Below are 92,573 nucleotides of genomic sequence, written 5' to 3'. Positions count from 1 at the left end.
TTCGAGCTTCGAGCTTCGAGCTTCGAGCTTCGAGCTTCGAGCTTCGAGCTTCGAGCTTCGAGCTTCGAGCTTCGAGCAGATCGTGTTCCCAGCCTCCGCACTGTCAAGCTTCCCGCTCACCGCTCGAATCTCGTGACTCGTGACTCGTGACTCGTGACTCGTGACTCGAGCTTATGCGTCCTCTTCGGGGAAACGCAGTGGGTTGAGGCTGCGTTTCACTGCCTTGAGTTGTTCGGCGAGCTTGGGGCCGCGGGTCTTGGCCACGCCCACCGCCAGCACATCGACCAGCACCAGGTGAGCGATGCGTGAGCTCATCGGCGTATAGATCTCGGTGTCTTCGTGCACGTCGATATAAAGCGGCAATGTCACTTCACTAGCCAGGGGGGTGTCGCTCGGGCACAGGCCGATCACCGTGGCGCCGGCGTCGCGCGCCAGACGCACGCTGGCCACCAGCGCCCGGGTGCGGCCGGTCTGGGAAATCGCCACGACCACATCTCCCTCCTTGAGGGTCGCCGCCGACATGTTCTGCATGTGCGGATCGTTATAAGCGGCCGTGGAAATCTGCAGGCGGAAGAACTTGTGCTGGGCATCGAAGGCAACCGCCCCGGAGGCACCGAATCCATAGAATTCCACGCGATTGGCCATGGCCAGCGCATTGATCGCCTGGCTCAGCGATTCGTTGTCCAGCCGGTCGCGTACCGAGAGCAAGGTGCCGACGGTGGAATCGAAGATGCTTTGGGAGAATTCCGCCACCGAGTCGCTGTCGTTCATCGAGAACTGAGCAAACTGGCTACCCGTCGCCAGCATCTGCGCCAGCTTGAGCTTGAAGTCCTGAAAACCGTTGCAGCCCAGTGCCCGACAGAACCGCACCACTGTTGGCTCACTGACCTTGGCCTCAGTGGCCAGGTCTACGATGCGCATGTGGATAACTTCTTCGGGATTGCGCAGCACGAAACGCGCCACCTTCTGCTCGGAGCGGCGAAAGTGCTCCATGCGACGTCTCATCTCATCGAACAGGCCAAGGCTCACGCGGCACTCCTTCGTTGTTACGGCTCACGGGCATGATTCTCGGCACCCCGCGCATGTGTTGAGGATCTCGATGCACACAGTATGCCCCAAGCTATGTAGCAATGCGCACCCAAGTGTTCAGCGAGACAATGCAGGCTTTAGTTGACGCGGCGTCATCATTCTGTCAAGTGGGGTATAGTAAGAAGTGCAGTGTCGGGCAGCGTCCAGGATGCCGGCACACTCACTGCAGACAGGAGAGTCGATCATGCATAAAGCCGAACGGGTAACCTCCGTCAAGAGCGAACTTCTCGACATCTTCATGAGCATGGAAGTCAGCGAACATGAGCAGCGCTCCCGTTCCGCGGCCCAACGCAATCTGCGTGCCCGCCGTGGTATCGAGCTCCACGAGGAGTTCAAGCGCCTGAGCCAGGATATCGCCGAGCTTCCCGAGGACGGACCGAGCGACGACATGCACTGATCGCCAACCTCCCGAAGCGGCGCACGACGCCAACACGGAGCCCCGCCGAAGCGGGGCTCACGGGAGTGTCACACTCGAGAATGCGGTGCCTTCAGCCCCTTAGAGGCTGGAAATGAACACCACAATCACGCCCAGAGGCGCGATGAAGCGCGAGACCAGGGTCCAGATCTTGGCACCAGTATCGCCGAGCTGCAGTTCCCGACACACACCGTCACGATCCAGCACCCAGCCGACGAAGATGATCGCGAACAACCCGGTCAACGGCAGCAGATACTTGCTGGTCAGGGTGTCGAGGAAGTCGAAGACGTTGAAGCCGAAAATCAACACATCGCTCCACACATTGAAGGCGAGCAGTGCGGCGATGCCCAGAATCCAGGTTGCCACGCCGGCAACCAGAGTCGAACTGATACGCGACAACGGCGTACGCTCTTCAACGAATTCAACCACTGGCTCGAGCAGCGAAATGGCCGACGTCAGGGCAGCAAAGGTCAACAGCAGGAAGAACAACAGTCCCAGAATGACACCGCCTGTCATATTGCCGAAGGCCAGCGGCAGGGTAACGAAGATCAGTCCCGGTCCAGAGTCGAGATCGAGGCCATTGGCAAAGACGATGGGGAAGATCGCCAGGCCCGCAACCAGGGCCACTACGGTATCGAGAATGATCACCGTACGGGCGGTCTTGAGCAGGTTGACCTCCTTACCCAAGTAGGAGCCATAGGCCATCATGATGCCCATGCCCAGCGAGAGGGTGAAGAAGGCCTGCCCCATGGCAGCCAGCACGACACCACCGTTCAGCGCACCGAAATCGGGATTGAACATGAACCCGAGTGCTTCGCCGAAGTGACCGGTGGTCATGCCATAGCCCACCAGTACCAGCAACAGCACGCCGAGCGCGGGCATCAGAGTGCGCACGGCGCCCTCCAGCCCCTTGGTCACGCCGCGGGCAACGATGCCGATCACCAGCAGCATGAAGACCGAATGCCCCAACAACAGCAGTCCGGGATTACCCAGCATGCCGTTGAACAATCCACCGATGCCATCGGCATCCTGACCACTGAAGGCGCCGGTCACCGAACTCAGGGTGTAATAGAGCGACCAGCCACCGATCACGCTATAAAAGGACAGGATGAGGAAGGCACCGAGAATGCCGCTGATCCCCACGATCATCCAGATACGTGGTTGCCCCGCCGACTTGGCCAGATCGGCCATGGCATTGGCCGGGTTGTTCTGGCCGCGACGACCGACCAACCACTCCGCCACCAGGATCGGCAGGCCCACCAACGCGATACATAACAGGTAGATCAACACGAAGGCCGCGCCGCCGCTGTCGCCTACCATGTAGGGGAATTTCCAGATATTGCCCAGGCCGACCGCAGAACCGGTCGCCGCGAGGATAAAGGTCAGCCGAGATGACCACTGTGCATGGGAAAGTTTCGACATGTTTCACCTTGAGGGTACGTGTCGTCATCGATCGATCGGATGCGATAACGGCGTTGTGCTTGTAGTCGCCACGTTCACAGCGCACTGGATCACAAAGCGCTGCTTTCAAGGGCATGATAGGTGCCGATGCAGGATCACTGCCAAGACGGCCACCCGCGGACATCGTACGACGCAGCGGGAATGCCTGAAGGGCACTGCGGAAAAATCACGCAGGATAAGCGCAGAATCCTGCAATACCCCATGGCAAGTGACGATCAAGCCGTAAAAATATCCGATCATACGCTTGATGGCCAGTCATCGACATGCGCTTTGCCATAAGAATCAGAACAGCTCGGCCTGTCGCTCCCCGGCGAATTCGGGCAGGGGCGATAATCCGATCTGCCCGGCGAGGGCATCATAGAGGCGTCGCGCCATCTGCGGAGAGTGACGATTATCGGCGGTATGCACAAAAAGGAAAGGCGTTATCCCCTGCTTTATCCACAGACTTATCCTGGCGATCCAGGGCTGGAAGTAATGCATATTGATCTCGGCATCGATATGGCCGATAAAGCGCACCACAGGAAAATCTCCTGTGGAAATCACATGTAACGGGCGCTTGGGCTTTTCTCCCTGGGCCTTGATCATGCCAGGATGGCCTTGGGCCGTTGTGGAGAACAGCGGGCGGACATCGAGCATGACCCGATTGACACCGTGACTTATCAACAACCTGTTGAGTTCTGTCTCGGCCGTCCCCTTGTGGAAAAATTCACTATGGCGAACCTCGACACCACAGGGAATGTCGCTTGGCCAGCGTGTCAGCAATGCCTGAAGCTTGGGAAGCTCATCGGCACCGAAATCCCGGGGTAACTGGACCAGCATAGGGCCAAGCCGAGTCCGCAGAGGATCGAGTGCCTCGAGAAAGGCATCGAAAGACGCCTCGATGTCTTCCAGACGACGCTCATGCGTCAGGTTTGACGGCAGCTTGAAGCAGAACCGGAAATCGGCCGGCACCTGGTGCGCCCAGGCCGCCACGGTCTCCGCCTTCGGTGCCCCGCTATAAAAGGTGGTATTGCCCTCGACCGCCGAAAAGACCCTGGCGTAATCGCCGAGGTGGCCTTCCGTAGCTCCATGGGGTGGATACAGGCTGCCTCGCCAGGCATCGTTGGCCCACATCGGTAACCCCAGGTGCAATCGTCCATTCATCGCTGTATATCCATCCCTTTCCCCGTTGGCACCGCCCACTCTCGGCACATGAACCGAGGGTCACACTATACGAGCCACCGCCCCCTCGATCACCTTTCTCCTTGATCCCCCTTCCCCGTGAGGCGCCATCCCTCCCACCATGCCGCCTTTCCGGAGTTTTCGTTGTTCGATGATGCTTCCCGATGGTACAAATCGTCGCAGGACACCATATCTTCACAACGTGTGCTATCTTGGCACCATATGTAGTATAATTGAGGTGTCGCTGTCATAGCGGCCCTATCCAGGGTTTCGGCCCGCCGAGCTGTGTTGAGACTGTTTTAAGCGAGAATCTATATCATGTTCATTAAGATTTATAGCTCACCCGACTGCATGCAATGTCACGCCACCTACCGTGCTCTCGACAAGCAGGGTCTCGACTACACCGTAGTGGATATCAGCAAGGAGCCCGAGGCGGCCGACACCGTTCGCCAGCTCGGCTATCGCCAACTGCCCGTGGTGGTTGCCGCAGACGAGCACTGGTCCGGTTTCCGTCCGGAGCGCATTCGTCAGCTGGCCAGCTGATACGGAGACGAGCGTGAGCGAACTGGTCTATTTCTCGACGCAATCGGGCAATACACGACGTTTCGTGGAGAAGCTCGGCTTGCCCGCCCAGCGAATACCGCTGAGCCGCAATGAGAAAGCCCTGCGTGTGCAGCACCCCTTCGTTCTGGTGGTACCCACCTATGGTGATGGCGACCCCCGTACGGCGGTGCCGGCCCCGGTGATCCGCTTTCTCAACGATGAGCACAACCGCGCCCTGATCCGGGGCGTGGTGGCGGGCGGCAATACCAACTTCGGCAGCGCTTACTGCCTGGCGGGCCGTGTCATTGCTCAAAAGTGCCAGGTACCGCTGCTTCATCGCTTCGAGCTGATGGGAACCCCCGAGGATGTCGCCAAGGTACGCGAGTGCCTGGCCATGGAGATCGACGATGCTGGATGACACCCTGACTCACCCCGACGAAACAGAGGAAACGGCAATGGCTAACGCCGATCATGCGGCGCCGAAGGTGCTGGACTTTCATGCGCTCAATGCCATGCTCAACCTCTATGACACTGACGGCCGCCTGCAGCTGGATGCCGACAAGGAAGCGGCACGTCAGTATTTCCTCCAGCACGTCAATCAGAACACGGTGTTCTTCCACACCCTGGAAGAGAAGCTGGATTACCTGGTCGAGGAAGGCTATTACGAAGGAGAAGTACTCGCACAGTACGATGCGGCCTTCGTCAAGGCGCTGTTCGATCAGGCCTATGCGCTGAAGTTTCGCTTCCAGAGCTTCCTCGGCGCCTTCAAGTACTACACCAGCTACACCCTCAAGACATTCGATGGGCGCCGTTATCTGGAGCGTTTCGAGGATCGCGTCTGCATGGTCGCCCTGACTCTGGCCCGTGGCGACGAGGCACTGGCCCGAACCCTGGTCGACGAGATTCTGCATGGCCGTTTCCAGCCCGCCACACCGACCTTCCTCAACTGCGGCAAGCAACAGCGCGGCGAGCTGGTCTCATGCTTCCTGCTGCGGATCGAGGACAACATGGAATCGATCGGCCGCGCCATCAACTCGGCGCTGCAACTCTCCAAGCGCGGCGGCGGAGTGGCCTTCTCGCTCAGCAATGTTCGTGAATCCGGCGCACCGATCAAGCGCATTGCCAACCAGTCGTCGGGCGTTATCCCGATCATGAAGCTACTGGAGGACGCCTTCTCGTACGCCAACCAATTGGGCGCACGCCAGGGGGCCGGGGCGGTCTACCTCAACGTGCACCATCCCGATATCCTGCGTTTTCTCGATACCAAGCGCGAGAATGCCGACGAGAAGATCCGCATCAAGACTCTGTCGCTGGGCGTGGTGATTCCCGACATCACCTTCGAGCTGGCCAAGCGCAACGAGCCGATGTATCTGTTCTCGCCTTATGATGTCGAGCGCGTCTATGGCGTGCCCTTCGGCGACATCAGCGTGACCGAGAAATACCAGGAAATGGTCGACGATGCGCGCATCCGCAAGACCAAGACCGATGCCCGGGAACTCTTCCAGACACTCGCCGAACTGCAGTTCGAATCCGGCTACCCCTATGTGCTGTTCGAGGATACCGCCAATCGCGACAACCCCATCGCCGGGCGTATCAACATGAGCAACCTCTGCTCGGAAATCCTGCAGGTCAATTCGCCCAGCGAGTACGACGACGACCTGGATTATCGCCATACCGGCGAGGATATTTCCTGCAACCTGGGTTCGCTCAACATCGCCCGGGTCATGGACTCCCCGGATTTCGGAACCAGTGTCGAGACGGCCGTGCGCGCCTTGAGCGCGGTCTCCGAGATGAGCGACATTCGCTCGGTTCCCTCTATCGCCGAGGCCAATGCCAGATCCCACGCCATCGGCCTGGGACAGATGAACCTGCATGGTTTTCTGGCCCGCGAGCACATTCATTACGGTTCCGAAGAAGGGCTGGATTTCACCAACATCTACTTCTACACCATCACCTATCACGCCGTACGCGCCTCGAACCGGCTGGCCATCGAGCGTGACGAGCGCTTCGCCGGCTTCGAGAATTCCGCCTACGCCAGCGGCAGCTACTTCGACAAGTACACCGAAAACGAATGGCAACCCCGGACACAGCGGGTCCGCGAGCTGTTCGACAATGCCGGCATCCAGATCCCCACGTGCGAGGACTGGCGCGAGCTCAAGGCTTCAGTGATGCAACATGGCCTGTTCAACCGCAACCTGCAGGCAGTACCACCAACCGGCTCGATTTCCTACATCAATCACGCCACCTCGAGTATTCACCCGGTGGTGTCGAAGATCGAGATCCGCAAGGAAGGCAAGCTGGGCCGCGTCTACTATCCGGCGCCCTACTTGAACGATGACAACCAGGACTACTATCGCGACGCCTACGAGATCGGTCCCGAGAAGATCATCGACACCTATGCCGAAGCCACCCAGCACGTCGACCAGGGCCTGTCGTTGACCCTGTTCTTCCGCGACACTGCCACCACGCGGGACATCAACCGCGCGCAGATCTATGCCTGGCGCAAGGGCATCAAGACGATCTACTACGTGCGGCTGCGCCAGGCGGCACTGGAGGGGACAGAGGTGGAAGGGTGTGTGTCCTGCACCCTCTAAGAGAGCATTTCCAGGCTCTCAATGACAGTAGGTGCCGGAAAGCCACCTCCTGAAGCAACGGTTTTTACTTCTCTCGGAGCGCCACCACGCCCCGCATGACAACCGGATGAGATGAACGCCATGACCGCTCGACTGAAACGCGTCGATGCCATCAACTGGAACCGCCTCCAGGACGAAAAGGATCTCGAGGTGTGGAACCGGCTCACCAGCAACTTCTGGCTACCGGAGAAAATTCCGCTGTCCAATGATGTGCCATCGTGGAACACCCTTAACGAACGCGAGCAGCAACTGACCATTCGGGTCTTCACCGGCCTGACGCTGCTCGACACCATTCAGGGCACGATCGGCGCGCCGGCACTGATCGAGGATGCAGTGACGCCCCACGAAGAAGCCGTGTTCACCAACATCAGCTTCATGGAATCGGTGCACGCACGCTCCTACAGCTCGATCTTCTCGACGCTGTGCGCCACCCGCGATGTCGACGACGCCTACCGCTGGAGCGAGGAAAACACGCACCTGCAGAACAAGGCGGAGCTGATCCTCGATCGCTACCGCACCGACGACCCGCTGATGCGCAAGGTCGCCAGCGTATTCCTCGAGTCCTTCCTGTTCTATTCAGGATTCTACCTGCCGATGTACTGGTCGAGCCGCGGCAAGCTGACCAATACCGCCGACTTGATTCGCCTGATCATCCGTGACGAGGCCGTACACGGCTACTACATCGGCTACAAGTTCCAGCGTGCCCTGGAGCAGGAATCCGCCGAGCGCCAGCGCCAGATCAAGGACACCACCTACGACCTGCTGCTCGACCTCTACGACAACGAGGTCCAGTACACCGAGTCGCTGTATGACGAGGTCGGCCTGACCGAGGACGTCAAGGCATTTCTGCACTACAACGCCAACAAGGCGTTGATGAACCTGGGTTACGAGGCGCTGTTCCCGAACGCCACCGAGGCCGTCGACCCGGCCATTCTGGCCGCGCTCTCGCCGGGCGCCGAAGAGAACCACGACTTCTTTTCGGGGTCGGGCTCTTCCTATGTGATCGGCCGCACCGAGCGGACGGAAGACGAGGACTGGGCCTTCTGAGCTCATTCCCGCTGCGCTTCATACCAATACGACAACGCCGGGGCCCAGGCCCCGGCGTCATCTTGTGGACATCCCCCCAAAGGGCCGTGGCAGCTCGCTACTCCACCGTCACCGACTTCGCCAGGTTGCGGGGTTGATCCACATCGGTGCCCTTGAGCACCGCGACATGGTAGGACAGCAACTGCAGCGGCAAGGTGTAGAGGATCGGCGCCAACGCCTCCTCGATGGGCGGCAGATGCAGGACCCGGATGCCATCGTCGCTGGACAGGCCGACGCCTTCGTCGGCGAAGACGAAGAGCTCGCCCCCCCGCGCCCTGACCTCCTGAAGGTTCGATTTCAACTTGTCGAGCAGCTCGTCGTTGGGCGCCACCGAGACCACCGGCATGTCGCTGTCGACCAGCGCCAAGGGACCATGCTTGAGCTCTCCCGCCGGATAGGCCTCGGCGTGGATGTAGGAGATTTCCTTGAGCTTGAGCGCCCCCTCCAGTGCCACCGGGAAGTGGGCACCACGGCCTAGGAAGAGAGCATGGTGCTTCTCGGCGAAGGCCGTGGATAAGTCTTCGATCTGCGCATCCAGCGCCAGAACCCGCTCGACCTGGGCGGGAAGCCTGCGCAGGGCCTCGACCAGGCTCGCCTGTTCCTCTTCATCCTGGCCATGAACGCGGCCCAGCGCCAGGGTCAGCAGCATCAGGGCGGTCAACTGAGTGGTAAAGGCCTTGGTCGAGGCCACGCCAATCTCCGGGCCGGCCCGGGTCATCAGCGTCAGGTCGGACTCGCGCGCCAGGGAGCTGCCCGGCACATTGCAAATGGCCAGGCTTCCCAGGTAGCCACTTTTCTTGGCAAAACGCAGCGCTGCCAGGGTATCGGCGGTCTCACCGGACTGGGATAGCGTCACGAAAAGCGTGTTCTCGGGCACCACTACTTGGCGATATCGATACTCGGAGGCAACCTCCACCTGCACCGGTATGCCGGCGTAACGCTCCAGCCAGTAGCGCGCCACGAGGCCAGCATGATAGCTGGTTCCGCAGGCCACCAGATGAATCTGGGCAGCCCTGGAGAACAGCGCCTCGGCGCCGGGGCCGAAACTCTCCACCAGCACCGAGCGATCGCCGAGCCGACCCTCAAGGGTCTCGGCGATGACCGCCGGCTGCTCGTGGATCTCCTTGAGCATGAAGTGACGATAGTCGCCCTTGCTGGCACTGCCATCGCCATGCTCGAAGGTCTGGATCTCACGCTCGACGACCTGACCCGAGGCATCGAAGACCTCGATACCGCCGCCGGCGGAGAGCCTCACCACATCACCTTCCTCGAGGTAGATGAAGCGATCGGTGACCTGCAGCAAGGCCAGTGGATCCGAGGCCAGGAAGGCTTCCTCGATGCCGACCCCAACCACCAGGGGGCTGCCCTTGCGCGCGCCGATCACCACATCCGGCTCGTTGGCATGGATCACGCCCAGGGCATAGGCACCATCAAGCCGCGCGATCACCGTCTGTACCGCCGTCAGCAGATCCACGGCACGTGCTTCGCGCTCTATCAGGTGTGCGATGACTTCGGTATCGGTCTGGGAAGTAAAATCGTAGTCGGCGCTTTCCAGCTCAGCCCGAAGGGCTTCGTGATTCTCGATGATGCCATTGTGCACCACCGCCAGACGCTCGCCGGACTGGTGAGGATGAGCATTTTCTTCGCTGGGACGCCCGTGGGTCGCCCAACGGGTATGCGCGATGCCGCTGTGGCCGGTGAGCGGCGACGCCTCCAGCTTTTCCTCGAGAGCCGCCACCTTGCCCAAGGCCCGACGACGTTGCAGACGTCCGTCGGTGCCCCGTACGACCATGCCTGCCGAATCATAACCGCGATATTCCAGGCGCAAGAGCCCTTCACGCAGGATTCCTTGTACGTTGCGCTGGGCAACGGCACCAACGATGCCACACATACCGAATCTCCTCAGTGGTCCTTACGCTTGGCAGGGCGCTGCCAGTCAGCCTTGCTGATCACCCTAGACCGCTCAACCGCCAGGGTATTGTCGGCGACATCGCGATTGATCGTGGAGCCAGCCCCCACGGTAGCCCCCCTGCCCACGCTGACCGGTGCCACCAGAGCTGTATTGGAACCGATGAAGGCGTCGTCGCCAATCTCGGTGAGGTGCTTGTTGGCGCCATCATAATTGCAGGTGATGGTTCCCGCGCCCACGTTGACACCCCGCCCGAGGCGCGCGTCACCGACATAACTCAGGTGATTGATCTTGGAACCCTCGCCGATCTCGGCATTCTTGGTCTCGACGAAATTGCCAACCCGGGCGCCAACCGCCAGGCGGGTCCCCGGGCGCAGGCGGGCAAAGGGGCCGAGCTGATTGTGACCAGCCACCACGGCCCCTTCGATGACACTGTGAGGTTCGATGACCGTCTCGGCACCGATATGGCTGTCGCGGATCACACAATGCGAACCGACACGCACACCCTCTCCCAGCTCGACATCGCCCTCGAAGACGCAGCCGACATCGATCTCGACATCGTGGCCGCACTTGAGGCTCCCCCTTACATCCAGGCGCGACGGATCGCGCAAGGCCACGCCTTGCACCATCAGCGACTCGGCGATATCGGTCTGCAGCGTCCGCTCCAGCCGGGCCATCTGGCGGCGATCATTGACCCCTTCCACTTCGACCGGACGCGATGGCTCGGCGGTGGTGACCTTCACGCCTTCGGCAGCGGCCATGGCGATGACATCGGTGAGGTAATACTCGCCCTGGGCATTCTCGGCCGACAGCTGGGGCAACCAACGACGCAACTGAGCAGTGGTCATGGCCATGATGCCGGTATTGCACTCGCGCACCGCCCGCTGCTGCTCATTGGCGTCCTTCTGCTCGACAATGGCCACCGCCTCGCCGGCCTCGTTACGCAGGATCCGGCCATAGCCAGTGGGATCCTCCAGGGTCACCGTCAACAGCCCCATGTGGTCTTCATCGACGGGGGCCAGCAGGGTTCTCAGGGTATCGCGCTGGATCAACGGAACATCGCCGTAGAGCACAAGCACCTTGCCCTCGCCAAGCCCTTCCAGGGATTGGGCCACAGCATGGCCGGTGCCCTTCTGCTCGGCCTGCATGACGAAATTCACCGGGTACTCGGCCAATGCCTCGCGCAACCGCTCTGCACCATGCCCGACCACCACATGGGTCCGCTCGGCCTCGAGGCCCGAGGTAGTATCGAGTATATGGCTCACCATCGGCTTGCCCGCCAACGGATGCAATACCTTGGGCAGCGAGGAGCGCATGCGCGTCCCTTTGCCCGCTGCGAGAATCACCACATCGAGGGTCATCATGATCCTTGTCCACTCATCAGATCCAAATCATTCTAGGCGTTCGGCCACGTTACTGGCCATGTCAGTTCCCTTTTTCGCCATCTTCACCCTCGGCGATACTCTCGTTGTTCCCGTTGTCAGCATCCTCCGCCACCTCGATCCCCATCTTGTCGACCATGGCACGACCGAAATATGCCGCGAAGGCGGGACTCGCCAGACTCTGCCAGCCATCCCCCTGACGTACCAGCATCAACACCGCCAGGTCATGGCGCCGGGCCAAGGTCATTCCTTCTTGCTCGCCGAGCACCGTCATGGCCGTGGCCCAGGCATCAGCCCGGGCGTTGGATGGATCGATGATCGTTACCGAGGCGAGACGATGCTGGATCGGACGGCCAGTGCGGGGATCGATGGTATGCGAATAGCGGTGTCCGTCGACCTCGAAGTAATTGCGGTAGTCGCCCGAGGTGGCCACCGAAATGTCTTCCAGAGGCAGCACATGTTCGGCTTGCGGACGCCCGTTGCGTGGTACCTCGACGCCGATACGCCAGGACTCGCTCTCACCATCGCGATGGCCATCCACCTTGACCTCTCCACCCAGGTTGACCAGATAGTTCTCCACGCCCTGATCAGCCAGATAGGCAGCGACCTGGTCGGTCGCATAGCCCTTGGCCACACCGGAGAGGTCGACGAAGACATCCTTTAGTCGTCGTGCGCGCTTCGTCTCGACATCGAGCTCCAGGGTATCCATACCGACCTCGGCGAGACGCTGCTCGATAAGGGAATCCTCGGGCACTTCCTCGGGACGCGCCTCAGGCCCGAAGCTCCACAGATTGACCAGCCCCCCCACGGTCACATCGAAGGCCCCGCCACTGGCCTCGCCGACGGATCGAGCGATATCCAGGACATGGATCAACGGTGCGGAAAGCGTCTGCCATTCCCCCACCGGTGCCTTGCTGAAGGCCACCAGCTCGGCGTCATCGCGATAAGTCGACATCGAGGCATCCACCGCCTCCAGCTCATCGAGAATACCTTGCTCCAGCGCATCCCGGCGCTCGGCGGTTATCGGGTCGGCGATGGTCACCTGATAGAAGGTACCGAAGATATCGCCCTGCAAGGTGACGGGCGTTTCCAGCTTCTGCTTCGAGCAACCGGCCAGCAAGATGGCCAGCAGCATTATCAGGGAAGCCAGGTAACGTTTGGAAAGTGACATGACAAAACTCCAGAAGGAACCCAACCGGCGGACAGGATGAGCGCCGGGGACAAGGCGGAGCGAGGGTCATCCGCCAGGGAATGGCGGATGTAGCGCCCAGGGATGGGTTTACAGCGCCCTCGCGAAGACTTGTCGCCGGAACAGCTCATCCTCCCTCCGGCTCGATGAAGTACTTCAGCCAAACAACCAGATCAGCGCAATGCCCAGAATGAGACGATAGACCACGAAGGGCTGCATGCCGATCCGCTTGATGAAGGCCAGGAAAAAATGGATGCACAGGTAGGCACTGATGCCCGACAGTACGGCGCCCACGGCCATGGCCATCCAGTCCACCGGTAACGGGGAGCGAATCAGTTCCAGCGATTCCAGCCCACCGGCCAGCACAATCACCGGAACCGACAACAGGAAGGAGAAGCGTGCCGCGGCTTCCCTATTCAGCCCCAGCATTAACGCGGCGGTCATCGTGATACCGGAACGCGAGGTGCCGGGAATCAACGCCAGGGCCTGCGCCAGGCCGATCCACAAGGCATCGCGCCAGTTCATCCGGTACTCGCTTCGCTTGCCGCGATGACGCCAATCGACATACCCGAGCACCAGGCCAAAGACGATCAGGCCGCCGGCCAGCACCAGCGGGGAGCGCATGGCACCTTCGATGACATCCTTGAATATCAGGCCGAACACGCAGACCGGAATCGTCGCCAGCAATACCCACCAGGCCAGGCGGGCATCCTCGTCGGTACCACGTCCTGCCAGGCTGTGGCACCAACTGGTCACCATGGCCGCGAGTTCATGACGGAAATAGAGCACCACGGCCGTCAGGCTGCCGAGATGCAGCGCCACATCGAACGCTAGCCCCTGATCCGGCCAGTCGGTCAACACAGGTACCAGAATCAGATGGGCGGAACTGGAAACCGGCAGGAACTCGGTCAGTCCCTGGACGATGGAAAGCAGAACGATCTGTAGCCAATCCATGGGGCACTCTATATCTCAGTGGGAAGCGGTGCCCTCAGGCAGCCGGATCCCGAGGATACACATCCCACGCCCATCTGTCCGCTCACTCAACCACTAGACAAGATCAAGGTCGCAAAACTGAAATAGATCAACACCCCGGACGCATCGATCAGGGTGGTCACCAGTGGTGCCGATGCGGTTGCCGGATCCCAGCCGAACCGATCGAGCACAAACGGCAGGCACATGCCGAGCAGGCTGCCGAACAGCACGATCGAGATCATGCTCACCGCCACCACCAGCGCTACCGCTTCACCGCCGCGCATCACGCCGATCGGCGCCACCGCCAGGGCCATGGTCAGGCCCAGCGCCCCCGCGACCAGCAACTCGCGTCCCAGCAGCTTGCCCCAGTCACGTACCCCGACATCCCCGGTGGCCATGCCCCGCACCATCAGGGTCGCGGCCTGAGCGCCGGCGTTGCCGCCACTGCCGATCAACAGCGGTAGGAAGAACACCAGGGCGACCTGAGCGGCGATAGTGTCCTCGAAGTGCGCGATGCCGGCTCCCGACAGGAGGTTACCGAATACCAGCAGCACCAACCAGGTCACCCGCTTCCGATAGAGGCTGAGCAGGGGGACTCGGCTGACACCATCCTCAAGCTGGCCGATGGACATCCCCTTGTGGATATCTTCGGTGGCCTCGAACTCGACCACGTCCAGCGCGTCATCGTGAGTGACAATGCCGACCAACCGGCGATCCTCGTCGACCACCGGCACCGCTAGCATGTCGTAACGCGCCACGAGCCGAGCCACTTCTTCCTGGGGCGTATCCACGGTGGCATGGATGACATCGCGGATCATCAGCTCGTCGACCTTGGCACCGGGGCGGGCCACCATCAACTGGCGTAACGACATGGTCCCGGCCGGCCGCCCTTCGGCATCCAGCACATAGAGCTGATAGACCGTCTCGGCATCCGGCGCGGTCTGGCGCACCCGCATCATCGCCCGCGAGACAGTCATGCCCATGGGGATCGCCACATAGTCGGAGGTCATCAAGGCACCGGCTGTGCCTTCCTCGTAGCTGGCCAGGCGCATGAGCTCCTCGCGCTCCCGATGCGCCATGCGCCGCAGCAGTACCTCGCGACGATCCTCGTCGAGCACCTTGAACAGGTCGGTTCGCTCGTCGGAGCCCATGTCCTCGAGTACCGCCTGCAACTTGTCGTTGCGCATGGCCGAGGTGAAGACAAGCTGCTCTTCACCATGCAGATAGCCGATAACACTGGCCTGGCGCTCCAGGGGAAGGCTATCCAGCAAGGCACGGGCACGCAGTTCATCGTCACCCTCGAGCAGGTCCTGAAGGATCTCGGCGATATCGGCCGAACGCAGTTCAGGCAATTGAGCATCCAGCCGCTCCCGATCATCCCTTTCCAGGGCCTGAAGCAGTTCATCCTTGTGTTGCTCGAGGGACTCGTTGAGTGACATGGAGATCTTCTCCCATCGAGGGTGCAGAACGCTCACCCGATACGAACACGAAAACGCCTCCCGAAGCGAATCCGGGAGGCGCTCTCATCAACCACGCTCAGCACGTTGCCGGCGTCAGCCGCGACCCGCCTTGCGACGCAGCTGCTGAATGGTACGCAGCTGGGCCATGGCCTCGGCCAACTCGGCCGAGGCACGGGTATAATCCAGCTCCGCGGTCTTGTCGTTCATGGCCTGCAACGCCTGCTGGCGAGCCTGCTCGGCGGCCGCTTCGTCAAGATCGTCGGCACGCACGGCGGTATCGGCCAGCACGGTGACCACCTCGGGCTGTACCTCGAGGAAGCCCCCCGAGACGTAGAAGTGATCTTCTTCACCTCCGCCCCGGACGATGCGCACCGGTCCGGGGGCCAGCTCGGTCAACAGCGGTGTGTGGCCGCCGAGGATACCGAGATCCCCCATGCTGCCGGCCGCCACGACCTGCTCGGCTTCGCCGGAGTAGATCGACGCCTCGGCGCTGACGACCTCGCATCTAATGCTTTTCGTCATGATGACGTCTCCCAGGTAGAGGGATTACTTCATCTGGTTGGCTTTCTCGACGGCTTCGTCGATGGTGCCGACCATGTAGAAGGCCTGCTCCGGCAACTCATCGTACTCGCCTTCGAGGATACCCTGGAACCCGCGGATAGTCTCCTTGAGAGAGACGTACTTGCCGGGAGCGCCAGTGAATACTTCGGCGACGAAGAACGGCTGCGACAGGAAGCGCTGGATCTTGCGCGCTCGGGCCACGGTTTGCTTGTCCTCGTCGGACAGCTCGTCCATGCCCAGAATGGCGATGATATCCTTGAGCTCCTTGTAGCGCTGCAGCACGCCCTGCACGCCGCGAGCCACCTTGTAGTGCTCTTCACCGATGACCAGCGGATCCAGCTGACGAGAGGTGGAATCCAACGGGTCGATGGCCGGATAGATACCCAGCTCGGCGATGGAACGCGCCAGTACCACGGTGGCGTCCAGGTGCGAGAAGGTGGTCGCCGGCGACGGGTCGGTCAGGTCGTCCGCGGGAACGTAGACCGCCTGCACGGAGGTGATAGACCCCGTCTTGGTGGAGGTGATGCGCTCCTGCAGGACACCCATTTCCTCGGCCAAGGTCGGCTGATAGCCCACCGCGGAAGGCATGCGGCCCAACAGTGCGGATACCTCGGTACCGGCCAGGGTGTAACGGTAGATGTTGTCGACGAACAACAGCACGTCGCGGCCTTCATCGCGGAATTTCTCGGCGATGGTCAGGCCGGTCAGCGCCACGCGCAGGCGGTTGCCGGGCGGTTCGTTCATCTGACCGTAGACCAGCGATACCTTGTCGAGGACGTTGGACTCCTGCATTTCATGGTAGAAGTCGTTGCCCTCGCGGGTCCGCTCGCCGACACCGGCAAACACGGAGTAACCGCTATGCTCGGTGGCGATGTTACGGATCAGCTCCATCATGTTGACGGTCTTGCCGACACCGGCGCCACCGAACAGGCCTACCTTGCCGCCCTTGGCGAAAGGACAAACCAGATCGATGACCTTGATACCGGTCTCCAGCAGCTCCTCGGTAGCCGCCTGATCGGCGTAACCGGGTGCCTTGCGGTGGATCGGCATGCGCTCCTGCTCACCGATCTCGCCGGCCTCATCGATCGGCTGGCCCAGCACGTTCATGATCCGACCGAGGGTTGCTTCACCCACCGGCACGGAAATGGCAGCACCAGTGCTGGCGATCTCGATACCGCGTTTCAGGCCCTCGGTGGAGCCCATGGCGATAGTGCGCACCACGCCGTCGCCCAGCTGCTGCTGGACCTCAAGGATGGTCTCGCTGTCCGAGACCGTCAGCGCGTCGTAGACCTTGGGCACTTCGTCCCGCGGAAACTCTACGTCAATCACCGCGCCGATGATTTGTACGATACGTCCGCTCATCTTGGTTCCTCTCAAAAACCTGCAAATGAAACCTGCTTGCCGGGAGGCTCGTAGCCTCCCTCGGCGCTATACGGCGGCGGCGCCACCGACGATCTCGGAGATTTCCTGGGTAATGGCCGCCTGACGGGCCTTGTTGTACACCAGTTCCAGATCGTCGATCAGATTGCCGGCGTTGTCGGTGGCGCTCTTCATCGCGATCATGCGCGCGGCCTGCTCGCAAGCCACGTTCTCGACCACCGCTTGATAGACCTGCGCTTCCACGAAGCGAACCAGCAGGCTATCCAGCAGCGCCTTGGCATCCGGCTCATACAGGTAGTCCCAGTTTCCGGGACGCTTGTGTTCTTCGTCCGACGACTCGACACCCATCTCGGGCGACAAGGGCAGCAGTTGGCGAACCACCGGGTTCTGGGTCATGGTGTTGACGAACTCGTTGAACACCACATAAAGGCGGTCCAGCTTGCCTTCGTCGTAGGCATCCAGCATCACCTTCACGCTGCCGATCAGGCTATCCGCGCTCGGTGCCTCACCCAGGCCGCTCTTGGCCGCCACCAGGTTGCCGCCATACTTGCGGAAGAAGGCGGTAGCCTTGCTGCCTAGAGGACAGAAGTCCAGCTCGGCGCCACTGTCCTGCCAGGCCTTGGCCTCCTTGAGGACGGCCTTGAACAGGTTGTGGTTCAAGCCACCGCACAGCCCGCGGTCGCTGGATACCACGATGTAGCCGACCCGCTTGACCTCGCGCTCTTCCATCCACGGATGCTTGTACTCCGGGTTGGCATCGGCGACGTGGCCCACCACCTTGCGAATCTGCTTGGCGTAGGGCTGGCTGGCCCGCATCCGGTCCTGCGCCTTGCGCATCTTCGACGCAGCGACCATCTCCATGGCACTGGTGATCTTCTGCGTGTTCTTGATGCTGCCGATCTTGGTGCGTATCTCTTTTGCAGCTGCCATAGCGATCTACTCCGTTCGTGGCCCTCAGAAAGCTCCAGGGCCCGCCTCCCGAAAAAGGCGGGCCGTCGGGGTCACCAGCTCTGAGTGGCCTTGAACTTGTCGAGACCTTCCTTGAGGCCAGTCTTGATCTCGTCGCTGTAGTCGCCGGTCTGGTTGATCTTGTCGAGAAGATCGGCGCACTCGGACTTCATGAAGTCCTGCAAGGCACGCTCAAAATCCAGCACCTTCTTGACCTCGATATCTTCCAGGTAGCCCTCGTTGGCGGCATACAGGGAAACGGCCATCTCGGCCACGGACATCGGCGCATACTGATGCTGCTTCATCAGCTCGGTGACGCGTTGACCATGCTCCAACTGCTTGCGGGTGGCCTCGTCCAGGTCGGAAGCGAACTGGGCGAAGGCCGCCAACTCACGATACTGGGCCAAGGCCAGGCGCACGCTACCGCCGAGCTTCTTGATGATCTTGGTCTGTGCCGAACCACCCACGCGGGATACCGACAGACCGGCGTTGATCGCCGGGCGGACACCCGAGTTGAACAGGTCGGTCTCGAGGAAGATCTGACCGTCGGTGATCGAGATCACGTTAGTCGGAACGAACGCGGAGACGTCGCCACCCTGGGTCTCGATGATCGGCAGTGCGGTCAACGAACCGGTCTTGCCCTTCACCTCGCCGCCGGTGATCTTCTCGACGTAGTCTGCATTCACGCGAGCAGCACGCTCGAGCAGGCGCGAGTGGAGGTAGAAGACATCACCCGGGAAGGCCTCGCGGCCCGGCGGACGACGCAGCAGCAGGGAGACCTGACGATAGGCCACGGCCTGCTTGGATAGATCATCATAGACGATCAGGGCGTCTTCACCGCGATCGCGGAAGTATTCGCCCATGGTGCAACCGGAATAGGCGGCGAGGAACTGCATCGGGGCCGGGTCGGCAGCGCCGGCGGCGACCACGATGGTGTGTTCCATGGCGCCATGCTCTTCGAGCTTGCGCACCACGTTGGCAATCGTCGACTGCTTCTGGCCGATGGCCACGTAGACGCAGGTGACGCCCTTGCCCTTCTGGTTGATGATTGCATCGATGGCGATGGCGGACTTGCCGATCTGGCGGTCGCCGATGATCAGCTCACGCTGACCGCGACCGATCGGCACCATGGCGTCAATCGACTTGAAGCCGGTCTGGATCGGCTCGTCGACGGATTGACGGGTGATGACGCCTGGTGCCACCTTCTCGACCGCATCGGTCTTGTCGGTACCCAGTTCGCCCTTGCCATCGATCGGATTGCCCAGGGCATCGACCACGCGACCGCACAGCTCGGGGCCTACCGGCACCTCGAGGATACGGCCGGTACACTGGGCAGTCATGCCCTCTTCGAGCTGCAGGAAGTCGCCCAGCACCACGGCGCCGACACTGTCGCGCTCGAGGTTCAGCGTCATACCGTAGATGCCGCCGGGGAACTCGATCATCTCGCCGAACATCGCGTCGGCGAGACCGTGGATCTGCACGATACCGTCAGACACGCTGACGATGGTGCCCTGATTGCGGGCTTCAGATGCGACATCCAGCTTCTCGATGCGCTGCTTGATGATGTCGCTGATCTCGGAAGGATTCAGTTGCTGCATGCCATGTCCCTCAGACTCAGGCGGAAAGGGCCTCGTGGAGGCGGTTCAGTCGACCACGTACCGAGCCGTCAATGACGGTATCGCCGGCACGCAGGATCACGCCTCCCAGGAGGTTTTTGTCCACCTGAGTGGTAATGGAGATTTCGCGGTCCAGACGCTTGGCCAGTGCACTCGCGAGCTTGTCCTGCTGGGCATCGCCCAGCGGAAAGGCAGAGACGATATCAACGTCGATGCGCTTCTCCCGCTGAGCCTTGAGCCGCTCGAACTGCTCGGCGATAGCCGGCAGGGCCGCCAGGCGGCCCTTCTGGCCGACGAGGCGCAGAAAGTTGCCGGCCTCGTCGTCGATGGCGTCGCCACAGATGTCAATGAGCGCCTGCGTCTTCTGGGCACTGGTGAGTCGCGGGTTGCTCAGCACCCGATGGCGCATCTCGCCATCGGCGACGATCCGCGCGGCGGTGTCGAGCATGCCGGACCAGTCCGCCAACGCCTGGCGTTCAGCGGCGCGTTCAAAGGCCGCCTTGGCGTAGGGGCGAGCGACGGTAAACAGTTCCGCCATGGATCACCTCCTCAGAGCTCTTCGGCCAGTTTGTCGACGAGTTTGGCGTGCCGTTTTTCGTCGATGGAGGATTCCAGGATCCGCTCCGCACCCACGATGGCAAGCCGCGACACCTGCCCACGCAGGTCATCTTTCGCGCGATTGACTTCCTGTTCGATTTCAGACTTGGCCTGAGCAATCATGCGCTCGCCTTCCTGACGAGCCTGGTCGCGTGCCTCATCGATCATCTGGTTGGACCGCTTGTGAGCCTGCTCCAGGATTTCGGCAGCCTGCTCCTTGCTCTCGCGAAGCGTCTCGCTGGCCTGCTGTTCGGCCAACTCAAGATCACGGGAAGCCCGACTTGCGGCGTCCAGGCCATCGGCGATCTTCTTTTGACGCTCGTGGAGCGCATTGTTGATCGGCGGCCACACGTACTTTATGCAAAACCAGACAAAGATCGCGAACGCGATCATCTGTCCGATAAGCGTCATGTTGATATTCACAGGGACGTACCTCTGACAGATTCGTGGCGACCGGAAACAAGCAAACCGAGCGCAATGCGCTCGGTATGCAAATCGTTAGCCGGCGACGACGAAGATCAGGTACATCGCGATACCGACACCGATCATCGGCACGGCGTCGAGCAGGCCAGCCATCAGGAAGGTCTTGGTCTGCAGCTGGTTACCCAGTTCCGGCTGACGAGCGGTGGTTTCCAGCAGCTTGCCACCCAGCAGGGCGAAACCGATGCCAGTACCCAGAGCGCCGAGGCCAATCATGAGAGAAGCGGCGATGTAGACGAGTTCCATGGTGATACTCCTATCGAGTTGAGGTTAAGGGTCTAAGGGTTTATCGGGTATTACGCGATTCAGTGGTGCTCGTGGGCCGCGTTCAGGTAGACCACCGTCAGGACGGTGAAGATGAACGCCTGCAGAGAGATGACCAGGATATGGAAGATGGCCCAGGGCACATTGAGCGTCCAGGAAATCCAGAACGGCAACAGGGCGATCAGGATAAAGATCACTTCGCCGGCAAACATGTTGCCGAAGAGTCGCAGGCCAAGGCTGAGCGGCTTGACGAGCAGGCCGATGACTTCCATCACCAGATTGAAGGGGATCAGCAGCCAATGATTGAAGGGTGTCAGGGAAAGTTCCTTGGCGAAGCCGCCCAGGCCCTTGACCTTGATGCTGTAGTAGATGATCAGGCAGAACACGCCCAGCGCCATGCCCAGGGTGGCATTCGGGTCGGTGGTGGGCACCAGCTTCATGTACTCGACGCCAAAACGAGCGAACAGCTGCGGCATGAAGTCGACCGGTACCAGCTTGAGCAGGTTCATCAGGAATATCCACACGAACAGCGTCAGCGCCAGCGGCCCGATCAGCGGATTCTTGCCGCGGAAAGCCCCGTGAACGGTGCCCTCGACGAACTCGAAGACCATCTCGATGGCACTTTGCAGTTTGCCGGGTACTCCGGTGGTGGCAGCCTTGCCGACCTTGCGGAACAGCCAGATGAATAGCGCCCCCATGGCCAGCGACCAGCCCATGGTATCCAGGTGTATGGCCCAGAAGCCCATTTCCTGGGCCTCGCCAGCGGAATGCGCGATGGACCAACCATGCTCGGGATGGTAGCCGTATGTCAGGTTCTGCAGGTGGTGCTGAATATACTCCACAGGAGTCGGGTTATTGCCTGCCATGAGCTGCCTCGATTTCAGTTGGGTGACAGTCGCGTGCCCAGCCAGGCGGCCAGCCAGTGAACGAACAACATCACCATATAAGCGCCAAAGAATAAAGCATGATTTGAGGGGGGCACTGCAACGAACACCAGCGTGAAGAGTGCCACCGTCAAACCAAACTTTCCGGCTTCCGCTCGATAGAAGCCATTAGCAATGTTCTTGGCGTGCCGAGCTCCTCGATAACCGAAGACTCGCCAGGCAAAAAAGGCATTTGGCAGAAAGGCCACGGCCCCACCCGCCAGCGCGGAAAAGGCACCAGAACCACCATCCAACCAGGCGGCTAACCCCATCATCAGGCCTATTGCCGCCAATTGCGGCAGCAACAACCGCCGAATACTGGGACGCTTGACCCTGGCTGCCATGAGGTCTCCGTTTCTCACCTTGTCGTGGCACCCAGGCCGCCTCAATGACCACCGTGTCTGCCAACGTCAGCGGTCCGGCGCGATTATAGGGAAGCGGCCCGACGGCTTCAACCGGATGCGAGGCGAATATGCACGATATCGCGCCAGCTTACGACTAAAAGTCGAGGAAAAAACGCGAACTTCTTTAGCACGCTAAACGGATAAATGCCTCAACGAATATGCTCGAGAATACCGTCCAATTCCTCCAGACTCGCATAACGGATGGTCACCCGTCCCTTGCCACTCTGGCCATGCTGGATTTTCACTGGCGCACCGAGCAACTCGCCGAGGCGGGATTCCAGCCTGGCGACATCCGGACTCGGCTTGGGTTTCGCGGTTTTCTTGCGTTCGCCGGCGACCAGTTGCTTCACAAGGGCCTCGGTGGCACGCACGGTCAGGTCCTTGTTGACCACTTCATGGGCCGCCTTGCGCTGCTTGGCACCTGACAACGCCAGGAGTGCGCGGGCATGCCCCATATCGAGATCGCCCCGCTCGAGCAGTGTCTGCACCTCAGGGTCCAGCGCCAGCAGGCGCAGAAGGTTGGCTACCTGGGCACGGGAACGACCCACGGCGTCCGCCGCCTGTTGCTGGGTCAGCTCGAATTCGTCCAGCAGGCGCTTCATGGCCATGGCTTCTTCGACTGGATTGAGACTCTCGCGCTGAATGTTCTCGATCAACGCCAGGGCCAGTGCCACCTCGTCGGAAACCTCGCGCACCACCGCCGGGATGAGATCCAGCTCAGCCAGTTGCGCCGCTCGCCAGCGCCGCTCGCCGGCAACGATCTCGTAGCGCTCCTCGCCGATCGGACGCACCACGATCGGCTGCATGACGCCCTGGGCGCGAATAGAGTCGGCCAGTTCCTCCAGGGCTTCGGGCTGGATGTCACGACGTGGCTGGTAGCGGCCTCGCGTCAGTTGACCGAGCGGCAGACGCTCGAGCCGTTCCTCCGATCCCGGCAACGCCTGGGTGGCCTCATCCATCCCGGCCTCTTCCCGTGACGGATCGACCTCGGGCAAGTCCAGGCTGTCGCGGCGTCGAGCGTTGGCGCCGATCAAGGCATCCAGGCCGCGTCCCAGGGCGCGTTGTTTGCGCGTCATCGAGTTTCCCTCATTTCCAGGACCATACGGTTACAACGACAGGCGACGGATCAGTTCCTTGGCCAGCACCCGGTGGGCCTGGCTACCCCGCGAGAAGCGAGCGTACTTGGTCACCGGCAGACCATGGCTCGGCGCCTCGGCAACCCGTACGTTACGCGGGATGGTGGCCTTGAGCAGTGCATCGCCGAAGTAGTCCCGCAACTGCTTGCTGACGTCACGGGTCAGGCTGTTGCGACTGTCGAACATGGTGCGCAGGATGCCGAAGATTTCGAGCTGGGGATTCACGCTGTCCTTGATCTGCTCGACGGTATCGAGCAGCGCCGAGAGCCCTTCCAGAGCATAGAACTCGCACTGCAGCGGAATGAGCACGCCGTCGGCGGCGGTCAGCGCATTGACAGTGAGCATGTTCAGCGATGGCGGGCAATCGATCAGCACTACGTCGTATTCGGTGGCGACGTCTTCCAGAGCCCGGACCAGGCAGCGCTCGCGCCCCTCATCGCGTTCCAGCAGCTCCACCTCGGCAGCGGTCAGGTCGCCGTTGCCGGGCAGCAGAGCGAAACCGGCCTCGGGGCAATCGAGGATCACTTCGCTGGACTTGCGCTCGCCGAGCACTACGTCGAGTACGCTGCCATCAAGTTCGTGCTTGTCGACGCCGCTGCCCATGGTGGCATGGCCCTGAGGATCCAGGTCGACCAGCAGCACGCGTCGATCCAGGGCCGCCAGGCTGGCGGCCAGGTTGACGGCGGTGGTGGTCTTGCCCACGCCGCCCTTCTGGTTGGTCAAGGCGATGATCTTGGTCACGACGACGTTCCTTGCGAGTGACGGACGCCTCAGGGGCGACCCTGGGTGAAATCGGTACGCTCGAGTATCACGAGCCGACGCTGGCCCGACTCGAAGGGCACCGTCAACTCATGGCTGGCAACCGGTGCTACGTTCTCGGGCAACCCGCTCAGCTCATCATCCACGCTGGGGCCCTTCATGGCCAGCCATCGTCCGCCATCGGCCACCAGGCCGGTACTCACCGAGACGAAATCCCCGAGACTGGCGAAGGCACGCGAGATCACCTCGCAATACCCTTCCTTCGGCCCCTCGAAGGCTTCGACCCGGGCCTGGACGGGCGTGACGTTGGTCAGGCCCAGCTCCATCACTGCCTGGCGCTGGAAACGCACCTTCTTGCCATTGCTGTCGAGCAGGGTCACCTGACGCTCGGGTTCCAGAATCGCCAGCACCAGGCCCGGCAAGCCGGGGCCAGCGCCCACGTCAAGCAGTGTCGATCCCGTCACGAAGGGCGCCACGGCCGCACTGTCGAGCAGATGCCGGGAGACCATTTCTTCGGGGGCACGTACCGCGGTGAGGTTATAGGCACGGTTCCACTTGTGCAACAGCGCCAGCAGCGTCAACAAGGCTTCCCGGCGCGCCGGAAAGGCGTCGATGGCGAGCTCGTTCAGCCCCTGTTCAAGGCGCTCGCGAAGACGGTGATCATCAAGACTCATCCGTTGGCCACCCGGCTATCGTCGAGCAGACGTCGCTTCTTCAGGTGAATCAGCAGAATCGAGACTGCCGCCGGTGTCACGCCAGAGATGCGCGATGCCTGTGCCAGGGTCTCGGGCCTGGTCTCGACGAGCTTCTGGCGAATCTCGTTGGAGAGCCCATCGACCTGGTCGTAGTCGAGGTCATCGGGCAGCGGCGTGGCTTCATGGCGCTTGAGCTTATCGATCTCTTCCTGCTGGCGATCGATGTAACCCTGATACTTGGCCTGGATCTGGACCTGTTCGGCCACCTGATCGTCATCGACCGGCTCGCCGACCAGCCCCGCCACGTCTCGGTAGCTGAGTTCGGGACGCTTGAGCAGGTCGAGCAGATTATATTCGCGTTTCAGAGTCTGGCCGGTCGTCTCGGAGATGCGACGAGCGGCGTCGCTGCCGGGCTGGACCCAGTTGGATCCGAGCCGCGAGGTCTCGCGTTCCACGGCTTCGCGCTTGGCACTGAAGGCTGCCCAACGGCGTTCGTCGACCAGTCCCAGCTCACGACCGGCCTCGGTGAGGCGCATGTCGGCGTTGTCCTCGCGTAACAGGAGACGATATTCCGCACGGGACGTGAACATCCGGTAAGGCTCCCGGGTGCCCAGAGTGATCAAATCATCGACCAGAACGCCGAGATAGGCTTCGTCGCGACGTGGCCACCAGGCATCGAGACCACGCGCCTGGCGTGCGGCATTGAGTCCGGCCAGGAGCCCCTGGGCCCCCGCTTCTTCGTAACCGGTGGTGCCATTGATCTGCCCGGCGAAATACAGGTTGTGGATAAATTTCGTCTCGAGGGAATGCTTCAGATCACGAGGATCGAAGAAATCATACTCGATGGCGTAACCGGGGCGCGTGATGTGAGCGTTTTCCAGCCCCTGGATCGAACGGACGACCTGCAGTTGCACGTCAAACGGCAAGGAGGTCGAAATGCCGTTGGGATACAGCTCGTGCGTGTCCAGCCCCTCCGGCTCGATGAAGATCTGGTGGCTCGACTTGTCGGCGAAGCGGTGCACCTTGTCCTCGATGGAGGGGCAATAGCGAGGCCCCACGCCTTCGATGGCTCCGGAGAACATCGGCGAACGCTCGAGGTTGGCGCGGATGATCTCGTGGGTCCGCTCGTTGGTATGAGCGATGTGACAGCTCACCTGCCGCGGGTGCTGGCTCCGTTCGCCAAGGTAGGACATGACCGGGGTGGGATCGTCACCGGGCTGCTCGTCGAGCTTCGAAAAGTCCACGCTCTTGGCATCGATACGTGGTGGGGTACCGGTCTTCAGACGATCGACGCGGAACGGCAGGGCACGAAGACGTTCGGCCAGAGCATTGGAAGGTGGATCTCCGGCACGCCCCCCACGGCTGTTGTCCAGGCCGATGTGGATAACACCACCCAGGAACGTGCCTGTGCACAACACCACGGTCTCGCTCATGAAGCGAATCCCCGTCTCGGTGCGCACACCGCGAACCTGGTCGCCCTCGACAATGAGATCGCCGGCTGCCTGCTGGAAGAGAGTCAGGTTGGGCTGGTTTTCCAGCATGCCGCGGATGGCGGCCTTGTAGCGAATGCGGTCCGCCTGGGCCCGAGTCGCGCGTACGGCCGGCCCTTTCCGGGCGTTGAGCACACGGAACTGGATACCGCCCATGTCGGTGGCCAGCCCCATGGCGCCACCAAGGGCATCGATTTCCTTGACCAAATGGCTCTTGCCGATCCCGCCAATGGCGGGATTGCACGACATCTGGCCGAGAGTCTCGATGTTGTGGGTCAAAAGCAGCGTCCGGCAGCCCGTACGGGCCGAGGCCAGGGCGGCTTCGGTGCCCGCATGACCACCACCGATGACAATGACGTCGAAACGGTCGGGGTACTCCAAGGTTCACCTCGTTCGGTGCTACGGCACCGATATTGCGGATCGGGGATGAAATCGGCCAGCCAGTATAAACCTCCTGTGGGTAATCGTCAGGGTTTTCCACACCCGGATTTTCATTCGCAGTCCGTCTCGCATCATTAGCTATTACATAACTAATAAAAGAATAGGAAGTTCTGTTGTTGTTGTAACTACTGGTGTGGATGTTTTTCGTGGATAAACCGTTTTATTGTTTTACTATCAATAGCTTGCAATGTTAACCGAAAGTAGGAAAAAGCGCGTACTGGCTGCGGACGATGTGTTCGGGGCCTGTGGATGAAAGCTCGGGTTGCCCACAAGCTGACACAGACACGCCTTTTCCACCGATCCCTACCTGGCTTGTCACCACGGCTGTGAACAACCGAGCCAAATTGCCCACATCCTTGCAATGGCGGCGGTTGTGGCATGATTCAGGCGCTTCGGGCGATTTAGTTTTCCACAGGCAGAAAAAAGGCCCTGTCGATAACGACAGGGCCCCTGAAGGCACGCTTGAAACGGCGCTATCAGTGCTTGAGCACTCGGGACAGGAAGCTTTGTGTCGGCGCCTCCGTGGGGGTATCGAAGATTGTTTCGGGTGGGCCTTCTTCGACGATGCGGCCTTTGTCGATGAAAATGACCCGATCGGCGACCTCACGGGCAAAACCCATCTCGTGGGTCACGATCATCATGGTCATGCCGTCGTTGGCCAGTTCTCGCATGGCATCAAGTACCTCGCCGATCATCTCCGGGTCGAGTGCCGAGGTGGGCTCGTCGAAGAGCATCAGGCGGGGTTCCATGGCCAGGGCCCGTGCCAGCGCCACACGCTGCTGCTGGCCGCCGGACAGCTGGGCCGGATACTTGTGCGCCTGATCGCTGATACCGACCCGAGCCAGCAGGCGCTCGCCGGTCTCGGTAGCGGTGGATCGGTTCAAGCCCCGCACCTTCATGGGTGCCAGAATCACGTTGTCGAGCACGCTCAGATGCGGGAATAGGTTGAACTGCTGGAAGACCATGCCGACCTCGGTACGGATCTTCTGCAGCGCCTGAGTGGCCTTGCCGTTGGGCAGGAGCGGGTTGCTGTCGACTTCCAGTTCGCCCTGCTGGAACTCTTCCAGGCCATTGACGCAGCGGATCAGTGTCGACTTGCCGGAACCGCTGGCACCGATGATCACCACCACCTCGCCGGGCGTCACCGTCAGGTCGATGTCCTGGAGGACGTGAAGACTGCCGAAATGCTTGTTGAGCTTGTTCAGGCGCACGATGGGCTCGGCGCCGGACGCGGACTTCTCGTGGTTCATGTCGTGCGTTCCTTCTATTGTCCGACCAGGCCCTTGCGCTCGAGCAGACGCAGCGCAAGCGAGAGTGTCAGGGTGATCACCAAGTAGAGCATGGCGACCATCAGGTACACCTCCAGGGCGGTGAAGGTGGTGGCGATGTAGATCTGCCCCTGGCGGACCAGCTCGCCGACGCCGATGACCGAGAACAACGAGGTATCCTTGATGCTGATGATGCCCTGGTTGCCGAGCGGCGGGATCATGCGCCGGAAGGCCTGGGGCCAGATGATGTAGCGGAAGGTCTGGACCCTCGACAGGCCCAGGGAGAGCCCGGCCTCCTTCTGGCCGCGTTCGATGGACTGGACGCCGCCGCGCACGATCTCCGAGATATAGGCGCCGGAATTGACGGCGATGGCCGCGATACCGGCGACCAGGGCATTGATCGGGCCGCCGAGGAGCTGCGGTAGGCCATAGAAGATGAACAGGACCTGTACCAGTACAGGGGTTCCGCGGAAGACTTCGATATAGGCTGCGGCGGGAATCCGCAGCCAGATGGTCGGGCTGATGCGCAGCAGACCGAAGATGATGCCAATGATAAAACCGATGGCCAGGCCACCAAAGGAAATGAGCAGGGTGTAGGGAATACCCGCCACGAGATGTGGAATGGAGGCGAAGGCCGCCTGCCAGTCAAATTGAAAGTTCACTTAGGGTCTCCCATCAGCGCTTCCTGGGTGAGTTATAAGCACAGGTACAACGCAACGGGGCCGGGTCCCAGGACCCGACCCCGTATCAGCGAGGCAGAAGGATCATTCGTCGCTTGAAGAGGAGCCGAACCACTTGGCGTGGATTTCATCGTAGGTGCCGTCTTCCTTCATCGCGGCCAGTGCCTCGTTGACGGACTCGAGCCATTCGCTGCCCTTGACCAGCGCGAGACCGTATTGCTGGCCCTCGTAGAGCGGCCCGACCGTCTTGACGCGGCCCTCTCCCTTGGTCTGGGAGAAGTAGCCGACATTGGGCGCGTCGTAGAAGACCGCATCGACACTACCGCCGAGCAGCGCCATGTACATGTCGCTGGAGCCCGGATAGGGCGTGATGTCGGCGCTGTCGCCGAGGTTTTCCTCGAGATAGTCGTAGCTGGTGGAGCCGATCTTGGTGCCGACCTTTTTGCCTTCCAGGTCTTCGACGGCCTGAATGCTGTCGTCGTCGGCATTGACCAGCAGCTTCAGGCCGCTGTCGTAGTAGGGATCGGAGAAGTCGACGATCTTGGAGCGCTCGTCGGTGATGGTGATGCCGGCAATGGCGATATCGATGTTACCGGTCTGAACGGCGGGGATGATGCCGTTGAAGTCCATGGTCCGGAGATTGTAGTCGAACCCGGCCCGTTCGGAGATTTCCTTGATGATGTCCATGTCGAAACCGGTCATCTCGCCGGTTTCCTGATCCATCATCTCGAAGGGCACGAAACTCGGATCGGTGGCCACGTCGAGTGTCTGGTCCTGGGCGGCGGCGAGGCCATAGACACCCAGACCGAGACCGATGCAGGATGCCAGCGAGACCGCCTTCAGTTGACGTTTCATACGTTTCCCCATGGAAGCAATTATTGTGGAATACAGCTTCACCATGGCGAGTTGTCGTGAAAGCGTCAAGTCCGGGCCTGCGGCGTGATTTAGCGCCCGATCAACGGTACCGTTCAGACCATGAAGGAGGCGCCACAGCCGCAGGTGGTAGTGGCGTTGGGGTTCTGGATCATGAAGCGCGCTCCGGCCAGCCCTTCCTCGAAGTCCACCGTGGAACCAACCAAGTATTGGTAGGAAAGTGGATCGACCACCAGGGCCACGTCGTCGAACTCCACCAGAGTATCGTCTTCGGCGACCGATTCGGCGAAATCGAAGCCATACTGGAAACCCGAGCAGCCGCCGCCGGTCACGTAGACCCGCAACTTGAGCCCGCGGTTGCCTTCTTCCTCGACCAGGCTTCTGAGGCGTGCCTTGGCGCTGTCGGATAGCAACAGCGGAGTGGGAACGAAGGATGCGACACCGCTCATCGGTGACCTCCCGGGAATCGGTGAATGTGGTTCATGCCATGATTATCCACACCACCCAGTAAAAGGGTCAACTATTGTTGCGAAATGGTCCATCGCGATTCCGAGGATCGGCTCGTGGCTGAGCCGTCGACAGGTCTACGAGGAATGGCGATGGCCCATGAAAGAAAAGTGATGTCAGGGCAGCATGGCCGGGGCGTCGAGGCCGGCGGTTTCGTCGAAGCCGAACATCAGGTTGAGGTTGTGCACTGCCTGGCCGGAGGCACCCTTGACCAGGTTGTCGATCACCGATAGCACCACCACGGTGTCGCCGTCGCCGGGACGATGCACCGCCAGGCGGCACATGTTGGCGCCCTTGACGCTGCGGGTTTCCGGGTGGCTGCCTGCTGGCATCATATCGACGAAGGGTTCATCGGCGAAGCGGTGTTCGAACAGCGCCTGGAGGTCGTCGACGTCATCGCGAAGCTGGCCGTACAGGGTGGCGTGGATGCCGCGGATCATGGGTGTCAGGTGCGGCACGAACGTCAGGTTAACCGGGCCGCCCGCGGCGTCGCCGAGCCCCTGGCGAATCTCCGGAAGGTGACGATGCCCCGAGGCGCCGTAGGATTTCATCGATTCGCTGGCTTCAGCCAGCAGCGAGGGGATCTTGGCGCCCCGTCCGGCACCGGTAACGCCAGACTTGCAGTCGGCGATGACCCGGTCCGGATCGATCGAGCCGCTCTCGAGCAGCGGCAGCAGGCCGAGTTGCACGGCAGTGGGATAGCAGCCGGGCACAGCGATCAGCCTAGCGGTGCGGATACGCTCGCGATTGGTCTCGGGCAGGCCGTAGACAGCCTCATCGAGCAGTTCGGGAGCGCCGTGCGGTTGCCCGTACCAGTGGGCCCATTCCTCGGCGTCGCGCAGGCGGAAATCCGCCGACAGGTCGATGACCCGGGTGCCTCGGGCGAGAAGGTCGCCGGCCAGGGCATGCGCTACACCGTGGGGCGTGGCGAAGAACACAGCGTCGCAGGTCGCCAGTCGCGCGGGGTCGGGCTCGCTGAAACGCAGTTCGTCGTAATGACCGCGCAGGTTGGGGTACAGCTCGCTGACCGCCAGGCCGGCTTCGCTGCGCGAGGTGATGGCTTCGACACGCACTTGTGGATGGCGAGCCAGGAGCCTGAGCAGTTCGACCCCGGTATAGCCGGTGCCGCCGACGATTCCGACCTTGATCACGATGGACTCCTCATGGTGGACGCTGGGACCTCTGTCTCTGGATATGATACACAAGAGGGGCATGGCCTACCCAGTGGTGGTCATCCAGCGTCAGGGCATTGGCTGAAACGTCTCTGCGCTCATCGTCTTCTTGGAGAATGCTCGAGTCCATAGGAAGGTCATCTTGCCGCGACGCCCGTTACTCGATTTCACCCTAGATGGCTTTCGCCGTCGGCTGGCCAGTGTCGATGCCCTGCCCCAATTGTGCGTCCTGGGTGTCTTCTCGGGATTGATCACCGGCGGGCTGATGGTCGGCTTTCGCCTGTTGCTGGAAGTCGGGGCCATGGCCTTCATGCCCGATGCCGACCCCGAGGCGTTCGAAGGGTTGTCTCCTGTGCTCAGGGCCTTGCTACCATTGTTGGCGGTGACCCTGATCGGCCTGTGGTTATGGCGTCAACCGCCTGCCGGGCGTCAGATCGGCGTGGCCCATGTCATCGAGCGACTGACCTATCACCAGGGGCGTTTCCCTATGCGCAACTGGTTCACGCAATGGTGGGTTGGCCTGATTTCGGTGCTGGGTGGCCTGTCCGCCGGGCGTGAGGGGCCGGCCATTCATCTCGGCGCCGCGGCATCCAGCGGGTTGGGCCAGCGGCTACGCCTGCCGCACAACAGCCTGCGCGTTCTGGTGGCCTGCGGCACCGCCGCTGGTATCTCGGCCTCGTTCAATACGCCAATTGCCGGTGTCATCTTCGCCATGGAAGTGGTGATGATGGAATACACTATCACGGGCTTCATGCCGGTGATCCTGGCGTCGACGATCGGTGCGCTGGTGGCAAGGGTGGTCTACGGGGGCGAACGCCCCTTCCAGATGAGCGGCGTGGAGCTGGAGTCGCTTTTCAACCTTCCCTGGATCGTGCTCAGTGCCTTGCTGATCGGCTTATTGGCCGGTCTCTTCGTGCGGGTGGCGCGTTCGGGGAATGTCATGGGTCGCCTACCCTTCCCGGCACGCCTGGTGCTGGTTGGCCTGCTGGTGGGAGCGGTGGCCTGGTGGTATCCCCAGGTACAGGGAATGGGCTACGACAGCCTGGGGGCGATCCTCAACGGCGCGCAACCAACCGACGTGCTGCTGGCGCTGGCCATCGGCAAGCTCTTGCTGACGGCGATAACCGTGGCTTGCGGTATTCCGGTGAGCATCATCGGGCCGATACTGGTAGCCGGTGGCGCCGTCGGTGCCTTGTGCGGCCTGTTCGGCGGGTGGCTGTTGCCCGAGATCGCCGCTGGTCCCGAGGTATACGCCATGCTGGGCATGGCGGCGATGATGGGCGCGGTGTTGCAGGCGCCCCTGGCGGCGCTGATGGCATTGCTTGAGTTGACCCATAACCCCGGCTTGATCCTGCCGGGCATGCTGGCCGTTGTGGTGGCGGGACTGACGTCGCGGCAGCTATGCGGCTGTGACGGTTTCTTCATCAGCGTCACGCGCCATGGCCTGCATCCCTTGCAGCAACCGCTGATGCAAGCGCTTTCCCGTGTATCGGTGCCGGCGGTCATGGAGCGCGCCCTGGTACGCACGCCGCGTCGTGTGACTCGAGCCGAGGCCAGTACCCTGCTGGATAGCAAGCCGGAATGGGTGGTCATCGAGCGTTCTCGGGACGACAAGCCGACGCTGGCGCTCAAGGCCGCGGCTCTGGCGCGTTGGATGCTGGAACACGACGAGAATGACAATATCGACAAGGACGGTCGACTGGACCTGCTGGAGATTCCCGGTCAGCGCCTTGAGCTGGCGCCGATCCATCTGCAGGCGACGCTCTCCGAGGCCTTTGATCGACTCAATACCAAACACGTGGATGCTCTCTATGTGGAGCATGGACACCGTCCCGGTAAGAAGCGCATTTCCGGTATCATCACCCGCGATGCCATCGAACGTTATTATCGCTTCAGCGACACTTGAGGAGTCGACATGTACCTCTGGATCAAGGCCCTTCACCTCGTGGCCGTGGTGACCTGGTTCGCCGCCATGTTCTATCTGCCGCGGCTCTACGTCTATCACGCCACAGCGCGTGACCGGGACGAGAAGCAGGCCATGGCGTACTTCGCCACCATGGAGCGCAAGCTCTATCGCGGCATCATGACACCCTCGATGATCGCCGTGCTGGTGTTCGGCGGGATACTGCTTTATCAGGCCCCGGCGTGGCTTGGCCAGGGCTGGATGCATATCAAGCTCACCCTCGTGGTATTGCTGGTGGCCTACCATCATGTCTGCTTGATCTATCTCAAGCAGTTCGCCGCCGAGCGCTGCCAGCGTTCCCCACGTTATTTCCGCATCTTCAATGAGTTGCCCGTGATTGCCTTGCTGGCGATCGTCATTCTTGCCGTACTGAAGCCGTTCTGATGCCAATCTCGCGTACAACCAATCCTCACCTGCCGGTGGTGCTGGTGCTGGGTGGGCACGACCCTACCGGCGGTGCCGGCCTGGTGGCCGATGCCGAGGCCATCGCGGCCTGCGGTGGATGGGCGCTGACCATTCCCACCGCCATGACGGTGCAGAATTGTCGTGATGTCAGTGCGGTCCATTCAGTGGGGGCCGATCTCGTTCGGGAGATGGCGGCCGAGCTTGTGGATATCGAGATCGCCGCTATCAAGATCGGCCTGCTGGCCGATATGGCGACGCTGGACGCCGTGGTGGAGATCGTGCGGCAACGTCCCGGCGTGCCGGTGGTGGCGGATCCGGTGCTCAAGGCCGGCGGAGGTCGCGAGTTATCCACCGAGGCGCTGGTAACGGCGTACCGGTCACACTTGCTACCGCTTGTGGATATTCTGACCCCGAATCATCTGGAACTCTCGCGGCTCGCCGATGGACACTGCCACGATGAGACACAGAGAGCGGTGAGCCTGTTGCAGCTGGGCTGCCAGGCGGTGCTGGTCACCGGTACTGAGGCGCCTGGCGTCGAGTCGAGCGAAAGCGTGGTGCATACCCTGCATGCGCCGGATGGCGATCGCCAGTGGGAGTGGCCACGGCTGGACGGCGTCTATCATGGCTCGGGATGCACTCTGGCATCGGCTCTGGCGGCGCGGCTGGCGCTGGGCGAATCGCTGGCCGGTGCCTGCGAGCAGGCGCAGGCCTTCACCTGGGAAGCTTTGGTGAATGGTTGGTGCCCTGGCCAGGATCAGTGCTTGCCGAGGCGGCTCTGGCGGTTACCGATCGGCGCGAAGTAAGGAAAATGTTTCTTGAGAGACACTTGAGCCATCGGACTGGTCTTTGCCGGCGTCTGCGTCGAGAATGGGAACCACGATGACTGGCTGACCGAGTAGGCGGATTTCGACGATATTCACCGTGAGATCACCGCTCGCCAAAAGCTTATCCAGAGAATTATCCACAGCCTGGGGGCCGTGGCATCGCGCCTCCAGGCAATTGAAAGGTTATCCTTCAACAGGACAAGAGGTTGACATGACCACATCCGCACAGCTCTTTGAACGGGCCTGCCGACATATTCCCGGCGGCGTCAATTCGCCGGTGCGTGCCTTCAAGGGACTGGAGCGTCCTCCGGTCTTCATGGAGCGTGCCCAGGGTGCCTATCTGTTCGATGTGGAAGGCAAGCGCTATATCGATTATGTCGGCTCCTGGGGACCGATGATCACTGGCCATGCCGACCCCGATGTACTGGGGGTCGTGCGAGAGCGCATCGATGCCGGCCTCTCCTTCGGGACTCCCACCGCGATCGAGACCGAAATGGCCGATCTGATCTGCGAGATGATGCCCAGTATCGAGATGGTGCGCATGGTCAACTCCGGTACCGAGGCCACCATGTCCGCGGTTCGCCTGGCGCGTGGCTATACCGGACGCGACAAGATCGTCAAGTTCGAGGGCAACTATCACGGCCATACCGACTCCCTGCTGGTCAAGGCGGGTTCCGGTGCCCTCACCCATGGCGAGCCGAGCTCTCCGGGCGTGCCGGCGTCCCTGGCCGAACACACCATCACGCTTTCCTATAATGATGCCGACGCCGTGGAGACCTGTTTCGAAGAGATCGGCGACCAGATTGCCTGCATCATCGTCGAGCCGGTGGCCGGCAACATGAACTGCATTCCGCCTCAGCCGGGATTTCTCGAGACCTTGCGTCAGGTTTGCGACCGCCACGAGAGTGTCCTGATCTTCGATGAGGTGATGACCGGGTTTCGGGTCGCTATGGGCGGCGCACAGGCCCACTATGGCGTCACGCCCGATCTGACCTGCCTGGGCAAGATCGTTGGTGGCGGCATGCCGGTGGGCGCCTTCGGTGGGCGCCGCTCGATCATGGAAAACATCTCGCCGCTCGGGGCGATCTATCAGGCCGGCACCCTGGCGGGGAATCCGCTGGCCATGGCGGCAGGCGTCACTCTGCTCAACAAGCTTCGCGAACCGGGGTTCCATGATGCCCTGTCCCAACGGGTCGAGACACTGTGCAATGGGCTACGGGACAGGGCCGAGGCGGCAGGTATCGACATGATTGTCCAGCGAGTGGGTGGCATGTTCGGCATCTTCTTCACGGGCCAGAGTCGTGTGGATAACTTCGCCCAGGCCACGGCCTGCGATGCGGATGCCTTCCGTCGATTCTTTGCTGCCATGCTGGAGCAAGGTATCTACATGGCGCCCTCAGCCTTCGAGGCCGGTTTCATGTCCAGTGCTCACGCGCCCGAGGATATTCAGGCGACCCTCGATGCCGCCGAATTGGCCTTCGCGTCGATGCGCCAGGCTTGAAACGACGTTCCAGCTAGGAGACAGGCAATGAGCCAGAGAGAATCCCACGATACTTTGCCTCGGGAGGGTGACTTCGATCTGGCGTCACTGCTTCCTCCCCTCTGTGCCTGGCATGACGAACATGGGCATGACTCGGACGATGCATCGCGCTCTCCACGAGCAATCCGGGAGCGAATGAATGTCGAGGTACAGGCCCTGGAGTCGCTGATGAGCGGTGACGAAGATCGCCTGCGCTTGTCCGACCTGGCTCGCTGGCTCGACGAGAACATCACTCGCCTCGATCCATTGCTGCGCGCACGCAATGCCATGCTGTTGCCTGAAAGCTGGGCGCGTGCGCATCCCCGCAGTCGTTTGCTCGATGATGGACGAGCCCTGATGGCCAATGCCATCGATCGGGACCTCGACGGTGCCGGTGCCAACGGGCCTCTTGATCCGGCCGCCGACGTGGCATCGCTGCTGGTGGGGCTGGAGGTTCGTGACGAGGCCAGGCTTGCCCATCAGGCTCTGGATGGCTACTTGCGCATTTCCGGCGACTACGACCTGCCGCGGCTATTGTCGGTCTGCCGCGTCATCGAATGCCTTTCCGGTGCCCGTCGGGCCCTGCTGCGCCGTGCGGAAGCCGGCGACGACGAGCAGCCGGCACTGCTGGCGGAAACCATGGGTGCCTGTCGTCGCTATCTCGATCTCGCCGAGCGCCATACCGAGTTTCGCTTTCCGCCTCTCGTCATCGGTATCGGCGTGGCCGGGAGCGGCAAGAGTCGTTTCACACGCACCCTGGTAAGCCGGTTGGGTGCGGTCCGAGTGTGTTCCGATGTGGAGCGACGCCGCTTGCATGGGATTCATCCACAGGCCGATAGGGTCCGCCTGCCTGTGGATATTTTTTCCGATACCGCCACCAACAAGACCTATCAGCGCCTGGCGAAATGCGCCGGTTCCTTGCTGGATGCTGGGGTGCCGGTGTGCATTGATGGCACCTGTCTCAAGCGCGAGCAACGTGATCTCTTGCGTCACCAGGCCGAAGGTCGGGGATTGCCTGTGCTGTTGATCAGCTTCGAGGCCGATGAGGCGACGCTGGAGCGGCGTATCGTCAAGCGGGCCACCCGTCAGGACGTACCCGCCGAGGAGAGCCTTGCTGTCCTGGCCCGGCAATGCAAGGCCTTCGAGGACTTCACCGATGAGGAGCGCCGGCTGCTGATCCGACTCGATACCACTGCCGACAATGCTACCGAGACATTGGCCGGGTTGATTCAGGAGCATGTCCGCTGAGACAACCCCGTCTCGGCCATTGCTAAGGGGCGGTAGCGCACCGAGATACTGGCGGGCCAGCTCACCGCCGGTATCGCCGAGCGTCTCGATGGCGGACTGGATTTCCCCTCCGTCCCCGTGGTTCGTAGAATGCGTTGCCAACCATCTTCACCCGATTCTGTTAGCAAGAGCGCATGACATGTCCAAGCACCTGGTACTGGCCAGTGGTAACGCCGGCAAGCTTCGTGAATTCGATCAACTCCTCGCCCCCTTGGGCTTCGAGGTCAAACCCCAGTCGGAATTTGCCGTCGATGAGGTCGAGGAGACCGGGCTGACCTTCGTCGAAAATGCCCTGCTCAAGGCGCGCGAGGCCAGCCGGGTCAGTGGCGCACCGGCCCTGGCCGACGATTCCGGCCTTGCCGTCGAGGCCTTGCAGGGGCGCCCCGGTATCTATTCCGCTCGTTTTGCCGGCGAGCCCAAGGATGACGAGCGCAACAATCGTCATCTTCTCGAGGCATTGAGCGATGTCCCCGAAGGGGAACGTCATGCTCGCTATTGGTGTGTGCTGGTGCTGCTGCGCCACGCCGAGGACCCGGTGCCACTGATCGTTCAGCGACACTGGGATGGCGAGATCCTGGCTCATCCGCGTGGCGAGGGTGGCTTCGGTTACGACCCGCTGTTCTGGGTGCCGGATCAGGGAATGTCGGCGGCCGAGCTGTCGGCATCGGAAAAGAACCGCCTGAGTCATCGTGGTCGCGCCCTTCACGCCCTGGTGGAGGCCTTGTCCGATACCGCGTGGTCACCATGATCGACCGTCTGCCGCCCCTGGCACTCTATGTCCATGTGCCCTGGTGCGTGCGCAAGTGCCCGTACTGCGATTTCAATTCCCACGGCGTGGGGCGTGGTGCCGAGCTGCCCGAGGAGGAATATCTGGCGGCGCTGATCGAGGATCTCGATGCCGACCTACCTCTAGCCGCTGGGCGCGAGATCGTCAGTGTCTTCATCGGGGGAGGAACGCCGAGCCTGATGACACCCTCCTTCTACCGTCGATTGCTCGAGGCACTGCAAGCTCGCCTGCCGCTGGCCCCGGATATCGAGATCACCCTGGAGGCCAATCCCGGCACCCTGGAGCGCGGGCGTTTCGCGGGATATCGCGAGGCTGGCATCAATCGACTCTCGCTCGGGGTCCAGAGTTTTCAGGATGACCAGCTCGCCGCACTGGGGCGTATCCATGATGGCAATGATGCCGAAGCTGCCATCGCGGAGGCCCGGCATGCCGGTTTCGACAACCTCAATATCGATCTCATGCATGGCCTGCCCGGCCAGACCATCGAACTGGCGCTGGCCGATCTGGACCGGGCGTTGGCGCTGTCGCCCGAGCATCTTTCCTGGTACCAGCTGACCCTCGAGCCCAATACCGAATTCCACACTCGACCGCCGATGCTGCCGGAAGAAGAGGTGCTCTGGGATATCCAGGACATGGGGCACGAACGGCTGGAGGCTGAAGGGCTCGAGCGCTACGAGATATCTGCCTATGCACGCCCCGGTCTGGGTGCCCGCCATAATCTCAATTACTGGCGCTTCGGCGATTACCTGGGCATCGGTGCCGGCGCCCATGGCAAGTTGAGCGCGCGGTCAGGCGACGGATTGACCATCGAGCGGCGCTGGAAGGCGCGTCAACCGGAGGCTTACCTGAGGCGGCGTCGCGATCCGCGGGGCTTCGTTGCTGGTCGTGCTGCGGTGACGCCCGATGAGCTGCCCCTGGAATTCGCCATGAATGCGCTGCGGCTCGTCGATGGTGTCTCGATGGCGACATGGAGTGCACATAGCGGATATCCACAGGAGGTCATGACCTCGCGGCTGACACGAGCGCGGGAAAAAGGACTTTTGGTGGAAGATCCCGAGAGGCTTCAAGCATCGCCTCAAGGTCTATTATTCTTGAACGAGCTGTTGGCTATCATCAGTGAAGCCGACGCATAAAGGATGCCATCCCTTTCACAAGGAGTTACCCCCATGATGAAGTCTGTTCGTCCGCTCGCCCCCCTGGCAGCCGCCATTCTGCTGGTCGGCTGTACCACCACGGATCCGTACAGCGGCCAGACCCAGCGCAACAAGACGGGAACCGGTGCGGCCATTGGCGCGGCGATCGGTGCCGCTGCCGGCGCCCTGAGTGGTGATGGCAGTACCAGCCGCCGTGACCGTGCCTTGATCGGTGCCGCTGCCGGTGCTGCCGCCGGTGGCGGGATCGGCGCCTACATGGATCGCCAGGAAGAACAACTGCGTAGCAGCATGCAGGGTACCGGTATCGGGGTGGAACGCCAGGGCAACGACATCGTTCTCAATATGCCGAGCGAAGTTACCTTCGGTTTCGACTCCAGCGACCTGACATCGGCGGCCACCAACGCCTTGAATGATGTCTCCAATGTTCTGACCCAATATACGGATACCCGGATCAACATCGCCGGCCATACCGACAGTACCGGTGATGCCGGCTACAACCAGCGCCTTTCCGAGCGTCGTGCACAAGCGGTGGGACAATACCTGAGCCAGTCGGGGGTATCGGCCAGTCGACTCAACATGCAGGGTTATGGTGAGAACCAGCCGGTGGCCAGCAACGATACCGAAGCCGGCCGTGCCGAGAATCGGCGTGTCGAGATGACCCTGACGCCGATCACGCAGAACTGATCGAAACCAGCTTCCTGCGTTGGCCCGCCTGCCCTTCGGGGAGGCGGGCCTTTACTTGCCTATACTTTCTTGGCCACACTTTTTTGCCCATTCTGGAATTCAGTACCATGCTTTCCTATCAGCACGCCTACCATGCGGGCAATTTCGCCGACGTTCATAAGCATTTGGTGCTTTATTCCGTCATCGATCACCTGTTACGTAAAGAGTCTTCTGTTACGTACATAGATACTCATGCCGGTCGCGGTCGTTATCCCCTGGATGCCGAGGAGACCGTTCGGCTCGGGGAGTATCGTGATGGGGCGGAGAAGCTCTGGAAGGAGCGAGAGCAGCTTGCCGAAGACCCGCTACTGGCGGATTGGCTCGAAGGATTGGCGGCTGCCCAGAGCCAGCAGAGCCCGAAGGCTCTCGATCATTATCCCGGGTCTCCCTGGTGGCTGGCCCAGCGCCTGCGTGAGCAGGATGCGTTGCGGCTGTTCGAACTGCATCCTCGAGAGCACGAGCACCTGAGCCGGCAGCGGCTGGCCGACAGGGTGCGCCACGTGCATGGCGATGGCCTGTCGGGGCTGATCGATGCCCTGCCGGTGGCAACGCCTCGGTTGTGCGTACTGGTCGACCCGAGCTATGAACGCAAGGAGGAATATGGCGAGGTCGCTGCCACGTTGCTCGAGGCCATGCGCAAGGCGCGTCACGGCATTATGCTGGTGTGGTATCCGCTGCTGCCTGCGGAACGCCACGAGGCACTTCTCGATGCGCTCAAGGCCGGCGGGCTGCGCAAGATCTGGCGCAGTGAACTAACGGTTGCTTCGCCCCAACGGGAACGAGGGATGTACGGCAGCGGCATGCTGGTGATCAATCCGCCCTGGGGGCTGGATCGACGCCTGGAAGATGCCATGGCGCGGCTGGCGCCTGTACTGGGAGACGCCAGCTGCCACCGGGGTGACTGGTGGGTGCCGGAATGAGCGTGCAGAGTGAGAGTGTGGCTACTTGCCGATGCAAAAGCTGCCGAAGATCTCGCCCAGAAGGTCATCGGCGCTGAATTCGCCGGTGATTTCCCCCAGGGCCTGTTGAGCGTCGCGCAGGTCCTCGGCAAGCAGCTCGCCGGCACCGTAGCCGGAGAGCTGGGCGTTGCCGTTCTCGAGAGCCGTGGCGGCGCGGTCCAGGGCATCCAGGTGGCGACGACGTGCCGAGAAGCGTCCTTCGGTGGTCGTCGAGAAGCCCATGATGTCCTTCAGGTGCTCCTTCAAGTTATCCACACCCTGACCGGTCTTCGCCGAGAGACGAACGATCGGAGTGGTTGTGGATAAGTCTAGCCCCGGCGGTTCCTGGCTGGTATCGACCTTGTTGCGTACCAGGGTGAGGCGGCTCGGGTCAGCAAGGCGCTGGACGAACTCGGGCCAGATGCTCATGGGATCCACGGCGTCGGTAGTTGTAGCATCGACCATCAGTAGCACGCGATCGGCCTTCTCGATTTCCGACCAAGCCCTGGCGACGCCGATCTTTTCCACCGCATCCGGAGTGTCGCGCAGTCCAGCGGTATCGATCACGTGCAATGGCATGCCATCCAGGTGAATGTGCTCGCGCAGCACGTCACGGGTGGTGCCTTCGATTTCGGTGACGATGGCGGTGTCCTGCTCGGTGAGGGCATTGAGCAGGCTCGACTTGCCGGCATTGGGTCGCCCGGCAATCACCACGCTCATGCCTTCGCGCATCAGCGCTCCCTGGCCGGCGCTGTCGCGGACATCGGCCAGTCTGGCGCGAATCGACGCGAGCTTGCCGGCGACATGGCCATCGGCGAGAAAGTCGATCTCCTCCTCGGGGAAGTCGATGGCCGCCTCGACGTACATGCGCAGCTCGATGAGCTCCTGTACCAGTGCTTCGACGCGCTTTGAAAACTCGCCCTGCAGCGAGCGCAGGGCATTCTCGGCGGCACCCCGGGAACTTGCCTCGATCAGGTCGGCAATGGCCTCGGCCTGAGCCAGATCCAGCTTGTCGTTGAGGAAGGCGCGCTCGGAGAACTCACCGGGTCTGGCCAGTCTAGCCCCAAGCTGCACGCAGCGTTCCAGCAGCAGGTCCATGATCACCGTGCCGCCGTGTCCCTGAAGTTCGAGCACGTCCTCGCCGGTGAAGGAATTGGGCCCCTCGAAGAATAGCGCGATGCCTTCGTCGAGCATGCCATTCTCGCCCCGGAAAGGGCCGTAGAAGGCTTGCCGTGGGGGAGGGCAGTAGCCCAGCATGCTTTCGGCGAGCGAGCGACTGGCAGGGCCCGAGACGCGGATGATGCCGACACCGCCTTGTCCGGGCGGCGTCGCCAGGGCGGCAATGGTGTCCTGTGCGTAGAGGCGTTCGGCCATCGGAGATTCCTCGAGTGAGTCGACGATATTGTCGATGTCCCAGGCCCCAAACGCCAGACCCCCGCAAGGGCGGGGGTCTGGCGAATCGGACGAGCAGGGCGGCCTACTTGGTCTTCATGCCCTTGCCGACGTTGGGGTCGGCCTCGATCTTGCGGGTGATGAAGTACTGCTGGGCGATGGAAGTGATGTTGTTCACCACCCAGTAGATCACCAGACCGGCCGGGAACCACAGGAAGAAGAAGGTGAAGACCACCGGCAGCAGCTTCATGATCTTCGCCTGGGTCGGGTCTGGCGGTGTCGGGTTGAGCAGCTGCTGCACGAACATCGACGCACCCATCAGGATAGGCAGCACGAAGAAGGGATCCTTCACCGACAAGTCGGTAATCCAGAACATGAAGGGCGCGTGGCGCAACTCCACGGACTCGAGCAGCATCCAGTACAGAGCGATGAAGACTGGCATCTGCACCACGATGGGCAGACAGCCTCCCAGAGGATTGATCTTTTCCTTCTGGTAGAACTTCATCATCTCCTGGGACATCTTCTGGCGATCGTCGCCGTACTGTTCCTTGAGGCGCTGCATCTCCGGGCCGAGCTTGCGCATGCGTGCCATGGACTTGTAGGCCTTGGCGGAAAGCGGCAAGAGCGCGGTCTTGACCAGCAGCGTCAGGATGACGATGGACCAGCCCCAGTTGCCGATCACGTTCTGGATGTGGTCGAGCAACCAGAACAGCGGATTGGCGATGAACCACAACCAGCCGAAGTCGACGGTCAGTTCAAGATTGGGGGCAACCGCTTCCAGGCGATCCTGGATCTTGGGGCCGACATAGAGCGTGGCGGCCAGGGTCGCCTTGCTTTCGGCGCCGAGGGTGCGAGTTGGGCCGGCGAAGGCTGCCACGTTGCGATTCTGGGAATCGGTTGCGGTATAGAAGAGATTCTTCTGGTCCTGGGGTGGGGCCCAGGCTGACGTGAAGTAGTGCTGGATCATGGCGACCCAGCCACCCTCGACGTCGCGATTCTCGAACTTGCCGTCGCGAATGTCGTCGAAATCGACCTTCAGGTAGCGATCTTCCGGTGTGGAAAAGGCCGCACCCAGAAAGGAACTCATGCCCATCTTCGGGCCAGTGGAGGGGTCGCTGGTGTTATCGCGCACCAACTGGCCGACAAAGCGTGCGGTGACCGGCGTCTCGCTGGGGTTGTCCAGCAGGTAGGCGACATTCACGGCGTAGCTGTCACGATCGAAGGTGAAACGCTTGATGACATCTACGCCATTGACGGTGGCGCTGAGGTCTACCTGCAGTTGGTCGTCGTCTTCGCCCAACTGGTATTCGGTCTGCTTGGGCGTGAAGGCGATACGACCCTCGTGGCCTTCCAACTGGAGTCCTGAACGGGCCACATAGCTGCGAGAGGCGTTATCGGAAAGCAGTACGAACGGCTGATCGGAGTCCTGAGCGTACTTGTGTTCCGGGAGCGCCGCATAGACGATGTCGCCACCTTGCGGATCGATGCGTACATCGAGCACGTCGGTAGCGACCGCTATCAGGTCGCGGCTATTGGAAGCCGCTTCGCTGCCGGGCATCGCGCTGCCCATGTCGGCGCTATCAGGGGTGGCGGCGCCGCTGGACGGAACCGACAGATCGCTACCGTTCGTATCCCCAGTATCCTGGGATGACGCTGGCGAGTTGCTGGTGATGCCCGGGGCCTCCGGCGCCTGAGTCGCCTGGCCGTAGTCCTGATTCCACTGTACGACGAGCAAGTAGGCGAGTATCGCCAGGGGAATCAACAGGAGTAGTCGTTTTACGTCCATGAGGGGTCTGCCCAATGGGTGGTGAACATTCCGATGGCGCAGCGTGAGTCGCACACCCGACATACGCGAAAGCCTGCCATCGGCAGGCTGGCTTTCATCAGCGGAGCGTCCGCTTTCGGGGGGGCGGCGTCAAGCTTCGCGACGAGTGGCGGAAACAGGCTCATCCGAACTCCGAGCGATGACGGCGGCAACGGTACGCTGGACCGGTCATCGACGATCTGTCGAGGCGGTAGTGGAGCGCTCCGAGGCTTTCTGCGCTTCGCGCTCCAGACGTCGCCACATGCCATGTAATTGGCGGTGGACAACTTCATTGTCCAGCTCCTGTACTCCACGCCGGGCGAGCAATACGATGTCCACGGCGGGGAGTCGATGCTGGCGAAGCCGAATGGATTCGCGCGTGATTCGCTTGAGGCGATTACGGTCAACGGCTCGGCGGACGTTCTTCTTGCTGAAGATCAGGCCGAGACGAGGGTGACCCAACTCATTGGGCGAGGCCAGGGCCATCAACCCCTTGCCGTGAAGCTTGAAAGCCGCCGTATCGAAGACACGTCGATAATCCTCGGCGGTCAGTAGGCGTAGCCGCCGAGGAAAGCCCTGATAGGACACGCGTTTGTGTTCAGGCGCTCAGACGCTTGCGGCCCTTGGCGCGACGACGCGCCAGGACAGCACGTCCATTCTTGGTGGCCATGCGAGCACGGAAACCGTGTGCGCGCTTGCGCTTGAGGACGCTGGGCTGGAAGGTGCGTTTCATAACTAATTATTCCCACGTGGTTTTTGGAACGGATCGATAACTTTTCAGAGGCGCCCGGTTTCCGTTGGAAACCCGGGGGATTCGGCTCAAGACCGGGCATTGTAGTGATTTCACGGCCTCGGTGCAATTGCCCTGTTTGCCTAGAGTCGGCGATGTCCGGGCGTATTGGTGCCAGAATTATTACTAATTAAAAACATAGTTTGATATAGCTGTTATTATAGTTGGGGAGTTAATTTGTGGATAAGTGGACATACACCATAAAAAACAATGGGATATATTCATAATTCTGGTGTGGACATCCTTTGGGATGGCAGTGTATCCACTGTGAGTATCCATTGCATGGAAGTGAACCTTGTCCACAACGCCAGGTGATCACCATATTGCTCCCGGTCATTTCCCGGCCTTTAGGACAGGGTTTTCCACAAAGCTCATTGAAGTGCGACTTCATGTGGATAACCAGAGGCTTGGGCGATACAATGTGCGGTCGTTCTTGAATCTACGATGGTGAGGTCGCGTGTCGCTTGCTCTCTGGCAACAGTGTCTGGCTACCCTGCAGGATGAATTGAGCTCTCAGCAGTTCAACACCTGGATTCGCCCATTGCAGGCGGAAGAAGAGGGAGAGTCCAACCAGTTGCGCCTGCTGGCGCCCAACCGGTTCGTGCGTGATTGGGTCAGCGACAAGTATGCCAAGCGTATCAGTGAACTGATGCGCGAGTTGGCCCCTGCCAAGCCGCCCAAGGTGGTACTGACCGTGGGCAGCCGCCGAGCGGCTCCCGCTCCCCAGCCGCGTGAACTTGGTGATCCGGTGTCTGCGGCGCCTCGCTCGCCCGCCGTTCATACCCCTCCGCGGGGCGATGTGGCGGATGAATCCGAAATCGATCAACTGCGAGAGGAAGGTGAGGCGCCGCGTCGCCCCACGGGCGAGCGTCAGGTCCAGGTCGAGGGCAGTCTCAAGCACAACAGTGGACTGAACCATAACTTCACCTTCGAGACCTTTGTCGAGGGCAAGTCGAACCAGTTGGCGCGGGCTGCGTCGCGACAGGTTTCCGAGAATCCCGGCGGCGCCTACAACCCGCTGTTTCTCTATGGCGGCGTCGGCCTGGGCAAGACCCACCTGATGCATGCCGTCGGCAATGCCCTGGATGCACGGCGCGAGAATGCACGGGTGGTGTATCTGCACTCCGAGCGCTTCGTCGCCGACATGGTCAAGGCGCTGCAGCTCAACGCCATCAATGACTTCAAGCGCTTCTATCGCAGTGTCGACGCTTTGCTGATCGATGATATCCAGTTCTTCGCCGGCAAGGAGCGCTCCCAGGAAGAGTTCTTCCATACCTTCAATGCCTTGCTCGAAGGCGGTCAGCAGATGATCCTGACATCGGACCGTTATCCCAAGGAAATCAGTGGGGTAGAGGAGCGTCTCAAGTCGCGCTTCGGTTGGGGGCTGACCGTGGCGATCGAGCCGCCGGAGCTCGAGACCCGGGTCGCGATCCTGATGAAGAAGGCCGACCAGGCCAAGGTCAATCTGCCGCACGACGCGGCCTTCTTCATCGCCCAGAAGATCCGCTCCAACGTGCGCGAGCTCGAGGGGGCGTTGAAGAAGGTCATTGCCGATTCTCATTTCATGGGCAAGACCATCACTCAGGACTTCATCCGCGAGTCGCTCAAGGATCTGCTGGCCCTGCAGGACAAGCAGGTTGGCGTGGATAACATTCAGCGTACGGTGGCCGAGTACTACAAGATCAAGCTGGCGGATCTATTGTCCAAGCGCCGTTCGCGCTCCGTGGCTCGGCCACGTCAGGTTGCTATGGCGCTGGCCAAGGAACTGACCAATCACAGTCTTCCCGAAATCGGTGATGCCTTTGGCGGCCGGGATCACACCACGGTATTGCATGCATGCCGCAAGGTGCAGGCGTTACAGGATGAAAGCGCGGATATTCGCGAAGATTACAAGAACCTGCTACGTCTGCTGACGAGTTGAGTTCACCATGCATGAATCGATCGACCGGTCGGCTCGCCGGCCTACAATCCCTCCAGGACAAGAAGTGGAGTCGACATGAAATTTTCCATTTCCCGAGAAGCGCTGCTGCGCCCGCTGACGTTGGTCGCCGGCGTGGTGGAGCGGCGTCAGACCCTGCCGGTGCTGTCGAACGTCTTGATCCAGGTCGAGCAGGATCAGGTGTCGTTGACCGGCACCGATCTGGAAGTCGAGCTGATCGGTCGCACCGTGGCCAGCCAGGTAGACGAGGCAGGGGCGGCCACCGTGCCGGCGCGCAAGCTGATGGACATCTGCAAGTCGCTGCCGGACCAGGCCGAGATTCAACTTGCCCTGGAGGATAACCGGGCAGTCCTGCGCAGCGGGCGTTCGCGGTTCACGCTTTCGACCCTGCCGGTGGCCGAGTTCCCCAATATCGAGGATGGCCAGAGCAGCGTCGAGCTGAGCCTGCCGCGCGGAACCTTGAAGCGCCTCATCGATGCGACGTCCTTTGCTATGGCGCAGCAGGATGTTCGCTATTACCTCAACGGCATGCTGCTGGAGTTCGGTACCAATCTGGTGCGGACCGTGGCCACCGATGGCCATCGCCTGGCAGTGGCATCGCGTTCCGCCGAGGTGCAGGTCGAGCCCTCCCAGAAGCTGATCGTGCCGCGCAAGGGAATCATGGAGCTCGTTCGTCTGCTCGATGACGGCGAGGACCCGGTGAGCCTGACATTGGGCTCAACGCATATCCGTGCCCACACTGGGGATTTCACCTTCACCTCCAAGCTGGTGGACGGCAAGTTTCCCGATTACGAGCGCGTGGTGCCCAAGGGGGGAGACAAGGTCCTCATCGCCGAACGGACGGAACTCCGCCAAGTGTTGTCGCGTACCGCGATCCTCTCCAACGAGAAGTATCGCGGCGTGCGCCTCAACCTCGAGGAAGGCAACCTGCGCGTCATGGCCAACAACCCCGAGCAGGAGGAGGCCGAGGAGAACGTCGGCGTCGAATACACCGGGCCGGCCATGGAGATCGGCTTCAATGTCGGCTATCTGGTCGATGTGCTCAGTGTGCTGGACGAGGATCGCGTGCAGCTGACCCTGGCCGATCCCAACAGCAGTGCTCTGCTCGAGGAGCCGGGCGGTGGCGATGCGCTCTATGTCGTCATGCCGATGCGCCTCTAAGACGACCTTCGATTTTTCCCGTGCCGATGTCCCTTCCGTGGGCATCGGCAATAGGATCCTTTCCCTCGATGCCTCTCGATCGTCTCGCTTTCCAGGGCCTGCGGAATCTCCAGGCCCTGGAGTTGTCTCCCGGCCCCCGGATCAATCTCTTCATCGGCGATAACGGTACCGGCAAGACCAGCTTGCTGGAGGGGATCCATGTCCTGGGCATGGGGCGCTCCTTCCGTACGCGGCAGTTACGCCATGCCATCGCCCATGAAGAGGATGGCGTGACCTTGCATGGCCGGTTGTCGGGGGAGCCACCCCTGCCTATTGGTGTGCGTCGCCGCCGCGACAGCGATGAACTGGAAATGCGCCTGTCAGGGGAGAGGGTGAGCCGTGTGTCGCAGTTGGTGGAGACCCTGCCGCTGCAACTGATCAACCCGGATGCCTTTCGACTTCTGGAAGGCTCTCCAGCGGGGCGCCGAGAGTTCCTCGACTGGGGAGTGTTTCACGTGAAACATGATTTCCTCGATGCCTGGAAGCGTTTCCGAAGGGCGTTGAAGCATCGGAATGCTCTCCTCAGACATGGTAGAATGTCCGATGCGTCAATGGGTGCCTGGGAACGGGAATTGGCCCATTGGGGCGTACGGCTGGATGATTTGCGCCGGGCCTGGATGGATGCGTTTCTGCCCGTGTTCCAGGAAACCCTGGAAGGACTGATTGCCTTGCCCGGGCTCGAGTTGCGTTATACCCGGGGCTGGGATCGAAAGCGACAGCTGGCCGATGTCCTCGAGCAGAGCAGGGAGACCGATCAGCAGATGGGGTTTACTCAACAGGGACCTCAGCGAGCGGATCTAGGGATTCGTCTGGGCCGTCGGCCGGCGATCGAAATCCTGTCGAGAGGCCAGCAGAAGCTGGTGGTCAGTGCGCTCAAGCTGGCCCAGGGGCGGTTGCTGGAACGTCTCACAGGGCGCTCCTGCGTCTACCTGATCGATGACTTGCCGGCCGAGCTGGATGGCGATCACCGACGGGTCTTCTGCGAATGGCTGACGCATATGCGCTGCCAGGCGTTTATTACCAGTGTCGATCCGAATGCCTTGACGGGCTCGTGGGATGTGGACACACCAGTGTCGATGTTTCACGTGAAACATACCGAGGCGGGGCAGGGGCAGCTGCTGCCAATGGACAGACAGACTTCATGATGGAGTAGTCAATGAGCGAACAAGCTTACGACTCATCAAGCATCAAGGTCCTCAAGGGCCTGGATGCGGTACGCAAGCGGCCCGGCATGTACATCGGCGACACCGATGATGGCACAGGCCTGCACCACATGGTGTTCGAGCTGGTGGACAACTCCATCGATGAAGCCCTGGCCGGACACTGCAGTGAAATCGGCGTGGTGATCCACCCGGACGAATCGATCACGGTTCGCGACAATGGACGCGGTATTCCCACCGAGATTCATGAAGGAGAGGGTGTATCGGCCGCCGAAGTGATCATGACGGTGCTCCATGCCGGCGGCAAGTTCGACGATAATTCCTACAAGGTCTCCGGTGGCCTGCATGGCGTCGGTGTCTCGGTGGTCAATGCGCTCTCCGAGGAACTGAGGTTGACGATCTGGCGGCAGGGGCAAGTGCATGAGCAGCTCTATCGGCATGGTGAAGCCGTGGCGCCGCTGTCAGTGGTCGGTACCACCGAACAAACCGGTAGCCGAGTGCATTTTCGGCCATCTCCCGAGACCTTCCATAACATCGAGTTTCATTACGATATTCTCGCCAAGCGCTTGCGGGAGTTGTCGTTCCTGAACTCTGGTGTGGCGATTCGCTTGACCGATGAGCGTACCGGAAAGGAAGAACTCTTCCATTACGAGGGCGGTCTCCGTGCCTTCGTCGACCATCTGAACACCAACAAGACGGTGCTCAATCCTGTATTCCATTTCAATGTCGAGCGCGAGGATGGCGTTGGTGTCGAAGTGGCAATGCAGTGGAACGATACCTTTGCCGAGAATATCTTCTGCTACACCAACAATATTCCCCAAGGCGATGGGGGGACCCACCTGGCCGGGTTCCGGGCTTCGTTGACGCGAACGCTCAATCACTACATCGAGGCCGAGGGGCTGTTGAAGAAGGCGAAGGTCAACACCTCGGGCGATGATGCGAGGGAAGGGCTCACGGCGATCATTTCGGTCAAGGTGCCGGATCCCAAGTTCTCCTCGCAGACCAAGGACAAGCTGGTTTCCTCCGAGGTGAAGACCGCGGTGGAACAGGAGATGGGGCGCCAGTTCTCGGAATATCTGGTCGAGCGGCCGAACGAAGCCAAGGCCATCGTCAACAAGATGCTGGATGCGGCTCGAGCTCGCGAAGCGGCGCGCAAGGCGCGTGACATGACGCGCCGCAAGGGCGCTCTGGATATTGCCGGATTGCCCGGTAAACTGGCCGACTGCCAGGAAAAGGATCCCAGCCTGTCGGAGCTTTATCTGGTCGAGGGCGACTCGGCTGGCGGTAGTGCCAAGCAGGGGCGTGATCGCCGCACTCAGGCGATCCTGCCGCTCAAGGGCAAGATCCTCAACGTGGAGAAGGCACGCTTCGACAAGATGCTGTCTTCTGCCGAGGTCGGCACCCTTATCACCGCTCTGGGATGCGGGATCGGCCGTGAAGAGTTCGATCCCGACAAGTTGCGCTATCACTCGATCATCATCATGACCGACGCCGATGTCGATGGCTCGCACATCCGCACGCTGTTATTGACCTTCTTCTTCCGGCAGATGTCGCAACTGATCGAACGTGGTCACGTCTTCATCGCACAGCCGCCGCTCTACAAGATCAAGCGTGGCAAGCAGGAAAGCTACCTCAAGGATGAGCAGGCCCTGACCGATTATCTGACAACCACGGCGCTTGATGGGGCACGGCTGCACGTCAATGCCGAGGCGCCAGGTATCGAAGGTGAGGGGCTCGAGAAGCTGGTCCACCAGTACCGTGATGTCATGAACCGGATCGATCGTCTGTCGCGGGTTTACCCGGATGTAGTGCTGCGCAAGATCGTTCATGCCGCCAGGCTCGATGGCGAGGAAAGCCTGCGTGATCGCGTGACCATGCAGAACTGGATAGAGTCACTGCAAGCCGAGATGGATGCCATCGTCTCTTACGAAGGTGGCCCCCGCTATACCTTCCGTCTCAAGGAAGATAGCGAACGAGGTTTTTACCTGCCGGCCGTGACGCTGGCCGCGCATGGTGTGACCTCGGATTACGTGTGGGGCGTAGATTTCTTCACCAGTGCCGACTATCGGGCCATCGCCGGACTCGGCGAAACCCTGGATAACCTGCTCGAGGAAGGGGCCTATGTGGCCCGTGGTGAGCGGAAGAAGCCGGTTGACAGCTTCTACGATGCCCTCGAGTGGCTGATGAATGAAGCGCAGCGTGGTCTTTCCATTCAACGTTACAAGGGGCTTGGCGAGATGAATCCCGAGCAACTTTGGGATACGACCATGGATCCGAGTACTCGCCGGATGCTTCGGGTTTCCATCGAGGACGCTGTGGCGGCCGACATGATGTTCAATACCCTGATGGGGGACGAGGTTGAGCCACGCCGTGACTTCATCGAGCGCAATGCCCTGGTGGCTAACCTGGATGTCTAGCCACGCATCGCTTGAATGTTTCACGTGAAACATTGCTATTGAGTCGCTGAAAAGGGCTGCATCGGAGTACCGATGCAGCCCTTTTCGTTTCTATCGCCCTTTATCATGTTCGATGTTTCACGTGAAACATCGTGATGGGCAATGAGGGAGAGACGCTGTTCCTGTGCGGTCGTGTAGGGAACTGCAAAGAGAGATGGCTTCAAGCCGAAGAAGGGGAGAGTAGCCAGTCTGCAAAGGCGGCCAGGTCCGGGAAGACGCCGACACTCGATGTGGCGATTTCAGGGTGCTTTTCCAGGGTACGTTCCCCCTTGCCAGTCAATACGAGGGCTTGATGGCAACCTGCCGCTTCGCCTGCCTGGATGTCTCTGAGGCTGTCACCGACCATCCAGCTTCCCTCTAGTGATGGCAAGTCCAGGGCCTGGCGAATCTCGTGCAGCATGCCTGGCAGCGGCTTGCGACACTGACAGTCATCGTCCGGGCCATGCGGGCAGTACGCGATATGGGCCAGCTCGCCACCAGCGGCATGCACCAGTGAAAGCATGTGCTGATGCATGCCGGCCAGCACGTTTTCATCGTAATACCCACGGGCGATGCCGGATTGATTGGTGGCCACGGCGACTTGCCAGCCAGCGCGATGAAGCCTGGCGATCGCCTCGATGGCAGCAGGGTAGGCTATCCACTCATCCAGTGATTTTACGTAGTCATCGGAATCCTGGTTGATTACGCCGTCGCGATCGAGGATGACGAGTTTGGCGGACATGCGCTGTTGGATCTCTCTTGAAGGGAGTCGACAGTGTAGAGTCGTGTTGCACGTGAAACAACCAAGCGAGTGTTGTGCCCACCCGGGCAAGGGGATGGGCAAGCTCAGGAAAGTCGATATGTCAGAAGCGGAAAAGTAGGGGAGGGGAGCTTGCTCGGCGGAGAGTGGCTAAAGGAAACGTGAAATGAAGCATGCGCGATGCATGTCACATTGTTCCACGTGAAACATCGGGGCGGAACCAATCTCACACCCCGTAATAGTCCCGATACCACTCGACGAAGCGAGCGACACCTTCTTCCACCCCGATCTGGGGGCGATGGCCAGTAGCCGCGAACAACGCTTCGGTATCCGCCCAGGTGCGAGGAACGTCGCCCGGCTGCATGGGCTGGAAGTCACAGATTGCCTCGCGGCCGGTGGCTGACTCTACTGCTCGCACGAAGTCCATCAAGGCCACCGGGCTGCCGTGGCCGATGTTGTAGAGCCTGTAAGGCGCGTCGCTGGTATCCGGTGAGGCTGGTACGGTCTTCTCATCCCGATTGGGCACGACATCCAGAATACGCACGATGCCTTCGACGATATCGTCGATATAGGTGAAGTCCCGAAACATCTCGCCATGGTTGTAGACTTGGATCGGTTCGCCTGCCAGCACGGCCCGAGTGAACTTGAACATGGCCATGTCGGGGCGCCCCCATGGGCCATATACCGTGAAGAAGCGCAGCCCTGTGGTGGGAAGATCGTAGAGGTGAGAGTAGGTATGCGCCATCAGCTCGTTGGCTTTCTTGGTAGCCGCGTAGAGGCTGATGGGATGGTCGACGTTGTCCGATGTGGCAAATGGCGTCTTGTCGTTGGCCCCATATACTGAGCTGGATGACGCATAGACCAGGTGCTTTACTTGGCCATGGCGGCAGCCTTCCAGCACATTGAGGTGCCCCACGAGGTTGGCATCCGCATAGGCATGGGGGTTCTCGAGCGAATAGCGTACCCCGGGCTGTGCCGCCAGATGAATCACCCGGTCGAAGCCTTCCGTCTCGAACAGTGCGGCTACCGCCTCGCGATCGGCCAGATCGAGCCGCTCGAACCGAATGTTTTGCGCATCGGCCAGATCGTCCAGGCGAGCCTGCTTGAGTGATACGTCGTAGTAATCGCTGAGGTTGTCGACGCCAACGATATCGTATTCCTGTCTAGCGGCGAGACGCTTGGCGACGGCATGGCCGATGAAACCGGCCATGCCCGTGATCAGTAGTTTCATGATATGACGTACGCTCCCATGCTGGCTCTCCCCGGATGTCTCTGGCGTCCTCACGGGGGAACTACATTGTACCCCAGCACCAGCTACAGGCCGAGCATGCTAGAATTCGTGGTTCAATCAGCGGCCGCCAGCGAGATGCAGGGTAGATTCGGCCCGGCGGTCTTGCCCTTGGATCTCTGCATTCGCTCACCTTCGGGAATCACGCCATGAGCCAATCGACGACTATAGCCCCCAAGCGTTTTGCCTTCGTTATCGAGGACCTCTACGGCGGTGGCGCCCAGAAGTCGCTTCTCTACACCGCCGATCAATTGCGCCAGCGCGGCCACGTGGTCAAGGTGTTTACCCTGCGTGAGCGTATTGAGCATCGCCTGCCCGAGGGTCTCGAGGTCGAGAACCTGGCCGTGGTGAGCCGCTTCACCAAGGCCACCAGCACCGTGCTGACCGAAAAGTGGCAAGCCGCGCGGATACGGCGTGCCCTGGTGCCCTGGCGGCCGGATGTCGTGATCTCCTGTTCCTGCGACAAGATCACTCGGCACCTCGATTTGCCCAATCTCTACTTCTGGATCAAGTCGGATGTGTCAGCCAAGTTTAGCGATCCTAGGCAGCGTGAACGAGCCTTCGAAAAGGTCCGTCGCTTCTACCATGGCCGTCAGGTCATCGCCGTCTCACAGGGCGTGAAAGAGAATCTCGAAGGTGTCGTCGGGCTGGAGGCCGAGAAGATCGTGCCTATCTACAACCCCTACGAGCGGGAGCCCTTCGTTGCCATGGCCGACGAACCCGCTCCCGTTCCCGAGGGCGACTACTTGCTGTGCGTGGCGGCGATCGAACCACGCAAGCGCCATGATCGATTACTGCGCGCCTATGCGAAAAGTGGAATAACGACCCCGCTGGCCATCATGGGCAAGGGGAAGCCGGAACACGAGGAAGAGGTTCGACGCCAGATCGCCTCGCTCGGCCTCGAGGATCGTGTCGTCTGGCTGGGCTACCATCACAATCCCTATCCCTTCATCCGACATGCCAAGGCCATGGTATTGACCTCCGATGCCGAGGGCCTGCCGCGGGTGCTGATCGAGTCTCTACTGCTGCATACCCCTGTCATCAGCACGGACTGCCCGAGCGGCCCACGCGAGATTCTTGTTCATGAGCTGGCGGATTTTCTCGTTGCGCCGGACGATGAAGACGGCCTTGCCGAGGCCCTCAGGCGAATGGATCAAGCCCCGGTGACCATCAAGCCACGCCATTATCAACAGTTCCTCAAGGAAACGGTACTGCCCCAGTTCGAGGCCCTCTGAGAGGAGGCGCGCGGTATGGATGGAGGAAGTATCATGCCATGCTGACATGGCATCCAACGAAAGGACGCGGCAATTGACCATGCATACCGATCAGCCTCGTGTAGCCATCATTATTCCTTGTTTCAATCGATGGCCTCGTGTCTGTGAGGCCATCGACGCGGTGCTCTCACAGACTTGGCCAGACACTCAGTGTGTTGTCGTAGATGATGCCTCCACCGATGACAGCTATTCACAACTGGAAGAGCACTATAAGGCAGAGGCCAGAGTATCGATCCATCAACTGGAAAGTAACCAGGGGCAGTCAGCCGCGAGGAACTATGGCGTAGCGGTCAGCGATGCAGACTATATAGGCTTCCTGGATTCCGATGATCTGCTCGTCGAGTCTGCTGTGGCCAATCGAATGCAACTGGCCCAGGACTATCCTGATTTCGAAGGAATCATTTTCAGCGATCACATTGACGCGACTTCCCACGCCTCCCTTCTCCCCGGCGAGAAGCAATATGCGGCAGCGCTCTCGCTCAGTGAATATATCGACGATATGGGGTGGCTGCATACAAACAGCTTCATCATGAAGCGGAATGCTTTCAGAGCGTTGGAAGGGTTCAACGTGGAGCTTCGAAAAAAGGAAGATGTGGAGTTTTTCCTGAGGGCCCTGGCAAGAGAGGATGCACGCTATGCCGGGGGGCCGTGCTGTATGGTTCGAGATGTAGAGCCACAGCGAGCTCGACATGACCATAAACGCATTATCCATCAGGGTGAGCGTTTCATTGAAGCCATCATGATGAACCCTGATCTGACCAATAAACTGACACAGCGCCAGACGAAGCAACTCCTGGAAGCTGATGCGAGGTCAGTGCTCCAGTCACTTTACCGAATGAAGCAGGGTAAAAGATTCCGCTGTACCGTACGAGATGGAATCGCCAATGGAAAACTGAAACCGGATGCTCGACTGTTCAAGCGCTACTTGCTGTCATTCTTCAGGTGATAGCCAGGCGTGGTCTCCAGTGATCAGATGGGGACCTTCGGCGGTGCTGGTCAAGGAGGCGATGTTTCACGTGAAACATCGTGGAGCAGGGTCAGGGTAGGGGCGCTGAGGCAAGTGGACGAGAGCAGAAACGAGAAGGGGGCCTGTTTCACGTGAAACAGGCCCCCTTCATTTGCGCCTCCGGATTTCCCGGGGGCGAAGGTTAGTGCTGGAGTTCGGCGATATCCGCGACCTCGAGGAACAGCGCCTGGAGGCTGGCCAGCAAGGCCAGTCGATTGCGCTTCACAGCCGCATCGTCGGCCATGACCATGACCTGGTCGAAGAAGCGATCCACCGGGTTGCGCAGACCAGCGAGAACATCCAGGGCATCGCTGTAGCGGGCTTCAGCGAACAGGGGGGCGACCTTTTCCCGGCATTGGGCCAGCGCCTCGGCCAGGTCGCGCTCGGCGTCCTCTGCCAGCAGGCTGGTATCGACCTCGGGGGAGATCTCATCATCCTGCTTGGCGAGGATGTTGGAAACCCGCTTGTTGGCGGCGGCCAGGGCAGCAGCCTCATCGCGGCTGGCAAAGTTGTGCACTGCCTGCAGGCGACGGGCAAAGTCGAGCGGCTTGGTGACCGGGCGGGCACGCACGGCGAGGTAGACCTCGGCCTCGATGCCTTCGTCACGGCCCCAGGCGCGGAAACGGTCGAGCATATAGGCTAGAACCTCGTCGACCAGCCCCTCGGCGTAAGGCAACTCCTGATGCTGGGCGGCGGCCAGTTCGAGCAGCTCGCGCAGATCCAGGTCCAGTTCGCCCTTGACCATGATGTTGAGCACACCGATGGAGGCGCGGCGCAGGGCGAAGGGATCCTTGGTGCCGCTGGGACGCTGGCCGATGCCGAAGATACCGGTCAGGGTATCGAGGCGATCCGCCAGGGCCAGGGCGAGGCCGGTGCGCGTGCTGGGCACCGCGTCGCCGGCGAAGCGCGGCAAGTACTGCTCTTCCAGGGCGCGGGCCACCTCGGCGTCCTCGCCGTCGTGGGTGGCGTAGTAGCGGCCCATGGTGCCCTGGAGTTCGGGGAATTCCTGGACCATCTCGGTCACGAGATCGCACTTGGCCAGCTCGCTGGCGCGTCGGGCATGGCCCACATCGCCATCGATGCGGCCGGCGATGAAGGCGGCCACGGCGGCGCTGCGGTGGGCCTTGTCGGCCAGGGTGCCGAGCTGCTGCTGGAAGACGACGCTGGACAGCTCCTGCACGCGCTCGACGAGTGGGCGCTGCCGGTCGGTATCATAGAAGAAGGCGGCGTCGGCCAGGCGGGGGCGAATGACCTTCTCGTTGCCCTGCACGACCAGTTCGGGCGCCTGGCTGTCGATGTTGGAGATAGTGATGAAGCGGGGCTTGAGCTTGCCGTCATCGTCCAGCAGGTGGAAGTACTTCTGGTTGGCCTTCATTGAGGAGACCAGACATTCGGCGGGCACTTCCAGGAAGCGTTCGTCGAAGCTCCCGGTCAGGGCGACCGGCCACTCTACCAGGCCGCTGACTTCGATCAGCAGCTCCTCGTCGATCACTGCCGTGGCGTCCTGGACTTCGGCTTCGGCGAGCACCTGTTCACGAATGCGTTCGCGGCGTTGCTCGCGATCCGCCAGGACCCAGGCATTCTCCATGGCGCCGAGGTAGTCGTCGGCGTGACCGAGCTCGATGGGCTCCGGCGCATGGAAGCGATGGCCGCGGGTGGTGCGGCCGGCCTGGAGTCCCAGGGCGGAGGCTTCGACGACACGTTCGCCATAGAGCATCACCAACCAGTGAGCAGGGCGCGAGAACTCGACCCGGGAAGCGCCCCAGCGCATGTTTTTGGGAACCGGCAGGGCAGCGATGGACTTCTCGACGATGGCCGGGAGGAGGGTCGTGGTGGCCTCTCCTGGCTGTTGTTCGCGATAGCCCAGCCAGGTTCCCTTGTCCGTCTCGAGATGGATCAGCGACTCGACGCTGACACCGCAGGAGCGGGCAAAGCCCTCGGCCGCCTTGGTCGGCTCGCCGTCCTTGAAGGCAGCGGCCAGGGAAGGACCTCGGCGCTCGACTTCGCGATCCGGCTGCTTGTCGGCCAGTGTGTCGATCTGTACAGCCAGGCGTCGCGGGCTGGCATAGGCGCGAATGTCACCATGTTCGATCTCGGCATCGTCCAGCCCCTGGCGAACGCCATCGGCGAGGGCATCGGACAGAGCGTCGATCGCGCTCGGCGGCAGTTCTTCGACGCCCAGTTCGAGCAGAAAGGTATCGGCGGCCATCTTCAAGCGTCTCCCTGTTCGGCAGGCGACTCGTTCGCCAGCAGTTCTTGGCGCAGGGCCTCGGATGCCAGCGGGAAGCCGGCGGCCTTGCGGGATTCATAGTAGGCATGGGCCACATTGCGGGCCATGGTGCGGACGCGCAGGATGTAGCGCTGCCGTTCGGTCACGGAGATGGCGTGACGAGCATCGAGCAGGTTGAAGGTATGCGAGGCTTTCAGCACCTGCTCGTAGGCGGGCAGGGGCAGGCTGGCGTCGAGCAGCTTGGTGCACTCGCCTTCCTGGTGATCGAAGGCCTCGAAGAGGGCCGGAACATCGGCATGCTCGAAATTGTAGGCGGACTGTTCGCGCTCGTTCTGCAGGAAGACGTCCCCGTAGGTGACCTTAGTGCCGTCCGGTGCCACCGTCCATACTAGGTCATAGACGCTGTCGACGTCCTGCACGTACATGGCGATACGCTCGAGGCCATAGGTCAGCTCGCCGGTAACGGGATAGCATTCCAGCCCGCCGGCCTGCTGGAAGTAAGTGAACTGAGTCACTTCCATGCCATTGAGCCAGACTTCCCAACCGAGCCCCCAGGCACCCAGAGTGGGCGATTCCCAGTTGTCTTCGACGAAGCGGATATCATGGACCAGGGGATCGATGCCGAGACACTTCAACGAGCCGAGATAGCGTTCCTGCAGGTCCGCCGGGGAGGGCTTCATCACTACCTGGAACTGATAGTAATGCTGCAGGCGGTTGGGGTTCTCGCCATAGCGGCCATCGGTGGGGCGACGGGACGGCTGCACATAGGCAGCGTTCCAGGTCTCGGGACCGATAGAGCGCAGGAAGGTGGCCGTATGGAAGGTCCCGGCCCCGACCTCCATATCCAGAGGCTGGAGGACCACGCAGCCCTGTTCGGCCCAGTACTGCTGCAGGGCCAGGATCAGGCCCTGGAAGGTTGTCACGTCTGGCGTCGACTGTGTCATTGCGAAAGCACCGTTGGCCATGAATTCACGAGCCGTCAAGTATACAATCACAGGCAGATCGGTTATAGGCGCAGGTTCGGAGTAAGGGGAATCCCATGATCGTAGTGACAGGCGGAGCCGGCTTCATCGGCTCGAATCTGGTCAAGGCACTCAATGAGCGAGGCCGTGACGACATCCTGGTGGTCGACGATCTCCGCGACGGCACCAAGTTCATCAATCTCGCCGACTGCACCCTCGGCGACTATCTCGACAAGGACGACTTCCTGTCTCGGGTCAGGGCGGCGCTGCGCGGTGAGCAGACGCACCTACCGCCCATCGAAGCCATCTTCCACGAGGGAGCTTGTTCCGATACCACGGAATGGGATGGCCGCTTCATGCTCGAGAACAACTTCGAGTACTCCAAGGAGTTGCTGCATTTCTGCCAGCTCAAGGGCATTCCCTTCCTGTACGCGTCCTCCGCCGCGACCTATGGCGGTAGCGAGGTATTCCGGGAAGAGCCCGAGCATGAGAAGCCGCTGAACGTCTACGGTTACTCCAAGCTGCTGTTCGACCAGTACGTGCGCGCCCGGCATCACGAGTTCGAGAGCCAGGTGGTGGGCTTTCGCTACTTCAACGTCTATGGTCCCAGGGAGCAGCACAAGGGCAAGATGGCCAGTGTCGCCTATCACCACCACACCCAGATCAGCGCTGGCGAGGATCTCAAGCTTTTCGGCGCCTGGGACGGGGTCGAGGCCGGCATGCAGAGCCGCGACTTCATCTATGTGGGCGACGTGGTGGACGTCAACCTATGGTTCCTCGATAACCCGGAGGCCTCGGGGATATTCAACCTGGGGACCGGGCGTGCCGAGCCCTTCAAGGCCATCGGCGAGGCGGTGATCGACTATTATGGCCGTGGCCGGATCGAGTACATCGATTTCCCCGAGAATCTCAAGGGGCGCTACCAGAGCTACACGCGTGCCGATATCGAGCGGCTCCGCGAGATCGGCTACGACCGCGAGTTTCGCACCGTCGCCGAGGGCGTACAGGCCTATCTGGAGTGGTTGAATGCCTGAGGCCGCCCCCGGCGAGCGCATCCTGGTCGTCGGCCCGTCCTGGGTCGGTGACATGGTCATGGCCCAGAGCCTGTTCAAGACCCTCAAGGCGAGGCAGCCGGGCGCCTGGATCGGCGTCGTGGCGCCGGCCTGGTCGCGGCCGATCCTCGAGCGCATGGCTGAGGTCGATGAAGTCGCGCCGCTGGAGGTCGGACATGGCGAGTTCGGTTGGGCGACGCGCCGCCGCCTGGCCGCTGAGCTGCGCGGGCGCTTCGATCGGGCTCTGGTTCTGCCGCGCTCCTGGAAATCGGCGCTGGTTCCGTTTCTGGCGCGTATTCCCCGGCGTACCGGCTTTACCGGCGAACAGCGCTACGCGCTACTCAATGACCGGCGTCGCCTCGACAAGTCGGTGCTCGACCAAACCGTCAAGCGCTTCGTAGCGCTAGGCTTGCCGGCCAGCGAGGCCGCAGGTGGCGATTTCGCGCTGCCCAGGCCAGAGCTAAGCCGGGATGAGGCCAATCTGGAGCGGCTGCGCGAAACGCTCGGCCTGAGCTCGCGCCCGGCCATTGCCATGATGCCGGGGGCCGAATACGGGCCGGCCAAGCAGTGGCCTCTGGCTTATTTCCGCGAACTGGCCGAGGCGCTGGTGGCCGAGGGGCATGAGGTTCGCGTGATGGGCGGCCCCAAGGACGCCGAGGCCGGTGAGATGATCGCCAAGGGGCTCGAGGGCGCGCACAATCTCTGCGGGCGGACTCGCCTGGGCGATGCCGTGGACCTGCTCGCCGATTGCCGGCAGGCGGTGACCAATGACTCCGGCCTGATGCACGTGGCGGCGGCAGCGGGGACCCGGGTGCAGGCGATCTATGGCTCGTCTTCGCCCGATTACACGCCACCGCTGACCGACAATGCCGAGATTCACTACCTGGCGTTGGCGTGCTCACCCTGCTTCGAGCGCACCTGCCCGCTGGGCCACACCAATTGCCTCAACCACCTGCCGCCGGCGCGCTTGCTGCGCGCGATTCGCGGTTAGTCGCCGGTAGCCTCGGGTGACAGCCAGGGCGTGCGCGACGCCTCATCCGGGGCCACGCCTTCGATGTCGAGCCCCTGCCAGAGACGCTCGTGAAGCGCGGTTTCCCGCTTGAGCTGGGCGTTGAGGGTTTCCAGACCGTGTTGCTCGACCAGGGTCGGTTCCTCCGAAAGCAGCGATACGCCCAGCCCGGCACGATGCCAGTCGATGACGAAGCCCATGGCCTCGAGCACCGTGGACAAGATGTCCATGGTCGAGGCCTCGACCTTGATGCGTCGCGGCGCGAGGTCGTTGCCGAGTAGCATGAAGGTGTTGCTGCGCGGGCCGGCGGTCAGTTGCTCCCAGGCCGAGACGCGCATCGAAAGATGATCGCTGGCGATGACTACCAAGGTGTTCTTCAGTAGTCCCTCGCCGGCAAGACGTTTCACCAGATCATGTGCCATGCGGGCGGAACACTCGACACTGTAGAGGATGTCCGTGCCATCGAATTCGCCCTGGCGCCGGCGGCACTCATCGGGTGAATAGCCGTATGGCGGATGCGTGGCCAGGCTCAGGTTGACCAGTCCCCAGGGTCTTTCCTGTTTCTCCAGGCGTCGAATCTCTTCGACGGTCAAGGCATAGAGGTCGTCGTCGTAGAGGCCCCAGCTATTCAGGTCGTCCGGGTTTTCCACCCTGGGCGCGAGGTCATCGCGGCCGAGGACCCGAGAGAACCCATGCCCCTCGTAGAACCGTCCCTTGCCGGCGAAACGCTTGCTGGCGCCTCCCATGTACGTCAGCGAATAACCTTGCTCGGCGAGCAGGTCGCCCAGGCAGGAGACCCCGGGCACGACTCGCTCAAGCGGCTCCAACTGGCTGTCGTGAAGTAGCCCCGCCGGCATCAACGGAACCCCGCATTGGCTGGCGATCATGCCGGCCATGGTCCAGCCGGTGTTGTCGACCTGGCGCACGCCCTCGAACACTACGCCCTGATTGCCCAGGGCGGTGAGCGGAGCGTAGACATTGCCGAAGCGCTCGCGATCGGCGTACGTCTGCTCGAGGCTCTCCAGGTAGAGGACCAACAGGTTGGGCGGAGAGGAGGGCGCCTCGAGAATCACCGGATCAACGTAGCGCTGCTCCAGCCAGGCACCTTCCTCGGCGACGATGGCCGCACCGCGCTGCCCAATGCCGTAGAGCAGTGGATTGGTGGCCAGCAAGGCCAGGGCCAGCAGGCGCTCCAGCAGCCGCCAGCGGTGATCATGGCGGACCAGCCAGGTGAAGGACGCGAGGACCGGGAGCATGGCCAGGGTGTAGAGGATGGCGACGATGGTGCGTTCACCTCCGCCATGCTCGCTGATGCCGGCCTGCAGGTGGAAGAACACCGCGCCGAGATCGACGATGCCGAAGCTGTCGGCGAGATAGACGTAGACGCCCCAGAAAATGAGGGGCACGAGCGACCAGGGCCAGCCGCTTGCCGGTGGATGGCGCGAGGAGGCGCCCCAGTGCAGGGCGCGTGCCACCAGCAGCCAGCCGGCGGCGATGGGCGGCAGCATCCAGTAGGGGAGTCGGGTCACTGTCACGGCGGCATGGCCCAGAGCCAGGCCGAGGGCCAGCAGAACCCACCAGCGAGGCTCACGCAGCCAATCAGGCAGGGAACGTTCAAACATCATCGGAGTTGGCGCGTTCGTTCTCGTAGAGTTCGTTCAGCTTGGCATACTTCATGTACGCGTGGAACGCCGTGGTCATGGCGACCGTGAAGCCATCCGGGCCCTGGAAGATGCCGCCCTTGAGAATCAGCTTGCGCAGGGTGGCGCTGAGCGCGTGCAACACGGGGCGATAGCGGGAGGGGCGTTTGCCACGTTCCTTCATGGCCCAGGCATCGCGGCTGGAGAGCTGATCGATGCGGGTGATCCAGTGGGACAGGTCGCGATAGGTAAAGTGGCGGATGTGCACGTCGAGATCGACCACCGATGGCGCCTGGACCGAGGAGTGCGCCTTCTTGGGCAGATAGCCCGAAGTGGTGCGGTTGTACAGTCGCGTGACCGGGTCGGGATAGAAGCCCGCCGCGCGGATCCAGTGGTTGCCGGCGAAGTTGCGCCGCCTGAAACGATAGGCCTGTCGGGGATCGTCGAGCGTCAGTTGCTGGATCGCCGTGACCGCATCATCGTCGAGACGCTCGTCGGCGTCCAGAGCGAGGATCCAGTCGTGCTGTGCCTGGGGAACGGCGAAGGCCTTCTGGGGGCCGTCGCCCAGGTAGGACTGGTGAATGACCCGGGCACCGGCCGCTTCGGCCAGGCTCACGGTGTCGTCCTTGCTGCCGGAGTCGACGACGATGACTTCCTCGCAGACGCGTTGCAGCGAGGTGATGCAGTCGACGACGTTGTCCGCCTCGTTGAGGGTGATGATGATGCCGGTAATCGGAGTCATGTGCTGGGCTCGCTTGTCGGGGACGGCGCCAGGTGCCGAGCGATCCGCTCGGCGGCGGCTTCCAGGTCGATGGCATGCATGTCGGTTTCGCCGGCTCCCTCGGGGGGACGGAAGGCGAGGCGTCGACTCGCCTCGTTGCAGGTCTGCCAGCGCAGGGGCGTCGCCGAGCGGCGAGCGGGATAGAAGCCGGCGGTAGCGCGATCCAGGCAGCCGGCGATGTGCAGGGGGCCAGTGGAGCCGGCGATGAACAGGTCTGCCGCGGCGAGGCTCAGGGCAAAGTCGCCGAGGCCATCTCGCGCCGGCAGCCGATGGGCGTCGAGCGCCATGTCCTCCAGGGTCCGGAGCAGCGCGTCGGCATTATCTTCCTCGCCGGGGCCGGCGGTCAGGATCCACACCGGTGACACACTCTCTTTCAGATGCGAGGCGACGCCTTGAGCCAATCGAGCATAGGCCTCCGCCGTCAGGTTGACCGCCGAGCCGCCGCTACCGGCGTGCAGGAATACCCAGGGGCGCTCTGGATCGATGGCCAGTTCCTCGGCGACCCGGCGCCGTTGCGCGTCTTGCTCGTGTGTGGAAAGCGGCCAGTAGGGAGGCGCCGGGCGCTCCGGCGGCGACAGCCCCAGAACATCCACCAGGGCCTCCGCCAGTTCCATGTTGTAGACGTATTCGGGTTTCGCCGAATGTGACCTGCGCTGGGTGATACGGTGATTGTAGAATAGCTGGGCCCACTTGGTCGCCGGTGCCAGGCGCAACGGAATGCCGGCGCGCCAGCCCAGCCAGCCGGTGCGTGGCGTGGAGAACAGGGTCAACAGGGCATCGAAGTTGGCTGCCCGTACTCGGGCCAGCAAGTCGCGCCGGGCGTCATGGTCGGCCTCGTCGCCCGGATCGATGATGACCTCGTCCACCCAGGGGCAGAGCCGTGCCACGGGCGCGGTGTAGCCGGGTACCAGGACACTGACGTGGGGGGCGGGCTCACAGGCCTTCAGGCACGCCAGGGCTGGCCAGGCGAGCATGAAGTCGCCGAGCTTGTCATTGCGCACGACTAGCAGGCGGGGCGGTTGTTGGTTCAAGAAATGTGTCATCGGGACTCCCGGACCCCGATACCGCTAACGGAGGATGCCTTGAAAGCCAAGGTCATGCAGATCTGCCTTTCCGACGGTTGGGGCGGACTCGAAATGTATCCGGCTCGGATTATACCTGAGCTGGCTCGCCAGGGGTGGGAGGCGCACGGCCTGGCCCTCGAAGGTTCTCGCGTTGCCTCGAGCCTCGCGGAAGCCGGCGCCGAGCCGCTGACGCTAGCCTCCCGTGGGCAGGCGCTATGGCGAATCCAGCGTATCCTGGCCTACTTGAAGACCCATGGTATCGAGGTGCTGCATTGTCACAAGTCCAGCGACCTGCGACTGGGGGCGCTGCTTGTCAGTCTTCGACCGCAACTCAGGTTGTTCTTCACCGATCACATGGGCGTTACTCGCCCCAAGCGCGACCCTTTTCATCGCTGGAGTTACGGCAAGGTGCATCGTCTGTTCTCGATCAGCGAGGCAACGCGACGGCGCAACCTGAAAGCCTTTCCGCTGCCGGCCGAACGGATCCGTCGGCTTTATCTGGGCATCGATCCGACGCCTTATGCCGATGATCTCGATGTCGGCGAGAAGGCGGCGCTGCGTGCTGAACTGGGTATACCGGAAGGAACGGTGGCGATTGGATTGCCGGGGCGCTTCTCCCGGGGCAAGGGCCAGTTGCTGTGGATCGAAGCGCTGAGCCGGCTGGCCGAGATGGCGCCGACCCAGGCCTGGCAAGGCGTGTTGATCGGCGGACTCACGGCGGGCGAGGGCAGCGATGAAGCGGTCGTCGCCGAGCTGCGCGGGCGTGTGGCGGAATTGGGGCTCGAGTCGCGAGTGAGCTTCGCCGGTTTCCGCTCCGACTTGCCGTCCTGCCTGAAGGCGCTGGATATCGTCTGTGTTCCGTCGCGCAACGAGGCCTTCGGCCTGACGGTCATCGAAGCCATGGCGGCTGGCCGCCCGGTGGTGGGCTCGTCGAGCGGCGCCATTCCCGAGCTGGTCAGCGAGGATTCGGGGCGTCTCGCCCCGCCCGATGCGCCAGAGACTTGGGCCTCGGCGCTGGTCGAGCTTCTGGGAGATGCCGGTCTGCGTGAAAGGCTCGGGGCGGCCGGGCGGCGTCGCGTTCAGGAGGAATTCACGCTGGCGGGCCACGTGGCGGCCCTGGTCGGGGAATATGCCGGTCAGGAGCCGGTCCCGGAGGCGTAACCCTCTCGGACGGCAGCGATGGCCGAGGGGGCATCGAACTTGGCCAGCGAGCGGGCCAGACGCTCGAGGTTGGCGTTCTGCCAGCCGCCAGGAGCGCGCAGGCGACAGCGATCCAGGTCGATCAGCCAGACCGTTTCCGAGGCATCGACCAGCAGGTTGCGGGCGTTGAGGTCCACATGGTCCAGCCCGGCATCGTGGAAGCGGCGGATGGTGGTGCCGACACGGCGCAGCAAGGCCGCGTCAGCCTCGGGAAGGCAGTCGGCCAGGGCACGGGCACCGGGCAGTCGGACGGTGATCAGGCCGGCTTCGTAGGCGAGACCGTGGCGGGTCACGCCGGCGGCCACCGGGCGGGGCACGGGCAGGCCGAGTGCGTGGAGGTGGGCGGTCAGGCGCATCTCGCGAAAGGCACGGCTGCGTTCCGCCCCGCACCACAGGTAACGCTCGGTGCTGATGCGGGCGATGAGCCCGCCGCGACGATAAGGGCGCAGCACCCATTGCTCGTTGCCCGCTGCGAGAAACAGGCTGGCGCCGCGCCCGGGTGCGGCGCCGACGACAAGGCCTGCCTGGCGCCAGTACTCGGGAGCGAAGAGATGCGGCCCGATTTGTGGCGCCCCGTCGGCGTCACATAAACTGTCCGCATCATATAGAATGCCAATCTTTCCCGTTCGATACGTTGCCAATCGCATGAAGCATCCTCTGCCCGTCCGACCTGCGCACATCGGCGTGCTGCGTCTCTCCGCCCTGGGCGATGTCTGCAACCTGGTACCGACGGTTCGTGCCCTGCAACGCCAATGGCCCGAGGCGCGCATCACCTGGATCATCGGCAAGGGCGAGCACAGTCTACTGGCCGGACTTTCCGGGGTCGAGTTCATCGTCTATGACAAGTCCACCGGGCTTGCGGGCATGCGCGAGCTCTGGCGCCGCCTCGGCGATACCCGCTTCGACGTGCTGCTGCACATGCAACAGGCCCTGCGGGCCAGCGTGTTGTCGCTGGGCCTCAAGGCAGACCTGCGCATCGGCTACGACAAGGCGCGCGCCAAGGACGCCCAGCACTGGTTCACCCATCGACAGCTCGCTCCTCATCCGCAGGCCCATGTCCTGGAATCCTTTCTCGATTTCGCCCGTCTGCTGGGCGTCGAGGACCTCTCGCTGGACTGGTCGTTGCCGGTGCCCGAGAGTGCCCACAAGGAAGCGGCCAGTTTCACGTCGGGAGCGCCCTATATTCTGATGAGTCCCTGTGCCAATCCACGCCTGCGCAACTTCCGCAATTGGTCGGCAGAGGGCTACGCCGCGGTGGTCGAGCACGTCTGGGTGCAGCATGGCTTGAAGACGGTGCTAACCGGCGGCGGCAGCACCCAGGAACGCGAGATGGGGCAGCGCATCGCCGCGCAGGCCCAGCCCGGCGCGGTCATCGATGCGATCGGCGAGTCGTCGCTCAAGGGACTGCTGGCCTTGATCGACGAGGCGCGGGCGGTCATCGCTCCGGACTCGGGGCCGGTCCACATGGCCAACGCCATGGGCACGCCCACCGTCGGTCTGTTCGCCACCACCAATCCGGAGCGTGCCGGGCCCTATTGCTGGCGCGACTTCGTGGTCAATCGCTATCCTGACGCTGTGCGTACCTACCTGCACAAGGACCCCGATACACTGCCCTGGGGGCAGCGTGTCCGTCACCCCGATGCGATGTCACTGATTCACGCCGATGATGTGATCGACCGGTTCGAGGCGTTGTTGGCCACGGCCCGCAAGCAAACGGAGTTCCCCGATGAAACTTGACCTGACCGCCCTTGAGCGCGCTCGCCTGCTGGTGGTGGGCGACGTCATGCTCGATCGTTACCTGCATGGCGGCACTTCGCGCATCTCTCCCGAAGCCCCGGTTCCCGTGGTCAGGGTCGAGGAGGATGAAGATCGCCCGGGTGGCGCCGCCAACGTGGCACTCAATATCGCCTCGCTCGGGGCTCGGGCGGCACTGGCCGGCCTGGTTGGCGACGACGGCAATGCCGATCGACTGGTGCATCGCCTGGAGGATGTCGGTGTAAGCACTCACTTCGTTCGCAGCCCCGATATTCCGACCATCACCAAGCTGCGGGTGATGAGCCGCAACCAGCAGCTGATCCGGCTCGATTTCGAGGAAGGGCTGGGAAAGGTCGATACGCAAGGGCTGGCGGCCCAGGTGGAGGAAGCGCTGCCCGATGCCGATCTGGTGATCCTCTCTGATTACGGCAAGGGAACCCTGGCCGATGTCGCCGCCCTGATTGCCCGGGTGCGCGCTGCCGGCAAGCGGGTGCTGGTCGACCCCAAGGGTAGCGATTTCAGCAAGTACCGTGGTGCCAGCGTGATCACGCCCAATTTGACCGAGTTCGAGGCGGTGGCGGGGCCTTGCCCCGATGACGCCACCCTGGCTGCTCGCGGCGAGGCGTTGCGTGCCGAGCTGGAACTCGAAGCGCTGCTGATCACCCGCAGCGAGAAAGGCATGACGTTGATTCGTGAGGGAGCCGAGCCCTTGCATCTGCCGACGCGGGCCCGGGAGGTCTTCGACGTGACCGGTGCCGGCGATACCGTGATTGGCGTACTGGGGCTGGCGCTGGCCGCCGGTCATGGCTTCCCCGAGGCCATGACGCTCGCCAACCTGGCTGCCGGCCTGGTGGTCGCCAAACCCGGCACCGCGACGCTGTCCATCGCCGAGCTCTATACCGCCGTGCACGGCGACAAGCTGGCCGAGTTCGGTGTCATCGAGGAAGCGCCGTTGTGCGAGGCCGTGCGCGCCGCCCAGGCGAGGGGCGAGCGCGTGGTGATGACCAACGGCTGCTTCGACATCCTGCACGCCGGCCATGTGGCTTACCTCGAGCATGCCCGCCAGCTCGGCGACCGGCTGATCGTGGCGGTCAACAACGATGCCTCCATCGCCCGCCTCAAGGGCGCCTCGCGGCCGATCAATCCCCTGGCGCGGCGCATGCAGGTGCTGGCCGGACTGGGGGCTGTCGACTGGGTGGTGCCGTTCGCCGAGGATACCCCGCAGCGGCTGATCGAGGCGGTGCTGCCTGACGTGCTGGTCAAGGGTGGCGATTACCAGCCCGAGCAGATCGCCGGTGGCGAGGCGGTACGTGCTGCCGGAGGCGAAGTTAAGGTGCTGGGCTTTGAGGACGGCGTTTCCACCACTGCCATGATCTCCACCATTCTCGACCGGGAACGCTGATGGCCGGCGGCCATCCCTGGGCGCGTCGCCTTTATTCCGCCGCCCTGCTGGCGCTGGCACCATTGCTCTGGTGGCGGGTGTGGCGCGAGCATCGCGCTGGCCACTCCCGGGGAGAGCGGCTTGGCTGGATCCCTGTCTCGCCGGATGCCGATCGTCCTTTGTGGCTGCATTGCGCCTCGGTTGGCGAGGTCCAGGCCGCGCAACCGCTGATCGAGGCCTTGCGCAAGCGCTACCCACAGCACCGCCTGGTGATCACCACCATGACGGCCACCGGCGCCGAACGTGCCATGGCATTGGCTGAAGCCGACAGCGACGAGGCTGGAGGCGAAGTGAGTCATTACTTCCTGCCCCTGGACTTTCCCTGTGCCGCCCGGCGTTTCGTCGCTCGCCTGAGACCGAGACTGGCGATCTTCTTCGAGACCGAGCTCTGGCCCAACCTGCTGGCTTCCTGCGAGCGGCGTGGTGTACCCGTGGCCGTGGTTAACGGCCGCCTGTCGGCACGCTCGTTTCGCACTTATCGACGCCTGCGTCGCTTGATGCAAGAGGCGCTGTCCCATGTCGACTGGCTGGGCGCCAAGTCACGGCAGGACGCCGAACGCTTCGCAGAACTCGGCATGGCGGAGGACGCCACCTCGGTGACTGGCTCGCTGAAGTTCGATATCGCCCTGAATGACGAAGCCTTCAAGGTGAGTGAGCGCTTGCATACCTTGCTGGGCGGGCGACCGGTCTGGGTGGCGGGGTCCACGCATCCCGGCGAGGACGAGGCACTGCTGACGGCCCATGCCCGGGTGCGCGAGATACGGCCCGAGGCGTTGCTGATCCTCGTGCCGCGTCATCCCAGACGCTTCGAGGCGGTGGCCGAGCTCTGTGCGGTGCGCGGGCTGGCATGCGCCCGACGCTCGAAAGGCGAGACACCGGGCGCCGAAACGGCCGTCTATCTGGGCGATACCATGGGCGAGCTGCGTACCCTCTACGGCGCGGCGGACCTGGCCTTCGTCGGCGGCAGCCTCGTGCCGGTGGGCGGTCACAACCTGCTCGAGCCGGCCGCCATGGGTGTGCCAGTGTTGACTGGCCCCGAGCTGGCCAACTTCGAGGACGTGGCCGAGACACTGCGCGAGCACGATGCCCTGGTGGAAGTGGACGACGGCGAGGCCCTGGCAGAGGCCCTGTTGCGCCTGTTCGGCGAGCCGGCGGAAAGGCAGCGGCTCGCCGAGGCCGGCCGAACGGTGGTCGAGGCCAATCGGGGGGCCCTGGACCGAACCCTGGACGGTCTGGAGGCGCTACTTTCCAGGTAAGTGAGTGCTTGCTTACCTTGGGGTCAGGCGTTCTACTCCCTGGTCGGTGCCGAGCAGCAACACATCGGCGCCGCGGGCGGCGAACAGACCATTGGTCACCACGCCGACGATGGCGTTGAGCCGGGCTTCCATGGCTTCGGGGTCGTCGATCATGAACTCGTAGCAGTCGAGGATCTGATTGCCGTTGTCGGTGATCACCCCTTCACGATAGACCGGATCTGCGCCCAGCATGACCAGTTCCCGCGCCACGTAGGAACGCGCCATGGGAATCACCTCCACGGGCAGCGGAAAGTCGCCCAGGCACTCGACGCGCTTGGAGGCATCGGCGATGCACACGAAGCGTTCCGAGCAGGCGGCGACGATCTTCTCTCTTGTCAGGGCCGCGCCGCCGCCCTTGATCATATGCAAGTGAGCGTTCACTTCGTCGGCACCGTCGACATAGACGGGAAGTGTGCCGGTTTCGTTGAGTTCGAAGATTTCGATGCCGTGACCACGCAGCCGCTCGGCGGTGGCCTCCGAGCTGGCCACCGCGCCACGGAAATCGTCGCGTAGGGTGGCCAGCTTGTCGATGAAACGGTTGGCGGTGGAACCGGTACCGACGCCGATGACGGTGTGGCGCCCGAGCAACGGGCGGATTTCGTCGAGAGCGGCGGCGGCCACGGCGTCCTTGAGTTCGTCCTGGGTCATGTCCTGCTCGCTTTCCGGTAGGTGGCGAATGCGGCGCTATTATAGGCCATGTCATCGCCGCGTGCTGGACGCCATGGCAGGCGGGATGCTACCAATAAGGGTTCCCTTCATACCGCATCGGGACGCGCTGGGCGCATGCGTGGCGCCCGCGGCTCCTGCGGCTCTCACGCGCTACCCCATTGGGATATCAGGATGCTCGAAGCCACCGTCAAGAAAATCCTTCAGGCCCGGGTCTACGAAGCCGCCCGGGAAACGCCGATTTCGCCGGCCCCCTTTCTCTCCCGTCGGTTCAACAACCAGATCCTGATCAAGCGCGAGGACCTGCAGCCGGTCCATTCCTTCAAGATTCGCGGCGCCTACAATCGCATGACTCAGTTGTCCGACGAACAGAAGGCCAAGGGCGTGATCGCCGCCTCGGCGGGCAACCATGCCCAGGGGTTGGCGATGGCCGCCAAGCAGATGGGCGTCAAGGCGGTGATCGTGATGCCGCGAATCACGCCGGAGATCAAGGTGCAGGCCGTGCGTGCCTGGGGCGCCAAGGTGGTGCTCAAGGGCGATGCCTTTGCCGCCGCCGCCGTCCACGCTCAGGAGCTGATCAAGGAACACGGCTACACCTATATCCCGCCCTTCGACGATGTCGATGTCATTGCCGGCCAGGGTACCGTCGCCATGGAGATTCTGCGTCAGCAGGGAGGGCGTCTGGATGCCATCTTCGTGCCGGTGGGCGGCGGTGGCCTGATCGCCGGCATCGCGGCCTACGTCAAGTATCTGCGCCCGGAGATCAAGGTGATCGGCGTGGAGTCGGAAGACAGCGCCTGCCTCAAGGCGGCGCTGGAAAGCGGCGAGCGGGTGACGCTCGACCAGGTCGGCGTCTTCGCCGAAGGGGTGGCCGTGGCACAGATCGGCGAGGCACCCTTCGCGATCATGCGCGACCTGGTGGACGGCGTCATCACCGTCAACACCGACGAGATGTGCGCCGCGGTGAAGGACATCTTCGAAGAGACACGTGCGGTATCCGAGACCTCCGGGGCGCTGTCGCTGGCCGGCTTGAAGAAGTACATCCAGTCGACCGGCGTCACCGGGGAGACCCTGATCTGCATCAACTCGGGGGCCAACACCAACTTCGACCGCCTGCAGCACATCGCCGAGCGCACTGAATTGGGCGAGCAGCGCGAAGCGATTCTGGCGGTGACCATTCCCGAGCGCCCCGGCAGCTTCAAGAAGTTCTGCCGGACCATCGGCAAGCGCATGGTCACCGAGTTCAACTATCGCTATGCCGACCCCGAGCAGGCGCATATCTTCGTCGGCGTCCAGGTCAAGCCGGGCGGCGAGGATCGCCAGGCGGTAATCGACAAGCTGCGTGATGCCGGCTATCCGGTGGAGGATCTCACCGAGAATGAACTGGCCAAGCTGCATATTCGTCACCTGGGCGGTGGGCGCCCGAAGGAGCGCTTCGAAGAGGAAGTCTATCGCTTCGAGTTTCCCGAGCGCCCCGGCGCTTTGATGAACTTCCTGACGCACCTGCCCCAGGACTGGAACATTTCGCTGTTCCATTATCGCAATCACGGTGCGGCCTATGGACGCGTGCTGGTGGGCATGCAGGTGCCCAATGGCGATCACCGTCATGTCGAGGGGTACTTCGACGAGATCGGATATCGCTACTGGAAGGAGAGCGAGAATCCGGCGTATCGACTATTCATGGCGTGAGTCATGCGATGTAAGCGCTAACTTACTTCGTGAAGCCCGCCGGAAAGGCCTTGGTTTCGCGCTTTTTTCCGGGCATGGTGGTTGTCATGCTCGGCCCCCTCGGCTACTCTCTGCCCGGCATGAGCGCCAATAAATGGCGCTTTCATGGCGTTTTCGGAAGATGGCGGCAGTGTCGCCGACGATAACTATCGTTGCTGAATGTTATCGCTGAAAACGCAAACGTTCAGCCATGACGGTTCATGACATGGTCTTGGGACAACGACGTGAGAAAACGACGAGGGAGTCGACGATGAAGCGTAAGCCCGATCTGATCATGATACTGGTGCTGTTGTTCAGTATCGCGGTCGTGGTGACCGGCTATGCTCAGGCCTTGGCGGGCAACTGATCGCGACGTTTCAGCACTCTTGGGTGACAAGGATATCGGGGCGGTCGACACATGATGTGTCGGCCGCCTTTTTCATTGGGGGCGGCTCATGAGGGAAGCTCAGGGTCGCAGGACCCGGCGGTCACTGACGATGGCGTCCAGCGGCACGTCCCAGGGCGCTACCGGTAGCCGCTCTACACGCTGGCAGTCATGGGCTAGACCGATCAGGCGAGGCCGGGGGCCGGGGCGACGGGTGAACGCGAGAGTGCGGTCGTAGAAGCCGCCTCCCATACCGATGCGCTGGCCGTCATCGTCGAAGCCGACCAGCGGCAGGAGGATAACGTCCAGGGCCCAGGCTGCCTGGCGTCGGGCACGATGCGCGCCGTGTCGGGTATCGGGTTCTGAGATGCCGAAGCGATTGGTCACCATGGGCGTATCGCCATGGTAATGGACGAACCACAGGGTGTTGGGCGCCAGCGGGCGCAACACCGGCAGATAGGCGCGGGCCCCGCGTTTAGCGAGCCAGGGTAGCAGCGGCGTCGGGTCGATCTCGCCGTCGTTGGGCAAGTAGAGCGCTACGTGCCGGGCTCTGAAAACTTCCGGCAATCGGCGCAGGGTACGGCACAGCCGCCGGGAGGCGGCACCCTGCTCGCGTGGGTCGAGCTCGCGTCGACGCTGGCGCAGTTCTCGCCGAAGTTCGCGTCGTGTGATGGGTGCGGCAGGATCCTGCATGAAGTTCATGTTGGACAAAGTTCCCCAGAATGCCGCTGTCGTTCTGGCCCTTGAACCCATTGGTTCAAGGTGGGTGGCCGCAGTCGAACCGTCAGGCTTTCCGTCTCACGGACATGCACACGGGTCCGACTAGCTGTTGGCCCCCTGGGTAATGCGCATAGGCTCGAGGGACTATAACGACTGGCGGACACCCCAGGGAACGTCTTCTATCCTAGCAGAGCCGCCGGCCTGGCCAAAGGGAAGAATCCCCTCAACGACTGGGAGCGTCGGCAAGCGCCTTTTCCAGTCGCTGGCTGAGTTCGCTCAGGCTTTGCTCGTGGGCGCGTTGCTCGTCCTGAGTCTCGAGCAGCTCGTTGGCGATGTTCAAGGCGGCCATGATGGCGACCTTCTCGCGGTCGACCACCTTACCTTGAGCGTGGATGCCTTGCATGGCGCGGTCCAGGTAGCGCGCCGCGCGTTCGAGCTTGCTTTCCTCGTCCGGTGGGCAGGCGATGACGTACTGCCGTTCCAGCAGGGTTATCTCGATGGTGGGCCGTGAAGAGTCGCTCATGGGTGCTCCGGAGGGCCGAGGGCGCGCCTCGGGGGTTCGATGCGTTAACATCGAGGGGAATACGAAGTTTCAGTCACTATAAGAGAGCCGTTCAAGCGCGGTCAACGCGCGTGGCTCCACCATGGATTGCGTCATGTCACTGATCAACGAACGCCAGGACTTTTCCACCATCGCCGATACGTTCCTGCTGCATGGCAGCATGCAGTCCCCGGCCTTTCTGGACGGCCGTCTGTGCGCCTCGCTGGCGTTGCACGACCTCGATGCCGAGGGTTGGCTAGAGACGGTCTGCGTCAACCTGGGCGTTGAGCAGCCCAGGGACGAGCCATCCGCCGAGCGCCTGCTGGGCTGGCGGCGCCAGACGCTGGAGGCCTTGTCTGCGGCGGAGATGAACTATGAGCCCCTGCTGCCCGATGAGCTGTTCTCGCTGGCGGAACGCGCCCAGGGCCTTCAGGACTGGACGCTGGGATTCCTCGAGGTGGTACGCGACGCCGGCGACCAGCCCCGCAAGCAGTGGTCGGAGACCCTCCGGGAGGCCATCGACGACCTGGGCGGATTGGCGGATATAGAGACGGATCTCGAGGATAACGCCGAGAACGAGAATGACCTGTTCGCCCTGACCGAACACGTGCGGATGGCGGCCATGCTGCTGTATACCGAGCAGCATCCCGGCAAACCGCAGGTGGAGCAGGTTGAAGAGCCGGGCCCGGCCCACTAAGGAAACTCTGCCTTGTCGTTCGCCAGGAGCTGTTATGCCGCTCGATGCCCAGTCCCGCCCGCCCCCCATCTGTCTTGATGAATATCGGAGGCGACGCCGTCGCCTCATCGATGCGTTGCCGGCGGATGCCGCCGTGCTGTTGCCCAGCGCCTCCCTGGTTACGCGCTCCAGAGACAGCGAATTCCCGTTCCGTCAGGACAGCGACTTCCACTACCTGAGCGGTTTTTCCGAACCGGACGCCCTGCTGGTGCTGCTGCCTGGCCGCGCCGAAGGGGAATGCGTGCTGTTCTGCCAGGACCGGGACCCGGCCATGGAAATCTGGACGGGGCGTCGCCTCGGTGCCGAAGGAGCCGTTCGCGCGCACGGAATCGATCAGGCCTTCGAGAATGCCGAGCGCGATGCCCGCCTGATCGAGCTGCTGGCGGGGCGTGTCACCCTCTATCTGCCCCTGAGCGATGCCTCGGCGTTGCGCCTGGCGGAGCAGTTGCGTGCCGAGTTGGTGGCCCGCCCTCGCCAGGGAGGTCCGGTGCCGTTGGCCTTTGCCGATGTGACACCGTTGCTGCATGAGCAGCGCCTCATCAAGAGCGACGCCGAGCTTGCGCTGCTGCGCCATGCCGGCGAGATCAGTGCCGATGCCCACTGTCGGGCGATGCGGGCCTGCCGCCCGGGGCTTGCCGAATATCAGCTACAGGCCGAGCTGGAGCACGAGTTTCGCTGGCGGGGCGGCAGTGGGCCGGCCTACGCCAGTATCGTCGCTGGCGGGCGCAATGCTGGTGTGCTGCACTACATTGATAACCGGGAGGCCCTGCGCGACGGGGAGCTGGTGCTGATCGACGCCGGTGCTGAGTTCGATCTCTATGCCGGCGACATCACACGAACCTTTCCGGTCAACGGGCGCTTCACGCCGGCGCAGCGGGCGCTGTACGAGGTGGTGCTGGTGGCCCAGCAACGGGCCATCGAGGCTGTGCGCCCCGGCACCACCCTCAAGGCGATTCATCAGGGCGTGGTGCGAGATCTCGCGGCCGGTCTCATGGCCCTGGATATCCTGGCCGATGATGGCGAGGAAGCGCCCGAGTCGATCGTTGCGCGACGTTTCTATCCCCATGGCACCTCGCACTGGCTGGGGCTCGATGTCCACGATGTCGGCACCTATCGCCGAGATGGCGAACCACGATGCCTGACGCCCGGCATGGTGATCACCATCGAACCCGGCCTCTACATGCCGGACGACGACGATCTACCGGCGGCATTTCGCGGCATCGGCATTCGTATCGAGGACGATGTCGCCGTGACACTCGAGGGGTGCGAGGTGCTGACTCGAGCGGTACCCAAGCAGGTGGCTGATATCGAGGCCCTGATGGATGAAAAGTGATCACTTGGCGGTCCGTCGAAACTGCCTTTATGTAATGTACATTATGAAATATCGGAGGGCCGTGCATGAGCGAATCGAGCTCGGCTGAGGTGCCGCGGCGCGTGGATATCGCGATCGTCGGTGGCGGCCTGGTCGGTGCCAGCCTGGGGGCGGCGCTGGCGCCATTGATGCGTGACCGGGCGCTGTCCGTGGCGGTGATCGAGGCTGCGCCCATGGCCGAAGGCCTGGACGCTCCCTGGCAGCCAAGCTTCGATGCCCGGGCCAGCGCGATTTCTCGCGGAACGGCGAACCATTTCGACAGCCTGGGCGTGTGGTCGAGCATGGCCGAGCGCGCCTCGCCGATCCGCTGCATTCATGTCAGTGAGCGGGGGCGGCTGGGCGCGACCCGGTTGCGTGCCGAGGAATTCGGCGAGGAGGCCATGGGGCACGTGATTCCCAATGCCTGGATGGGCCGTGTCCTGCATCGTCGGCTTGCCGAGCTGCCCCTGGCCTGGCATTGCCCGGCTCGAGTGGAAAACATCCAACCCCGGGCCGGTGGCCATTGGCTGGAGCTTTCCGATGGCGCCCGGCTCGAGGCTGGCCTGACGGTACTGGCCGATGGTGGTCGTTCGGGGCTCAAGGAGCGTCTTGGCATCGAGAGCCGAGAACACCCCTACGAGCAGGCTGCCGTGATCGCTACGGTGGCCCTCGACCGCCCCCACGACGGCATGGCCTACGAGCGTTTCACGCCTTCGGGCCCCATCGCCCTGCTGCCCATGGCCGGACAGTGCATGGCGCTGGTCTGGACCTTTGCGGCCGGCGGCGAGCGGGATGCCCTGGCGCTGTCCGATGCCGATTTCCTGGCGCGCCTGCAGGCTTCCTTCGGGGATCGGGCGGGACGCTTCCGGCGTGTTGGCAAGCGCCATGCCTATCCGCTCTCGCTGGTCACCGCCAGCGAAACGGTGCGTCCTGGCCTGGCGGTGATGGGCAATGCCGCCCATGCCCTGCATCCGGTGGCCGGGCAAGGTTTCAACCTGGCCCTGCGGGGCGTGATGGACCTGGTGGCTGCCATTGAGGCGGGGCTGGCGCGAGGCGATGCACCGGGAGAGGCGGCCACGCTGAACGATTTCGAGGCCCGTCGCAGCGGGGATCGGGACAATGTGATTCGTTTCAGCGATGGCCTGGTGCGACTGTTCGGCTACGATCATCCGCTGTTATCGCATGCCCGCGCCGCCGGTCTGGTAGGGCTCAATCTGCTGGGGCCGCTGCGTCGCACCTTGGCCAGGCGGGCCATGGGCATGGAACGATGATGATGCCAGAGATGACGATGCCAGAGATGGCGGTGGTAAAGATGGCGGTGCTAAAGATGAAAGGGACGACGCCCCATGAAGACTGACACGGCAGGTAACGAGGTGATGATCGTCGGTGGTGGCATGGTCGGCGCGACCCTGGCGTGCCTGCTGGGGCAGGCCGGCGTGTCGGTGATGCTGCTGGATGCCAGGCCGGGCCCCGTGGATGCTGAGACGGCAGGGCGTGGACCGGCGGATCTGCGGGTCAGTGCACTGACGCCGGTGTCCCAGCGTCTGCTGGATGGCCTGGGCGTGTGGGCGTCGATGCGCGGGCGTCGTGTCACGCCGTATCGTCATATGCGGGTCTGGGACGGCGAGGGCTCCGGTGAGGTGAGCTTTTCCGCCGATCAGGCGGGCCTGCCGGTCCTCGGTCATATCGTCGAGAATGACGTGGTGGTGGCGGCCCTGGAGGCACGTCTGGCGGAGCTGCCGACGGTGCGGCGGCGCTTCGCCGCGCGGGTCGAGGGGCTCGAGATGCCGCCTGGCGATAGCCCGGTGTTGAGCCTGGAGAGCGATGAAAGGCTAAGCGCGCCTCTGGTGGTGGCCGCCGATGGGGCGCGTTCGCCGCTGCGGGAGATGGCCGGGATCGAGACCCGGTCGCATGACACTGGCCAGGTGGCGCTGGTGACCTCGGTGCGCACCGAGCGTCCTCACGCTGGTGTGGCACGACAGGCCTTCCTGGCCGATGGGCCGCTGGCGTTCTTGCCGCTGACCCTGGACGGCGATGACCGTCATTGCTCGATCGTCTGGTCGACCTCGCCGGATGAGGCCGAGCGGCTGTCAGCGTTGCCGGCGGAAGCGCTGGGAGCGGAGCTGGAGGCCGGCATCGGTGCCTGCCTGGGCCGGGTGACGCCGACTGACCGGGCGATGTGCCTGCCGCTGACCCAGCGTCATGCCGAACGCTATACGCTGCCGGGGCTGGCCCTGGTGGGCGATGCCGCGCACAGCATTCACCCCTTGGCGGGTCAGGGCGCCAATCTGGGCTTGATGGATGTGGCGGTGCTGGCCGAGGAACTGCTCGAGGCACGGCGACGCGGCATCGCGCTGGGCGACGAGGCCTGGCTGGCACGCTATGCGCGTCGTCGTCGGGGCGACAATGCCGCCATGTTGCGCCTGATGGATGGGTTCAGGCTGCTGTTCGGGGCGCGCCATCCAGCGCTGACCCTGGCGCGCAACCTGGGGCTCACCGGTGTCGACCGGCTGGGCCCCGTCAAGCGCTTGCTGATGCAGCAGGCGGCGGGTCGGCGGGGCCGCCTGCCCGACACCTGCCTGTGAGCCGCTACACCGTCAGCGCTTGCGTTCATCCAGCACGTTCAAGGCCTTGAGCAGATTCAGGGCCTCGCCGAGCTGGTAGTCGTCGCGCAGGCGGGCATTGAGCTCACCGCTTTCTGCGTCCTTGCCGTTGCCGGCCAGGTGGCCCTCCAGGTCGGCCTCGCGGACTCGCAGGTCATGGCCCTGGGCGACCTCGAGACGACCGCGAACCACTTCGACATCGGGCTCGATGCCCAGGGCCTGGATGGAGCGGCCGCTGGGCGTGAAGTAGCGCGCGGTGGTCAGCTTGAGTGCGTCGTTCTCGCCCAACGGCATGATCTGTTGAACCGATCCCTTGCCGAAGCTCTCGGTACCCATCACCACGCCGCGTCGCTGGTCCTGCAAGGCGCCGGCGACGATCTCCGCCGCCGAAGCACTGCCGCCATTGATCAATACCACCAGGGGAACATCGGGGGCGGTGGTGGCGCGATTGGCGTAGAAGCTCAATTCGCTGTCGGCCAACCGGCCTTCGGTGTAGACGATACGGCCATCGTCGAGGAAGGCATCGGCCACGTCGACGGCGGCCTGAAGCACGCCACCTGGGTTGTTGCGAAGATCAAGCACCAGCCCCTGCAGCGGGCCATCCTTGGTCAAGTCATTCAAGGCCTTGACGACCTGCTCGCCGGTGCGGGCCTGGAACTGGCTGACCCGCAGATACCCGTAACCCGGGGCCAGGGTGTCACTCTTCACGCTCTGGGTCCGAATGACTTCGCGTGCCAGGGTGATGTTACGCGGCGCATCTTCGCCCTGGCGCAGGATGGTCAGACGGATATCGGTGCCTGGGTCGCCACGCATCAGGTCGACCGCTTCCTGCAGCGACATGCCCTCGGTCGGGGTGTCGTCGATGCGCAGGATGGTGTCCTGTGCCTGGAGGCCGGCGCGGGAGGCGGGTGTGTCATCGATGGGCGTGATCACGGTGATCTGGCCGTCGCGCTTGCCGACCTCGATACCCACGCCGCCGAACTCGCCCTGGGTGGATTCACGCAGGTTCTCGTAGGCCTCGGCATCGAGATAGGAGGAGTGCGGGTCCAGCTCGCTCAACATGCCACGCATGGCGTTGTGCAGCAGGGTGGCGTCATCGACCTCTTCGACATAGGCACGCTTGATGCGCTCGAACACTTCGGCGAAGGCCTGGATCTCGGCCACCGGCAGGTCGTCTTCGGTCTCGGGGGCGGCGACGACGGGAAGCGGAGCGGCGAGCAGGGCGATGGGAAGCAGCAGTGCTCCCAGGCGGCGCCGAAGGGTGGGACTTGGAGGCATGCGGTCTCTCGCGGTTCCATTGGAGTAAGCCCAGCATAGCGTGGGCATGGCGGCCAAGAAAACACTGATACAAGAGGGCGGCCCTTTCGGGCGTCCACATGGCGCTTATCGCTGGGCTACCCAGCCCTGAGGATCGATGGGGTCACCGGCGCGCCGCACCTCGAAATACAGGCCCGGCGAGGACTGTCCACCGGTAGCGCCCACCACGCCGATGCTCTGTCCTGTCTCGACGGCCGCGCCGACCTCGACGTTGAAGTGCTGCAAGTGGGCGTGAAGGGTCATCACGCCATCGCCGTGATCGATGATCAGCAGGTTGCCGAAGCCGCGCATCCAGTCGGCGAACACGACCCGGCCGGCATGCACCGCCTCGACCGGCGTGCCGGCCGCGGCGCGGATCAACATGCCGTCGCGATGTACGCCACGCCCTTGCCGAAAGGCTGAGGTGACCTGCCCCTGGACCGGCCAGGGAAGGTCGCCACGGGTTTCGCCGATGGCGGTGGAGGGCGGCGGACGTTCGAGGCGAGCCAGTCGTTCCTGAACCTGCTGCAGTACCTGTTCGGCATGCGCTCTGTCCTGGTCGAGGGCGGACAGGCGCGCCTCCTTGGTGGCGTAGCGTTCGTCCAGCTTGGCCACCAGGGTTTCACGTTCGTCCACCTGGCTGGCCAGCTCGGCGCTGCGCTCTTCCAGTTCGGCGGCCAGTTGTTCCAGCTGTTGGCCGCGCTCGTCCAGGGCCTGCTGGTTGTCGTCCAGCGCCGTGTCCAGCCTGTCGAGCTCCTCCAGCCGGGCGTTGCGGGCGTCGGCGAGATGATTGAGGTAGGTCTGCAGGCGGTCCAGCCGACTCGGGTCATCCTGATTGAGCAGCAGCTTGAGCTGTGGGGTCAGGCCGAGACGATAGAGGGCATCGATCTGTTGCTCGAGGGCGGCAATCTGCTCCTGGCGCTCGGCCTCCAGGCGCTCGCGCTCTTCTTCCAGCTCGATGACCTCGTCGTTCAGCGAGCGACGCTGCGCCTGGATGTCGTCGAGCCGGCTGTGGGTCTCGGCCAGTGCCGTTTCGATTTCGCGCAGCGCCTCGCTGGCCTCGTCCCGCGCCTGCCCGGTGGCATCGAGCTCCTGGGTGACGTCCTGGATGCGCTTGCCGACGGCGTCCAGTCGCTGGCGCGCCTCCCGCTCATCGGTGACCGCCATGGCCGGCGAAATGGCCAGCCATAGCACCAGTGGCAGCAGGCAGCGTGCGCCACTTCGGCGTGAGGATGCCTTGCTCACTGGGGTTCGATCAGAATCCGGCCGGTCATCTCTTCGGGTACCGGCTGGTCCATCATCGCCAGCAGTGTCGGCGCGAGGTCGCACAGGCTGCCATCGTCGAGGAGTCGCAGCGGACGCTCGCCGACATAGACCAGCGGTACCTGGAAGGTGGTGTGGGCGGTCTGCGGCGCGCCGGTCTCGGGGTGCACCATCTGTTCGGCGTTGCCATGGTCGGCGGTGATCAGGCAAGCGCCGCCGGCCTTCTCGATGGCTTCGGCCACGCGGCCCACGCAGGTGTCCACGGCCTCGATGGCGGCCACGGCGGCATCGAAGTCACCGGTATGGCCGACCATGTCGCCGTTGGCGTAGTTGCACACGATCAGATCGAAGGCGTCGGATTCGATGGCACCGACCAGGCGGTCGGTGACCTCCTCGGCGCTCATCTCGGGCTTTTCGTCGTAAGTCTTCACGTCCTGGGGCGAGGGCACCAGGATCCGAGTCTCGCCCTTGAACTCGGCTTCGCGACCGCCGGAGAAGAAGAAGGTGACGTGAGCGTACTTTTCGGTCTCGGCGATACGCAGTTGGGTCAGGTCGCGCTGCTCCATCACCTCGCCCAGGGTGTTGGGCAGGTCGGCCGGCGGGAAGGCGGCCGGCGCCGGGATGTCGGCGGCATATTGGGTCATGGTCACCAGGCTGCCATTGGCCAGCCGGGGGCGGGCCCGGCGCTCGAATCCGTCGAAACCGTCCTCGACGAAGGCGCGGGTCAGTTCCCTGGCGCGGTCGGCGCGGAAGTTCATGAACAGGGCGGCGTCGCCGTCTTCCATGGTGATCGGCGTGCCACCTGACACGATAGCAGTGGAGGTGACGAATTCGTCGGTCTCTCCGCGTTCGTAGGCGGCCTGCAGGCCGGCCTCGGCGCTGGCGGCCCGATATTCGCCGTGACCCTCGGTTACCAGACGGTAGGCCTGTTCGACACGCTCCCAGCGATTGTCGCGGTCCATGGCGAAATAGCGGCCGATCATCGAGGCGACGAAGCCGTTGTCGGCGCCGACCAGTTCGGCCAGCCTGGCGTTGGCTCGCTCGATGGAGGCCAGGGCGCTCTTCGGTGCGGTGTCGCGGCCGTCGAGGAAACCGTGCAGGTAGATGCGCTTGGCACCGCGCTGGGCGGCCAGCTCGGCCATGGCCAGGATGTGGTCCTCGTGACTGTGCACGCCACCCGGCGACAGCAGGCCGAGCAGGTGGACCGCCTTGCCGGCGCTCACGGCGGCGTCGATGGCGTCGGTCAGGATGGCGTTGTCGGCCAGCTCGTTGTCTTCAATGGCCTTGGTGATGCGCGTGAAGTCCTGATAGACGATGCGCCCGGCCCCGAGGTTCATGTGGCCGACTTCCGAGTTGCCCATCTGGCCGTCGGGCAGACCCACGTAGCGTCCGTCGGTATGCAGCAGGGCGTGGGGACGCTCTGTCCAGAGACGATCCATTACCGGCGTGCGCGCGGCCTGGACCGCATTGTGAGCGGCATCCGGGTTGTGGCCGTAGCCGTCGAGGATGATCAGTGCTACCGGGCGGGGTGTCGGGTTCGATGTATCGGTCATGGAAGCCTCATGGTGAAGAAGCGAGGGGCGCGATATCCGAGCCTTCGGCGGGGTCGCGACTTGCCACTGCATACGGCATCATATCGCACGGGTCCCCCGGGCGTCATTTTGGTCGTCCTCGGTCGGGGCCTGCATCATGTATACTGGGCGCTGCCGGCGCTTGCCGGCCCGTTCACCGTGCACCCGAAGAAGAGTTACTCCAAGCCATGATCGATCAGCTGTTCGAATTCGTGCAGAACCATCCGCTGCTGGTGGGCGCCTTCCTGCTGGTGTTACTCGCCTGGGCCCTCTACGAGGTCCGCAGCAGCGGCGCCAGTGGCGTTTCCACCAGCGAGGCCACTCAGCTGGTCAATCGCGAGGACGCCATGGTGCTCGATATCCGCGAGACCAAGGAATTCAAGGCGGGCCACATCGCTGGCGCGCGCAATATTCCCCAGAGCCGAGTCGATGAGCGACTCGCCGAGCTCGACAAGTTCAAGGACAAGCCGGTCATCGTGGTCTGCAAGCATGGCCAGAGCTCCGGTGCTGTCCAGGGCAAGCTGGCCAAGGCCGGCTTCGAGCGTGCGCTCAAGCTCAAGGGTGGCATGACGCAGTGGCAGTCCGACGGCCTGCCGCTGGTCAAGAAGTGACACGCCGGTTTTTCCTATTCTCCATTTAACGTAAAGGACGCATTTCCATGGCGGAAGACAACAACCAGGGCAACGGCGCCAACGGCCAGGCCGCCGCCGACCAGCAGGACAAGCCGCAGGTACAATTCGCTCTGCAGCGCATCTACATCAAGGATCTGTCCTTTGAGGCGCCGAACTCTCCGTCGGTGTTCCAGCAGCCGTTCAAGCCCAAGGTCGGCCTGGACCTGGATACCACCCACCAGAAAGTCGGTGAGGACCTCTACGAGGTGGTGGTCAAGGTCACCGCCCAGGTGACTCACAGCGAGGAAGGCACGACCTCCTTCCTGGCCGAAGTCGAGCAGGCCGGCATGTTCCGCATCGGCGGCCTCGAGGGCGCACAGCTCGATCACACCCTGGGTGCGTTCTGCCCCAATGTGCTGTTTCCCTATGCGCGTGAATGCGTCGACAGCCTGGTCAACCGTGGCGGCTTCCCCCCGCTGATGCTGGCGCCGGTGAACTTCGAGGCGATCTACGCTCAGCGCAAGCAGCGCGAGGCCCAGCAACAGGGCGAGCAGGCCACGCAGTAACCGTTGGCTGTCAGAGGCTGGTTGCGATGAGCACCAAGCATTCGATGGGCAAGGCCCCTCGCATTCACGTCGCCGCCGAGCTGCAGGCCGGCGGCGACGTGGTTCTGCCCGATGGCGCGGCGCGCCATGTGGCGCGAGTTCTGCGCCTGGGGCTCGGTGCGCCCGTGATCATCTTCGATGGTCAGGGCAACGAGGCCGAGGCGATCTTGACCGAGGCCGGTCGCAAGCAGGTGGTGGCTCGCGTCGAACGCGTTGCCGCCGGACGTGGTGAGTCGCCGCTGGCCGTGCACTTGGGGCAGGCCATCTCCAAGGGCGACCGCATGGACTACGCCATCCAGAAGGCCGTGGAACTGGGCGTCGCCGAGATCACGCCGCTTTACACCGAACATGGTGACGTGCGCCTCAAGGGCGAGCGCGAGGCCAAGAAACTGGCCCATTGGCAAGCGGTCGCGGCCAGTGCCTGCGAACAGTGCGGTCGAGCCACCTTGCCGCCGGTGCATCCGCCGCGCAGCGTGCTCGACTGGCTGGCCGAGCGCGACGAGCCCTTGTGCCTGGTGCTGCATCCCGGCACGCCCGGGGGGCTCGACCGGCATGACGACCCCGTTCGTGCGGCCTTGCTGATCGGCCCCGAAGGCGGCCTGTCCCCCGCCGAGGTGGATGCTGCCGCCGATGCCGGCTTCGCCTCCTTGACCCTCGGCCCGCGCATCCTGCGCACCGAGACCGCCCCGGTCGTCGCCTTGTCCCTGCTGCAGAACCGCTTCGGGGATTTGTGATAGTTCAGCTGGAGGTGGTGGCGTCCAGTTTCTCGCGAGTCGTGCGATAGACACTGTCCAGGTGGGCCAGCATGGCACGCTCCGCGGCATCCGGATCGCCAGCACTCAAGGCTTCGACGATCCGACAGTGCTCCTGGTAGCTTTGCTCGATGGAGCCGGCTTCTACCATTACCTGACGCCGAATGCTTAGCCCGAAGGCATAGAGCTCCTGAGAGTAGCGCAGGAGTATTTCGTTACGGGCATATTCCGAGATCAACTTGTGGAAGTTCTGATCCGATAGCTGGAAATGCACCGGCGAGTCGAAGAGCTGGCTCTGGGCCTCCAGTAGCCGCTCCAGCTGTAGCAGGCCGGGCTCGTCGATATAGCGGGCGGCGCGCCGGGCGATCGCCGACTCGACCACTAAGCGGCTCTCGAAGACGCTGTCCACGTCGAATCGATTGACCTCGGCCTCCTGATGGTGGCTGGGGTGGTGGTGGAAGCGTTCGATCACCGTGTCGTTGGCGCAGATCCGTGACTTGCTGCCATGCGAGACGCTGGCCAGCCCATGCGCCGTGAGCTGTGCCAGGGCTCCCCTCACGGTTTCTCGACTTACCCCGAAAAGTTGGGCCAGTTCCCGCTCGCTGGGCAGTTCGTCCCCATCCCTCAGCAATCCCGTCAAGACCATATCGGTCAGCTTGTCGGCCAGGATTTCCTTCTTGGTTCGGCTCTTCAGCGCCTGTTCGTCGGCAAAGGCCCGCAGCGTCATGGGTCCATCCTCGTCGGTAATATGCAACTGGTATGGATTATATACCAATTTTGGTGATGTTGACGCGATGTGATTGTCCTGCCTTGGTCGTATACCCAGTCTGCGACTTTGGTCAAAGTATGCGCTATGCATGCTTGACCGGACACAACTCGGTGTCTAAGTTCAATATCACCATCTGGTCTGGTGATCATACCAGCAAACCAGTTGGCCCGAACAACGCCAATGACAAACCGCAAGCTCACAGGAGTCGTCATGTACAAGAAGCTACTCGGTCTTTCAGCGCTCGGTCTCGCGGTTGCCTCGGCCCAGGTACAGGCCGACAAGATCGTCTTCGCCATCGGCGGCACCCCCAACAGCCTGCAGGGGCAAACCGCCCAGGAGTTCAGCGATCGACTCCAGGAGCGCCTCGGCGACGCCCACCAGGTGGAGTACTACCACAGTGGTCAGTTGGGTGACGAACGCCAGCTCATCCAGAAGCTGCGGGCGGGCACCGTGGACCTCGCCGCCATCTCCTCGATTATGTCCTCCGTGTCCCCCGACTTCGCCTTGTTCGATATGCCCTTCCTGGTCAAGGACCGCGACCACCTGAAGCGCATCGATCGCGAGATCGTGATGCAGGATCTGGCCCGGAGCGCCGAAGAGAAGGGGCTGAACATCGTTTCCACCTGGGAGAACGGCTTTCGCCACATCACCAATAACGAAAGGCCGATCGACACACCGGCCGACCTAGAGGGCCTGAAGATCCGCACCCCGCAGAGCGAGTGGCGCACCCTGATGTTCGAGACCTGGGGCGCCAATCCGACGCCCATGGCCTTCTCCGAGGTCTTCGTCGGCCTGCAGACCGGCGTGGTCGATGGGCAGGAGAACCCGCTCAGCAACATCAACGGCGCTAAGTTACAGGAGGTGCAGGGCTACCTCTCGCTCTCCAACCACGTCTATTCACCGATCTGGCTGACCGCCGGCAAGGGCGGCTGGGCGAAACTGCCTGAGGACGTGCGTACCGCCATCGCCGAGGTCGCCGCGGAGACTCAGGACTGGGCTCTGACCAAGGGCGCGGAACTCGACGACTCGCTCCTTGAGGCCATGCGCGGAGAGGGCATGGAGATCAATCGAGTGGACCGCGATGCCTTCGTCGAGGCCAGCAACCCTGTCTATACCGAATTCGCCGAACAGGTGGAAGGCGGCCAGGAACTCGTCGACCGTGCCATGGCACTGGCAGAGGAGTAACGCAAGATGTCATCCACCCCGGGCGCCGTCGAGGCGCCTTTCCCCACGAAATCGCAGGAGGTCCACGTCATGAGCTCACTGGCTCGTGTCAATCTACTGCTGGAACGACTGCTGGAGGTGCTGACCGTCTTCCTCCTGCTAGCGTTGACCGCCATCGTCATCGCCGCGGTGGGCTTTCGCATGGTGGGCAACTCCTTCTCCTGGTACGACGAGGTCGCTTCCATCGGCCTGGCATGGCTGAGCTTCTACGGGGCGAACCTGGCGGCCCTCAAGCGGTCCCACATGGGCTTTCCCGGCCTGGTCAGCCGTGCGCCGGCCGCCCTTCGCGCCACCCTGTTCATCCTCTCGGAAGTCATCGTGATCGGTTTCTTCCTGGTCATCGCCTACTACGGCTATCGCGTCCTCGACATCCTCGCCTGGGACAACCTGGTCACGCTGCCGAGCATTGGGCTGGACGTTACCCAGTCGGTGATCCCGATCAGCGCCGTGCTGTTCATCCTCTGCGAGCTGCTCAGCATGCCCATGGCCTGGCGCAAGATGCGCAGCGGCGTGAACAGCGAGGAAGAAGAGATCGAGGCCGCCATCCGGCAAGCCGAAGACGACCTCAAGGAGCAACGCGCATGACTCTCCTGATCATCATCGCCGCTCTCTTCGCCCTGGTATTGATCAACGTGCCGATCGCCGTGGCCATCGGCGTGGTGGGCGTGGTCGGCGCCTACCTCAACATGGGGGCCGAGGCCCTGATCAACGTGCCGTTGACGCTGTTCAACGGGGCCACCAAGTTTCCCCTGATCGCCATTCCCCTGTTCATCTTCGCCGGGGCGCTGATGAACACCTCGGGCATTTCCATCCGCCTGATCAACCTGGTCACCGCCATCGTCGGCTTCGTGCGCGGCGGCCTGGCGATGGTCAACGTCGGGGTCTCGCTGTTCTTCGCCGAAATCTCGGGGTCGGCCGTCGCCGACGTGGCGGCTACCGGCTCGGTGCTGATCCCGGAGATGAAGCGTCGCAAGTACAACCCGAACTTCACCGCCGCCATCACCTCCTCTTCGGCCTCGCTGGCGATCATCATTCCGCCGTCGCTGTCGATGATCCTCTACGGCGCCATCGCCGACACCTCCATCGTCAAGCTGTTCGTCGCCGGCATCGTGCCTGGGCTGATCGGTGCCGCCGGCCTGGCCGCCTTCTGTTACTACTATGCGGTGAAGTATGACCTGCCGCGTGAAGACTCCTTCTCGCTGACCACTCTGCGCAAGGTATTCAGGGAGGCTTTCTGGGCCCTGACCCTGCCGGTGATCATTCTGGGCGGCATCTTCGGCGGCTTCGTCACCGCCACCGAGGGTGCCGGCATCGCCGTACTGGCCGCGCTGCTGATCGGCGGCTTCGTCTACCGCGAACTGCACCTCAAGATCCTCTATCGCGCGGTGATCGAGGGGGTCATCCAGACCTCGGTAGTGATGCTGCTGGTAGCCACTTCCGCGGTCCTCGGGCTTTTCCTGACCGAGATGCAACTTCCCCAGCAGCTGGCCAGCGAAATCACCGCGATCACCGAGAACCCGATCCTGGTGCTGGCTCTGCTCAATGCCCTGCTGCTGCTGCTCGGCATGTTCCTGCACGGCGCCGCCGCCATCATCCTGGTGGTGCCCATCGTGATGCCGCTGGTCCAGCAGATCGGCATCGACCCGATCCATTTCGGCCTGATCCTGACCCTCAACCTGGCCATCGGCCAGCAGACGCCGCCGGTCGCCTCGGTGCTGGCCACTTCCTGCTCCATCGCCAAGACCGACATCTGGGACACCACTAAGGTCAACCTGCCGATGATCGGGGTGCTGTTCGTGGTGCTGATGCTGGTTACCTATGTCCCGGCCATCCCCATGTCACTCGTCAACTTCTTCTACTGAACCGGAGCCCGTTCATGACAAGCTCACGCCCCGTCATCGCCGTCACCCTGGGTGATCCCGCCGGCATCGGCCCGGAGCTGATCGCCAGGCTGTTCGCAGAGACGCCGCTCTTCGCCAAGGTCCATACCGTGCTGGTGGGTGACCGCTGGCTCTGGCAGGAAGGCCAGCGGGTGGCCGGCCAGTCCCACGAGCTGCCCGCGGTCGCCGACTTCGCCGAGGCCCGCCGGCATGACGGCCCGGTCTTCCTGCCGGTCGACAGCGTCGCCGAGGGCGCGGTCGGCTACGCCGAGGAGACCACGGCCGGTGGCGCCTCCGTGCTCGCGGTCCTGGCGCGTTGCCTGGACGCCGCCCAGGCCGGCGAGGTCGATGCCATCTGCTTCGCGCCCCTCAACAAGCTGTCGATGAAGAAGGGCGGCCTCCGGCATGAGGACGAGCTGCACTTCTTCGCCGAGAAGCTCGGGGTGACGGGGTACTTCTGCGAGTTCAATACCCTTGGGAACCTCTGGACCTCGCGCATCTCGTCGCACATCCCGCTCAAGGACGCCGCGAGCTACGTGACCCAAGAGCGCATCGTTGCCGCCAGTCGACTGATCTACGACTCGCTGAAGCTGGCCGGCACCGAGGCACCACGGGTCGCCGTGGCAGCCTTCAACCCGCATGGGGGCGAGGGTGGCACCTGCGGCCGCGAGGAGATCGATGTCATCGCGCCCGCCGTTGAGGCGTGCCGGGCCCAGGGCTACCCCGTCGAGGGTCCCTTCCCCGCCGATACCATCTTCCTCAAGGCCAAGGACGGCGAGTACGACGCCATCGTCACCATGTACCACGACCAGGGCCAGATCGCGATCAAGCTGCTGGGCTTCAAGCAAGGGGTCACCGTTCAGGGTGGCCTGCCGATTCCCATCACCACCCCGGCCCACGGCACCGCCTTCGATATCGCCGGCCAGGGCAAGGCCGACGTGGGCCCGACCCGCAATGCCTTCACCATCGCCTGCCGGATGGGCGCGAACCTGAGACGCCAGCGCCTCGAGGCCCTCACTAGCGCCTGACGACATCCCCAGACAAGGAAACACCCCACATGAAGATCAGCAACGTCCGTACCCGCGTCTTCGAATGGAAGGGCCACACCGTGCCCCCCACTCCCCACTTCTGCTCCAACGCCATGGATGAGCTGTGGGACAGGGGCGACTCCATGGGCACTTTCCGCTTCCACGGCTGGACTACGGTCGAGATCGAGACCGACACCGGCCTGGTGGGGCTGGGCAATGTGGCCCTCGCTCCGCGCATCGCCAAGGCGATCATCGACCAGTACCTGGCACCGCTGGTGATCGGTCAGGACCCCTTCGACTATGAGTACCTGTGGCAGCGTATGTACCGCGCCACCCATGCCTGGGGGCGCAAGGGCATCGGCATGGCGGCGATCTCCGGTGTCGACATCGCCATCTGGGACCTGATGGGCAAGGCCGTCGGCCAGCCGGTGTTCAAGCTGCTTGGCGGGCGTACCAAGGAGAGGATCCCCTGCTACGCTTCCAAGCTCTATCGCACCGACCTGAAGTCAATGCAGGAGGAGGCTCAGTCCTACCTCGACCAAGGCTTCACGGCCATGAAGATGCGCTTCGGCTACGGCCCCAAGGACGGTCCTGCGGGCATGCGTGCCAACCTCGACAGCGTCGCCGCAGTTCGCGAGGTGATCGGCGAGGACGTCGATCTGATGCTCGAGTGCTACATGGGCTGGAATCTGGAGTACGCCAAGCGCATGCTGCCGCGCCTGGAGCGCTATCAGCCACGTTGGCTGGAAGAGCCGGTGCTGGCCGATGACATCGACGGCTATGCCGAGCTCAACCGGCTCACCAGTATTCCCATCTCTGGCGGCGAGCACGAGTTCACCCACTACGGCTTCCGCCAGCTGCTCGAGAAGCGCGCCGTCTCGGTGGTGCAGTACGACACCAACCGCGTCGGAGGCATCACTGCAGCGCGCAAGATCAATGCCATCGCCGAATCGTTCAGCGTGCCCGTCATCCCTCATGCCGGGCAGATGCACAACTACCACCTGACCATGTCGACTCTGGCCTCGCCGATGGCCGAGTTCTTCCCGGTCCACGACGTCGAGATCGGTAACGAACTCTTCTACTACCTGTTCGAGGGTGACCCGGAGCCGGCTAACGGCTTCCTCGACCTCGATGATGAGACCCCCGGGCTGGGACTGTCGCTGAATGAAGGCTATTTCGACCAGTTCCATATCATCGAGTGAGGCCGGCCATGCGACTGATCCAGTATCTTGAGGAGGGGCAGCCGCGGGCTGCCCTGGTGGAGAGCGACGACGCGGTGAGGCCGATTCGCCTCGCCGGCGGCACCTACGCCCTGGCACGGCTGGCCATCGCCAGTGGGCAGTCTTTGTCGGCGGTGATCGAGGTGCGTCTCGACGATGAGCTGATCGACTACCAGGCTCTGATTGACGAACGCCGCCTGCTGCCGCCGCTGACCCATGCCGACCCGGCCCACTGCCTGGTCACCGGCACCGGCCTGACCCACCTGGGCAGCGCCGACACCCGTGCCTCCATGCACGCCAAGGCCCAGGCTGACGAGTCCGAACTGACCGACTCGATGCGCATGTTCAAGCTCGGCGTGGAGGGCGGCAAGCCCGCCGCCGGCGAGACCGGCGCCCAGCCGGAGTGGTTCTACAAGGGTGACGGCGACTGCGTGGTGGCCCCCGAGGCGCCGATGCCAGTACCGGCCTTCGCCGAGGATGCCGGCGAGGAGCCGGAGCTCGCCGGGCTCTACGTGATCGGCGGCGACGGCCGGCCCTGGCGGGTCGGCTACGCCATCGGCAACGAGTTCTCCGACCATATCACCGAGCGTTTCAATTACTTGTGGCTGGCTCACTCCAAGCTGCGTCACTGCAGTTTCGGTCCAGAGCTGCTGATCGGTGAGTTGCCCGAGCATCTGGAGGGCACGAGCCGCATCGTGCGCGACGGCGAGACGCTGTGGGAGAAGCCGTTTCTCACTGGCGAGGCCAACATGGCCCACAACTTGGCCAACCTCGAGCATCATCACTTCAAGTACCCCGGCTTCCGGCGCCCTGGCGACGTCCACGTGCACTTCTTCGGCACTGCGACGCTGAGCTTCGCCGACGGCGTCCAGACCCGCGACGGCGATCGCTTCGAGATTGCCCTGCCGGCCTTTGGCCGGGCGCTGCGCAATCCGCTGGCGTTCGAAGCCGACGAGGCCGACACCACCGTTCATTCCCTGTGATCTCAGGAGGCTCCATGACACTCGAAGGCAAGCAATTGATTGGCGCCCAGGCCGTATCGGCCGATGGCGCTGTGATCCAGGCAGTGAATCC

Annotated in this window: 85 protein-coding genes and 1 other RNA gene; 40 read left to right on the top strand and 46 right to left on the bottom strand. The window is 62.7% G+C overall.

Annotation, left to right across the window (positions count from 1 at the left end; translation table 11 throughout):
• Window positions 1–171: 171 nt before the first annotated feature.
• A complete protein-coding gene (hexR, locus tag FZZ93_RS14465; protein ID WP_149323023.1) occupies window positions 172–1,029 on the bottom strand; it encodes a transcriptional regulator HexR in 858 nt (285 codons plus the stop codon).
• A gap of 244 nt (window positions 1,030–1,273) precedes the next feature.
• On the opposite strand from hexR, the gene FZZ93_RS14460 reads away from it, so the two are divergent.
• The gene (locus tag FZZ93_RS14460) at window positions 1,274–1,486 is read left to right on the top strand and encodes a PA3496 family putative envelope integrity protein (protein ID WP_149323022.1); all 213 of its coding nucleotides are present in this window, start codon (window positions 1,274–1,276) and stop codon (window positions 1,484–1,486) included.
• A gap of 99 nt (window positions 1,487–1,585) precedes the next feature.
• On the opposite strand, the gene FZZ93_RS14455 is transcribed toward FZZ93_RS14460, so the two are convergent.
• Window positions 1,586–2,926 carry a sodium-dependent transporter gene (locus tag FZZ93_RS14455; protein ID WP_149323021.1) on the bottom strand — a complete coding sequence of 447 codons (1,341 nt, stop codon included), beginning with the start codon at window positions 2,924–2,926 and terminating at the stop codon, window positions 1,586–1,588.
• A 321-nt stretch (window positions 2,927–3,247) separates the two neighbouring features.
• Window positions 3,248–4,108: a DUF72 domain-containing protein gene (locus FZZ93_RS14450; protein ID WP_149323020.1), complete on the bottom strand. Its 861-nt coding sequence runs from the start codon at window positions 4,106–4,108 to the stop codon at window positions 3,248–3,250.
• 336 nt (window positions 4,109–4,444) lie between these two features.
• On the opposite strand from FZZ93_RS14450, the gene nrdH reads away from it, so the two are divergent.
• The 4 genes from nrdH to nrdF all read left to right on the top strand — a co-directional run bounded on the left by nrdH (window position 4,445) and on the right by nrdF (window position 8,349).
• A complete protein-coding gene (gene nrdH / locus FZZ93_RS14445) occupies window positions 4,445–4,669 on the top strand; it encodes a glutaredoxin-like protein NrdH (RefSeq protein WP_149323019.1) in 225 nt (74 codons plus the stop codon).
• Between the two features lie 13 nt (window positions 4,670–4,682).
• Window positions 4,683–5,087 carry a class Ib ribonucleoside-diphosphate reductase assembly flavoprotein NrdI gene (nrdI, locus tag FZZ93_RS14440; RefSeq protein WP_149323018.1) on the top strand — a complete coding sequence of 135 codons (405 nt, stop codon included), beginning with the start codon at window positions 4,683–4,685 and terminating at the stop codon, window positions 5,085–5,087.
• Entirely contained in the window at window positions 5,077–7,263 is a 2,187-nt protein-coding gene (nrdE, locus tag FZZ93_RS14435; protein ID WP_246146226.1) for a class 1b ribonucleoside-diphosphate reductase subunit alpha, read from the top strand. The genes nrdI and nrdE overlap by 11 nt, the downstream gene beginning before the upstream one ends.
• A gap of 111 nt (window positions 7,264–7,374) precedes the next feature.
• Complete coding sequence (nrdF, locus tag FZZ93_RS14430) at window positions 7,375–8,349, top strand: class 1b ribonucleoside-diphosphate reductase subunit beta (RefSeq protein WP_149323017.1); 975 nt, start codon at window positions 7,375–7,377, stop codon at window positions 8,347–8,349.
• Between the two features lie 97 nt (window positions 8,350–8,446).
• Here nrdF and glmS read toward each other — a convergent pair whose 3' ends face one another.
• The 23 genes from glmS to argC all read right to left on the bottom strand — a co-directional run bounded on the left by glmS (window position 8,447) and on the right by argC (window position 31,473).
• Window positions 8,447–10,279 carry a glutamine--fructose-6-phosphate transaminase (isomerizing) gene (gene glmS, locus FZZ93_RS14425; protein ID WP_149323016.1) on the bottom strand — a complete coding sequence of 611 codons (1,833 nt, stop codon included), beginning with the start codon at window positions 10,277–10,279 and terminating at the stop codon, window positions 8,447–8,449.
• An 11-nt stretch (window positions 10,280–10,290) separates the two neighbouring features.
• The gene (gene glmU / locus FZZ93_RS14420) at window positions 10,291–11,661 is read right to left on the bottom strand and encodes a bifunctional UDP-N-acetylglucosamine diphosphorylase/glucosamine-1-phosphate N-acetyltransferase GlmU (RefSeq protein ID WP_187774541.1); all 1,371 of its coding nucleotides are present in this window, start codon (window positions 11,659–11,661) and stop codon (window positions 10,291–10,293) included.
• A 61-nt stretch (window positions 11,662–11,722) separates the two neighbouring features.
• Complete coding sequence (locus FZZ93_RS14415; protein ID WP_149323015.1) at window positions 11,723–12,850, bottom strand: FAD:protein FMN transferase; 1,128 nt, start codon at window positions 12,848–12,850, stop codon at window positions 11,723–11,725.
• Between the two features lie 174 nt (window positions 12,851–13,024).
• Entirely contained in the window at window positions 13,025–13,822 is a 798-nt protein-coding gene (locus FZZ93_RS14410) for an undecaprenyl-diphosphate phosphatase (RefSeq protein ID WP_149323014.1), read from the bottom strand.
• An 86-nt stretch (window positions 13,823–13,908) separates the two neighbouring features.
• Window positions 13,909–15,279 carry a magnesium transporter gene (gene mgtE / locus FZZ93_RS14405; protein ID WP_149323013.1) on the bottom strand — a complete coding sequence of 457 codons (1,371 nt, stop codon included), beginning with the start codon at window positions 15,277–15,279 and terminating at the stop codon, window positions 13,909–13,911.
• Window positions 15,280–15,393: 114 nt separating this feature from the next.
• Window positions 15,394–15,822, bottom strand: coding sequence for a F0F1 ATP synthase subunit epsilon (locus FZZ93_RS14400; RefSeq protein ID WP_149323012.1), 429 nt, complete (start codon window positions 15,820–15,822; stop codon window positions 15,394–15,396).
• Between the two features lie 24 nt (window positions 15,823–15,846).
• Window positions 15,847–17,223 (bottom strand): F0F1 ATP synthase subunit beta, encoded by a 1,377-nt coding sequence (gene atpD, locus FZZ93_RS14395; RefSeq protein WP_149323011.1) that lies wholly within the window; start codon window positions 17,221–17,223, stop codon window positions 15,847–15,849.
• Between the two features lie 66 nt (window positions 17,224–17,289).
• A complete protein-coding gene (atpG, locus tag FZZ93_RS14390) occupies window positions 17,290–18,171 on the bottom strand; it encodes a F0F1 ATP synthase subunit gamma (protein ID WP_149323010.1) in 882 nt (293 codons plus the stop codon).
• 71 nt (window positions 18,172–18,242) lie between these two features.
• Window positions 18,243–19,787, bottom strand: coding sequence for a F0F1 ATP synthase subunit alpha (gene atpA / locus FZZ93_RS14385; protein WP_149323009.1), 1,545 nt, complete (start codon window positions 19,785–19,787; stop codon window positions 18,243–18,245).
• Window positions 19,788–19,803: 16 nt separating this feature from the next.
• Complete coding sequence (locus FZZ93_RS14380) at window positions 19,804–20,343, bottom strand: F0F1 ATP synthase subunit delta (RefSeq protein WP_149323008.1); 540 nt, start codon at window positions 20,341–20,343, stop codon at window positions 19,804–19,806.
• Between the two features lie 11 nt (window positions 20,344–20,354).
• On the bottom strand, window positions 20,355–20,825 hold the full coding sequence (locus tag FZZ93_RS14375; RefSeq protein ID WP_149323007.1) for a F0F1 ATP synthase subunit B: 471 nt from the start codon (window positions 20,823–20,825) through the stop codon (window positions 20,355–20,357).
• 75 nt (window positions 20,826–20,900) lie between these two features.
• Window positions 20,901–21,128 carry a F0F1 ATP synthase subunit C gene (gene atpE, locus FZZ93_RS14370; protein ID WP_016854214.1) on the bottom strand — a complete coding sequence of 76 codons (228 nt, stop codon included), beginning with the start codon at window positions 21,126–21,128 and terminating at the stop codon, window positions 20,901–20,903.
• A gap of 59 nt (window positions 21,129–21,187) precedes the next feature.
• Entirely contained in the window at window positions 21,188–22,012 is an 825-nt protein-coding gene (gene atpB, locus FZZ93_RS14365; RefSeq protein ID WP_149323006.1) for a F0F1 ATP synthase subunit A, read from the bottom strand.
• A gap of 14 nt (window positions 22,013–22,026) precedes the next feature.
• Complete coding sequence (locus tag FZZ93_RS14360; protein WP_149323005.1) at window positions 22,027–22,413, bottom strand: ATP synthase subunit I; 387 nt, start codon at window positions 22,411–22,413, stop codon at window positions 22,027–22,029.
• A 209-nt stretch (window positions 22,414–22,622) separates the two neighbouring features.
• Complete coding sequence (locus tag FZZ93_RS14355) at window positions 22,623–23,549, bottom strand: ParB/RepB/Spo0J family partition protein (RefSeq protein ID WP_149323004.1); 927 nt, start codon at window positions 23,547–23,549, stop codon at window positions 22,623–22,625.
• Window positions 23,550–23,579: 30 nt separating this feature from the next.
• Window positions 23,580–24,350, bottom strand: a complete 771-nt coding sequence (locus tag FZZ93_RS14350; protein ID WP_149323003.1) for a ParA family protein — start codon at window positions 24,348–24,350, stop codon at window positions 23,580–23,582.
• A 29-nt stretch (window positions 24,351–24,379) separates the two neighbouring features.
• A complete protein-coding gene (gene rsmG, locus FZZ93_RS14345) occupies window positions 24,380–25,042 on the bottom strand; it encodes a 16S rRNA (guanine(527)-N(7))-methyltransferase RsmG (protein ID WP_149323002.1) in 663 nt (220 codons plus the stop codon).
• Window positions 25,039–26,934, bottom strand: a complete 1,896-nt coding sequence (gene mnmG / locus FZZ93_RS14340) for a tRNA uridine-5-carboxymethylaminomethyl(34) synthesis enzyme MnmG (protein WP_149323001.1) — start codon at window positions 26,932–26,934, stop codon at window positions 25,039–25,041. Before mnmG ends, rsmG begins: the two co-directional genes overlap by 4 nt.
• 536 nt (window positions 26,935–27,470) lie before the next feature.
• The gene (locus FZZ93_RS14335) at window positions 27,471–28,244 is read right to left on the bottom strand and encodes an amino acid ABC transporter ATP-binding protein (RefSeq protein ID WP_149323000.1); all 774 of its coding nucleotides are present in this window, start codon (window positions 28,242–28,244) and stop codon (window positions 27,471–27,473) included.
• Between the two features lie 14 nt (window positions 28,245–28,258).
• Entirely contained in the window at window positions 28,259–28,924 is a 666-nt protein-coding gene (locus FZZ93_RS14330; protein ID WP_149322999.1) for an amino acid ABC transporter permease, read from the bottom strand.
• 102 nt (window positions 28,925–29,026) lie between these two features.
• Window positions 29,027–29,797: a transporter substrate-binding domain-containing protein gene (locus FZZ93_RS14325; protein WP_149322998.1), complete on the bottom strand. Its 771-nt coding sequence runs from the start codon at window positions 29,795–29,797 to the stop codon at window positions 29,027–29,029.
• 113 nt (window positions 29,798–29,910) lie between these two features.
• Window positions 29,911–30,264: an iron-sulfur cluster insertion protein ErpA gene (gene erpA / locus FZZ93_RS14320; RefSeq protein ID WP_149322997.1), complete on the bottom strand. Its 354-nt coding sequence runs from the start codon at window positions 30,262–30,264 to the stop codon at window positions 29,911–29,913.
• Window positions 30,265–30,438: 174 nt separating this feature from the next.
• Window positions 30,439–31,473: an N-acetyl-gamma-glutamyl-phosphate reductase gene (gene argC, locus FZZ93_RS14315; protein WP_149322996.1), complete on the bottom strand. Its 1,035-nt coding sequence runs from the start codon at window positions 31,471–31,473 to the stop codon at window positions 30,439–30,441.
• A 163-nt stretch (window positions 31,474–31,636) separates the two neighbouring features.
• On the opposite strand from argC, the gene FZZ93_RS14310 reads away from it, so the two are divergent.
• The 9 genes from FZZ93_RS14310 (at window position 31,637) to FZZ93_RS14270 (ending at window position 41,076) form a co-directional block, all read left to right on the top strand.
• Complete coding sequence (locus FZZ93_RS14310; protein WP_149322995.1) at window positions 31,637–33,400, top strand: chloride channel protein; 1,764 nt, start codon at window positions 31,637–31,639, stop codon at window positions 33,398–33,400.
• A 9-nt stretch (window positions 33,401–33,409) separates the two neighbouring features.
• Window positions 33,410–33,841 (top strand): protoporphyrinogen oxidase HemJ, encoded by a 432-nt coding sequence (hemJ, locus tag FZZ93_RS14305; RefSeq protein WP_149322994.1) that lies wholly within the window; start codon window positions 33,410–33,412, stop codon window positions 33,839–33,841.
• Window positions 33,841–34,665 (top strand): bifunctional hydroxymethylpyrimidine kinase/phosphomethylpyrimidine kinase, encoded by an 825-nt coding sequence (thiD, locus tag FZZ93_RS14300; RefSeq protein WP_149322993.1) that lies wholly within the window; start codon window positions 33,841–33,843, stop codon window positions 34,663–34,665. Before hemJ ends, thiD begins: the two co-directional genes overlap by 1 nt.
• Window positions 34,666–34,897: 232 nt before the next feature.
• Window positions 34,898–36,187 carry a glutamate-1-semialdehyde 2,1-aminomutase gene (hemL, locus tag FZZ93_RS14295; protein WP_149322992.1) on the top strand — a complete coding sequence of 430 codons (1,290 nt, stop codon included), beginning with the start codon at window positions 34,898–34,900 and terminating at the stop codon, window positions 36,185–36,187.
• Window positions 36,188–36,214: 27 nt separating this feature from the next.
• Window positions 36,215–37,453, top strand: coding sequence for a P-loop nucleotide/nucleoside kinase family protein (locus tag FZZ93_RS14290; protein WP_149322991.1), 1,239 nt, complete (start codon window positions 36,215–36,217; stop codon window positions 37,451–37,453).
• 178 nt (window positions 37,454–37,631) lie between these two features.
• Window positions 37,632–38,240 carry an RdgB/HAM1 family non-canonical purine NTP pyrophosphatase gene (rdgB, locus tag FZZ93_RS14285; RefSeq protein ID WP_149322990.1) on the top strand — a complete coding sequence of 203 codons (609 nt, stop codon included), beginning with the start codon at window positions 37,632–37,634 and terminating at the stop codon, window positions 38,238–38,240.
• Window positions 38,237–39,412, top strand: coding sequence for a radical SAM family heme chaperone HemW (gene hemW / locus FZZ93_RS14280; RefSeq protein ID WP_149322989.1), 1,176 nt, complete (start codon window positions 38,237–38,239; stop codon window positions 39,410–39,412). Before rdgB ends, hemW begins: the two co-directional genes overlap by 4 nt.
• A gap of 33 nt (window positions 39,413–39,445) precedes the next feature.
• Entirely contained in the window at window positions 39,446–40,117 is a 672-nt protein-coding gene (locus FZZ93_RS14275) for a YiaD family glycine zipper/OmpA-like lipoprotein (protein ID WP_407650241.1), read from the top strand.
• 107 nt (window positions 40,118–40,224) lie between these two features.
• Window positions 40,225–41,076, top strand: a complete 852-nt coding sequence (locus FZZ93_RS14270; RefSeq protein WP_149322988.1) for a 23S rRNA (adenine(2030)-N(6))-methyltransferase RlmJ — start codon at window positions 40,225–40,227, stop codon at window positions 41,074–41,076.
• Window positions 41,077–41,097: 21 nt separating this feature from the next.
• Here FZZ93_RS14270 and mnmE read toward each other — a convergent pair whose 3' ends face one another.
• From mnmE to rpmH, 4 genes are all read right to left on the bottom strand, one after another.
• On the bottom strand, window positions 41,098–42,468 hold the full coding sequence (mnmE, locus tag FZZ93_RS14265; protein ID WP_149322987.1) for a tRNA uridine-5-carboxymethylaminomethyl(34) synthesis GTPase MnmE: 1,371 nt from the start codon (window positions 42,466–42,468) through the stop codon (window positions 41,098–41,100).
• A gap of 103 nt (window positions 42,469–42,571) precedes the next feature.
• Window positions 42,572–44,272: a membrane protein insertase YidC gene (gene yidC, locus FZZ93_RS14260; RefSeq protein ID WP_149322986.1), complete on the bottom strand. Its 1,701-nt coding sequence runs from the start codon at window positions 44,270–44,272 to the stop codon at window positions 42,572–42,574.
• A gap of 207 nt (window positions 44,273–44,479) precedes the next feature.
• The gene (gene rnpA / locus FZZ93_RS14255; protein ID WP_149322985.1) at window positions 44,480–44,878 is read right to left on the bottom strand and encodes a ribonuclease P protein component; all 399 of its coding nucleotides are present in this window, start codon (window positions 44,876–44,878) and stop codon (window positions 44,480–44,482) included.
• A 10-nt stretch (window positions 44,879–44,888) separates the two neighbouring features.
• Window positions 44,889–45,023 carry a 50S ribosomal protein L34 gene (rpmH, locus tag FZZ93_RS14250; RefSeq protein ID WP_008959105.1) on the bottom strand — a complete coding sequence of 45 codons (135 nt, stop codon included), beginning with the start codon at window positions 45,021–45,023 and terminating at the stop codon, window positions 44,889–44,891.
• 514 nt (window positions 45,024–45,537) lie between these two features.
• On the opposite strand from rpmH, the gene dnaA reads away from it, so the two are divergent.
• The 4 genes from dnaA to gyrB all read left to right on the top strand — a co-directional run bounded on the left by dnaA (window position 45,538) and on the right by gyrB (window position 51,796).
• Complete coding sequence (gene dnaA, locus FZZ93_RS14245; protein ID WP_149322984.1) at window positions 45,538–47,001, top strand: chromosomal replication initiator protein DnaA; 1,464 nt, start codon at window positions 45,538–45,540, stop codon at window positions 46,999–47,001.
• A gap of 75 nt (window positions 47,002–47,076) precedes the next feature.
• On the top strand, window positions 47,077–48,180 hold the full coding sequence (dnaN, locus tag FZZ93_RS14240) for a DNA polymerase III subunit beta (protein WP_149322983.1): 1,104 nt from the start codon (window positions 47,077–47,079) through the stop codon (window positions 48,178–48,180).
• 68 nt (window positions 48,181–48,248) lie between these two features.
• A complete protein-coding gene (gene recF / locus FZZ93_RS14235; protein WP_149322982.1) occupies window positions 48,249–49,364 on the top strand; it encodes a DNA replication/repair protein RecF in 1,116 nt (371 codons plus the stop codon).
• Between the two features lie 11 nt (window positions 49,365–49,375).
• Window positions 49,376–51,796: a DNA topoisomerase (ATP-hydrolyzing) subunit B gene (gene gyrB, locus FZZ93_RS14230; RefSeq protein WP_149322981.1), complete on the top strand. Its 2,421-nt coding sequence runs from the start codon at window positions 49,376–49,378 to the stop codon at window positions 51,794–51,796.
• 199 nt (window positions 51,797–51,995) lie between these two features.
• Here the strand turns inward: gyrB and gmhB are convergent, their stop codons facing one another.
• The gene (gmhB, locus tag FZZ93_RS14225; protein ID WP_149322980.1) at window positions 51,996–52,556 is read right to left on the bottom strand and encodes a D-glycero-beta-D-manno-heptose 1,7-bisphosphate 7-phosphatase; all 561 of its coding nucleotides are present in this window, start codon (window positions 52,554–52,556) and stop codon (window positions 51,996–51,998) included.
• A 244-nt stretch (window positions 52,557–52,800) separates the two neighbouring features.
• The gene (locus tag FZZ93_RS14220) at window positions 52,801–53,805 is read right to left on the bottom strand and encodes an NAD-dependent epimerase (RefSeq protein WP_149322979.1); all 1,005 of its coding nucleotides are present in this window, start codon (window positions 53,803–53,805) and stop codon (window positions 52,801–52,803) included.
• A gap of 206 nt (window positions 53,806–54,011) precedes the next feature.
• Here FZZ93_RS14220 and FZZ93_RS14215 point away from each other — a divergent pair, with 206 nt between their 5' ends.
• Both FZZ93_RS14215 and FZZ93_RS14210 read left to right on the top strand, forming a co-directional pair.
• Window positions 54,012–55,097 carry a glycosyltransferase gene (locus tag FZZ93_RS14215; RefSeq protein WP_149322978.1) on the top strand — a complete coding sequence of 362 codons (1,086 nt, stop codon included), beginning with the start codon at window positions 54,012–54,014 and terminating at the stop codon, window positions 55,095–55,097.
• 79 nt (window positions 55,098–55,176) lie between these two features.
• A complete protein-coding gene (locus FZZ93_RS14210; protein ID WP_246146227.1) occupies window positions 55,177–56,082 on the top strand; it encodes a glycosyltransferase family 2 protein in 906 nt (301 codons plus the stop codon).
• Between the two features lie 202 nt (window positions 56,083–56,284).
• Here the strand turns inward: FZZ93_RS14210 and glyS are convergent, their stop codons facing one another.
• Window positions 56,285–58,351, bottom strand: coding sequence for a glycine--tRNA ligase subunit beta (gene glyS / locus FZZ93_RS14205; RefSeq protein ID WP_149322976.1), 2,067 nt, complete (start codon window positions 58,349–58,351; stop codon window positions 56,285–56,287).
• Window positions 58,352–58,353: 2 nt separating this feature from the next.
• On the bottom strand, window positions 58,354–59,316 hold the full coding sequence (gene glyQ / locus FZZ93_RS14200) for a glycine--tRNA ligase subunit alpha (protein ID WP_149322975.1): 963 nt from the start codon (window positions 59,314–59,316) through the stop codon (window positions 58,354–58,356).
• 95 nt (window positions 59,317–59,411) lie between these two features.
• Here glyQ and rfaD point away from each other — a divergent pair, with 95 nt between their 5' ends.
• Together rfaD and waaF are read left to right on the top strand one after the other, a co-directional pair.
• Entirely contained in the window at window positions 59,412–60,368 is a 957-nt protein-coding gene (gene rfaD, locus FZZ93_RS14195) for an ADP-glyceromanno-heptose 6-epimerase (RefSeq protein WP_149322974.1), read from the top strand.
• Complete coding sequence (gene waaF, locus FZZ93_RS14190; protein ID WP_149322973.1) at window positions 60,361–61,377, top strand: lipopolysaccharide heptosyltransferase II; 1,017 nt, start codon at window positions 60,361–60,363, stop codon at window positions 61,375–61,377. Before rfaD ends, waaF begins: the two co-directional genes overlap by 8 nt.
• Here waaF and FZZ93_RS14185 read toward each other — a convergent pair.
• The 3 genes from FZZ93_RS14185 to FZZ93_RS14175 are packed head-to-tail and all read right to left on the bottom strand — an operon-like array spanning window position 61,374 to window position 64,859.
• The gene (locus tag FZZ93_RS14185; protein WP_149322972.1) at window positions 61,374–63,020 is read right to left on the bottom strand and encodes a sulfatase-like hydrolase/transferase; all 1,647 of its coding nucleotides are present in this window, start codon (window positions 63,018–63,020) and stop codon (window positions 61,374–61,376) included. The genes waaF and FZZ93_RS14185 overlap by 4 nt on opposite strands.
• Window positions 63,010–63,777 (bottom strand): glycosyltransferase family 2 protein, encoded by a 768-nt coding sequence (locus tag FZZ93_RS14180; RefSeq protein WP_149322971.1) that lies wholly within the window; start codon window positions 63,775–63,777, stop codon window positions 63,010–63,012. The genes FZZ93_RS14185 and FZZ93_RS14180 overlap by 11 nt, the downstream gene beginning before the upstream one ends.
• Window positions 63,774–64,859 (bottom strand): glycosyltransferase family 9 protein, encoded by a 1,086-nt coding sequence (locus FZZ93_RS14175; RefSeq protein ID WP_149322970.1) that lies wholly within the window; start codon window positions 64,857–64,859, stop codon window positions 63,774–63,776. Before FZZ93_RS14175 ends, FZZ93_RS14180 begins: the two co-directional genes overlap by 4 nt.
• A gap of 39 nt (window positions 64,860–64,898) precedes the next feature.
• On the opposite strand from FZZ93_RS14175, the gene FZZ93_RS14170 reads away from it, so the two are divergent.
• Complete coding sequence (locus FZZ93_RS14170) at window positions 64,899–66,041, top strand: glycosyltransferase family 4 protein (RefSeq protein WP_246146225.1); 1,143 nt, start codon at window positions 64,899–64,901, stop codon at window positions 66,039–66,041.
• Here FZZ93_RS14170 and FZZ93_RS14165 read toward each other — a convergent pair.
• On the bottom strand, window positions 66,017–66,727 hold the full coding sequence (locus FZZ93_RS14165; RefSeq protein ID WP_149322969.1) for a 3-deoxy-D-manno-octulosonic acid kinase: 711 nt from the start codon (window positions 66,725–66,727) through the stop codon (window positions 66,017–66,019). The two genes, FZZ93_RS14170 and FZZ93_RS14165, sit on opposite strands and share 25 nt — an antisense overlap.
• On the opposite strand from FZZ93_RS14165, the gene FZZ93_RS14160 reads away from it, so the two are divergent.
• Genes FZZ93_RS14160 through waaA form a run of 3 tightly spaced genes read left to right on the top strand, consistent with a single transcriptional unit; the run spans window position 66,726 to window position 70,532 of the window.
• Entirely contained in the window at window positions 66,726–67,817 is a 1,092-nt protein-coding gene (locus FZZ93_RS14160; protein WP_149322968.1) for a glycosyltransferase family 9 protein, read from the top strand. The genes FZZ93_RS14165 and FZZ93_RS14160 overlap by 2 nt on opposite strands.
• Window positions 67,807–69,237, top strand: coding sequence for a bifunctional D-glycero-beta-D-manno-heptose-7-phosphate kinase/D-glycero-beta-D-manno-heptose 1-phosphate adenylyltransferase HldE (gene hldE / locus FZZ93_RS14155; protein WP_149322967.1), 1,431 nt, complete (start codon window positions 67,807–67,809; stop codon window positions 69,235–69,237). The genes FZZ93_RS14160 and hldE overlap by 11 nt, the downstream gene beginning before the upstream one ends.
• The gene (waaA, locus tag FZZ93_RS14150; protein ID WP_149322966.1) at window positions 69,237–70,532 is read left to right on the top strand and encodes a lipid IV(A) 3-deoxy-D-manno-octulosonic acid transferase; all 1,296 of its coding nucleotides are present in this window, start codon (window positions 69,237–69,239) and stop codon (window positions 70,530–70,532) included. Before hldE ends, waaA begins: the two co-directional genes overlap by 1 nt.
• Before the next feature lie 12 nt (window positions 70,533–70,544).
• On the opposite strand, the gene rpiA is transcribed toward waaA, so the two are convergent.
• Window positions 70,545–71,219 (bottom strand): ribose-5-phosphate isomerase RpiA, encoded by a 675-nt coding sequence (gene rpiA / locus FZZ93_RS14145; RefSeq protein ID WP_149322965.1) that lies wholly within the window; start codon window positions 71,217–71,219, stop codon window positions 70,545–70,547.
• Window positions 71,220–71,411: 192 nt separating this feature from the next.
• Between rpiA and ilvA the strand changes: the two genes are divergently transcribed.
• Entirely contained in the window at window positions 71,412–72,926 is a 1,515-nt protein-coding gene (gene ilvA / locus FZZ93_RS14140; protein ID WP_149322964.1) for a threonine ammonia-lyase, biosynthetic, read from the top strand.
• Window positions 72,927–73,410: 484 nt separating this feature from the next.
• Here the strand turns inward: ilvA and FZZ93_RS14135 are convergent, their stop codons facing one another.
• From FZZ93_RS14135 to FZZ93_RS14125, 3 genes are all read right to left on the bottom strand, one after another.
• The gene (locus FZZ93_RS14135; protein ID WP_149322963.1) at window positions 73,411–74,031 is read right to left on the bottom strand and encodes a 5-formyltetrahydrofolate cyclo-ligase; all 621 of its coding nucleotides are present in this window, start codon (window positions 74,029–74,031) and stop codon (window positions 73,411–73,413) included.
• A gap of 8 nt (window positions 74,032–74,039) precedes the next feature.
• Window positions 74,040–74,224: non-coding RNA, 6S RNA (gene ssrS / locus FZZ93_RS14130), on the bottom strand.
• Between the two features lie 48 nt (window positions 74,225–74,272).
• Window positions 74,273–74,572, bottom strand: coding sequence for a cell division protein ZapA (locus tag FZZ93_RS14125; RefSeq protein WP_149322962.1), 300 nt, complete (start codon window positions 74,570–74,572; stop codon window positions 74,273–74,275).
• Window positions 74,573–74,705: 133 nt separating this feature from the next.
• On the opposite strand from FZZ93_RS14125, the gene FZZ93_RS14120 reads away from it, so the two are divergent.
• The 4 genes from FZZ93_RS14120 (at window position 74,706) to FZZ93_RS14105 (ending at window position 79,262) form a co-directional block, all read left to right on the top strand.
• Window positions 74,706–75,287, top strand: coding sequence for a UPF0149 family protein (locus tag FZZ93_RS14120; protein WP_149322961.1), 582 nt, complete (start codon window positions 74,706–74,708; stop codon window positions 75,285–75,287).
• Between the two features lie 34 nt (window positions 75,288–75,321).
• Window positions 75,322–76,659 carry an aminopeptidase P N-terminal domain-containing protein gene (locus FZZ93_RS14115; protein WP_149322960.1) on the top strand — a complete coding sequence of 446 codons (1,338 nt, stop codon included), beginning with the start codon at window positions 75,322–75,324 and terminating at the stop codon, window positions 76,657–76,659.
• A 65-nt stretch (window positions 76,660–76,724) separates the two neighbouring features.
• Window positions 76,725–77,948: a 2-octaprenyl-6-methoxyphenyl hydroxylase gene (gene ubiH, locus FZZ93_RS14110; RefSeq protein ID WP_149322959.1), complete on the top strand. Its 1,224-nt coding sequence runs from the start codon at window positions 76,725–76,727 to the stop codon at window positions 77,946–77,948.
• Window positions 77,949–78,023: 75 nt separating this feature from the next.
• A complete protein-coding gene (locus FZZ93_RS14105; RefSeq protein WP_149322958.1) occupies window positions 78,024–79,262 on the top strand; it encodes a UbiH/UbiF/VisC/COQ6 family ubiquinone biosynthesis hydroxylase in 1,239 nt (412 codons plus the stop codon).
• A 12-nt stretch (window positions 79,263–79,274) separates the two neighbouring features.
• Here the strand turns inward: FZZ93_RS14105 and FZZ93_RS14100 are convergent, their stop codons facing one another.
• From FZZ93_RS14100 to gpmI, 3 genes are all read right to left on the bottom strand, one after another.
• On the bottom strand, window positions 79,275–80,558 hold the full coding sequence (locus FZZ93_RS14100) for a S41 family peptidase (RefSeq protein WP_149322957.1): 1,284 nt from the start codon (window positions 80,556–80,558) through the stop codon (window positions 79,275–79,277).
• Window positions 80,559–80,663: 105 nt separating this feature from the next.
• Window positions 80,664–81,821: a murein hydrolase activator EnvC family protein gene (locus FZZ93_RS14095; protein ID WP_309676333.1), complete on the bottom strand. Its 1,158-nt coding sequence runs from the start codon at window positions 81,819–81,821 to the stop codon at window positions 80,664–80,666.
• A complete protein-coding gene (gene gpmI / locus FZZ93_RS14090) occupies window positions 81,818–83,392 on the bottom strand; it encodes a 2,3-bisphosphoglycerate-independent phosphoglycerate mutase (RefSeq protein WP_149322955.1) in 1,575 nt (524 codons plus the stop codon). Before gpmI ends, FZZ93_RS14095 begins: the two co-directional genes overlap by 4 nt.
• Window positions 83,393–83,598: 206 nt before the next feature.
• Between gpmI and FZZ93_RS14085 the strand changes: the two genes are divergently transcribed.
• From FZZ93_RS14085 to FZZ93_RS14075, 3 genes are read left to right on the top strand one after another with little or no spacing between them, the layout of a single operon-like run.
• Entirely contained in the window at window positions 83,599–84,021 is a 423-nt protein-coding gene (locus tag FZZ93_RS14085; protein WP_149322954.1) for a rhodanese-like domain-containing protein, read from the top strand.
• Window positions 84,022–84,068: 47 nt separating this feature from the next.
• Window positions 84,069–84,587: a protein-export chaperone SecB gene (secB, locus tag FZZ93_RS14080; RefSeq protein ID WP_149322953.1), complete on the top strand. Its 519-nt coding sequence runs from the start codon at window positions 84,069–84,071 to the stop codon at window positions 84,585–84,587.
• A gap of 26 nt (window positions 84,588–84,613) precedes the next feature.
• Window positions 84,614–85,360 (top strand): 16S rRNA (uracil(1498)-N(3))-methyltransferase, encoded by a 747-nt coding sequence (locus FZZ93_RS14075; protein ID WP_149322952.1) that lies wholly within the window; start codon window positions 84,614–84,616, stop codon window positions 85,358–85,360.
• Window positions 85,361–85,364: 4 nt separating this feature from the next.
• Here the strand turns inward: FZZ93_RS14075 and FZZ93_RS14070 are convergent, their stop codons facing one another.
• Window positions 85,365–86,105: a FadR/GntR family transcriptional regulator gene (locus FZZ93_RS14070; RefSeq protein ID WP_149322951.1), complete on the bottom strand. Its 741-nt coding sequence runs from the start codon at window positions 86,103–86,105 to the stop codon at window positions 85,365–85,367.
• 252 nt (window positions 86,106–86,357) lie between these two features.
• On the opposite strand from FZZ93_RS14070, the gene FZZ93_RS14065 reads away from it, so the two are divergent.
• From FZZ93_RS14065 to araD1, 6 genes are all read left to right on the top strand, one after another.
• Complete coding sequence (locus FZZ93_RS14065; protein ID WP_149322950.1) at window positions 86,358–87,332, top strand: TRAP transporter substrate-binding protein; 975 nt, start codon at window positions 86,358–86,360, stop codon at window positions 87,330–87,332.
• A 69-nt stretch (window positions 87,333–87,401) separates the two neighbouring features.
• Complete coding sequence (locus FZZ93_RS14060; protein ID WP_149322949.1) at window positions 87,402–87,956, top strand: TRAP transporter small permease; 555 nt, start codon at window positions 87,402–87,404, stop codon at window positions 87,954–87,956.
• Window positions 87,953–89,233: a TRAP transporter large permease gene (locus FZZ93_RS14055; RefSeq protein WP_149322948.1), complete on the top strand. Its 1,281-nt coding sequence runs from the start codon at window positions 87,953–87,955 to the stop codon at window positions 89,231–89,233. Before FZZ93_RS14060 ends, FZZ93_RS14055 begins: the two co-directional genes overlap by 4 nt.
• Before the next feature lie 14 nt (window positions 89,234–89,247).
• Window positions 89,248–90,279, top strand: coding sequence for a 4-hydroxythreonine-4-phosphate dehydrogenase PdxA (locus FZZ93_RS14050; RefSeq protein ID WP_149322947.1), 1,032 nt, complete (start codon window positions 89,248–89,250; stop codon window positions 90,277–90,279).
• A gap of 29 nt (window positions 90,280–90,308) precedes the next feature.
• On the top strand, window positions 90,309–91,481 hold the full coding sequence (locus tag FZZ93_RS14045) for an L-rhamnonate dehydratase (protein ID WP_149322946.1): 1,173 nt from the start codon (window positions 90,309–90,311) through the stop codon (window positions 91,479–91,481).
• 8 nt (window positions 91,482–91,489) lie between these two features.
• Window positions 91,490–92,482 carry an AraD1 family protein gene (gene araD1, locus FZZ93_RS14040; protein WP_149322945.1) on the top strand — a complete coding sequence of 331 codons (993 nt, stop codon included), beginning with the start codon at window positions 91,490–91,492 and terminating at the stop codon, window positions 92,480–92,482.
• The last annotated feature ends 91 nt before the right edge of the window (window positions 92,483–92,573 follow it).

The sequence above is a fragment of the Halomonas eurihalina genome (assembly GCF_008274785.1).
Classification (GTDB): domain Bacteria; phylum Pseudomonadota; class Gammaproteobacteria; order Pseudomonadales; family Halomonadaceae; genus Halomonas; species Halomonas eurihalina.
Note: the sequence above shows the minus strand (reverse complement) of the source record. Positions and strands in the feature narration are given on the sequence as shown.

Coding starts and splice junctions, on each gene's coding strand:
- FZZ93_RS14460 (WP_149323022.1), top strand. CDS start 1,274: ATGCATAAAGCCGAACGGGTAACCTCCGTCAAGAGCGAACTTCTCGAC.
- FZZ93_RS14455 (WP_149323021.1), bottom strand. CDS start 2,926: ATGTCGAAACTTTCCCATGCACAGTGGTCATCTCGGCTGACCTTTATC.
- FZZ93_RS14450 (WP_149323020.1), bottom strand. CDS start 4,108: ATGAATGGACGATTGCACCTGGGGTTACCGATGTGGGCCAACGATGCC.
- nrdH (WP_149323019.1), top strand. CDS start 4,445: ATGTTCATTAAGATTTATAGCTCACCCGACTGCATGCAATGTCACGCC.
- nrdE (WP_246146226.1), top strand. CDS start 5,077: ATGCTGGATGACACCCTGACTCACCCCGACGAAACAGAGGAAACGGCA.
- nrdF (WP_149323017.1), top strand. CDS start 7,375: ATGAACGCCATGACCGCTCGACTGAAACGCGTCGATGCCATCAACTGG.
- glmS (WP_149323016.1), bottom strand. CDS start 10,279: ATGTGTGGCATCGTTGGTGCCGTTGCCCAGCGCAACGTACAAGGAATC.
- glmU (WP_187774541.1), bottom strand. CDS start 11,661: ATGATGACCCTCGATGTGGTGATTCTCGCAGCGGGCAAAGGGACGCGC.
- FZZ93_RS14415 (WP_149323015.1), bottom strand. CDS start 12,850: ATGTCACTTTCCAAACGTTACCTGGCTTCCCTGATAATGCTGCTGGCC.
- FZZ93_RS14410 (WP_149323014.1), bottom strand. CDS start 13,822: ATGGATTGGCTACAGATCGTTCTGCTTTCCATCGTCCAGGGACTGACC.
- mgtE (WP_149323013.1), bottom strand. CDS start 15,279: ATGTCACTCAACGAGTCCCTCGAGCAACACAAGGATGAACTGCTTCAG.
- FZZ93_RS14400 (WP_149323012.1), bottom strand. CDS start 15,822: ATGACGAAAAGCATTAGATGCGAGGTCGTCAGCGCCGAGGCGTCGATC.
- atpD (WP_149323011.1), bottom strand. CDS start 17,223: ATGAGCGGACGTATCGTACAAATCATCGGCGCGGTGATTGACGTAGAG.
- atpG (WP_149323010.1), bottom strand. CDS start 18,171: ATGGCAGCTGCAAAAGAGATACGCACCAAGATCGGCAGCATCAAGAAC.
- atpA (WP_149323009.1), bottom strand. CDS start 19,787: ATGCAGCAACTGAATCCTTCCGAGATCAGCGACATCATCAAGCAGCGC.
- FZZ93_RS14380 (WP_149323008.1), bottom strand. CDS start 20,343: ATGGCGGAACTGTTTACCGTCGCTCGCCCCTACGCCAAGGCGGCCTTT.
- atpE (WP_016854214.1), bottom strand. CDS start 21,128: ATGGAACTCGTCTACATCGCCGCTTCTCTCATGATTGGCCTCGGCGCT.
- atpB (WP_149323006.1), bottom strand. CDS start 22,012: ATGGCAGGCAATAACCCGACTCCTGTGGAGTATATTCAGCACCACCTG.
- FZZ93_RS14360 (WP_149323005.1), bottom strand. CDS start 22,413: ATGGCAGCCAGGGTCAAGCGTCCCAGTATTCGGCGGTTGTTGCTGCCG.
- FZZ93_RS14355 (WP_149323004.1), bottom strand. CDS start 23,549: ATGACGCGCAAACAACGCGCCCTGGGACGCGGCCTGGATGCCTTGATC.
- rsmG (WP_149323002.1), bottom strand. CDS start 25,042: ATGAGTCTTGATGATCACCGTCTTCGCGAGCGCCTTGAACAGGGGCTG.
- FZZ93_RS14335 (WP_149323000.1), bottom strand. CDS start 28,244: ATGAACCACGAGAAGTCCGCGTCCGGCGCCGAGCCCATCGTGCGCCTG.
- FZZ93_RS14325 (WP_149322998.1), bottom strand. CDS start 29,797: ATGAAACGTCAACTGAAGGCGGTCTCGCTGGCATCCTGCATCGGTCTC.
- erpA (WP_149322997.1), bottom strand. CDS start 30,264: ATGAGCGGTGTCGCATCCTTCGTTCCCACTCCGCTGTTGCTATCCGAC.
- hemJ (WP_149322994.1), top strand. CDS start 33,410: ATGTACCTCTGGATCAAGGCCCTTCACCTCGTGGCCGTGGTGACCTGG.
- thiD (WP_149322993.1), top strand. CDS start 33,841: ATGCCAATCTCGCGTACAACCAATCCTCACCTGCCGGTGGTGCTGGTG.
- hemL (WP_149322992.1), top strand. CDS start 34,898: ATGACCACATCCGCACAGCTCTTTGAACGGGCCTGCCGACATATTCCC.
- FZZ93_RS14290 (WP_149322991.1), top strand. CDS start 36,215: ATGAGCCAGAGAGAATCCCACGATACTTTGCCTCGGGAGGGTGACTTC.
- rdgB (WP_149322990.1), top strand. CDS start 37,632: ATGTCCAAGCACCTGGTACTGGCCAGTGGTAACGCCGGCAAGCTTCGT.
- hemW (WP_149322989.1), top strand. CDS start 38,237: ATGATCGACCGTCTGCCGCCCCTGGCACTCTATGTCCATGTGCCCTGG.
- FZZ93_RS14275 (WP_407650241.1), top strand. CDS start 39,446: ATGATGAAGTCTGTTCGTCCGCTCGCCCCCCTGGCAGCCGCCATTCTG.
- FZZ93_RS14270 (WP_149322988.1), top strand. CDS start 40,225: ATGCTTTCCTATCAGCACGCCTACCATGCGGGCAATTTCGCCGACGTT.
- mnmE (WP_149322987.1), bottom strand. CDS start 42,468: ATGGCCGAACGCCTCTACGCACAGGACACCATTGCCGCCCTGGCGACG.
- yidC (WP_149322986.1), bottom strand. CDS start 44,272: ATGGACGTAAAACGACTACTCCTGTTGATTCCCCTGGCGATACTCGCC.
- rpmH (WP_008959105.1), bottom strand. CDS start 45,023: ATGAAACGCACCTTCCAGCCCAGCGTCCTCAAGCGCAAGCGCGCACAC.
- dnaN (WP_149322983.1), top strand. CDS start 47,077: ATGAAATTTTCCATTTCCCGAGAAGCGCTGCTGCGCCCGCTGACGTTG.
- recF (WP_149322982.1), top strand. CDS start 48,249: ATGCCTCTCGATCGTCTCGCTTTCCAGGGCCTGCGGAATCTCCAGGCC.
- gyrB (WP_149322981.1), top strand. CDS start 49,376: ATGAGCGAACAAGCTTACGACTCATCAAGCATCAAGGTCCTCAAGGGC.
- gmhB (WP_149322980.1), bottom strand. CDS start 52,556: ATGTCCGCCAAACTCGTCATCCTCGATCGCGACGGCGTAATCAACCAG.
- FZZ93_RS14220 (WP_149322979.1), bottom strand. CDS start 53,805: ATGAAACTACTGATCACGGGCATGGCCGGTTTCATCGGCCATGCCGTC.
- FZZ93_RS14215 (WP_149322978.1), top strand. CDS start 54,012: ATGAGCCAATCGACGACTATAGCCCCCAAGCGTTTTGCCTTCGTTATC.
- FZZ93_RS14210 (WP_246146227.1), top strand. CDS start 55,177: ATGCATACCGATCAGCCTCGTGTAGCCATCATTATTCCTTGTTTCAAT.
- glyS (WP_149322976.1), bottom strand. CDS start 58,351: ATGGCCGCCGATACCTTTCTGCTCGAACTGGGCGTCGAAGAACTGCCG.
- glyQ (WP_149322975.1), bottom strand. CDS start 59,316: ATGACACAGTCGACGCCAGACGTGACAACCTTCCAGGGCCTGATCCTG.
- rfaD (WP_149322974.1), top strand. CDS start 59,412: ATGATCGTAGTGACAGGCGGAGCCGGCTTCATCGGCTCGAATCTGGTC.
- waaF (WP_149322973.1), top strand. CDS start 60,361: ATGCCTGAGGCCGCCCCCGGCGAGCGCATCCTGGTCGTCGGCCCGTCC.
- FZZ93_RS14185 (WP_149322972.1), bottom strand. CDS start 63,020: ATGATGTTTGAACGTTCCCTGCCTGATTGGCTGCGTGAGCCTCGCTGG.
- FZZ93_RS14180 (WP_149322971.1), bottom strand. CDS start 63,777: ATGACTCCGATTACCGGCATCATCATCACCCTCAACGAGGCGGACAAC.
- FZZ93_RS14175 (WP_149322970.1), bottom strand. CDS start 64,859: ATGACACATTTCTTGAACCAACAACCGCCCCGCCTGCTAGTCGTGCGC.
- FZZ93_RS14160 (WP_149322968.1), top strand. CDS start 66,726: ATGAAGCATCCTCTGCCCGTCCGACCTGCGCACATCGGCGTGCTGCGT.
- FZZ93_RS14165 (WP_149322969.1), bottom strand. CDS start 66,727: ATGCGATTGGCAACGTATCGAACGGGAAAGATTGGCATTCTATATGAT.
- hldE (WP_149322967.1), top strand. CDS start 67,807: ATGAAACTTGACCTGACCGCCCTTGAGCGCGCTCGCCTGCTGGTGGTG.
- waaA (WP_149322966.1), top strand. CDS start 69,237: ATGGCCGGCGGCCATCCCTGGGCGCGTCGCCTTTATTCCGCCGCCCTG.
- rpiA (WP_149322965.1), bottom strand. CDS start 71,219: ATGACCCAGGACGAACTCAAGGACGCCGTGGCCGCCGCCGCTCTCGAC.
- ilvA (WP_149322964.1), top strand. CDS start 71,412: ATGCTCGAAGCCACCGTCAAGAAAATCCTTCAGGCCCGGGTCTACGAA.
- FZZ93_RS14135 (WP_149322963.1), bottom strand. CDS start 74,031: ATGAACTTCATGCAGGATCCTGCCGCACCCATCACACGACGCGAACTT.
- FZZ93_RS14125 (WP_149322962.1), bottom strand. CDS start 74,572: ATGAGCGACTCTTCACGGCCCACCATCGAGATAACCCTGCTGGAACGG.
- FZZ93_RS14120 (WP_149322961.1), top strand. CDS start 74,706: ATGTCACTGATCAACGAACGCCAGGACTTTTCCACCATCGCCGATACG.
- FZZ93_RS14115 (WP_149322960.1), top strand. CDS start 75,322: ATGCCGCTCGATGCCCAGTCCCGCCCGCCCCCCATCTGTCTTGATGAA.
- ubiH (WP_149322959.1), top strand. CDS start 76,725: ATGAGCGAATCGAGCTCGGCTGAGGTGCCGCGGCGCGTGGATATCGCG.
- FZZ93_RS14105 (WP_149322958.1), top strand. CDS start 78,024: ATGAAGACTGACACGGCAGGTAACGAGGTGATGATCGTCGGTGGTGGC.
- FZZ93_RS14100 (WP_149322957.1), bottom strand. CDS start 80,558: ATGCCTCCAAGTCCCACCCTTCGGCGCCGCCTGGGAGCACTGCTGCTT.
- gpmI (WP_149322955.1), bottom strand. CDS start 83,392: ATGACCGATACATCGAACCCGACACCCCGCCCGGTAGCACTGATCATC.
- FZZ93_RS14085 (WP_149322954.1), top strand. CDS start 83,599: ATGATCGATCAGCTGTTCGAATTCGTGCAGAACCATCCGCTGCTGGTG.
- secB (WP_149322953.1), top strand. CDS start 84,069: ATGGCGGAAGACAACAACCAGGGCAACGGCGCCAACGGCCAGGCCGCC.
- FZZ93_RS14075 (WP_149322952.1), top strand. CDS start 84,614: ATGAGCACCAAGCATTCGATGGGCAAGGCCCCTCGCATTCACGTCGCC.
- FZZ93_RS14070 (WP_149322951.1), bottom strand. CDS start 86,105: ATGACGCTGCGGGCCTTTGCCGACGAACAGGCGCTGAAGAGCCGAACC.
- FZZ93_RS14065 (WP_149322950.1), top strand. CDS start 86,358: ATGTACAAGAAGCTACTCGGTCTTTCAGCGCTCGGTCTCGCGGTTGCC.
- FZZ93_RS14060 (WP_149322949.1), top strand. CDS start 87,402: ATGAGCTCACTGGCTCGTGTCAATCTACTGCTGGAACGACTGCTGGAG.
- FZZ93_RS14055 (WP_149322948.1), top strand. CDS start 87,953: ATGACTCTCCTGATCATCATCGCCGCTCTCTTCGCCCTGGTATTGATC.
- FZZ93_RS14050 (WP_149322947.1), top strand. CDS start 89,248: ATGACAAGCTCACGCCCCGTCATCGCCGTCACCCTGGGTGATCCCGCC.
- FZZ93_RS14045 (WP_149322946.1), top strand. CDS start 90,309: ATGAAGATCAGCAACGTCCGTACCCGCGTCTTCGAATGGAAGGGCCAC.
- araD1 (WP_149322945.1), top strand. CDS start 91,490: ATGCGACTGATCCAGTATCTTGAGGAGGGGCAGCCGCGGGCTGCCCTG.